General features: G+C 45.6%; 92 protein-coding genes, 5 tRNA genes, 5 pseudogenes and 1 riboswitch (1 of these 103 cut by a window edge). Of the genes and pseudogenes, 42 read left to right on the top strand and 60 right to left on the bottom strand.

Annotated elements, in window-relative coordinates; translation table 11 throughout:
• The 6 genes and pseudogenes from rhuM to B5F25_RS01800 form a co-directional block, all read left to right on the top strand.
• On the top strand, positions 1-632 hold a 632-nt coding region (gene rhuM / locus B5F25_RS01825; RefSeq protein WP_241148335.1), incomplete at its 5' end, for a RhuM family protein.
• Positions 616-1,011, top strand: coding sequence for a type I restriction enzyme endonuclease domain-containing protein (locus tag B5F25_RS01820; protein WP_239465522.1), 396 nt, complete (start codon positions 616-618; stop codon positions 1,009-1,011). The genes rhuM and B5F25_RS01820, both read left to right, overlap by 17 nt.
• A gap of 89 nt (positions 1,012-1,100) precedes the next feature.
• A riboswitch (cobalamin riboswitch) is annotated at positions 1,101-1,312 on the top strand.
• 49 nt (positions 1,313-1,361) lie between these two features.
• Positions 1,362-3,374: a TonB-dependent receptor gene (locus B5F25_RS01815; RefSeq protein ID WP_087247223.1), complete on the top strand. Its 2,013-nt coding sequence runs from the start codon at positions 1,362-1,364 to the stop codon at positions 3,372-3,374.
• 12 nt (positions 3,375-3,386) lie between these two features.
• Positions 3,387-4,520: pseudogene (locus B5F25_RS22695) on the top strand (YncE family protein); the annotation flags it as partial.
• Positions 4,521-5,934: 1,414 nt separating this feature from the next.
• On the top strand, positions 5,935-7,374 hold the full coding sequence (locus tag B5F25_RS01805; protein ID WP_087247221.1) for a DUF5074 domain-containing protein: 1,440 nt from the start codon (positions 5,935-5,937) through the stop codon (positions 7,372-7,374).
• A gap of 155 nt (positions 7,375-7,529) precedes the next feature.
• Positions 7,530-8,777 carry a DUF5074 domain-containing protein gene (locus tag B5F25_RS01800; protein ID WP_140406840.1) on the top strand — a complete coding sequence of 416 codons (1,248 nt, stop codon included), beginning with the start codon at positions 7,530-7,532 and terminating at the stop codon, positions 8,775-8,777.
• A 71-nt stretch (positions 8,778-8,848) separates the two neighbouring features.
• Here B5F25_RS01800 and B5F25_RS01795 read toward each other — a convergent pair whose 3' ends face one another.
• From B5F25_RS01795 to B5F25_RS01775, 5 genes are all read right to left on the bottom strand, one after another.
• Complete coding sequence (locus B5F25_RS01795) at positions 8,849-9,724, bottom strand: mechanosensitive ion channel domain-containing protein (protein WP_241148333.1); 876 nt, start codon at positions 9,722-9,724, stop codon at positions 8,849-8,851.
• Between the two features lie 96 nt (positions 9,725-9,820).
• The gene (locus B5F25_RS01790; RefSeq protein WP_022039732.1) at positions 9,821-10,432 is read right to left on the bottom strand and encodes an L-threonylcarbamoyladenylate synthase; all 612 of its coding nucleotides are present in this window, start codon (positions 10,430-10,432) and stop codon (positions 9,821-9,823) included.
• 80 nt (positions 10,433-10,512) lie between these two features.
• The gene (locus B5F25_RS01785; RefSeq protein ID WP_022039731.1) at positions 10,513-11,703 is read right to left on the bottom strand and encodes an FprA family A-type flavoprotein; all 1,191 of its coding nucleotides are present in this window, start codon (positions 11,701-11,703) and stop codon (positions 10,513-10,515) included.
• 49 nt (positions 11,704-11,752) lie between these two features.
• Positions 11,753-12,679 (bottom strand): TIGR01212 family radical SAM protein, encoded by a 927-nt coding sequence (locus B5F25_RS01780; RefSeq protein WP_087247216.1) that lies wholly within the window; start codon positions 12,677-12,679, stop codon positions 11,753-11,755.
• Between the two features lie 54 nt (positions 12,680-12,733).
• Positions 12,734-14,275, bottom strand: a complete 1,542-nt coding sequence (locus B5F25_RS01775) for a glycoside hydrolase family 28 protein (protein ID WP_087247214.1) — start codon at positions 14,273-14,275, stop codon at positions 12,734-12,736.
• 607 nt (positions 14,276-14,882) lie between these two features.
• On the opposite strand from B5F25_RS01775, the gene B5F25_RS01770 reads away from it, so the two are divergent.
• Positions 14,883-15,242, top strand: a complete 360-nt coding sequence (locus B5F25_RS01770; protein ID WP_087247212.1) for a BlaI/MecI/CopY family transcriptional regulator — start codon at positions 14,883-14,885, stop codon at positions 15,240-15,242.
• A gap of 291 nt (positions 15,243-15,533) precedes the next feature.
• Entirely contained in the window at positions 15,534-17,096 is a 1,563-nt protein-coding gene (locus B5F25_RS01765) for a M56 family metallopeptidase (protein ID WP_087247210.1), read from the top strand.
• 89 nt (positions 17,097-17,185) lie between these two features.
• Here the strand turns inward: B5F25_RS01765 and B5F25_RS01760 are convergent, their stop codons facing one another.
• The 5 genes from B5F25_RS01760 to B5F25_RS01740 all read right to left on the bottom strand — a co-directional run bounded on the left by B5F25_RS01760 (position 17,186) and on the right by B5F25_RS01740 (position 22,509).
• Positions 17,186-18,124 carry an exopolyphosphatase gene (locus B5F25_RS01760; RefSeq protein WP_013619185.1) on the bottom strand — a complete coding sequence of 313 codons (939 nt, stop codon included), beginning with the start codon at positions 18,122-18,124 and terminating at the stop codon, positions 17,186-17,188.
• A complete protein-coding gene (locus B5F25_RS01755) occupies positions 18,121-20,187 on the bottom strand; it encodes an RNA degradosome polyphosphate kinase (protein ID WP_087247208.1) in 2,067 nt (688 codons plus the stop codon). Before B5F25_RS01755 ends, B5F25_RS01760 begins: the two co-directional genes overlap by 4 nt.
• 120 nt (positions 20,188-20,307) lie before the next feature.
• Positions 20,308-21,426, bottom strand: coding sequence for a glycosyltransferase family protein (locus B5F25_RS01750; protein WP_087211478.1), 1,119 nt, complete (start codon positions 21,424-21,426; stop codon positions 20,308-20,310).
• Entirely contained in the window at positions 21,423-22,232 is an 810-nt protein-coding gene (locus tag B5F25_RS01745) for a UDP-2,3-diacylglucosamine diphosphatase (protein WP_087211515.1), read from the bottom strand. The genes B5F25_RS01750 and B5F25_RS01745 overlap by 4 nt, the downstream gene beginning before the upstream one ends.
• Positions 22,233-22,308: 76 nt before the next feature.
• A complete protein-coding gene (locus B5F25_RS01740) occupies positions 22,309-22,509 on the bottom strand; it encodes a type II toxin-antitoxin system HicB family antitoxin (protein ID WP_022039723.1) in 201 nt (66 codons plus the stop codon).
• Between the two features lie 153 nt (positions 22,510-22,662).
• Between B5F25_RS01740 and B5F25_RS01735 the strand changes: the two genes are divergently transcribed.
• Positions 22,663-23,316, top strand: coding sequence for an HAD family hydrolase (locus B5F25_RS01735; RefSeq protein WP_022039722.1), 654 nt, complete (start codon positions 22,663-22,665; stop codon positions 23,314-23,316).
• A gap of 76 nt (positions 23,317-23,392) precedes the next feature.
• On the opposite strand, the gene pfkA is transcribed toward B5F25_RS01735, so the two are convergent.
• A complete protein-coding gene (gene pfkA / locus B5F25_RS01730) occupies positions 23,393-24,373 on the bottom strand; it encodes a 6-phosphofructokinase (RefSeq protein WP_013619179.1) in 981 nt (326 codons plus the stop codon).
• 240 nt (positions 24,374-24,613) lie between these two features.
• Between pfkA and B5F25_RS01725 the strand changes: the two genes are divergently transcribed.
• From B5F25_RS01725 to B5F25_RS01710, 4 genes are all read left to right on the top strand, one after another.
• The gene (locus B5F25_RS01725; protein ID WP_022039721.1) at positions 24,614-24,925 is read left to right on the top strand and encodes a nitrous oxide-stimulated promoter family protein; all 312 of its coding nucleotides are present in this window, start codon (positions 24,614-24,616) and stop codon (positions 24,923-24,925) included.
• 238 nt (positions 24,926-25,163) lie between these two features.
• Positions 25,164-25,859: a NigD-like protein gene (locus tag B5F25_RS01720; protein WP_087247237.1), complete on the top strand. Its 696-nt coding sequence runs from the start codon at positions 25,164-25,166 to the stop codon at positions 25,857-25,859.
• Positions 25,860-26,297: 438 nt separating this feature from the next.
• On the top strand, positions 26,298-26,846 hold the full coding sequence (locus tag B5F25_RS01715) for a hypothetical protein (RefSeq protein WP_087247206.1): 549 nt from the start codon (positions 26,298-26,300) through the stop codon (positions 26,844-26,846).
• Positions 26,847-26,985: 139 nt separating this feature from the next.
• Entirely contained in the window at positions 26,986-28,071 is a 1,086-nt protein-coding gene (locus B5F25_RS01710) for a type I restriction enzyme HsdR N-terminal domain-containing protein (RefSeq protein ID WP_140406839.1), read from the top strand.
• A gap of 62 nt (positions 28,072-28,133) precedes the next feature.
• On the opposite strand, the gene mobV is transcribed toward B5F25_RS01710, so the two are convergent.
• The 3 genes from mobV to B5F25_RS01695 all read right to left on the bottom strand — a co-directional run bounded on the left by mobV (position 28,134) and on the right by B5F25_RS01695 (position 31,295).
• Entirely contained in the window at positions 28,134-29,504 is a 1,371-nt protein-coding gene (gene mobV / locus B5F25_RS01705; RefSeq protein WP_087247235.1) for a MobV family relaxase, read from the bottom strand.
• 168 nt (positions 29,505-29,672) lie between these two features.
• A complete protein-coding gene (locus B5F25_RS21020; RefSeq protein ID WP_241148332.1) occupies positions 29,673-30,017 on the bottom strand; it encodes a hypothetical protein in 345 nt (114 codons plus the stop codon).
• Between the two features lie 90 nt (positions 30,018-30,107).
• On the bottom strand, positions 30,108-31,295 hold the full coding sequence (locus tag B5F25_RS01695; protein WP_087247202.1) for a primase-helicase family protein: 1,188 nt from the start codon (positions 31,293-31,295) through the stop codon (positions 30,108-30,110).
• Positions 31,296-31,384: 89 nt separating this feature from the next.
• On the opposite strand from B5F25_RS01695, the gene B5F25_RS01690 reads away from it, so the two are divergent.
• Positions 31,385-31,615, top strand: coding sequence for a hypothetical protein (locus B5F25_RS01690; RefSeq protein ID WP_140406838.1), 231 nt, complete (start codon positions 31,385-31,387; stop codon positions 31,613-31,615).
• 20 nt (positions 31,616-31,635) lie between these two features.
• On the opposite strand, the gene B5F25_RS01685 is transcribed toward B5F25_RS01690, so the two are convergent.
• Both B5F25_RS01685 and B5F25_RS01680 read right to left on the bottom strand, forming a co-directional pair.
• The gene (locus B5F25_RS01685; RefSeq protein ID WP_087247198.1) at positions 31,636-32,007 is read right to left on the bottom strand and encodes a hypothetical protein; all 372 of its coding nucleotides are present in this window, start codon (positions 32,005-32,007) and stop codon (positions 31,636-31,638) included.
• On the bottom strand, positions 32,004-33,233 hold the full coding sequence (locus B5F25_RS01680) for a site-specific integrase (protein ID WP_087247196.1): 1,230 nt from the start codon (positions 33,231-33,233) through the stop codon (positions 32,004-32,006). The genes B5F25_RS01685 and B5F25_RS01680 overlap by 4 nt, the downstream gene beginning before the upstream one ends.
• 300 nt (positions 33,234-33,533) lie before the next feature.
• Between B5F25_RS01680 and radA the strand changes: the two genes are divergently transcribed.
• From radA to B5F25_RS01660, 4 genes are all read left to right on the top strand, one after another.
• A complete protein-coding gene (gene radA / locus B5F25_RS01675; protein ID WP_013617289.1) occupies positions 33,534-34,907 on the top strand; it encodes a DNA repair protein RadA in 1,374 nt (457 codons plus the stop codon).
• Positions 34,908-34,982: 75 nt separating this feature from the next.
• Positions 34,983-35,369 carry a GxxExxY protein gene (locus B5F25_RS01670; protein WP_013617290.1) on the top strand — a complete coding sequence of 129 codons (387 nt, stop codon included), beginning with the start codon at positions 34,983-34,985 and terminating at the stop codon, positions 35,367-35,369.
• Between the two features lie 70 nt (positions 35,370-35,439).
• Positions 35,440-37,089 (top strand): FAD-dependent protein, encoded by a 1,650-nt coding sequence (locus B5F25_RS01665; RefSeq protein WP_087247194.1) that lies wholly within the window; start codon positions 35,440-35,442, stop codon positions 37,087-37,089.
• A gap of 144 nt (positions 37,090-37,233) precedes the next feature.
• Positions 37,234-37,806 (top strand): LuxR C-terminal-related transcriptional regulator, encoded by a 573-nt coding sequence (locus B5F25_RS01660; protein ID WP_013617292.1) that lies wholly within the window; start codon positions 37,234-37,236, stop codon positions 37,804-37,806.
• Positions 37,807-37,967: 161 nt separating this feature from the next.
• On the opposite strand, the gene B5F25_RS01655 is transcribed toward B5F25_RS01660, so the two are convergent.
• Entirely contained in the window at positions 37,968-39,173 is a 1,206-nt protein-coding gene (locus B5F25_RS01655) for an esterase (protein ID WP_087247192.1), read from the bottom strand.
• A gap of 429 nt (positions 39,174-39,602) precedes the next feature.
• Here B5F25_RS01655 and B5F25_RS01650 point away from each other — a divergent pair.
• Positions 39,603-40,795: pseudogene (locus tag B5F25_RS01650) on the top strand (acyltransferase).
• Positions 40,796-41,068: 273 nt separating this feature from the next.
• Here the strand turns inward: B5F25_RS01650 and B5F25_RS01645 are convergent.
• Positions 41,069-43,414, bottom strand: coding sequence for a sugar-binding domain-containing protein (locus B5F25_RS01645; protein WP_239414058.1), 2,346 nt, complete (start codon positions 43,412-43,414; stop codon positions 41,069-41,071).
• Positions 43,415-43,540: 126 nt separating this feature from the next.
• Between B5F25_RS01645 and B5F25_RS01640 the strand changes: the two genes are divergently transcribed.
• Positions 43,541-43,933 (top strand): hypothetical protein, encoded by a 393-nt coding sequence (locus B5F25_RS01640; RefSeq protein ID WP_013616231.1) that lies wholly within the window; start codon positions 43,541-43,543, stop codon positions 43,931-43,933.
• Positions 43,934-44,010: 77 nt separating this feature from the next.
• On the opposite strand, the gene B5F25_RS01635 is transcribed toward B5F25_RS01640, so the two are convergent.
• On the bottom strand, positions 44,011-45,267 hold the full coding sequence (locus B5F25_RS01635; protein ID WP_087247188.1) for a DUF4595 domain-containing protein: 1,257 nt from the start codon (positions 45,265-45,267) through the stop codon (positions 44,011-44,013).
• Between the two features lie 20 nt (positions 45,268-45,287).
• Positions 45,288-46,481 (bottom strand): OmpA family protein, encoded by a 1,194-nt coding sequence (locus B5F25_RS01630; RefSeq protein ID WP_087207382.1) that lies wholly within the window; start codon positions 46,479-46,481, stop codon positions 45,288-45,290.
• A gap of 299 nt (positions 46,482-46,780) precedes the next feature.
• On the opposite strand from B5F25_RS01630, the gene yfcE reads away from it, so the two are divergent.
• On the top strand, positions 46,781-47,320 hold the full coding sequence (gene yfcE / locus B5F25_RS01625) for a phosphodiesterase (protein ID WP_087247186.1): 540 nt from the start codon (positions 46,781-46,783) through the stop codon (positions 47,318-47,320).
• 214 nt (positions 47,321-47,534) lie between these two features.
• Here the strand turns inward: yfcE and B5F25_RS01620 are convergent, their stop codons facing one another.
• The 3 genes from B5F25_RS01620 to B5F25_RS01610 all read right to left on the bottom strand — a co-directional run bounded on the left by B5F25_RS01620 (position 47,535) and on the right by B5F25_RS01610 (position 51,823).
• On the bottom strand, positions 47,535-48,839 hold the full coding sequence (locus B5F25_RS01620) for a DUF5723 family protein (RefSeq protein ID WP_262483265.1): 1,305 nt from the start codon (positions 48,837-48,839) through the stop codon (positions 47,535-47,537).
• A 196-nt stretch (positions 48,840-49,035) separates the two neighbouring features.
• Positions 49,036-49,785 (bottom strand): LytTR family DNA-binding domain-containing protein, encoded by a 750-nt coding sequence (locus B5F25_RS01615; RefSeq protein WP_087207385.1) that lies wholly within the window; start codon positions 49,783-49,785, stop codon positions 49,036-49,038.
• Positions 49,769-51,823, bottom strand: coding sequence for a tetratricopeptide repeat protein (locus B5F25_RS01610; protein WP_087247182.1), 2,055 nt, complete (start codon positions 51,821-51,823; stop codon positions 49,769-49,771). The genes B5F25_RS01615 and B5F25_RS01610 overlap by 17 nt, the downstream gene beginning before the upstream one ends.
• Before the next feature lie 137 nt (positions 51,824-51,960).
• Between B5F25_RS01610 and B5F25_RS01605 the strand changes: the two genes are divergently transcribed.
• Both B5F25_RS01605 and B5F25_RS01600 read left to right on the top strand, forming a co-directional pair.
• Entirely contained in the window at positions 51,961-52,845 is an 885-nt protein-coding gene (locus B5F25_RS01605; RefSeq protein ID WP_087247181.1) for an aldose 1-epimerase family protein, read from the top strand.
• 21 nt (positions 52,846-52,866) lie between these two features.
• Positions 52,867-53,634 carry a TIGR03915 family putative DNA repair protein gene (locus B5F25_RS01600; RefSeq protein WP_087247179.1) on the top strand — a complete coding sequence of 256 codons (768 nt, stop codon included), beginning with the start codon at positions 52,867-52,869 and terminating at the stop codon, positions 53,632-53,634.
• Between the two features lie 24 nt (positions 53,635-53,658).
• On the opposite strand, the gene B5F25_RS01595 is transcribed toward B5F25_RS01600, so the two are convergent.
• Both B5F25_RS01595 and B5F25_RS01590 read right to left on the bottom strand, forming a co-directional pair.
• Positions 53,659-55,518 carry an SLC13 family permease gene (locus B5F25_RS01595; RefSeq protein WP_022040044.1) on the bottom strand — a complete coding sequence of 620 codons (1,860 nt, stop codon included), beginning with the start codon at positions 55,516-55,518 and terminating at the stop codon, positions 53,659-53,661.
• 47 nt (positions 55,519-55,565) lie between these two features.
• Positions 55,566-56,165: a MarC family protein gene (locus B5F25_RS01590; protein WP_087207392.1), complete on the bottom strand. Its 600-nt coding sequence runs from the start codon at positions 56,163-56,165 to the stop codon at positions 55,566-55,568.
• 349 nt (positions 56,166-56,514) lie between these two features.
• On the opposite strand from B5F25_RS01590, the gene B5F25_RS01585 reads away from it, so the two are divergent.
• Genes B5F25_RS01585 through B5F25_RS01560 form a run of 6 tightly spaced genes read left to right on the top strand, consistent with a single transcriptional unit; the run spans position 56,515 to position 62,417 of the window.
• The gene (locus B5F25_RS01585; RefSeq protein WP_087247177.1) at positions 56,515-57,213 is read left to right on the top strand and encodes a Crp/Fnr family transcriptional regulator; all 699 of its coding nucleotides are present in this window, start codon (positions 56,515-56,517) and stop codon (positions 57,211-57,213) included.
• On the top strand, positions 57,210-59,258 hold the full coding sequence (locus B5F25_RS01580; RefSeq protein WP_087247175.1) for a M3 family metallopeptidase: 2,049 nt from the start codon (positions 57,210-57,212) through the stop codon (positions 59,256-59,258). The genes B5F25_RS01585 and B5F25_RS01580 overlap by 4 nt, the downstream gene beginning before the upstream one ends.
• Before the next feature lie 7 nt (positions 59,259-59,265).
• The gene (locus tag B5F25_RS01575) at positions 59,266-59,739 is read left to right on the top strand and encodes a DUF4847 family protein (RefSeq protein ID WP_022040049.1); all 474 of its coding nucleotides are present in this window, start codon (positions 59,266-59,268) and stop codon (positions 59,737-59,739) included.
• A 20-nt stretch (positions 59,740-59,759) separates the two neighbouring features.
• Positions 59,760-60,203 carry a dCMP deaminase family protein gene (locus tag B5F25_RS01570; protein WP_022040050.1) on the top strand — a complete coding sequence of 148 codons (444 nt, stop codon included), beginning with the start codon at positions 59,760-59,762 and terminating at the stop codon, positions 60,201-60,203.
• A complete protein-coding gene (locus B5F25_RS01565; RefSeq protein ID WP_087247173.1) occupies positions 60,193-61,833 on the top strand; it encodes a S41 family peptidase in 1,641 nt (546 codons plus the stop codon). The genes B5F25_RS01570 and B5F25_RS01565 overlap by 11 nt, the downstream gene beginning before the upstream one ends.
• A 17-nt stretch (positions 61,834-61,850) precedes the next feature.
• Positions 61,851-62,417: a 5-formyltetrahydrofolate cyclo-ligase gene (locus B5F25_RS01560; RefSeq protein WP_087207449.1), complete on the top strand. Its 567-nt coding sequence runs from the start codon at positions 61,851-61,853 to the stop codon at positions 62,415-62,417.
• On the opposite strand, the gene B5F25_RS01555 is transcribed toward B5F25_RS01560, so the two are convergent.
• Positions 62,398-62,688 (bottom strand): DUF721 domain-containing protein, encoded by a 291-nt coding sequence (locus B5F25_RS01555; protein ID WP_022040052.1) that lies wholly within the window; start codon positions 62,686-62,688, stop codon positions 62,398-62,400. The genes B5F25_RS01560 and B5F25_RS01555 overlap by 20 nt on opposite strands.
• Positions 62,685-63,803, bottom strand: coding sequence for a DNA replication and repair protein RecF (recF, locus tag B5F25_RS01550; protein WP_022040053.1), 1,119 nt, complete (start codon positions 63,801-63,803; stop codon positions 62,685-62,687). Before recF ends, B5F25_RS01555 begins: the two co-directional genes overlap by 4 nt.
• Before the next feature lie 148 nt (positions 63,804-63,951).
• Here recF and B5F25_RS01545 point away from each other — a divergent pair, with 148 nt between their 5' ends.
• The 7 genes from B5F25_RS01545 (at position 63,952) to glf (ending at position 66,983) form a co-directional block, all read left to right on the top strand.
• Positions 63,952-64,629 (top strand): tetratricopeptide repeat protein, encoded by a 678-nt coding sequence (locus tag B5F25_RS01545; RefSeq protein ID WP_022040054.1) that lies wholly within the window; start codon positions 63,952-63,954, stop codon positions 64,627-64,629.
• 148 nt (positions 64,630-64,777) lie between these two features.
• Positions 64,778-65,272 carry a 6,7-dimethyl-8-ribityllumazine synthase gene (ribH, locus tag B5F25_RS01540; RefSeq protein ID WP_022040055.1) on the top strand — a complete coding sequence of 165 codons (495 nt, stop codon included), beginning with the start codon at positions 64,778-64,780 and terminating at the stop codon, positions 65,270-65,272.
• A 62-nt stretch (positions 65,273-65,334) separates the two neighbouring features.
• A tRNA-Tyr gene (locus tag B5F25_RS01535) sits at positions 65,335-65,417 on the top strand.
• A gap of 7 nt (positions 65,418-65,424) precedes the next feature.
• Positions 65,425-65,497: transfer RNA gene (locus B5F25_RS01530), tRNA-Gly, on the top strand.
• Positions 65,498-65,522: 25 nt separating this feature from the next.
• Positions 65,523-65,605: transfer RNA gene (locus B5F25_RS01525), tRNA-Tyr, on the top strand.
• Between the two features lie 7 nt (positions 65,606-65,612).
• Positions 65,613-65,685 (top strand) — tRNA-Gly (locus tag B5F25_RS01520).
• Positions 65,686-65,861: 176 nt separating this feature from the next.
• Positions 65,862-66,983, top strand: coding sequence for a UDP-galactopyranose mutase (gene glf / locus B5F25_RS01515; protein ID WP_087247171.1), 1,122 nt, complete (start codon positions 65,862-65,864; stop codon positions 66,981-66,983).
• 40 nt (positions 66,984-67,023) lie between these two features.
• On the opposite strand, the gene B5F25_RS01510 is transcribed toward glf, so the two are convergent.
• The 10 genes from B5F25_RS01510 to B5F25_RS01465 all read right to left on the bottom strand — a co-directional run bounded on the left by B5F25_RS01510 (position 67,024) and on the right by B5F25_RS01465 (position 81,135).
• Complete coding sequence (locus B5F25_RS01510) at positions 67,024-68,040, bottom strand: porin (protein ID WP_087247169.1); 1,017 nt, start codon at positions 68,038-68,040, stop codon at positions 67,024-67,026.
• Positions 68,041-68,195: 155 nt separating this feature from the next.
• Complete coding sequence (locus B5F25_RS01505; protein WP_087247233.1) at positions 68,196-69,548, bottom strand: MFS transporter; 1,353 nt, start codon at positions 69,546-69,548, stop codon at positions 68,196-68,198.
• Positions 69,548-70,180 (bottom strand): HAD family phosphatase, encoded by a 633-nt coding sequence (locus B5F25_RS01500; RefSeq protein ID WP_087247167.1) that lies wholly within the window; start codon positions 70,178-70,180, stop codon positions 69,548-69,550. The genes B5F25_RS01505 and B5F25_RS01500 overlap by 1 nt, the downstream gene beginning before the upstream one ends.
• 107 nt (positions 70,181-70,287) lie before the next feature.
• On the bottom strand, positions 70,288-71,220 hold the full coding sequence (locus tag B5F25_RS01495) for a glycerophosphodiester phosphodiesterase family protein (RefSeq protein ID WP_022041049.1): 933 nt from the start codon (positions 71,218-71,220) through the stop codon (positions 70,288-70,290).
• Positions 71,221-71,233: 13 nt separating this feature from the next.
• Positions 71,234-72,688 (bottom strand): PQQ-binding-like beta-propeller repeat protein, encoded by a 1,455-nt coding sequence (locus B5F25_RS01490; protein WP_087247165.1) that lies wholly within the window; start codon positions 72,686-72,688, stop codon positions 71,234-71,236.
• A 6-nt stretch (positions 72,689-72,694) separates the two neighbouring features.
• Positions 72,695-73,819 carry a glycerophosphodiester phosphodiesterase family protein gene (locus B5F25_RS01485; protein WP_087247163.1) on the bottom strand — a complete coding sequence of 375 codons (1,125 nt, stop codon included), beginning with the start codon at positions 73,817-73,819 and terminating at the stop codon, positions 72,695-72,697.
• Between the two features lie 12 nt (positions 73,820-73,831).
• On the bottom strand, positions 73,832-75,601 hold the full coding sequence (locus B5F25_RS01480) for a RagB/SusD family nutrient uptake outer membrane protein (protein WP_022041046.1): 1,770 nt from the start codon (positions 75,599-75,601) through the stop codon (positions 73,832-73,834).
• A gap of 12 nt (positions 75,602-75,613) precedes the next feature.
• Positions 75,614-79,123 (bottom strand): TonB-dependent receptor, encoded by a 3,510-nt coding sequence (locus tag B5F25_RS01475; protein ID WP_087247161.1) that lies wholly within the window; start codon positions 79,121-79,123, stop codon positions 75,614-75,616.
• A gap of 11 nt (positions 79,124-79,134) precedes the next feature.
• Entirely contained in the window at positions 79,135-80,133 is a 999-nt protein-coding gene (locus tag B5F25_RS01470; protein ID WP_087247159.1) for a FecR family protein, read from the bottom strand.
• 387 nt (positions 80,134-80,520) lie between these two features.
• A complete protein-coding gene (locus tag B5F25_RS01465) occupies positions 80,521-81,135 on the bottom strand; it encodes an RNA polymerase sigma-70 factor (RefSeq protein WP_087207452.1) in 615 nt (204 codons plus the stop codon).
• A 362-nt stretch (positions 81,136-81,497) separates the two neighbouring features.
• Here B5F25_RS01465 and B5F25_RS01460 point away from each other — a divergent pair, with 362 nt between their 5' ends.
• From B5F25_RS01460 to B5F25_RS01450, 3 genes and pseudogenes are all read left to right on the top strand, one after another.
• Entirely contained in the window at positions 81,498-82,844 is a 1,347-nt protein-coding gene (locus tag B5F25_RS01460) for a sigma-54 dependent transcriptional regulator (protein ID WP_087247157.1), read from the top strand.
• Between the two features lie 371 nt (positions 82,845-83,215).
• Positions 83,216-83,371: pseudogene (locus B5F25_RS22320) on the top strand (PD-(D/E)XK nuclease domain-containing protein); the annotation flags it as partial.
• 85 nt (positions 83,372-83,456) lie between these two features.
• The gene (locus B5F25_RS01450; protein WP_087247155.1) at positions 83,457-84,347 is read left to right on the top strand and encodes an Rpn family recombination-promoting nuclease/putative transposase; all 891 of its coding nucleotides are present in this window, start codon (positions 83,457-83,459) and stop codon (positions 84,345-84,347) included.
• A gap of 192 nt (positions 84,348-84,539) precedes the next feature.
• Here the strand turns inward: B5F25_RS01450 and B5F25_RS01445 are convergent, their stop codons facing one another.
• From B5F25_RS01445 to B5F25_RS01435, 3 genes are all read right to left on the bottom strand, one after another.
• Positions 84,540-85,211: an RNA pseudouridine synthase gene (locus B5F25_RS01445; RefSeq protein ID WP_022041037.1), complete on the bottom strand. Its 672-nt coding sequence runs from the start codon at positions 85,209-85,211 to the stop codon at positions 84,540-84,542.
• A gap of 19 nt (positions 85,212-85,230) precedes the next feature.
• Positions 85,231-85,977, bottom strand: a complete 747-nt coding sequence (fabG, locus tag B5F25_RS01440) for a 3-oxoacyl-[acyl-carrier-protein] reductase (protein WP_087207423.1) — start codon at positions 85,975-85,977, stop codon at positions 85,231-85,233.
• Between the two features lie 144 nt (positions 85,978-86,121).
• Positions 86,122-86,709, bottom strand: coding sequence for a TetR/AcrR family transcriptional regulator (locus B5F25_RS01435; RefSeq protein WP_022041035.1), 588 nt, complete (start codon positions 86,707-86,709; stop codon positions 86,122-86,124).
• A gap of 521 nt (positions 86,710-87,230) precedes the next feature.
• Here B5F25_RS01435 and B5F25_RS01425 point away from each other — a divergent pair.
• Both B5F25_RS01425 and cysK read left to right on the top strand, forming a co-directional pair.
• Positions 87,231-87,306: transfer RNA gene (locus B5F25_RS01425), tRNA-Met, on the top strand.
• A gap of 125 nt (positions 87,307-87,431) precedes the next feature.
• Complete coding sequence (cysK, locus tag B5F25_RS01420) at positions 87,432-88,352, top strand: cysteine synthase A (RefSeq protein WP_087247153.1); 921 nt, start codon at positions 87,432-87,434, stop codon at positions 88,350-88,352.
• An 86-nt stretch (positions 88,353-88,438) separates the two neighbouring features.
• Here cysK and mutL read toward each other — a convergent pair whose 3' ends face one another.
• From mutL to B5F25_RS01325, 20 genes and pseudogenes are all read right to left on the bottom strand, one after another.
• Entirely contained in the window at positions 88,439-90,331 is a 1,893-nt protein-coding gene (gene mutL, locus B5F25_RS01415; protein ID WP_087207429.1) for a DNA mismatch repair endonuclease MutL, read from the bottom strand.
• 157 nt (positions 90,332-90,488) lie between these two features.
• Positions 90,489-92,207 (bottom strand): annotated as a pseudogene (locus B5F25_RS01410) (OstA-like protein); the annotation flags it as partial.
• Between the two features lie 12 nt (positions 92,208-92,219).
• Positions 92,220-93,593, bottom strand: coding sequence for a peptidylprolyl isomerase (locus B5F25_RS01405; RefSeq protein WP_087207431.1), 1,374 nt, complete (start codon positions 93,591-93,593; stop codon positions 92,220-92,222).
• Entirely contained in the window at positions 93,586-94,446 is an 861-nt protein-coding gene (locus B5F25_RS01400) for a peptidylprolyl isomerase (protein ID WP_022041030.1), read from the bottom strand. The genes B5F25_RS01405 and B5F25_RS01400 overlap by 8 nt, the downstream gene beginning before the upstream one ends.
• 430 nt (positions 94,447-94,876) lie before the next feature.
• Entirely contained in the window at positions 94,877-96,067 is a 1,191-nt protein-coding gene (locus tag B5F25_RS01395) for a peptidylprolyl isomerase (RefSeq protein ID WP_087247151.1), read from the bottom strand.
• 141 nt (positions 96,068-96,208) lie between these two features.
• On the bottom strand, positions 96,209-97,684 hold the full coding sequence (guaB, locus tag B5F25_RS01390; RefSeq protein ID WP_022041027.1) for an IMP dehydrogenase: 1,476 nt from the start codon (positions 97,682-97,684) through the stop codon (positions 96,209-96,211).
• Between the two features lie 168 nt (positions 97,685-97,852).
• Entirely contained in the window at positions 97,853-98,857 is a 1,005-nt protein-coding gene (locus tag B5F25_RS01385; RefSeq protein ID WP_087247231.1) for an ABC transporter ATP-binding protein, read from the bottom strand.
• 96 nt (positions 98,858-98,953) lie between these two features.
• Entirely contained in the window at positions 98,954-99,964 is a 1,011-nt protein-coding gene (gene gap, locus B5F25_RS01380; RefSeq protein WP_013617444.1) for a type I glyceraldehyde-3-phosphate dehydrogenase, read from the bottom strand.
• A gap of 253 nt (positions 99,965-100,217) precedes the next feature.
• Positions 100,218-102,773: a DUF5686 and carboxypeptidase-like regulatory domain-containing protein gene (locus B5F25_RS01375; RefSeq protein ID WP_087247149.1), complete on the bottom strand. Its 2,556-nt coding sequence runs from the start codon at positions 102,771-102,773 to the stop codon at positions 100,218-100,220.
• Positions 102,774-102,783: 10 nt separating this feature from the next.
• Positions 102,784-103,203 (bottom strand): acyl-CoA thioesterase, encoded by a 420-nt coding sequence (locus B5F25_RS01370; RefSeq protein WP_022041023.1) that lies wholly within the window; start codon positions 103,201-103,203, stop codon positions 102,784-102,786.
• Between the two features lie 3 nt (positions 103,204-103,206).
• Positions 103,207-103,839 (bottom strand): outer membrane lipoprotein carrier protein LolA, encoded by a 633-nt coding sequence (locus B5F25_RS01365; protein WP_087207437.1) that lies wholly within the window; start codon positions 103,837-103,839, stop codon positions 103,207-103,209.
• 8 nt (positions 103,840-103,847) lie between these two features.
• Positions 103,848-103,940: pseudogene (locus B5F25_RS01360) on the bottom strand (SDR family oxidoreductase); the annotation flags it as partial.
• 65 nt (positions 103,941-104,005) lie between these two features.
• Positions 104,006-105,481: an NAD(P)/FAD-dependent oxidoreductase gene (locus B5F25_RS01355; RefSeq protein ID WP_087247147.1), complete on the bottom strand. Its 1,476-nt coding sequence runs from the start codon at positions 105,479-105,481 to the stop codon at positions 104,006-104,008.
• Positions 105,478-106,113: an MMPL family transporter gene (locus B5F25_RS22315; protein ID WP_241148330.1), complete on the bottom strand. Its 636-nt coding sequence runs from the start codon at positions 106,111-106,113 to the stop codon at positions 105,478-105,480. Before B5F25_RS22315 ends, B5F25_RS01355 begins: the two co-directional genes overlap by 4 nt.
• Entirely contained in the window at positions 106,113-107,963 is a 1,851-nt protein-coding gene (locus B5F25_RS01350) for a hypothetical protein (RefSeq protein ID WP_241148329.1), read from the bottom strand. Before B5F25_RS01350 ends, B5F25_RS22315 begins: the two co-directional genes overlap by 1 nt.
• Positions 107,960-108,328, bottom strand: coding sequence for a hypothetical protein (locus B5F25_RS01345; protein ID WP_022041018.1), 369 nt, complete (start codon positions 108,326-108,328; stop codon positions 107,960-107,962). The genes B5F25_RS01350 and B5F25_RS01345 overlap by 4 nt, the downstream gene beginning before the upstream one ends.
• Before the next feature lie 12 nt (positions 108,329-108,340).
• Positions 108,341-108,754: a beta-hydroxyacyl-ACP dehydratase gene (locus B5F25_RS01340; RefSeq protein WP_022041017.1), complete on the bottom strand. Its 414-nt coding sequence runs from the start codon at positions 108,752-108,754 to the stop codon at positions 108,341-108,343.
• Positions 108,751-108,999: an acyl carrier protein gene (locus B5F25_RS01335; protein ID WP_022041016.1), complete on the bottom strand. Its 249-nt coding sequence runs from the start codon at positions 108,997-108,999 to the stop codon at positions 108,751-108,753. The genes B5F25_RS01340 and B5F25_RS01335 overlap by 4 nt, the downstream gene beginning before the upstream one ends.
• 64 nt (positions 109,000-109,063) lie before the next feature.
• A complete protein-coding gene (locus tag B5F25_RS01330) occupies positions 109,064-110,284 on the bottom strand; it encodes a beta-ketoacyl-[acyl-carrier-protein] synthase family protein (protein WP_022041015.1) in 1,221 nt (406 codons plus the stop codon).
• Between the two features lie 19 nt (positions 110,285-110,303).
• Entirely contained in the window at positions 110,304-111,443 is a 1,140-nt protein-coding gene (locus B5F25_RS01325) for an N-acetyltransferase (protein ID WP_087247145.1), read from the bottom strand.
• A 393-nt stretch (positions 111,444-111,836) separates the two neighbouring features.
• Here B5F25_RS01325 and guaA point away from each other — a divergent pair, with 393 nt between their 5' ends.
• A protein-coding gene (guaA, locus tag B5F25_RS01320) for a glutamine-hydrolyzing GMP synthase (protein ID WP_022041013.1) crosses the window boundary here: on the top strand, positions 111,837-113,154 show its 5' portion. The gene runs 236 nt beyond the window's last position; only the first 1,318 of its 1,554 coding nucleotides appear in the window; the start codon lies at positions 111,837-111,839; its stop codon lies beyond the right edge, outside the window.

Raw genomic sequence — 113,154 nt, 5'->3', positions numbered from 1 at the left:
ATAGCGGGCTATCTGACGAAGAACAGGAGCGAAAAGGACCAAAAAATCGCCCAAAGCACACACGAAAAAGGATACATCAAGCCAAGAAAAACTTTTTGGAGAAATTCAAAACAGCTTCTAAAACTGGAGAATTGGAGGAAAATCCAACTTGTGCATTTTTTGCACAAGTTCGCACAGAAGGCAAAAGAACTGTTACTCGACAAATACCTTATTATAACTTAGACATGATTATTTCGGTCGGTTATCGAGTAAACTCTTTACGCGGTACGCAATTCCGCATTTGGGCAAATAAAGTATTAAAAGAATATCTGGTGAAAGGTTATGCCGTCAATAAAGCTTTGACGGAACAACGCTACACGGAATTGAAACAGCTGGTCGCCGTCTTGGGCAGGACGGTCAAGGCACAAGAAGCATTGACTTCCGATGATGCCCTCAATCTGGTAGAAGTGGTTTCCGATTATGCTTATGCCCTCGATACGCTGGACAAGTACGATTATCAGCAGTTGGCGGTAGAGCAGACTACGAACGAAGCAAAGTTCCGTGCAACGTATGAAGGTGCCATGCAAGCTATCGAAGAACTGAAGGCAAAGTTCGGCGGAAGCCAATGGTTCGCCCATGAGAAAGATGTATGATATTCTGAAATCCATAGCCAAACAGTTTAGTTTTGAATATCCCGAAAATAAGTTACTTAAACTCGCTGCTGAAATCAAGAAAATTGTAGCAGATAAATCCAAGTACACCGACTGGTCCACTCGTGATGACATAAAGGCAGAACTGAAAATGGATTTGATTTTGGTCTTAACCGAATATGGCTACCCTCCAGTAACAAATGACGAGGTGTTTAAAACAATTTTGGAACAAGCGGAGAACTTCAAGAAATACAATAGATATAGTCAATCAGAAATAAAATGCGAAAAATCATTTGTCATGCTGCATAGTGAAGCATCTCGGATGCACCCACTTATCCACACAGGTGTTTTTAGAGCGTATGCGATACGCCCCTACAAGTAATTTATAAAATGTGCACACCGCATAGTGGCTTTAAATCGTGGGCACGATGGCTTTATTGCAGACCTATTGCACATTTAAAATAAAAACCTTACTTTTGCATCGTAATTGGTTCTGCCTGTCTGTTCAGACAAGCGGATTAAAAGGGAATCGGGTGAAAATCCCGGACAGTCCCGCTGCTGTGAAGCTTCAATAATCTTCCGGTAAAAGCTATTACCACTGATGCGTTGTATCTGAAAAACGTATTGGGAAGGTTCCGGAAGAGAAGTCAGTCAGAAGACCTGCCAAGAGTTTATGTTATCTGTGTGCGAGGACAACACGGTTAATTGGTTTATTGAATACACTTTTTATTTATGGTTAAACAAAAAAGCCGGCTTGTCTGGCTGTTATCGTTTTGGACTGTATGGAACCATGCCTGCATTTTGTATGCCCAGAACTCGACCGACAGCCTGCAACACTTGAATGAAGTGCTGGTCACCGCACGTGCCTTGCAGAAAGACATCATTCCCGTACAGAGCTTGTCGGGAGAACAACTCCAAAGGCTAGGTTCGCACAACGTTGCTGACGCGTTACGCTATTTCTCTGGTGTACAACTGAAAGATTATGGAGGCATCGGAGGATTGAAAACGGTCAATATCCGAAGTATGGGTACCAACCACGTAGGGGTATTCTACGATGGCATCGAACTGGGAAATGCACAAAACGGAACTGTAGACCTGGGGCGTTTCTCGCTCGACAATATGGAAAGCGTCACACTCTACAACGGACAGAAAAGTGCCATTTTCCAGTCGGCTAAGGACTTTGGTTCGGCAGGTACCATCTATCTCCAGACGCGTATTCCCAAGTTTGAAGACAACAAGAAATATAATGTCAAGGCTACATTCAAGACTGGTTCGTTCGGAGTAGTAAACCCTGCCATCCTTTGGGAACAGCAAATCAACGAAAAGTTAAGCAGTTCCTTCAGTGCCGAGTATTTGTACACCACAGGTAAATATAAATTCCGCTATGCCACTGAAGGAGGCTATGACACCACTGCTGTGCGCCAGAATGGTGACGTAAACGCCCTGCGCATCGAGCATGGGTTATACGGTAACATCAAAAACGGCTACTGGCGTACCAAACTGTATGCTTACTTTTCCGACAGAGGTTATCCAGGAGCCATTGTGCGTAACAAGTTTACACACGAAGACCGCCAGAACGATGCCAATTTCTTTGCCCAAGCACTGTTCCGGAAAGATTTCTCGGAACGTTATCATTTTCTTGCCAGTGCTAAGTATGCCTACGATTACCTGCATTACCTTGCCGACCCGAACAAAGATGAATCGTTGATGTACATCAACAACCGTTACCGGCAGCAGGAACTTTATGTTTCGACTGCCAATTGCTTTGACCTGACACCGTACTGGAGCCTGAACCTGTCGGCAGACTGGCAATTCAACCTGCTGAATGCAAACTTAAAAGACTTTGTCTATCCACGGCGGAACACAGGACTTTTTGCTGCAGCCACAGCCTTTCATTTCGACTGCATACAATTGCAGGCAAGTGTACTGGGCACGTTTGTATCCGACCGTCTGAAAGAAAACGGACAACCGGCATCCGACAAGCTGGAATGGACACCATCGGTTATACTGAGCTACCGACCGTTTAAAAAGATAGACCTGAATTTCCGTGCCTTCTACAAACAGATATTTCGCATGCCTACCCTGAATGACCTGTACTACACATTCGTAGGCAATGCTTACCTTGACCCTGAATATACTCACCAATATAATATAGGTGTAACTTACAGAAAAGACTTCAAAAACCTGTGGATGAAACACATCGAGCTACAAGCCGATGTATATTACAACGAAGTAAAGAACAAGATAGTAGCAACCCCTACTTCCAACTTCTTCCGCTGGACCATGGTCAATCTGGGTGAAGTGGAAATCCGGGGCATAGATGTAGCTGTACAAACCGACTGGCAAGTGGGTAAAGAAGCCTTGCTAAGCGGACGCTTGAATTACACTTATCAGAAAGCACAAGACTTTACCGATCCCGATAATGAATTTTATGGCGGACAAATACCCTACATACCCTGGCACAGCGGATCGGCAGCGGTTAACTTCAATTGGCGTTCGTGGGAAGCCAGTTACAGTTTTATCTATACCGGCGAACGGTATTCTTCACAAGCCAACCTGCCCGTCAACTATCAACCGTCGTGGTACACCAGCGACTGTTCTCTTTCGAAACGGCAACGCATCCGTTCGCAAGAATTGAAACTGACTTTGGAAGTGAACAATCTGCTGAACCAACAATACGAAGTAGTATCGTGCTACCCGATGCCCGGCATCAATTTCAAATTCATCGTGCAATATATGTTTTAAAATATACCTCTTATGAAAATCAGAAGATATCCGCTTGTCCTGCTCCTGCTGGCATTGCTGTCGGGATGCAGGGAAGAACTGCCTGTGCTCGACTCGGAGCAGGAAATCATTACCTACCCTACCGACCCTAAGGACATTGAAGGCTTTTTTCTTCTCAACGAAGGAAACATGGGAAGCAACAAATGTACAATTGACTTTTTCAATGCACGGGGAGGATATTACCTTCGCAACATTTATCCGGAAAGCAACCCCGACATCGTAAAAGAACTGGGAGATGTAGGCAACGACATTCAGATACACGACGGAAAACTATATGTAGTGGTCAACTGTTCACACTTTGTAGAAGTGATGGACGCATGCACAGCCAAACATCTGGGAAGCGTCAACATTACTAATTGCCGCTACATAACCTTCGAAGATGACAAAGCCTATGTCAGTTCGTATGCCGGACCGGTTCAGATAGATCCAGAAGCACGCCCCGGCAAAGTGGTAGAATTTGATACGAATACTTTCCAGATAACCCGCGAAGTGGTAGTAGGTTATCAGCCTGAAGATATGGCTATCGTTAACGGAAGGCTGTATGTAGCCAACTCGGGCGGTTACCGTTACCCGAATTATGACCGTACCATTTCGGTCATCGACTTAGAGAGTTTTCAAGTGGTCAACACCATTGATGTAGCCATCAACCTGCACCAGATGGAAAAAGACTCGAAAGGAAACCTGTATGTTATTTCACGGGGAGACTATTATGGAGAAGGCTCGGATATCTACGTCATAGACCCTACTACCGAAACCGTAACCGGAAACCTGGGAATCTCTGCCAACCAAATGTGGATGGATGACGACCTGCTTTACATCATCTCTTCCGAATGGAGCTACACAGCCGGAAACAACGAAGTAGGTTACCGCATCTACGATACGGCACAAGGCAAAATGATTTCCGACAAATTCATTACCGATGGCACAGAAGCCGATATCCGACTTCCATACGGCATTGCAGTCAACCCTGAAACCAAGGAAATCTATGTAAGCGATGCTACCGACTACGTAACACCGGGGTATCTTTACTGCTTCACCTCCGAAGGCAAAAAACAATGGAGCGTACGTACAGGCGATATTCCGGCACATTTCGCCTTTGCCACAGAACCTTTCTATTACAACGATGCTCCGGAAGAAACAACCAGTTCGGCATACATCACCCAAGTAATCGAATACATGCCAGCTCCAGGCCAGTTTGTCAATGCTATGCCTGAATACGAAGAAGGCGACACACAGGAAGACATGAACCGGAAAGCCTTGGAAGCTATCGGGAATAACAATCGTGGCATGATTTCGCTAGGAGGATATGGAGGTTATGTCATCGTAGGCTTCGACCATCGGATTGAAAACAAAGCAGGACTACGGGATTTCCGTATTCTGGGCAATGCTTTTCAAGGAGCTTCTACTGCTGCAAGCGGAGGCAGTTACGAACCGGGTATCATCCAAGTTGCATTAGACGAAAATCAAGACGGACAGCCAGACGATGGACAATGGTATGAAATAGCCGGAAGTGCCCATCACGACCCTCAACAGGAAACATGGTATGAAACAGCTCTGAGTGCCGGTTGTGACATGGCTTTTTACAACGATTACGAAATTGTTTACCAAGCTCCCGAAGGAGAACCGGCCACCGAAGAAGAACAACAAACGTACATCTGCTGGACAGACAACAAAGGACAAACAGGATACATCCGGAAAAACGTCCATAATACCCAGTCTTATTATCCACAATGGATTAGCGACAAGGAGTTACGCTTCGAAGGTTCACGACTTCCGCAAAATGGAATAGACCAGAGTGGAAACGGTACCTACTTTGTCCTTTATCCGTTTACATACGGATATGCCGACAATGCCATGAATACCAACGATGAATCTGCTATTGACATTGACTGGGCAACCGACAGCGACGGTAATAAAGTCGATTTACCTGGTGTGGACCTCATTAAGATATATACCGGAATCAATCAGGAAAACGGATGGATAGGCGAATGCTCTACAGAAGTGAGTGGCGTGGAAGACCTGCACATGCTGGGTGAGGAAATTCCTACACGCTAACTTAGAAGCTGTTTTGAATTTCTCCAAAAAGTTTTTCTTGGCTTGATGTATCTGTTTTCGTGTGTGCTTTGGGCGATAAATTCAAAACAGCTTCTTAAGAACTGCCTGATAATGCTAATCAGAAGTTATACCATCGCGGTATGCAATTGTGCATTTTTGTTGATGCTATATAGAACACAGACTACATAAGAATACACAGAAGAATAGGTCAATAAACAATATGCTAATGTGAAAATATAGGTCATTCGCTGTAAGATTATTAATCTTACACCAGACGAAGCTATCCTTTTTAACTAATCTGGGTATGATGAAGTACAGTAATGCGAAGCGGACAGAACGTAGACAGCATGCCGGAACTGTGGCATTAACAAAATACACAAATCCATACCGCGCATAGTATAATAGTATAACTCCCCTGATCCGCATAAATAACAAATTGATATACAAAACAAAAAACCAAAAGGAAATGAAGAACTTATGCAATTGGCTGCTGATACTGATTTTAATCGGTACCACAGCATGTAAAGACGACAACACTCCAGTAGAACTCCAAGCGCCGGTATTCGAATTGACCGACAGCATAGGGCAAGACCAACCTGTCATCGTGGTTCCGGGAGAGACCTGCCAGATAAAATACCTAGCCGAACATATAAACAGCATTACAGCCGACAACGTACCCGAGGGATGGCAAGTCAATATAAACGAAGAAACGACCTGCATTGGTATCACTGCCCCATCGGCTTCGGAAAATGTTTCCAAGACCTTCAGCTTGCAATTGACTGCACAAGGTGAAAACAGACAAACCGTTACACTCAGCATAAACTTCTATCTTGTCACATTCGATGACCCGAAAGGAACATTTGTTCTGAACGAAGGAAATATGACCTCCGAAAACGGCTCACTTCTTTACATTACCGCCGAAGGATACATCGTAGACAATGTATACAAACGAGTAAATGGTACAGAACTGGGCAATGTACCCCAAGACATGTGTCAATACAACGGAAAAACCTACATCATTTCCCAAAACGGGAACGGCAATGCGATGGGAGCAGAATCGGATAATGACGGCATGTTGGTCATAACCGACACACGTACACTAAAGAAACTGAAAAGTTATCCGAAAGAGACGCTCAGCCCGCTAGACTGGCCTACACACATTGCCGTTATCGATGAAGAACACATTTATATCCGTGACAATGCCGGTATATGGCGAATGAACGAAAACGATGCATCGCTGACCTTTATCAAAGGTTCGGAAGAAGCCCCCAAAGCACCGTTTGCCATTGTCAATGGAAAGGTGTACACCTATTACAACCAAAACTTCATGACAGGACTTTACGAAATCACTCCAGGTAATGACCAAATTACAAACATTTCAGTACCGTTCTATTCGTTATATGGTATTACAGGCATAGCTTCAGCTCCCGACAACTGCCTGTGGATAATGAGTACTAAATTTGGAGGTGAAATCTCCATGAACCGGTACAACCCTGCGACTCAAGAAGACCTGGAGCGAAATTACATCAGCGAAGTCCCGTCAGTCGGGTCATCAGGATGTGCCTTTGCCACACATGGCAACACAATTTATTATGCCAGTGGAACAACTATTTATCGCCTTGACTTCCGTCCAGACATAGACCAAGGCAACAAAACACCACAAGATGAAATATTGACAGACTTGTCTTTGCTGGATGAAAAAGCCCAAATAATGTACAATGGCCTAGGGGTAAATCCCACCACAGGATATGTATATGCCAATACCCTGAAAGGAGTGGGACCGTTCTATACCACCAATCAACTTTGGGTATTCGACTTTGCAGGAAGCACCGGTACTCCTCTGTTCAAGTTTGAAAACTATACCCGCTTCCCGGCAGGTTTCTTCTTTATACCATGCGCAGTATAGATTTGTGCATTCTGTGTTCTATGATAGCATTCACAAAGAGACAAAAAGGTATTGGCATCTAACTTCCAGTCCGCCTGGCGGACGATAACTTCTTCCAACTCCTTCTTAACTCCTGATTGACATTACTAACTGAAATAAAAAAGAAATTACATTTTATGAGAAAAACAACGTTCTTCCTATTGGCAGGCTACTTATGCTTTACAGCCTGCAGCTCGGACAACATCAAAACTCTCCATCCTGAATCTGAGCCTACCGACAGCATATCCCAACCTACCCTTGAAGGATATGCTTCACCAAACGGCATATTAATACTGAACGGAGGGGCACGCATGCTAGAGAACGGCTCTTTATCCTACATTGCTCCTGATGGTACTGTAGAAACAAATGTATACAAAAAAGTAAATGGAACCGAACTGGGCAACCAGGCAGATGCCCTCTACCGTCATGGTAACAAACTTTATATTTTGTGTGACGACTATCTGGACCTTGACGAAGTCCCACAAGGAGACGGACTCCTGATTATCGCCGATGCAGAAACCATGAGAAAAGAAAAAGCCTATCCCCGTGAAATGATGACATTTGCCAGACCGGAGGGTTGCTTGCAAGAAAACGAACGCCTTGAAGTGGAAGCCAATTTATCGAACATCATCGTATTGGACGAACACAATGTATTTATCACAGACGCACAAGCTGCATATCGTTTCGACAGTACAACCGATGAACTGCATTTGATAGAAGGAAGCTATGCCTTAGGCAATCAAGGTGTTACCATCGAATCCATTATCTCTCCCAACGGTATGATGGCTATTGACGGCCATATCTATGCAGGAGCCGGCGGATTTTGGTCGGAGACAAAACTGGTAGAATTCAGCAAAGACAGCAACCAGATTAACCGCACGTTGGCTTTGGGAAAGGGGAATCTCATCTGTGGACTATGCCTGTTAGACGACGGTACGTTGGTAGCAGCCACATACACACGTGGAAACAACGTAACCTACCTTTATTATATCGACCTCGAATCATGGGACATCGCAAAAGAAACAGAAATCAGGACAACCATCTCACCAGATTATTTCAACACCGCCTCGTCAAGTATTTTTTCGTATAAAAACAATATCTACTTCCCGGAAAGTGAAACTCGTATTTCACGCCTGTCAGCCGATAACGGAAAAATAGAACCGTACATCGACATCCGGAAAGATGCCCCGAATGCCAATGGTTTCGACTGTATGACCATTGATGCACAAAACGGCAAACTCTACATCTCCACACATTCAGAATGCTTTGAAAATGTCATTCCGCAGTCTAATGTCCTGATATACGACCTGAACTCAGACCGTACGCAGGCTACGCGCTGCATTTCCGATATCACACATTACGCCACAGGAATTTATCCCATGTAAAAAACAAGGCGAGGCTGTGATAAGATTATAAAAACAGCCTCGCCCCTTGGCTTATCATCGTTTCGCCTCTATCAGTCTTTCGCCTGATGTACGGTCAATTGTGGGAATGGGAAACCGATACCTTCCTTATTAAAGGTTTCATATACCGTCTTGTTCATATCGAAATAAACATCCCAATAGTCTGCCGTTTTTGCCCATGCACGTACCTTAATGTCCACACTACTTGCAGACAAAGCCCCTAAAGCAATCATCGGTGCCGGAGTCTTTAAGATACGCGGATCATTATCAATAATGCGTTGAAGCACTTCTTTTACCCGCTCAAAATCTTCACCATATTCTACACCGAAAACCCATTCGGCACGACGTGTCTCCTGCTTACTGTAATTGGTGATGGCATTACTGCTCAATAATCCATTCGGTACATAAATAATCCGATTATCCACAGTGGTCAACACTGTATGGAATATCTGAATTTCTTTCACGGTGCCGCTTTCATCGTCAGGGCCATCAATATAGTCTCCCACCTTAAAAGGCTTGAACACCAGAATTATCAGACCACCGGCAAAATTAGACAGATTACCTGATAATGCCATACCAATAGCCACACCTGCCGAAGCCAGCAAAGCAGCCAGACTGGTAGTTTCCACTCCTAACTTGCTGATAACAGCAAAAGCAAGTACAATATTTAGCAACAAACTGACCAGACTTTCCAAAAAAGTCCGTACGCTCACTTCCAACTTCCTCCGTTCCAGTATTTTCCGGAACAGACGATTAATCTGCTTGATGACAAAACGCCCTATAATGAAGATTATCAAGGCAGCCAAAATACTTTTTCCTGCATCAATACTCCAATTCAACAGTTTGTCAAGCAAATCTTCTACATTAACCAATGTCGTTCCCGATTCTGCAGCCAGCAAAACCACATTCAATAAAGTTGATAATACCATAATTACTTCGTTTATTTGCACATTTCTTTTAATGAATGTCCGCATTTCACCTAATTGCCCCTACATAGGATGTTTTGCGGAATTCAATTTTCTTTCTTATACCTCCAGTTCACCTTTTCCCTGGCGGACAATTTCGGGTATATCTTCACAACAATTAATGACGGTAGAAGGTTCGATGCCTCCTATACCTCCGTCAATAATCAAATCGACTTCTTCGCCGAATTTTTCATCAATCAACTCAGGATCGGTTATATATTCTATATCCTCACCTTCCCGCAAAGGCAAGGTAGTGGTCAGAATCGGAGCTTCAAGCAAACGGCAAATTTCACGGATGATAGTATTATCGGGCACACGGATACCCACTTCTTTTCGGTTGCGAAATATCTTGGGCAGACGGCTGTCAGCTTTTAAGATAAAGGTAAAGGGACCGGGAAGATTACGTTTCATCAGCTTAAAAGTGGCATTCCCTACTTGCGCATATTCGCTGATATTGCTTAAATCGTAGCAAATGATAGAAAGGTTGTTCTTCTTCGGATTCAGGTTCTTCAGTCGGCAAATCTTTTCGATAGGACGTTCTTTCAAAGCGTGGCATCCCATCGCATACATCGTGTCGGTAGGATAAATGATAATTCCTCCGTCATTCAAGATATCCACGATATGCTGCAACACATCGGGATCATTGTGCTTGTCGTACAGTTTCTGTATCATAGGCTTCTTAAAAATTCACCACAGATTACACAGATTATTTTATTTATTTTTAATCTGTGTAATCTGTGGTGAAAAAAACATCACTTGCGGTCAGCTTTCAGCCGTTCTGCCATCGCCTTCGCCAGTTCTTTCGCCTGACGGGCGGTGTCCTGCCCCATGCTCTGCTTCATCTCAACCGGATTGCCTACAATTTCGAACTTCAACTTTTCGGCATATTCGGCAAGTTTCTTTACAGCTGCACTTGCCCAGGTATACGAACCGAAATAGCCCATCACACGGTTCTTCATCTCGCGGGCAGCTACCTTACTGAGCAAAGCTTCCATTTCGGGATAAAGATGCATATTATAGGTAGTACATCCCACTATCAGACCTTTGTAGCGGAAAATATCTGCCAAAATATACGAATGCGGTGTCTTCGATACGTTGTGCATCACGATGTTCTTGATACCCTGTGCGCTCAGTTCCTCGGCAATGGTTTCCGCCAGTTCTTCGGTATTGCCATACATCGTTCCGTATGCAATGACCACACCTTCCTCTCCTTCGTACCGGCTCAGGCGGTCATACAAGTCAACTACTTGCGGAATCTTCTCCGTCCATACCGGTCCGTGGGTAGAACAAATCATCTGAATATCAAGTCCCTTGCATTTCTGCAAAGCCTTCTGTACCGGATTGCCGAATTTACCGACAATGTTCGAGTAATACCGACGCATCTCACCTTCGTAGATTTCGGTATTGATATCCTTATCGATACAGCCACCGTTCAATGCACCAAAGCAACCAAACGCATCTCCCGAAAACAAGATACCTTCGGTTTCATCGAACGTAACCATCGTCTCGGGCCAATGTACCATTGGTATCAAGTAGAAACGCAAATTGTGATGTCCCAGTTTCAGGAAATCACCTTCACCCACTACATAACGGTCGCCTCCAATACCATAGAAACCTTCCACCATATCGAATGTTTTCTTGTTGCCCACCAATACGATATCGGGATAATATTGCTTGATCAAGGCGATAGAACCAGAATGGTCAGGCTCCATATGGTTAATAATCAAGTAATTGATTTTACGGTCACCTATTACCGACTTGATTTTCTTCAGATATACTTCGAAGAAAGCCACATCAACCGTATCTACCAATGCCACCATCTCGTCATCGGCTATCAAATAAGAGTTATAAGACACTCCGTATGGTAATGGCCATAAATTTTCGAACAACGCTTTCGAGCGGTCGTTCACACCTACATAATGTACATTCCCTTTCAGTTTCATGATTGTTTCAAATTAGTGACTTTTTAAACTTTAACCTTTTTACCTATTATTATATGTAATATTTTCCTTGCCAGGCATCACGCTCGCACATACGTTTCTGCAAGCGGGCGGTAAACTCGTGATTTTTCAATCCCCAGTCGGGAGCAAGCAACAGCTCTTTGGGAGATTGGGAAATGAAACGCTCCAACACCAGGTCTGGACGCAGATGTTCCACATAATCTATCACCACATCGATGTATTCATCGACCGAATACAAATGAAAATCGCTGGGATTTCTTTCATACTCGTATGCCATCCGTGTTCCTTTTATCAACTGCAACTGGTGCAGTTTCAAGGTAGTCAGCGGCAACAACGACAAAGCCTTGGTCTGCTCCAGCAGTGCTTGTTTTCCATCTTCTCCCGGAAGACCTACTATGACATGACCTCCTGTCCGTATCCCCCTTTCCGCTGTACGCCGTACAGTTTCTTGGGTACAAGCAAAGGTATGTCCACGATTGATACGCTGCAAAATTACATCGTTTGTACTTTCTATCCCATACTCAACCAACAAAAATGTCCGTTCATTCAATTCAGACAGATAGTCCAACAATTCCTCCGGCATACAATCCGGACGCGTCCCGATTACCAATCCCACCACATCCGGCACAGCCAAAGCTTCCTCGTACATCTGCACCAGCTGCTCCAATCCGGCATAAGTGTTGGTATATGCCTGAAAATAAGCCAAATATTTCATCTGTGGATATTTACGGGAAAAGAACTGTTTCCCTTCTTCCAACTGCACTGCTATTGGTTTTTCCGTCCGGCAATATTCGGGATTGAATGTCTGGTTATTGCAGTACGTACAACCACCGTATCCCTTCGTGCCATCACGATTAGGACACGTAAATCCTGCATTTACCGACAACTTCTGCACTTTGAACGGAAAATGTGCTGCCAGAAAAGCCGAAAAGTCTTTGTAACGTGATTGCCTGTCCATAATGAACTGATTTTTCGGGCGCAAAGATAATAAAGTTTTTCCAATTATCAATTGTTAATTGTCAATTGAAAAAATCCATCTTTCGGGCACTCTCGCTTTCCGTTGCAAGCCGGTCTGCCTCAGCACCACCTGCCCCGCCTGCTTGCCTTCGGGCAAAACGATATCCGAAAGGCTCAACCTGCTTACGCGGTCGAACACAAATGCCGGACGGTAATCGTCCTCGCGCAAACGCAACGTAATGTCTTTCATGGTCAAACCGGACACGTGACGCACATAAAATCCCCACGCCGGCAATTCCTCGAACATGCTGAACTCGGGATAGCCGTCTACGTTTTCGGGCACATCCGCCAGCCGGCTCAACGAGATATACGCCATGCCTTTCGACGCGCGTCCCGGATAAACGATTTCGATATTCTCCAACGTCACATTCTCAACGTCATGTCCCGGTATGCCCGAAATGGAAGCAGGAAAAGGATTGTGGAAGAAAGGCAAGGCAGGACCGCGCAGGTCGTAATCGATATCCGGACGCCCGAAAGGAATCTCGGCATACAGGTTGCGGATGCTTACATTCCGCACATAGCCCGGCGCCTCGCCAGACCGGTGCCCCAAGCGAATGAAAATGGCATTGCCCGTATTGACAGCATGTATGTTGCTCACCCGGATATTCTCTATCGCCGCTCCGTCTACAGATTCAATGGCGATAGCCGAACGGTAGGTGTCCTTGACACGGATATCGTCTATCGTCACATTCTTGAAGCCTCCACCCGACTCAGTCCCGAACTTAATGGCGCTGGCACTGCTGATAATCCGGCAATGGGCAATAGACACACGGTCGTTGCACGCATCCCGGTTGTGCGACTTCAGGCAAATGCCGTCGTCCGCCGAATTTACATCACAATTGGCGATGCGCACGTCCTTGCAATCGCTGATGTCTATGCCGTCGTTGTTCCAATACGCCCGGTTTTCGATGTGCAGGCTATCCAGCGTCACATCGGTACACAACGAGAACGAAAGCCCCCATGCCGCACTGCTCCTGAAGCTGGCACGATGTATGCGCACATTCCGGCATCCCCTGACGAACAACAGCTTGGGACGTGTATTGGGACGCTTGCGATACGTATTGTAATGCGGGTCGACCAGCTCCCCCGTATGGTGCAGGCTATCAATGGTCAGAGCCAGTTCCCTGCCCTGCCCGTCTACGCATCCGCCTCCTGTAATGCCGATATTTTCAGCCCCGTCGGCATAAATCAGCGCCTGATCGAAATGGTCATTGTTCACCTTCAGTTCTTTTTCCGTACTGAACTTCGGATAATCGTAAGGCGAAGTGCTCCCCAGCAGCACAGCCCCCTCTTCCAGATACAGCGTCACGCCCGACTTCAGCCGCAAGCTTCCCGTCAGATAACGCCCTGCGGGGAAACGCAAAACCCCTCCTCCACGGGCATGAAGTCCGTCAATGGCACCTTGCAGGCTACCGGTGTTCAATGTCTTCCCGTCGCCTACGGCTCCATGACGGGTCACGTCAAGCTCCATAACGCCTGCCATGCCCGATAAAGCATACAAGAAACAAGCCGCAAAAAAGATGAGTTTATATTTCATAGCCAGTCTATTAAGTTCGTTTTGCAAAGATAAAAATAAAACATCATTCCAAGCCTACCCAATAAATAAAAAATAAATTGAATTCCGCAAACATCCCATGTAGGGGCGTATCGCATACGCCCGAATGCGTCCACTTATCCATACGGATGTTTTCCGGGCGTATACGTCTACCTATCCACGCGAATGTCTTTAGGGCGTATGCGATACGCCCCTACAGCAATTGGGCAAAATGCGGAATTCATTAAAAATAAACGAAACGGTAACTTATCAAACAGACAAGCCTGTATTTGCTTTTAAGCACTACTTCTTTTATGCAGTCAAATAAATAGATTTTATGGTTTCCATATCAAAACCGTATGGTTTCCATATCGAGAACGTACGGTTTCCATATCGAGAACGTACGGTTTTGAATTGGAAACCATAAAACTTACTGATATAAATTGCTATATTACCGCAAAAGCATTGGCATTACAACATACGCTTTCCGCAAATATGCTTTTTTCTATTTCCTCCACAGACTTTCGCCACTGTTCACTATTATTAACTATAAAGATTAGTTGAATAACTAAAACTTTTAGTTACTTTGCGGAAAACAAACGGAAATAGCATGAAAAGACTGACCGCAAAAGAAGAAGAAGTAATGGGATTTTTCTGGGAGAAAGGTCCTTTGTTCGTCAAGCAGCTGCTGGAGTTCTATTCCGAGCCGCGTCCGCACTTCAATACGCTTTCCACCATTGTGCGCGGACTGGAAGAGAAAGGCTATCTGGCGCATACGGCATTCGGCAATACGTACCAATACCGTGCCGCCGTGTCGAAAGACGAGTTCAAGCGCGGGACGCTGAAAAGCGTCATCAGCAAGTATTTCAACAATTCCTACTTAGGGGTGGTCTCTTCGCTGGTAAAGGAAGAGGAGATTTCGATAGAGGAGCTGAAAGAGCTTATCAAGCAAGTGGAGGAAGGGAAATAAGGTTGTGTTAGTTTTTGAGTTTTTTAGTTTTTGAGTTTTTTAGTTTGTCAGTTTGGAGTTATTGAATTACTAAAAGATAAACTCAAGAACTTAAAAACCAACAAACTTAAAAACTCAATATGAATGTCCTCATTTTGCCAAATTGCCTGTAGGGGCGTATCGCATACGCCCGAATGCATCAACTAATCCACGTGGATGTTTTTCAGGGCGTATGCGATACGCCCCTACATTGGCTATCTGCGGACATACTTAAAAACTTAAGAACTCAAAAACTTAAAAACTCAAAAAGATATGGGACTATTTTTTATCTATATACTGAAAGCATCGGTCTGCCTGGCTTTGTTCTACCTTTTTTATAAGGTATTGCTGAGCAAGGAAACGTTTCATCGGTTCAACCGGCTGGCATTGCTGGGCATATTGGTCTTGTCGTGCCTCCTGCCTGCGGTGAAGATTGCCATCAGCGAACCTACGGCATTGAACCAGACCGTATCGGACTTGGAAAGCCTGCTGATGCTGGCTGAACTTCGTGCAGGAACAGAAGCCGCGGAAACGGTTTCCCGGTTCGGATGGCAAGAAACAATGGTAAGCATTTACCTGATAGGAGCTTTCTGCTGCTGCATCAAGAGCCTTATCGGAATCGGGCGGATATGTACCGTCATCCGCAGGAACCGGAAAGAAAAGCTGGCAGACGGGAGCATCCTGGTACGTTATCCGGGGAAAATCGCCCCGTTCAGCTGGATGCATTACATCGTGATGCCGGACACAGACCTGCAAGAAGACAACAGGGCGATAGTGGCACACGAGCAAGCCCACATCCGCCTCCGGCACTCGTGGGACCTGCTGCTTGCCCAAGCGTGCATCGTTGTGCAATGGTTCAATCCGGCGGCATGGCTGGTGAAGCAAGAATTGCAGAACATCCACGAATACGAAGCCGACGAAGCCGTACTGGCATCCGGTGTCAACGCCAAGGAATATCAATTGTTATTAATAAAGAAAGCCGTTGGCTCAAGGCTCTACTCTCTCGCCAACAGCTTAAATCACAGTTCACTTAAAAAACGTATCACTATGATGATGAGAAAAAAATCGAACCCGTGGGCACGCGCCAAGTACCTCTACGTACTTCCGCTGGCTGCAGTAGCTGTAGCCGCTTTTGCCCGTCCCGAAATCTCGAAACCGCTGAATGAGATTTCACGTGTCAAAGTTACGGAATTTCCGGCAATATCCGATGCCGTAACAAGTGAAAGTATCGAAAAAGCCGATACACTTAAAGGAAAGCCCCAAACGATAGTCATCGTGGGGGACAAAAACAATCCGGACAATGAGGAAGAACCTTATACGGCGGTAGAACAGATGCCCCAATTCCCGGGCGGCATGAAAGCATTGATGGAGTATATCAGCACAAACCTGCGCTATCCTGAAGACGCCAAGCAGCAGAAGACGGAAGGAAGGGTCATCGCCCGTTTTACGGTAAAAAAAGACGGAAGCATCGGAGACGTGAATATCGTACGTGGCGTAAGCCCCAGCCTCGATGCCGAAGCCGTGCGGGTGCTTTCGGATATGCCCAAATGGGAACCGGGCATGCAGAACGGGAAAGCCGTAGCGACCCTCTATACGGTTCCGGTAATGTTCAAGCTGGATAAGGAAGGTGCAGCAAGCGATAGCACGATAATTTCTTTTGAACCGCAAGGTGTATTGATTCTCGTTGATGGGAAAGAATTCCCTACAAAAGACTTGTTCACGATTGACCCGAATACAGTTGAAAAAGTAGAAATCATAAAAGACCCTGAAAAGATTGCTCCCTACGGGGAAAAAGGTAAGAACGGCGTAATGCTGATTACGATTAAAAAGCATTAAATGAAGAATGAAGAATTAAGAATGAAGAACTCATCACGCTGGATGAAAATTCTTCATTCTTAATTCTTCATTCTTCATTAAAAAAAGCCTCATTTTTCCGCATCGAGCGACTTCAATGATTTCCCGTGTTCGCGCTCTTCCTTGCTTCCGGCATAAAGTCCATCGATGATACCGTCGGCAAGACCAATGGTTGGCACATAGATATATGAGGAGCCTAAGATATCGGCTATGGTCAGGAAGATGTTGCCTGCAGGCACGATAACATCTGCACGGTCGGGCTTCAGGCTAAACTTATCCATACGCTCTTCCACCGACAAGACACTCAATTCGTCGTACAAGCCACGCAGGGTTTCTACCGTCATCCGCTGGGCTTTCTTGTCTTTCTTCTCCGCCAGCCGGTAAAGCTTGTTGATGTTTCCTCCCGAACCGATGATGTTGGTATCGGGATATTGGCGGGCAAGTTCCGCCATATCCTCTTTCAGGCGCGTCCACTCGCTTTCCTTTACCGCCTTGTTCAGCAAACGCACGGTACCGATGTTGTACGAACGGCTGCACTGCAATTCTCCTTGCGAAAGCAGGTTGATTTCGGTCGAACCTCCCCCTACATCCACATACAGGTAATTGCCCGTGCGGTCTTTCATATATTCAATGTGGTTGTTATAGACGATTTGCGCCTCTTCCTGTCCGCCGATAATCTCAATGTGAATACCGGTTTTCTTCTCGATTTCCTTGATGATGTCCATACCGTTCTTGGCATCGCGCATTGCCGAAGTGGCACACGCGCGGTACTTCTGTACATCGTAAATCTTCATCAGATAGGCATACGATTTCATCAGGCGCATCATGTTCTTTTCACGCTTTTCCGAAATCTTTCCCTTGCCGAACACATCAAAACCCAGGCGGAGAGGCACACGCAGCAGCAATTCCTTCGTGAACTTCGCCTGTCCTTCATTTTCTTCAATCCGTTTCACCAGCAAACGGGCGGCATTCGAACCGATGTCGATTGCCGCATAATTCATCTCTGTCATTCTTCTTTCTCGTTTTTAGCTACATAGTAATTATACAATGCTTCTTGCGAACGGAAAGGTTGTTCGTCGACAATGGCGTGAAACTCATTATCGCCCGTACCATCGACAATACGTCCCTGAAGCGTATCCTTCAGTCCATACTCCACGATACGTTTCATTTCCTCTTTGATATCGGGGTCGTAAACAGGTGTCACCACTTCTACCCGATTATCCAGGTTACGGGGCATCCAGTCGGCCGAGCCGATGAACACTTTCTCCGTACCGCCCGCAGCGAATACAAAGATACGAGAATGTTCCAAATAACGGTCAATAATTGCGTTAATTCGTATATGATCACTCACTCCGGGCACATCGGTGACCAGCGAGCAATTGCCCCGCACCACCAAATCGATATCTACACCGGTTTGAGAAGCTTCATACAGTTTGTCCACCATCATAGGGTCGGTAATGTGATTGACCTTGATTTTGATATAAGCCGGCTTTCCCGCTTTCTTGTTCTTGATTTCATCACGAATCAAAGCGATGAACTTGTTTTTCATCTCATTGGGCGAAACCAGCAATTCCTTGAACTTAATTGGAACATACGGACGCTCGATAAAGTCGAATACGGCATTCACGTCCTTCACCAGCCTGGGCGAAGCCGTCATCAACATACAATCGGTGTACATACGGGCGTTACCCTCGTGGAAGTTTCCGGTGCTGATGCAAGCGATGTCCGGACCGGTCTTCATCCCGATGTGGGTAATCTTGGAATGCACTTTCAAGCCCTCCACACCAAAAATAACGCGGATACCCGCATCCTGCATCTTCTTCGACCAGTTGACATTGGAAGCCTCGTCAAAGCGTGCCAGCAACTCGATGACTACGGTCACCTTCTTTCCGTTGCGTGCGGCAGCTATCAACGCCTTTACCACTTTCGACTCTTTTGCCAGACGGTAAAGGGTAATCTTTACACTGGTCACCTGCTTGCTTACGGCAGCTTCCTGCAACACACGGATAAACGAATCAAAGCTATGATAAGGCACATGGATAAAACGGTCTTTCTTCTGTATTTTCTGAAGCAGGCTATCCGGACCGTCCAGGCTCTTACGCAAGATACAAGGCCATGCGGGATATTTCAGGTCGGCACGGTCGCAATCGGGAAAACGCATAAAATCCTTATGGTTCTGATAACGTCCGCTTGCCATCACCGTATCGTTCTTGTCCACATCCAGTTTTTTCAGCACGCGTTTCAGCAGGTCCTTCGGCATACTGCTATCGTAAAGCACACGCAAAGGCTCGCCGTGCTTACGGCTCTTCACCCCTTTCAATATCTTCTGCAAGGTACCGCTATTGGCATCGTTGTCGATTTCCATTTCCGCATCACGGGTAAACTTGTAAGTATAAGCCTCGAAATGAGTATATCCCAATCCCTCGAACACCAGAGGGAGGCAGCACCGGATCACATCGTCCAAATACATCAGATATCGCTTCTCGCCTTCGTTAGGAAGACGGACAAACCGCCCGCATACGCTTACCGGCAGTTCCAGGAATGCATAATCTGCCACTCGTGTGCTTTCCTCTTTGCTCACCTTTACGGCGAGGTAAATGTTTTCATCGTTTCCGAAATCGAGTGAACGCACCTCCGAAAACCAAATCGGAATAACCTGGCCGCTCAACTTCGACTTATAAAAAGAATATATGAATGCCTTCTGTTCGGGAGATATTTCGGTATCGGAAAGCAGGAAGATATTTTCTTTGCGCAACTCTTCGGTAATGCCTACCACAGCTTCGCCATACTCCTTCACATAACGCGAATTGAGGCGGGATATCTGCTTGATAAGTTTCTTAGCATGTTCGCTTTCCGAAGCCGCCGACTTATCCGCACATTCGGCTATCCGGCTCTGCGAAGCCATGCGCACACGGAAAAACTCATCCAGATTATTCGAATAAATGCCTAAGAAAGACATACGCTCCAACAAAGGCACATGCGGACGGCATGCTTCCTGCAGAATACGCCGATTAAAGAACATCCAACTAATATCCCGATCCAAATAGGGGAACTTCTTTTTCTTCTGTAACATAACTAAACATTTTTCTGCAAAGAAAGACAATTCTTGTTACATTACGATTGCAAAACCAAAAAGAATCCCTAAATAATTCTAATCAGCTCAAAAAAAAGGCGACAAGTCCTCACAAAGTCCTCACACATACTCCTCCACCATATACATTCCTTGCATGTAATCGTGCGAGATATGTTTTTCCAATTCGTTCAGGATGATGTAACGCGAAGAGCGCACCCATGTCCCGAACGTCGGGTCAGGCTGGTAAGTCCCAGCAAATGCCAACAGTTTGTCCAGGTTGAATCCTTCGTCTACAATCCCACTTCCGTCCAAAGTGGCATCGTACGCATTACACTCCTGCTCGATATGTGCCGGTACCATCAGGATAGGCTTACCCAGATACATCGCCTCGCATATCGACTCGAAACCTGCCGTACTGGCGTATGCCTTGCAACCTGCCATCTGGCGCAGGAACTCCCGGTCGTCCAACTGATAAAACGACAAGGTTTCGTCTATCTTTTTCACCGGTTCTTCTTCCCAATGGTCCCAAAAGAAGCGCAAAGGTACCTGAGGATGTTCTTCGTGCCAGCGGCGCACATAATCAGAAAATCCAGAATTGACCATATACCCGTGAATATAATCGCCTTTCACCGGCTCCTGCTCGAACACTTCCTGACGCAACAGGGGAGGAATGATGCTGATACGATGCTTCTCATCGTCTTTCATCGCACGAAACGAAAGTGCCAGCCTGCGCGATGCACCTAACGAAGTGAGACGGGTGAAGAGGTTCATCAGAAACGAACTGCACCGGTTCTTTCTAGGCATCCGGAAATCCTTATGCAGGAACAGATACTGATGTCCGATACATACCATCGGAACAGACGGGCGGAAGAAGAAATAAGTAAGCCCCGTCATCAGTTCGTAAAAATTGATGACCAGGTCGGCTCCCGTTTCACGGATACGCCGGTTGACGTAGCACATACTTTCATAGTATTCGGGCAATTTCAGCAAGCTGTACATAAAACTCCGGCTCAGATTGGCACGCCTGTTGGCGCGCGTAGGCAGAAAATTGGGGCTGATAATATGTTTGATAGGTGCCTGAATGTTCCGAATGAAAAACCCCGGCAAACGGCGTGACTCACTCTTGCCTACCAGCACTTCCACCACATCGTGGCCGTTCTCACGTAACAGTTTTTCCAGCGAAATCGCTTGGGTCAAGTGTCCCCTTCCCTCTCCTTGGACTACGAATAATACTCTCATGATGCTACAGGTATAATTGATAATACGGACTTTTTTTCTTCCATTTCCTTCTGTTTAACCATCTCCGTGTAATAAACCACATTCCAATTGCCTTCCTTGTCTTCGGTCAAGGCAGACATCGTCTCTACCCAGTCGCCCGAATTCAGGTAATGGATGCCATCTATCATCCGGTTCTCCGGATGGTGAATATGCCCGCAAATCACCCCATCGCATTTCCGGTTGCGTGCAAAATCCACCAGCACCGTTTCGAAATCGGATATATAATTCACGGCCTGCTTGACTTTTTGCTTGATAGCCTGCGACAACGAGTAATAAGGCTTACCCCGCCTGATGCGGTACTTATTGTAAAGACTGTTCATCTCCAGCAACAAGGTATAGCCGATGTCACCCAGCTTCGCCAGCCATTTCATCCCCGATGTCACTTTGTCGAACACATCCCCATGGGTTACGAAATAATGCTTGCCGTTGCTTTCCAGCACATAGTCTTTCACAAGGGTCAGGTTGGCAAACTGCAAGGGGATAAGACTCTCCAGAAAATCATCGTGATTGCCCCTCACATATACAATCTCCGTCCCCCAATTCTCCATCATCTTCATCAGAATCTTGAAAAAACGCGTATGTTCGGCTTTCCATTTCCGCACACCCGACTTCTGCAGACTCCAGCCATCGATAATATCGCCGTTCAGGATAAGACGGTCGCAATCTACCGCACTCAAAAAATCACTCACCTGATTCACTTTCGAATGAGAAGTACCCAAATGGATATCCGAAAGCACTACCGTACGGTAATGAGGTCTTATGTTCATCATATAGTCCGATTTAAATCAATACAAAGAAAGTACTTTTTTATTACAATCCAAAAGATAAAACTAAAATAATTTATCAACTTACATCTTCCAGCGTGTATATCAAGGATATTTCCCGGAAATATTCTTCGGCCACTTCCATCAGATTTTCAAGCGCGTCATCTTCTGTCTCGCCGTAAGCACAGCATTGGTCATAGTCTGACAGATAAGCATAATAACCGCCATCGGCTGTGCATTCCAACACATAATTTTCAGAAAAAGGAGTACCTATATTCATAATCGTCATTTTTTTAAACTTCCCAAAAGTCTCCTTTTCATATTACAATATGATGTATATGATGTTACTTTTCTGTTTATCCGATGAAGACATGCCATTTTTTCTGCCAATTATCGTATCTTTGCCTGCAGAAACACAAAAAATGACATGGAAATGAAAAAACTGATTATATTCGACCTTGACGGCACTTTACTCGACACCATAGCCGACCTGGCTGGAGCCACTAACCATGCACTTGCCACTTATGGTTATCCCATTCACGAGACAGACGCTTACCGGTTCTTCGTAGGCAACGGCATCAACAAACTTTTCGAACGGGCTTTACCCGAAACAGAACGAAACGAAACGAATATCATGAAAATCCGTTCCGTTTTTATACCTTATTATAATAAGCACAATGCCGACCTGAGCCTGCCATACGCAGGAATCACACACGTATTGGAAACTCTCCAGGCTAAAGGATGCCAGCTTGCCGTAGCATCGAACAAATACCAGGAAGCCACCACCAAGCTTATCACCCAATACTTCCCTACCCTCTCTTTTGTCCGTATTTTCGGACAACGGGAAGGCGTGCCGGCCAAACCCGACCCTGCCGTAGTATTCGAAATCATGCAGGCTGCAGGAGTATCTCCTCAAGACACAGCTTACATCGGAGATTCAGGCGTAGACATGCAGACGGGCATCAATGCCGGAACAGAAACCATTGGTGTAAGTTGGGGGTTCCGTCCGCGCACCGAACTGGAAGCCTACCATCCGGCATTCATCGCCGATACACCCGAAGAATTGCTGTCTTTTTTAGGTAACTAGGAACCAGTTGGCTAGGGACTAGGTTCTGAATACCTTAGTAAAACTATTTAAAACCTAGTACCTAGTCCCTAAAAGCTTAAATAGACAACTCGTCAAGCACCTGGATAAGCGACTTGTCGAGCGGCTTGTCTTTCTTGATGGCTTCCGAGAAAGGCACATACACCACCTTATCATTGCGGATACCTATCATCACGTTCCGCTGGTCTTCTTTCAGCGCCTCGATAGCACCTACCCCCAGGCGGCTTGCCAAAATACGGTCATACGCGCTCGGAGAACCTCCCCGCTGCAAGTGCCCCAAAATGGTGACACGCACGTCGTATTGCGGATATTCTTTCTTCACACGCTCGGCATAGTGCATGGCTCCTCCGTCCTTAGGCGATTCGGACACAATCACGATACTGCTGTTCTTCGACTTGCGGAAGCCGCGCCCGATAAACTGCTCCAGCTGGTCTACGTCGGTCTGGTCTTCCGGGATAATGGCAGCTTCGGCTCCCGAAGCTATCGCACTGTTCTGGGCAAGGAATCCGGCGTCACGCCCCATTACTTCCACAAAGAAGATGCGGTCGTGCGAAGTCGCGGTGTCACGTATCTTGTCCACACATTCCACGATGGTATTCAGTGCCGTGTCATAACCGATGGTCGAGTCGGTTCCGTACAAGTCATTGTCAATCGTTCCGGGCAAACCGATACACGGCACATTAAACTCTTGCGCAAAAGTCAGCGCACCCGTCAACGAACCGTTCCCGCCGATGACAATCAACGCATCGATGCCTGCCGCCACCATGTTATCATACGCCACCTTACGACCTTCCGGAGTCATGAAGTCCTTCGAACGTGCCGTTTTCAATATCGTACCTCCACGCTGGATAATGCTGCTCACATCCTGCGTGGTAAACTCCTTGATTTCATTCCGAATCAAACCTTCATAACCTCGGTAAATGCCTTTCACCGTATACCCGTTGAAAATAGCGCTGCGTGTCACCGCACGGATAGCCGCATTCATGCCCGAAGCATCACCTCCCGAAGTCAAGATTCCAATACATTTAATTTGTTTCATACCGTCTTATCTGTTAGTTAGTTAGTTAGTTAAATCTGATGCCTTCCCTTACGGAAATGCACCTCAAATGTAAGACATTCATAACGAAACGCGCAATCTGTAAGTATAAAATATTTAAAATGCCGTAAAATCACATCTCTTTCCCAAAAGCATTTTGAGCTTTCCGGGCTTTTCGTTATCTTCGCTTTTCAAAATTCACACTTTTCCGGATACCAAATCAAAGAAATCATCATCAAAACCATGAGCCGCACCCCCTCACACATCGAACGAGAGAAGCGCGTAGTAACGCAAATGATCAGGCTCTATTGCCGCCATAAAGAAGGAAACGCCACGCTCTGCCCCGCCTGCCAGGCACTTTTGGAATATGCCCATGCCCGCCTCTCGCATTGCCGCTACGGCGAACAGAAACCCACCTGCAAGCAATGCCCCATCCATTGTTACAGTCCCCGGATGCGCGGACAGATGCGAACCGTCATGCGCTACGCCGGACCAAGGATGTTACTTTATCACCCTGTTTCCGCACTTGTGCATTTATGGAAAGAACTTTTCTGAATAAGCAACTGTTTTGAATTTGTCGTACGATGATTTAGGATAAGTTTTTATGAATCCTACAAACATCCCATGTACTATGTAGGGACGGAGTCAGCCCTTACATGGCTATTGGGAAAAATGAGAATATTCATTAAATAAGTGCCCATTATTTGTTTCAATATTTTTAACATCTAAAGATGCATGATTTATGCTTACCTTGCATTTCATAGACAAAAGTAACACATTAGAACCTACGAATATGAATGCAATGAACAAATGGACCAAGACGTTACTGCTAGCCACAGCAATGGGCGGCACACTCGCTTTTTCATCGTGCCTGGACGATGATGACAATTACTACACAGCCTACAACGGTGCAATCGTTACTGCCAAAACAGATACCGACGGCACATTCTACCTGCAATTGGACGACAGCACAACCGTACTTCCGGTCAACATCGCTACATCTCCATTCGGCGACAAGGAAGTAAGAGCACTGATGAACTTTGATTTTTCGGAAGAATCTGCCGGCAAATACGACCAAGCCGTCACAGTCTATTGGATGGACAGTGTCTTGACCAAACCAATGGCAACCGATCTGGGAGAAAAAAATGACTCGGTGTACGGCACCGACCCTATCGAAATCGTACGCGATTGGGTGAACATAGCCGAAGACGGATACCTCACACTACATTTCAGGACGGTATTCGGCAACGTTGGAACCAAACACATGGTCAGCCTCCTGCCAACAAATAATCCAGAAAACCCGTATGAAGTGGAACTACGCCACAATGCATATGGGGACACTTACGGAGAACAAGGAGACGGAATGGTGGCATTCAAACTCGATGCACTGCCCGACACCCAAGGCAATACCGTCAAACTGAAACTGATCTGGCAATCATATAGCGGCGAGAAGTCGACTGAATTCGATTATCGCTCACGGGAAGAATAAAGACAAAGAGGGTAAGGAAGTCCCCCATTCCTTACCCGACATATTTTTTCACCTCTTCAACACATGAATTTCGCAGATTTTTGCCTAAATCTGTATAAGGAATATACCTCCTTGAAATCAAGAGAGTTAGAAGAATTAACTCGTTTTTGGGTAATAAGTTGGCAACCGTCCTGATTGCCGTGGTCTGCATCGCTTTGCTTGTTTAGGTAACTCTTACTGATGCAAAGTTATTATAATTTCGACATAAAAAATTTTTTAGGTGTAAATTATGAATTATGATATAGCCCTAATCACATTGTTTACACTTATAATAGTTGTAGGTTTAAATAATTTCTGTTACCTTTGTATTTATGGAATCTTTGTAAACTTCAAATGCTGATGTAAAAGCTAAAAGAGGTTTCAAAATAGCGATGAATGTATCACGAAAAATTAAACAATATGCAGTATAGAAAGTATTCATTATTATTTTTCTTTATGTATATTCCTCTTTGTCTATATGCTCAAGGACATTTTAAGGATTGCATTGGAAAGAATTATATATCAAAAAAAAGAAGCCTAATCTTTTCGGGAAAGACTGGAATAAACATAAAAAATTTAGAGGGAAATATTGATTTTGTTTGCATTGGAGAAAGTGAAGATATATATGGCAATAAATGTGGAGTTTTTCAAGCTGTTAGTGATTCTACATTGATTTTTCGTTCACCTGGGCATTTTAATAATTTCGATTATTTTATTTCAAAGGCAGAATATGATGATTTATGCAAAGAATATGGATTAAAATCCATGTCTCGTGCGTTAAATGGAGAAACTTTTAAAGGAATGCCTATTGCGCTTTTTATCATAGCTCGTGGAAATCCATCCTCAACGAGGAGAATTGAAACAAAATACGGCAATACAGAAATACTAGTCTATGAAATGACAGATGGATATACTTCGTACATATTTAAGAATGGCAAGTTGAGTGCTACTGACGAAAATTATTATTAATGCCAATCAAGGTTCCGTTGTCATATTTCATAAAGTTATAATATCGTTTAGAAACTTAATTTAATAGTTTCATCATTTTATGAAAGCAGTAAAAATATTGTTCTCTGAACGCTGATGTATATTGATTGGAAATATAGGTATGAATGAAATTTGGAATGAAATATGTTTTGAGTTGAGAACCTGCATTCAAAATAATGTCTTGGAAAAAGAATACGAGAATGCAGTTTGTAATTGTATGGTGCTTCTCGGTTGGAAAAAATATCGAGGAGAAATTATAACGCAATACCCTGTACAAGCTGGGCATGAGAACAAATATGCAGATATTGTGATTCTGCAAGACAATATTGAACAGTTCGTAATAGAAATCAAACGTCCTAATCACATATTACAAGAAGAAGATGAAAGGCAGTTGTTTTCTTACATGCGCCTATTAAAGCACCAAGTAATTTTCGGACTTTATATAGGCGATAAAATTTGTTTGTATTATGATGATATTGCTTCCCAGCAACTTCCAGAACAAGTTTTTTCTATTGACATAGAAGAAAACAATTCTGATGGTCTTAAGTTCGTGGAACTTTTTTCTAAGAATTCATTCAATGTGCAGACTGTGACAGATTTCTGCAAAGAGCAAAAAATGATATTTCAAAAACAAATACAAATACAGAATGAAGTTGCTCATATATTATCTGATACAAGCGGCCAGATTTTTAAGGAAGCGTTAAAGGGGAAATACCTAAGTGAAGGGCATTCTGAAGAGTGGATTGAGTCTGTACTCAACCAAATTGCATTGACTGTTTCATCATCGGTTAAAGAAAGACAAAGAACAGAGGTATTATTACCTATATCGACTGAAAAGCAAAGTCATTCTGAAACTAAAAATGATAGGGATTATACTAAATATAGCATTTCTGGTGGTGAACCATTAGCCAAGAATAGATTCGTATTGGCTGTTGTTCGAAAGTTTGTAAACGAACATCCTAACACTTATAGTGAATATGCAAAAATATTTAATGCGCTAAAGCCTGATGCGCAAGGTGTAATAAAAGAATTTGATTCTTTGCTTAGAAATCAAATTCGCAATTATTTTACAGGTGAAAACGAGTGTCTAATAAGTCAAGATGGAATAAAGTTTGTAGTTTGCAACCAATGGAAAATTCAAACCATACAACCAATTATTCGGTTCGCTAATTTACAAGGATATAACGTCATCGAATACAAATCTTAGGTGATGACAGCACGTTTTGGTCTGCCCAAAACACAAACTTGCTACCCTCCCGTTGGCATTGCTTACAATCCCAATCCTTTGTCTGTTCTGTGCGGTGCAACCGTCCTCCTAATGGACGAAAACAGTTTGTCGAATTGCTCCTTGAACCACTCGCCAATCAGTTGCCCATTGATGGCAAGCGCAAGTTTGGACCTGTCTTTCGGGTCTTTCACCACTTGGAATCCCGCCCTTTCGGTCTTGAACTTCCGCTTGTGTTCCTCCGAATAGAGTTCGCCCTCGTAGAACAGCGGCTTGCCGCTGATGAGCGTGGCGGTCTGCCGCTCATTGAAACCGATTTTAAGGCAGAAGCTCTCCATGTACACCAACTCTTGGAACAGCGGAAACCATTTCTTTGCTTTTTTGATAATGGATTTCAGGAATGACACTCCCTTTTGGTGTTCCGCTTCCTTGTCCGACATCTCCCTGCGGTGCTTGGCTTGCAGTTCCATCAGTTGCCGTTGGTGTTCCTCTTGCTGCCGCTGCATTTGCCGTTGCAACAGTTCGATGCTTTCGTCACGGGCTGCGACCTCATTTTGCAGGGTGCGGTTGTCGGCTTCAAGCTCTTTCAACTTGCCGCTGCCCAAAAGAGAACCGACCTTTGCCACGAGTGCCGCTTTCGCCTCGGTCTTGGCGGCTTCCAGCTTCTCCGACTTGATTTCTTTCCGCACTTCGTCAAGTTGTTGTTCAGCCTGCCGCTGTTCGGTTTGTAGTTGTTGCACATTGGCTTCAAGCTCTCCAGTCTGCCGTTTCAGGTCACGGTAGTATTGGGCGGTGGTGGTGTGCCGTGCCTCCGAACCCCGTATGCCACGCTTCAAGCCGTACTTCGCCATTGCTGCGGCGTAGCTGTCGTGGTAGGCGACAAGCCTTTCACGGGTCAAGAGGTCGTCGGCGCACAAGCGAACGGCGTTGGCTTTCTTGCGGTAGGTGCGTCTGCCGTCCGCTTGCTTCTTCTTGGCTTTCCTGCGCTCGCCCGTCACTATCGGCACGACCGTGGCATGGATGTGCGGCGTGTGTTCGTCCATGTGCAGCACTGCCGAAACGGTATTCTCCTTTCCGAACGTGCGGTGCAGCCATTGTAGGTTGTCATCACACCATTCGTCCAGTCTGCCCTCGTCCTGCACCCTCACCATGTCCTCATGCGTGCCCGAAAGCACAATGCGGATTGCCCGTACTTGGTCGGGCGTTATCTTCCGCTTGATGCCAGCCGTGCGGATGCGGTGGCTTATCGCTCCGGTGCGGTCTGCCACGCCGTCGGGGAATCGCACCAGCTCACGGTTGAGGTGGGTGCGTGTGGGGTCTGCGTTCTTGGGCGTTGTCTTGCGTTCGATGTGGTCGGATGCGCCCGTGTCAGCCGACCCTTTCGCCTTGTTGATTTGGATGCTGATATATCCCATGTTCGTTTCTTGTTTTTGAGGTTTTACAAACTTGTTTGTCGGTTCCGTCTGCCTGCGGTCATAACCGCACAGGGCAAACGGGGTGTCCAGCGGGGTGCAATCCTGCTGGCTCATTGGGGCATTTTTAGCATTAGCGTCAGCGGTGCGTGAAGAAAACGCCCTAATGAGCTATGGCTTTTTGCTTCCCAAAAGCCTGCGGCGGTGTCGGCGATGTTGCTCGTGGGTATCTTTCGCCTTTTTCTTTTTGCCAGCAGTATCGGCTTTCCCTTGTCGGTCGGCAGGACGGAAGTCCGTCCGACCAGCCTGCTGATGGCGGCGTTCACCCCCTGTCGCTTCCCCGGCGGACTTGTTGAGGGGTGAAAAAGCGTTGAATTGTTGATGTTTATAGATAATATATTGATATGCAACAAGATAAGTTCTAAACAATCTCTCAACAAAAGTGTATCGCCCAACAAACGGATGTGAAAAGAAAAAGCAAATCCGAAACGGTGTGCCGATGCTTCTTCTTTTCATCAGCCGTTGTGTGTTGTTGGCGGTTTGTTGAGGTTGTATGTTATTATATACCAATACTTTTCTATCCTTATTCAACAATTCAACAGAATATCAAAGCCTTTCCAGCAGTTCTTTCGTGACGGTATAGTACCTGCCCACGCATCTTCGGGTTTGGTAACGGTCTGTGCCGCCGTATTGGTAGGCGGTATAGGTAAGACCGTTGGGCGCAGGTGTCAGCTTCCAGCACTCCTGCACCACTTTCCGAACCTGCGACTTCTCCACCTTGACTTGCGAGCAGACGAGCAACGGGATGATGTCGTTAAGGCAGAAAGACACCGTTTCCACTTCCATCTTCGCCATGATGTCGAGCAGCAGTTCCGCCATCTCTATCTCCAATCGGTTGCGGTTGCTTCGGATAATCTTCCGCAGGGCATCCGTTTCCAGCAGCTTCGGGTTGAACCACATGCGGCTTTCCTTTTCGGTGGATAGCTGTCTGTGTTGCAGGAAATGCAGGAAAGCAGGTATCTCCGCTTTCAGCTTTTGCAGGAAGTCGGTATCATCATTCCGTAGCGGCACAATCTTCCGTACCCAATAGCGTGTTTCCCCGGCGTCAATGATGACGGGCAGGTGTTCGTTGTTGGAGCAGAGCACGAACTTGGCGAAGAAGCCTATCTCGTCACGGTCTTTGCCTTTCGCCTCCACCTTGTAGGAAAGCGTAGTGCTGAGGTTCTTCAACCTTTCGCTGTCCTCACGGCGGTTGAGCAGCACCTCGTCCACCATGATGAGCAGCTTGCCCGCCCAGTCGGAATTGAACTGGCTGCGGAAGTCCTCGTTGGTGTTGAATGTCACGTTGTTTTGGAAAACGGCTTTCAGGAAGTTCAAGAACGTGCTTTTGCCCGTGTTCCTCTCTTCGGACACGAGCAACAGGATGGGCTGCTTCTGAACGGGGTACAGATACAGCAGTTGCAGGTAGTCCATGCCCAACTCGTACTGTTCTCCGAAGATGTGTTCCACCAACGAGCAGATGCAGGGGAAGTCACCCTCCTGCGGCTGGTGGCTTATCGGTTCGTAGAGGTTGAGGAATTTGCCGACTACGGGGCGGTAGCCCACATGGTCGGGTACGGTGCAGAAGCCGTCATACTTGGGGATGCCAGCCATGTAATCCTTGCCGTAGTCCTGCCGCAGGGTCTCTGAATTCCATGCGATGCGTTTCCTCACATAGCCGCCGTCAATACGGGGCTGGTTCACAATCTTGTAGAGCGTTGTGCCTACACGGATGAATTCTTCTTTTTTCTCCATATTTCAAATACAGGTTTTAGTGCCGCCGACACCTTGTCGGCAGGCGGGGTTGAACATGGGTGCAAAGCTACGGCAGGACGGCTAAAACCTTGATACGTAAAACGATGCAGAACGGCGCAAAAGAACCCGACGGACAAGAAAATGCAGCGAAACGGGTAATTCCAGCCATCAAAAGACGAAAAGAAAAGCCCAAAGAAGCGGAATGTCGCACTTCTTCGGGCAAATGGAAGCCACAGATATTCGTAGGTAAATGGATATGCTGGTTTATAGGTTTATTGATGCCATCATATCAGGTTAAACCGCTCATAAACAGGCTGTAAAAGTTGCCAACGGGTAAAATTTAACATCTGCATAAGGGATTACCGCCCATAGAAACCAACAAAACTTGCCTTTCTTTTTGCAAGCAAAGCCTTTCCAGCAGAGCATTGCGCACCCTTGCGGCATTGGGTGTGTTGATACGGAAAGCGAGTGCCACGACCATCGGCAGGGCATACACATCCGAATAATAACCGTTGGGCAATCTGATGCGCCTTTCCACCTCGCAAGACTGCAACACTCCGCTTTTGTACACGGCTCGGATGGCGGCACGGAGTGTCGGAGCGATAACATCAAACAGCGTTACCAACTCCATTTCGCTCATCCACACGCTGGCGGTATCGGACGGTACGGCAACCCTGCCGCACCCGTCCATCGTGATTATCGACCGTTTCATATCCCTGCCACTTTGATATTGCCGAATGATTTGCTCAGCTTGTCGCCCAGCATCGTAAGGTCGTTGTCCAGCTTCTCCACGGTTATCTTCGCATAGATTTGGGTCGTTTCGATGTTCGTATGTCCCAAAATGCGGCTTACACTCTCAATCGGCATACCCTTGCAGAGGGCCAGGGTAGCGAATCCATGACGTGAGCAATGGAAGCTGATGTCCTTATTCACACCGCATTCCCGTATCATTTTCTTCAACGGCTTGCAGATAGACCAATAGTTCAAATTGGGGAAAACGAAGTTGTTTTCTTGGAACGGCCGGTAACGCTCTATTATCTGCAAGGGGATGTCCAGCAGCTTCACTTGGAACGGTACTCCCGTCTTGTGCCGCTTGGAGATAATCCACTTCTCGCCGTTCACTTCCACGATGCGGTCGTTGGTCAGTTCCTTGATGTCCACGAAAGAGAGGGCGGTGAAGCTCGCAAATACGAACAGGTCACGGATGTACGCCAGTTTCGGGTCTGCGAACTCATGCGTCATCACCGCTTTCAACTCGTCTTCCGTCAGGAACTCTCGCTCCTTGACATTCGGACTGATGTGGAACTGCGCAAACGGGTTTCTCGGTATCATCCCGTTGAAATGCGCCCTCATCACCACGCCTTTCAGCCACATGCACTTCTCCCATATCGTGCCGTTGCGCAATCCCGCCTCCGTGGAAAGATAGACCGCAAACTCCTTGATGAAGTCGGGCGTAAGTTCCAGCATAGACATGTCGTTGCGCTTGTAGAACGACTTGATGAATACCGCTACGTAGTTTCTCGCCACAACTCGTGAGCGGTAGGTTGCCAGTTTCCTGTCCTTGCCGACACGCTTCTTGAACACCTCGTTTTCACGGTCGAAGGCTTTGAGCAGCGTCTCATACTCGCCGCCGATGCCCTGATAGGCATTGCGTACCATCTCTGCCGTGACAAACGCCTCACGGTCGGATATGCGCTGGTAGTGCTTGATGATTTGCGCCTTGATGTTGTCAAGCGCAAGGTTGGTTTCCCTCGCTTCCACGCTCTTGCCTTTGGCACGGTTGCCCTTTGCGTCCCAAAGCTCCTTTGCGATGCTCCGCTTGCAACTGAACTGCGCCACCGTTCCGTTGATTGTAACCCGTCCCATGATGGGGACAATTCCGTTCTTTTCCTTGCTGCCATTCGCATAGAACAGCACGCGAAATGTGCTCCTTGTCATACTCGTTCTTTTTTGGTTGCAAAACTATAAATCAACGAGTTAAACCTTGACAAGCAAACCTACGCAGAACAGCGCAAACGAAGCGGCGACTGTTAAATCTGCACTTCTGACGGGTAACGATTAGGAAACCGTTCTCTTTCTCCAATCCGCTTTGAAACGCTATTCAGCCCTCTGCCCAACTTCCGCGATTTTCTCCTAACCACCTAATTTACAGATTACATTGCGTTAATCTGCCGAAATTCGGAGGTTTTTCCATAGATTTTGCCTAAGTTTGCCGAAAGAAACTGAAAAGGGAAAGATATGGCTAAAGAAAAAACGGTGTATGTATGCACCCATTGCGGATACGAATCGCCCAAATGGGCAGGCAAATGCCCTTCGTGCGGACAATGGAACACATTTACGGAAGAGGTGGTACGCAAGGAAACACCGGTGGCAAAACACGCGGCGCACGGCATCGAAAGCGTACGCTCGAAACCACAACAACTGCACGAAATCACTTCGAGCGAAGAGTTGCGCATCGACATGGGAGATGACGAGCTGAACCGGGTACTGGGAGGCGGGCTGGTAGAAGGCTCGCTCACCCTGATAGGAGGCGAGCCGGGCATCGGCAAGTCAACGCTTATCCTTCAGACGGTATTGCGCCTGCCCGGCCTGAAAGTGCTTTACATCTCGGGCGAAGAGAGTGCCCGCCAACTGAAACTGCGTGCCGACCGCATCCCGCATCCCGAAACGACGCAGCTGCTGATAGCCTGCGAAACGTCATTGGAACAAATCTTCACCCACATCAAGAACACAGCTCCCGCCCTGGTCATCATCGACTCCATACAGACCATTTCGACCGAAACCATCGATTCTTCGCCGGGGAGCATCGTGCAAGTGCGCGAATGTTCGGCAGCCATCCTCAAGTTCGCCAAAGAGACAGGAACGCCCGTCATCCTCATCGGGCATATCAACAAGGAAGGAAGCATCGCCGGACCGAAGGTGCTGGAACACATCGTAGACACGGTACTGCAGTTCGAGGGCGACCAGCACTACATGTACCGCATCCTGCGGAGCATCAAGAACCGCTTCGGGAGCACGGCGGAGCTGGGCATCTACGAGATGAGGCAGGACGGGCTGAGGCAAGTGAGCAACCCGTCGGAACTGTTGCTCACGCAAGACCACGAGGGAATGAGCGGAGTGGCTATCGCCTGCGCCGTAGAAGGCATACGCCCGTTCCTCATCGAAGTGCAGGCACTGGTGAGCACGGCAGCCTATGGCATGCCCCAGCGTTCCGCCACGGGATTCGACCTGCGGCGGATGAACATGCTGCTCGCCGTGCTGGAGAAACGGGTAGGCTTCAAGCTGGCGCAGAAGGACGTGTTCCTCAACATAGCCGGAGGACTGAAAGTGAACGACCCTGCCATCGACCTGGCGGTCATCAGCGCCATCCTTTCGAGCAATATGGACACGGAAATAGAAACCGGCGTGTGCATGGCGGGCGAAGTGGGCCTGAGCGGTGAAATCCGTCCGGTGAACCGCATCGAGCAGCGCATCGGCGAAGCGGAAAAACTGGGCTTCAAGCGCATGCTCATCCCCAAACATAATCTGCAAGGTCTGGACCGGAAGAAAATCAAAATCGAACTGGTACCGGTGAGGAAGGTAGAAGAAGCCTTCCGGGAACTCTTCGGATGATGTGTTTCTCTTCACCACAAAAAGATGCTTTAAAACGCAGATTTTCGCAGATTAACGCAAATTATATTTTTAGCTATGGTATATATTGACAAAGAAACAAACGAATTGGCATATCAAATTATCGGATGCGCCTATAAAGTCCACAAAGAATTAGGTCCTGGATTATTAGAAAGCACATACGAAGCTTGCTTATGTTATGAACTGGGCAAACTCGGCATCAAATATGAAAACCAAAAAGAACTTCCGGTCATTTACGATAATACACATATCGATTGCGGATACAGGATAGACATTATGGTAGAAAGGAAAATCATTGTTGAACTAAAAACAGTAGAAAAACTTTTACCTATTCATACCGCCCAGATTTTGACTTACCTAAGACTAAGCGGAATACACTTAGGTCTACTGATAAATTTCTTCAATACTAACTTGCAAAACGGAATAAGAAGATATGTACAATAAAATCATAATCTGCGTCAATCTGTGAAAATCTGCGTTTCAAAAAACTTACAAGCGAAAAAACAACAAACCTATGATACAAGAACTTCAATTACGAGTACTGCCCGAACAGGCAGCAAGCGATGACAACATCAAGCAATACATCAGCCGGGAGAAGGGGCTGGACGCACGGACCATCAAGGCGATACGCATACTGAAACGAAGCATCGACGCACGCCAACGAACCATCTTCGTCAACCTGAAAGTACGGGTGTTCATCAACGAAATGCCCGAAGAAGAAGCTTTTACACATACCGAATACCGCAACGTGGACGGGAAACCTGCCGTCATCGTCGTGGGAGCCGGACCGGGAGGACTGTTCGCGGCACTGAAACTGATAGAACTGGGACTGCGTCCCATCGTGGTAGAACGAGGGAAAAACGTACGAGAACGCAAGGAAGACCTGGCACGCATCAGCCGTGAGCACAAAGTGGACGCCGAATCGAACTACAGCTTCGGCGAAGGCGGAGCAGGTGCCTACTCGGACGGAAAGCTCTATACCCGGAGCAAGAAGCGGGGAAACGTGGAAAAGATACTGAACGTGTTCTGCCAGCACGGAGCGGACACCTCCATCCTCATTGACGCACACCCGCACATCGGGACGGACAAACTGCCGCGCGTCATCGAGAACATGCGCAACACCATCCTTGCCTGCGGAGGGGAGGTGCACTTCCAGACACGCATGGACGCGCTCATCATCGAACACAATGAAGTGGCGGGCATCGAAACGAATACAGGCAAGACGTTCCGCGGTCCCGTCATCCTTGCCACAGGACATTCGGCACGCGACGTGTACCGCTGGCTTTATACCCACGACGTACACATCGAGCCGAAAGGCATCGCTGTAGGAGTAAGGTTGGAACACCCGTCGATGCTCATCGACCAAATCCAATACCACAACAAGGCGGGACGGGGAAAATACCTGCCCGCGGCGGAATACAGCTTCGTGCAACAGGTAGACGGACGGGGCGTATACAGCTTCTGCATGTGCCCCGGAGGATTCGTGGTGCCGGCGGCAAGCGGTCCGCACCAGATAGTGGTGAACGGAATGAGCCCCAGCAACCGGGGTACGAAATGGAGCAACTCGGGGATGGTGGTGGAACTCCGCACGGAAGACCTCGCCCATCCCGACCTGCAACTGCAGGCATGCGAAGCTTTCCCCAACTCGGCGGAAGCACAGACCGAAACCCTGATAGCACAGGCAAAGACGGAAGAAGGAACAGTACACCCGCTGGCGATGATGCGTTTCCAGGAAAAGCTGGAACAAATCTGCTGGCAACAGGGAAACATGCGGCAGACGGCTCCCGCACAACGGATGGCAGACTTTACCCGCAAGAAACTGAGCTTCGACCTGCCCCCCACGTCGTACAGCCCCGGACTGATTTCGTCGCCCCTGCACTTCTGGCTCCCGAGGTTTATCGGAGACCGCCTGAGCAAAGGTTTCCAGCTTTTCGGGAAAAGTTCGCGCGGCTTCCTTACCAACGATGCCGTGATGATAGCCGTAGAGACCCGCACTTCCGCCCCCGTACGCATCGTGCGTGATGCCGAAACGCTCCAGCACGTAACCGTAAAGGGCCTTTTCCCCTGCGGAGAAGGGGCAGGCTATGCAGGCGGCATCGTCTCGGCAGGCATCGACGGAGAGCGGTGTGCCGAAGCTGCTGCTGAATATGTATTATCAATTTAAACGCAGATTAACGCAGATTTTCGCAGATTGTTTTTATTCGCAATTTTTCGATTGACAATAACGGTTTGGTATGAAATCGTAAATCATCTAATAAAATAATCTGCGAAAATCTGCGTTAATCTGCGTTTCAAAAATCAATCAACCATGCCACATACACCTGAAATTGCCATCCTCGAACAAAACACGCTGGCTGCACTCGGATTGCGGACCATCCTCGAAGAGCTGATACCCAATGCCGTAATCCGTATGTTCTCGTCTTTCGGACAACTGATAGACGACACGCCCGACATGTATGCCCACTACTTCGTGTCGGCACAAATCTACTTCATGCATACCGCATTCTTCCTTGAACGGCAACCGAAAACCATCGTGCTTTCGAACGGGGAACATCCGCAGCTGAACGGCGTACCCACGCTGAACTGCACCCTTGCACAAGACGAACTGCTGAAAGCCATCGTGCGCCTGCGCCAGTACGGGCATCACTCCTTACCTCCCCTGCACGCCACCGCGCACGACCTTTCGCCCCGCGAAATCGAAGTGCTGGTGCTCCTTACCAAAGGCTGCATCAACAAGGAAATAGCCGAACGGCTCAACATCAGCCTCACCACGGTCATCTCACACCGCAAGAACATTACCGAAAAGCTGGGCATCAAGTCGGTGTCCGCCCTCGCCATCTACGCCGTGATGCACGGATACGTGGAAGCCGACCGCGTGTAGGTTGTCTTTCACCACAGATTACACAGATTAAAATAATTTTATATGAATGCCCGCATCTTGCCAATCAACCTGTAGGGGCGTATGCGATACGCCCCTACATTGGCTGTTTGCGGATATTCAAATAATTTTAATTGAAAATCTGTGTAATCTGTGGTGAAAAACTACCGGAACAGCTCCGGCAAGAAATGATTCAGGTACTTGCGCCAGTTGCTCCAGATATGCCCGCCATCCGTTTCCATGTACTCATAACGGTAGCCCTGGGCATCGAACCGTTTGCGGAGCCCCACATTGTCCTGATACAGGAAATCGGCAGTTCCGATGGCGATGAAATACAGTTTCGGAGCCTCGGCAAACTGGCGGGCAAGCTTCGTGTCAAGGTCGGCATAGACAAAAGCATTGTCTCCCTTTGCCTCACGGTTGACGGCTGCCGAAAACAAACCTACATAATCGAACAGGTCGGGATAGTTGGCAGAGATGTAAAGCGAATGGAATCCGCCCATCGACAGGCCCGCAATGGCACGGTGCGCCTTGTCGTCCACCGTGCGGTAATGCGACTCCACATACGACACGATATCGGGGAATGCCACCTCGAACGAACCTTCCATCGTCTTCGGATTCATAAACGAAGGCTTGTACATGCTGTTCGGGTACTCGCCCGGAGCAGCTTCCTGCCCGCCGTTCCCGTTCGGCATCACCACAATCATCGGTTTCGCCTTGCCTTGCGCTATCAGGTTGTCGAGTATCTGCACGGCACGCCCCAGTTCGCTCCACGCATTCTCGTCGCCCCCGGCACCGTGAAGCAGGTAGAGCACAGGGTAACGCTCCGTACCGTCCTCGTAACCTGCCGGAGTATAAACCGTCATGCGGCGGCGCTCCATCCCCAGCTTCGGACTGGGATACCACACCTTCGACACCGTGCCGTGAGGCACTTCGCGCACAAAATAGTTGGCAGACAGCTCACCGTCGACCAGAAAATAATTGGTATACGTGGCTATGTCGCGGAGCATATATACGTTGCTGGGATCCACCATCCGCAACCCGTCTACGTAGAAACAATACGTGTGCAATTCGGGCGCAGGCATCGGAGTCTCCAGCGTCCACACGCCTGCTGTGTCGCGCGTCATCGCCTGACGGAGAGGCATCTCTACCGCCCCCAGCGGAGTTTGTTTCTGCACCTTGCCGAAATAGTCGGCTTCTACCGTCACTTCTTTTGCCGCCGGTGCCAACAGGCGGAATGTGACTGTCTGCGCCGCCGTATCCACTTCCGGCGAAACGATGTTCCCTGTGTTTACCGCAACGGTCTCTTGCGATTGGGCAGCGAGTGCGAACAGGCATCCCGCCGCCAGCATCCATAATCTTTGTTTCATACTTATCGTTTTATTAATACGTTGACAAAATTAGCACAATTCCCGCAAAGGCATTCCGCTTTCCTCACAGATTATATCAAAAAATAAAATATTTTTTTAGGAACTGTTTTGAATTTATCGTATGCTGATTTAGGATGAGTTTTGAAGACCCCAAAAACTGCCAAAGCACACACGAAAACGAACACATCAAGACGAGAAAAAACTTTTTGTAGAAATTCAAAACAGTTTTTTAATGAAGACTTTACTTTTATAGCGGAATATCGAAAACAAGCATTATCCATTATCTTTGCATATACTACAAGAAGGTAGAGAAAGTAAAGAATGAAGAATAAAGGGCAATGGCACTGCTTATGCTATCAGCCTAAAAGGTGTTGGCTTCTACTTGACTTCTTACCTCCTGTAAGTTTCACAAATTAAAATATTTTACGCATGAAAAGCAATGTATATCTTGCCTCTAAGCCACGCTACGAAATACTGGACGGACTACGCGGTGTAGCCGCTGTGCTTGTCGTAGCCTACCATTTGTTTGAAACCTATTACCACGGCGGTACCAGCCAGCCCATCAATCACGGCTATCTTGCTGTAGACTTCTTTTTTGTCTTGTCGGGATTTGTCATAGGGTATGCTTACGATGACCGATGGGACCGTATGTCGACATGGGGATTTGTCAAACGGCGGCTTATCCGCCTGCATCCGATGGTGATATTCGGTTCATTGTTTGGAGCCGCCCTGTTCTATTTCGGTGATTGCTCCAGCTTTCCGCTTATCGGAGACAAGCCTTGGTATAAAACAGCCCTGATTATGCTATGGGCATTTACCATGATTCCCATACCCACATCGATGGACATCCGTGGATGGGGAGAAACCAATCCCCTGAACGGTCCGGCATGGTCATTGCAATGGGAATATCTTGCCAATTTCTTATATGCCGTCCTTTTCAGGCACTTTTCACGAAAAGCATTGGGTGCTGTGTGGTACTCTTCGGTATCATGACCCTCGTGCTTTGCCTGAACATTGACATTTTCGGTTTCCTGGCTGCACGCTCTTCGGCTTCCTATACGGTAATAGGAGGCTGGTGTCTTTCTCCCGACCAATTACAGATAGGATTGACACGCCTGCTCTATCCTTTCTTCTGTGGACTGCTGTTGTCGCGCACCGGAAAACTTATCAAGGTAAAAGGAGGATTCTGGTGGTGCTCGGCAATGATTGTCGTATTACTGTGCATGCCCTGGATGGGATTAGGTCCGGAAGGAAACGCACGCTGGACAAACGGGCTTTACGAAGCTACCTGTATCCTGGTTTTCTTTCCGCTTATCGTATCCATAGGCGCCGGAAGCAGCGTAAAGGGAAGCACCTCGGGAAGCATCAATAAGTTCCTCGGCGACATATCTTTTCCACTATACATCACCCATTACCCGCTTATTTATATGCAAATGGCATGGGCAAACAGCCACAAAGATGCCCCCACAGGCACACACATATTCGTTGCAGTCAGCACTTTCCTGCTTGCTATTCTGATAGCATACGGAGCTTACCGCCTCTACGACCTGCCAGTACGTGAATGGCTGAAAAAGCAATTGTTCAAACCTGCCACCCCTTCTGATGCAAATAAGACAAAATGAATGTCCGCCCACAGCCAATATATAGTCCTGAAAAATGAATATATACTGCATACGCGGTTGAATATATACTGCATACGCATTTGAATATATACTGCATACGTCTATGAATATATACTGCATACGCATTTGAATATATACTGCATACGTCTATGAATATATACTGCGTTTTCAACTCTGCCGGATTGGCTAACCGTGGACATTCATAATAAACAATACCAACCGGCAGCACACGGATGATGCCAGTCTCTGTGTGCTGCCCCCAATGCTTCAACGTCACCTGAACGAAAGAGAAAGACGCTGCTTCATATCCTTTCCGCCGATATCCCCGACAGATACCTGTATGCTTGCTTTACCGCTCTTCTTATTGGAACGCACCACCAGCAATGCACGTCCTTTCCATAAGCGATGCGTAGAATCGAAATACGGGTCTTCGTCTTTGATGTCGGCATTGCCTAAAGCAAGCAACGTAGCCGCCCCCTCGACAGATACCGATAACCGGTTATCAGCCACCGGTACGGTCTGCCCTTCCGCATCGATTGCCTCTATTACTATAAACGAAAGGTCCTGCCCGTCGGCATTGAGCTTACTTCGGTCCGCTGTAAGGCGCAGAGCAACAGGTTTTCCTGCTGTTCGCAAGGTCTGTGTTTCGATAGTTTCTCCATTGCGGATGCCTTCAGCTTTCAGCACACCCGGTGTATATGCCAAGGAAAATACAGCTTTCATTTCCGCTACCGGCTTTTCCTCTATCAGTTGGTCATTCAAGTAGAGCCGTACCATAGGATAATGTGAATATACTTCCACTTCTATCGGTTTACCTTCATGCCCTTCCCAATTCCATGAAGCAAAAGTAGGCCACGTCCCCCACTGCGTAGTCTGTATTTTTCCTTTGTAGCCATCAGGCTCTTTTACGGCGATGTACAAATGCTCGTCTCCCGCATCATTCCACAACATAGAGCGGTTATGGCTGATAGGTTTGCGCAGTCCCGTCAGGTCGATATCGCCACAATAAGCAGCATGCCACGGATAAAGCGGACGGTGGTAATGCTCACCCGGCACATCGCCTTCGTAATACCAGCGTCCAATGCCCGACTCACCGATATAGTCTACCGCCGTCCATACAAAATCACCGATAATGTATGCATGGTCTTTTACTTTACGAAAATTCTTCCAAGCGTCGTTGGGATACGATTCGGTCTGCATCATGATACGGGATGGAACACGCCGGTGATCACTTTCTGATTTATGAATCATATAATTATATCCTACAATATCGTGTGCTTCAGCCAACGGGTCGTATATCTCCCAGTCTTTGTCCCATGCGGCAAGCGCCGATGTCACCGGACGTGTCGGATCCAGTTTGCGGCAAAGGCCTGCCAGTTTGCGTGCCGTAGTCACGACCTCTATCTTCTTCCGCTCAATGACCTCATTACCGATGCTCCAGCAGAAGATGCTGGGATGATTGCGGTCGCGGAGCACCATCGCTTCAATATCACGTTTCCACCATTCGTCAAACAACGTATGATAATCATACGTATTTTTGGCATCACGCCAACCGTCGAAAGCTTCATCGATAACCAACAGCCCCAACTCGTCGCAAGCATGAAGAAAAATTTCCGAAGGAATGTTGTGTGAAGTACGTACGGCATTGAAACCAGCCTGTTTCATCAGCTCTGCTTTCCTCCATTCGGCACGGTCGTAGGCAGCCGCCCCCAAAATGCCGTTGTCGTGATGCAGGCATCCGCCATTCAATAAGACAGCCTTTCCATTCAACAGAAAACCTTTTTCGGCTGAATAGGCCAAAGTACGGAAACCGAAGCGTTCTTCTTTACAATCTACCGTTTCCCCTTCTTCGGTCACGGTGATGCGGGCGGTATACAAGTTCGGGGTATCGGGCGACCAAGGCTTTGCATCGGATAATGCCAAGGTATGCGTTACACCAATCCGCTCACCCGGCTCCAGCACGATTGTTTCAGTCTGATGCTGTCCGGATACTTCTGTTTTTACTTCAACTGTCCTCTTTTCATCCGTTTCGTTCTCTATGTCAGTCTTAATGACTGCTGTATGCAAATCGGGAGTTGTTACCTGGATACCCCAATTTGCGATGTGCACCAGTTCACTTTCAACCAGCCACACATTACGGTAAATTCCCGAACCTGTATACCAACGGCAATTCTTCTGCTGCGAATTATCAACTCTGACCGCCACCGTATTCTTTCCCGTTTTCACATACGATGTAATATCTACAAAAAACGAAGAATAGCCATACGGATGCCCACCTGCACGCTGCCCGTTGACATAGACCTCCGAGTTCATATAGATTCCTTCGAAATAAAGTTGGTATTTCCTGCCCTCAATAGCCTTGGGTAGTTCAAACGTCTTGCGGTACCATCCGATGCCGGCAGGTAAATAGCCTCCATCATTACCGGCTGGTGCATCCTTGTCAAAACGTCCTTCGATGCTCCAGTCGTGCGGAAGCGTCAGTTCCCTCCACACTCCGTCATCAAATACTTCGTTTTTTGCTTCTGCGATATCACCTAAACGGAAACGCCAGCCATTATTGAACAATTGTTTTCCGGAAGATGCCGACACCGAAAGGCACAGCACCAGCAATGCATACATAAGAATCTGTTTTTTCATGGGTATCAATTTTGGTTTCTGAATCTGTTGCAAAAATAAAGAAAATATCCGCCAGATTTCAAGAATTTGTTTACCTTTGTATTTACTCACATCAAAAAACTTCTATTTATGAAAAAACTATCTCACCTTGCCCTTGCCATCGGCTTTGCCGGTATATGCCTCACCGCATGCACCAGCTACAGTGCCCAAGATTACGTGAACGACATGAAAAACCTGACCGAAGAAACTCTCAAAAATGCATCTACCTATACGGAAGAAGACTGGAAACGGGTAGGCGAAGAATACCGCAGCATCAATGAAAAAGGCAAAAAAGTACTGGAAAACATGACCGAAGACCAACGGAAAGAACTGGAAAAATTCTCAGAAGAGATGTCGGACAAAGCTGCCGAGTTCAATCATGAGGAACTGAAAAAGCAGTTCGATGATATTATGGAACAGGCAAATGATTTTGTAGATGATATAAAACAGCAGCTGCAAGATCTGAAAGAGGAGAATGAATAAGAAAGCTAAAGCGAGGCTGCTTATCAAACAACCTCGCTTCCCTTGGATTAACTACAATCTATGTATGAAAGAGAGAACTAATTCGCATAAATAATTTTATACGTATAAATATAATTTCCTCGATAACGAGTTATTTGGTCTATACGACCATTTGCCATCTCATAGTTAAATTCAGATACATCCCCCATTCCTGAAGCAGTTCCATACGTGTTTTCTGTTGCAACTAAACATGGAGCACGATGTCCCAAGAAATCAAATTGTGCAAAAAAACCATTGAAATCGGTTTGTGTTGCATCCAATTGGAAGCCGGAAGAACATACGACCTTATTCAAATCCACACTATACGAATTTATATCATCACGCGTATAGGTATACTGCCAAATCATTCCATTAGGATAATGAATAGAAAGAGGATTCCAATTATTATCATATTCCACATCTATATAATCATCCATCGTTTTACCACCTATAAGATAACCCTCATCGTTATAATCATACCACACGAAATCTTCATCATCCAACACATTACGTGTCCGTGTAATATAACCATCTTCATTGAAATAACCTTCAAAACACCAATCCGAAGCATCATTAAGAGCTACAGAAACTTTCTCCGCATCATATTGATAATTCCAAGTCCAATATAATTCATTTTCATTCACTCCATAAGAAAAAGAAGATATGCGTCCCAAATCATCATATTCATAAAGATAAACATTTTCAAATCGATACCCTGCGACATTACCTGTTTCTTCTATCCGTACGATACGTTGATTGTCAGAGAACTGCGGCTGATATGGACAATCGTTTCCCGGTTCCGGTGTCGGTTCAGGTTCCGGCTCATTATAATCACCTACACGATAATAATAATAAATGATAATATAATCGCCATAAAATCGGTAAATGATCAAGATACGCTCGGTAAGCTGGAAGATATACCAACGTTCGCCTCCCAAAGTAACAGAAGGACCTTCACCGTCATAACCGCTTCCACCGCCGATAATGGGTCCACTCCCCTCATCTGCATTCCAATCGAAGCTTTCTCCGGCACTTCCACCGGTTCCGCTTCCTCCATTACCCCATGAACCTATTCCGTTTTCTCCAAAATCCAGCCATGGAACATCACTTATATTTATATCTTCTGTCACTTCCCCCGTACTGGGATTTGCCATTTCACCTCCTGTGGGATTCCAACGACCAATCAGCATTTGTGCCACGCTCGGCTGTCCGTCTTCTATCACAATGGTTTCAATGCCGTCTTTATTACACGCAGACATCAATACAGCCAGCAATAAAAACGCAAAGCTATTTATTATTGCATTTTTCTTTTTCATAATCTTTCCTCCTTAACTTATTATTCGGTAATTTCAAATTCTACACGACGGTTCATCAAACGACCTTCCGGAGTATCATTGGTCGAAATAGGACGCGTCATTCCGTAATATTCATACGACAAATGACTGGGTTCTACACCCGCTTTCAACAAATAATTGTAAACGGCCTCCGCACGTTTTTTCGAAAGTTCCATATTGTAATCGGCATCACCAACATTGTCCGTATGCCCTCTTACAACCACATGAATCGGCGTATTCTTCATCAAGCGCACAATTTTGTCAAGATACGGATACGACTCTTTCTTGATGGTACTCTTATCAAATTCAAAATTAATGATGTCTATCGCACAAATGGTCTTACCTGTAATAGACTCGCCCTTACCCAGCAATTCCATAATTTCCTCCAATGTATAGCAAGGCTTTTCTTCCACCACCGGTTTTTCTTCCACTACTACCGGTTCGGGTACATATACAGGTTCTACGACTTTCTTTTTAGGTGTCCGTTTAAAGATACTCAACGGCACAGAAAGCGAAGCGGTTATCTCAAGTCCCTGCAATTTCCGGTTACCACGGATGTCATACCAGAAACGATTAACAGCAATAGCCTCTCCACTCTTTTCCATATCACTGTAGGTATCGGTAAACCCATACTGATAATTGGCTTCCAAAGCAAACTGCAAACGTTTGCCTCCGTTCAAATGAATGGGTATTTTCACTCCGGCTCCTACTGCACCGGCAAAATAAGTGTTTGCCATATTGGCTTCAGAAACATCCACTTTATAATCCATACCATGTTCGGTGAGCGATATATCACCGCCACGCACAAAGCCGACAACCGGAGCCACATACACATACGGACGTACGCTTTGATAATCACCAAAATTAAAAATCAAAGGCAGACGCACGTCTACATATTTCGCCTTCAATTTATAATCCAAATCACTGTCGCTGATTTTAGTCCCTCGCGAAAGCCAGTCCACTTCTGGACGGATAGAAAACAAACGGTTCTCACCGAACTCAAATTCAGCAAAAACCCCTCCTACACCACCAAATAGCATTTTCGGGTCACGATTTTTCAACTCGGAATACTTAGCCCACGAAAGCCCCATTCCTCCTTTTACACCGAAATAAATCCGATCGGCCGACATTTGAGAAAACGCCGATAAGCCTAGGATAGAAAACACTGCCAAAAACAAAAATTTTCTGCTCATCATATCTTTCTCTTTTTATAATTTTTATAAATATAGAGAGATTCAAGATATTATACAAACCTTCATTTCCAGCTTTTATCACTATATACACAAAAAAGAAGTCCAAACGGACGAAAAGCAGACTTATGCTGTAAAAAAAAAGTAACAACAGTCTACCAATAAAACACCAGGAGCGTATGTTGACGGACAGAGAGACAGATTGATTTTTTTTGAATCGAATGAAGGATTCACCAGAGAATGAGAAATATTCTCCAATTCTTTCTATTTTTGCAGGCGAATAACAAACTATTAACACCAACTTTATGAAATATGTAATCGTATCCGACATCCACGGCTCTTTGCCCTGCCTGCAACAAGTAATGAAATTCTATGACGCAAACCAATGCGACGTACTTTGCATCTTAGGTGACATACTGAACTATGGTCCACGCAACAGGATTCCCGAAGGGCTGGACCCTAAAGGCATTGCTGAATGCCTCAATCATTTTTCGGGGTCAATCATTGCCGTCCGAGGCAATTGTGATTCGGAAGTAGACCAAATGCTACTTGATTTTCCGATACTTTCCGACTATGCCTTAGTAGCAGACAACGGAAAATTCCTGCTTCTGACACACGGACATCTATACAATGAAAACCGTTTGCCTAAAGGGAAATATGATGCTTTGTTCTACGGGCACACCCATCTGTGGCGACTGGAAAAACAAAATGGCATAACAATATGCAATACTGGTTCTATAACCTTCCCCAAAGGAGGGAATCAACCCACATTCGCCACTTATGAAAATGGAGTCATCACTCTCTATCATCTTGACGGTACAAAACTAAAATCACTGGAAATCTGAAAAAGACAAGAAAGACATCTCTTACCGAGCAGCATTGAAAATAAAGACAGACAAGACAAAATATGCTGCTTCTCTGTAAGAGAGTCTTTCTTTAATATATTTTATAACGCTTATATATCTGTAGTTGTCAACGCATATATATTACAACAGCAAAGCAAGTATATTCATTTCACCCTACACACATTACGAACAAACATTCTTACGTAAGAATCTTCTAGTCTCTGCTCTTTCCCAATGGAATAGACAACCCGATGAAGGCATTTACCGCTTTCGAGCTATTCCCAAAATACATATAGTCAGTACCTAAGAACAATGCTCCCAATTTCAAGGCAAGACCAAAAGACTTTCCTCCCGCCTGAATCGGAGAATAACTGGTAGCAATATTAAACCAGTTTTTCGGCCGGTAGGTGGCCGAGAATGTCAGTTCATTCAAGGTCTTAGGTTCAGCAAAGCGTGCGGTATATATAGCACCAACACTCAACTTATTATCCAGCAAACCATACTCACCTGCCAACAGGATAGTAGACGCCAACGTAGTCTTGGTATCTTCTGCAGCCTCTTTGTCTTGCACAAAATTGAAACGATCCATACTCAAGAAGTCTCCATCCAGAAAATCCTGATAATTGCTGCCTGTCACTTCAAAAGAGCCGTTAGCAGGTGCAGCTACTGTAGTTTCGCCTTCTTTCCATTTAATGAATCCTAAATCAAGTACAGCCGCTGATACGGTCAAGTTATCCCATACCTTGTAACTGGCTCCCAGGTCAATACCGAATCCTGCACCCGCTATGCCAAAATTGCTTCCGTCTATATCGAACCCATCAATCTGCCCCGTAGTTTCATCAAAACTCAAGCCTCCACCTTTCATTGTCGTGGAGACACGTGCATTAACCGTGGCACTACCATACGTCTGATAAGGATTCAGTTCCGTATAATCACCGTTTGTCAGTGCGTCATCCACATAAATATCGAAATTGTCAACAGCCATTTCGGCACGTGCTATCCCCAACAGCACTTTCACACGTCCACCCACAGAAAGTTTCTCGGTTATCTGACGGGAATATCCCAAGCCGATTTCGGCATAAGCATTCAAATTGAAGTTCATATTCGAGAAGCTACCATTGATATCTTCTGTATTATTTACCCTACGCAAGTATTCAAACATAGACTGGGGAATAGATGCTCCTACATCAGCACGTAAACCGACATTTACATTCCAGAAGCCCTTCCCCGCATACCAACCAAAAGAAAGGACATCGGTTTTGAGGTTTACATTCAGACGGTTGTCTGATTTCAACCGGCTGTACAAGTCATCATTTAGAAATATATCTTCTCCCGAATCAAGTACATCGATAATATCGTTGATGCCCAACACATTGGAAGACGTACCGACATTGAATGACCCTAAAACCGGTATATTAAAATATCCTCTCATTGGTTGTAATCCTGGATTCAATTCCAACCTTGAGCTAGTACCTTCCATAAAATAGGATGTCCGCAAATACTGGGCATGCACCGTCATACCCAATAAAAGACCACCTGCCACCAACCAAACTCTTCTGTTTAAAAATCCCTTCATAAATATGCTCTATCGTTAAATGTTTCTACAAAAATAAAAAAATAGCCATTACCAACAATTTCACAAAAACGGGATTTTACAACTATCCTATCTGTTTCGTGAGCTAAATGCACAAAATTAGCCACTATATGGTCAAAACTTATAGCTGATAAAATCGTTCGATCATTATTTTCTTATATTTTCGGGATATTAATAACTCCTCGGCAGCATTAAAAGGCGGATACATGATACAACGGTTATCCTGCACCATAATCAGGTAATGCATATTGATGATATACGATTGATGAATCTGTATGAAAACCGAATCGTAAGCACATAACTGTTCTGCCGTCGTACTCCGACGCAACGCCAGGAATGTACCATCGGTCAAGGCTGCTTCCCATATCTTACGGTTCGATAAATAACGGAAATACCCGATTTCGGATGCACGCAAAAAACGCAAGTCCCCAGTAGGAGTCATTACCATAAACGGCCTGTCTTTTAATAAAGCGGCAACATTGCCTACATCACTTTTCACATTTTGCTCATATAATCGTGACATAACCATCTGCAATTCACTCGAATCAACCGGTTTTTGCAGAAAATCAAAAGCAGCACTACGCAATGCGTCAATCACATATTTATTATATGCCGTATAAAATACGACACGCATATTCCATGTAATCCGGTCACGCAAGCGGGCAAGTACATCCATCCCGGTCATATCTGGCAATTCCACATCCAGGAACAACAAATCGGGTTTTGTCTTTTCTATTACTTTCAATCCGAGACTTCCCGTTCGTGCAGTCCCTTCTACCGACACGTAAGAATAACGCTGCAATTCGAACGACAAATTATCAATGGCACTTTCCTCATCGTCTACAATGACTGTTCTAAATATCTGTTCCATAAAAGGGTTTCTTTTGTTTCTTCAATTCAAATGAATAATCTACTGGCAACCGAAAATAAACTTCACATCCGGTTTCATGCGATGCCATCTCTACATTATTTATATGCATCACAATCGGACGACGATTGTAAGCGTTCAACAATTGGAGTGTCCTGGTAATAACTTTCATACCGGTCCCTGTTCCAGAGGCACCACTTCCGATACGATACCCTCCTCCATTGTCACGGATAAATATTTCTATTTCATCGGTGTGTTGACAAATATGTATGCTTAACCGCTTTGGCCCCACCTTTGTACGCAAGCCATGTTTGATGGCATTTTCTATTGGAATCTGCAGCAGCATAGCAGGTATCTTCACATTGGTCTGATTGATTTGGGGATCCACTTCGACGGTATAGACAAAATCGGGCTGCAAAGTCTTGCTTTCCAACTCCACATAAGTCTGCACAAAATCCAACTCGTCACGTAATGTAACAGAAAGGCTATCTGCCAATTCCAAATTACGACGTATCAGTTTAATCAACCCGTTCAGGTTAGTATCCGACTCCGCAACCCGATTCGCCTTCACTTCCCGATTCAACACGTTGAAAATAAAATGTGGAGAAATACGGTTGCGAATATTCGCCAAACGCAACGAAGTGATGGCCGTACGCAAGTTGCTTTCTACTTTGGCACGTTTCTTTTTACGATGCAAGAAAATAAAAAAGCCGCACATACCTGCTAGCAGCACCACCAGCGAACCACCATAAAGCCATTGGTTCAGGCGCAACACTTCATTTTCTTTTTGTTGAATAAACATTTCTTTCTTCATCAGTGTACTATCGCGCTGATAACGCAATGCTATAGATGCAACCCTCATCCGGATGCGTTCATTACGGGTAGAATCGTCTATTCGGTTATTTTCCTTCAAATAATAATATGCTTGCCTGAAATTACCGCTTTCCTCAAAATAATGCTGCAAGTAACGGTTCCGTATATGCAACATATTAGGGTCGATAACATCAGGTTTTACAGCTTCTTGCAAACGTTTCCTTGCCAAAGGCAAATCTCCTCTTTTCAAAGCCAGTTCAATCAGCTGGGTATCTATATAATAAAGAGCGGAAGTGTTTTCCATCTCCTTGAAATAAGCATAGCACTGATTCAGGTAATAAGTTGCCGAATCCGTCTGATTCATCAGCAAAAAAACCTCTCCTAAATTCACCATTGTCATATTCCGTTCAAATTTCATATCCGGATACTGGTTGACAAACACCAACAACCGGCGGAAATAATCCAATGCTTTCGGATAGTCCTGCCGATAATAATAAGAATTTCCCCGGTTATTCAAATAAATATGCTTCTCATAAGGTTTCATTTGAGCGAAATATTTTCCTGCCAAATCGAAATAATAGTCGCAACGGTCGAAATCCCGCAAATTCATATTGACTTGAGCAAGCCCATAATAAATCGGGAAACGTTCCTCATCGGGCATGCGCAACGAATCAGCCAATGCCAAAGCCCTTCTGTACCAATACGAACTCCAGTCATATCTGCCTTCGCCACTATATGCATCTGCCAAATTCAACGCAACATTCAGCAGTTTATAAGGCTCATCCACACGCTCGCAAAAATCATACGCTCTCCGAAACGCCATTCGTGCTGAGTCAAAAACAGTCGTACGTGCATACAAGTTGCCCTTCATATTTGCGACTTCTGCCGATAAAATCCAATGCCGCTTACTGGACACATTCGTTTTTTTGCAGAAATCCGTAGCTAAACGCAACAGGCATTCTACCGAATCTGTTTCCGATATAAACATCTTTGCCTTTGCCTTAAGGGTAAGCATTTGATAATACGTAATGCTGTCCTTCAGCAAAGGCAAGATACTATCGACTTTTTCACATACAAAAACAGGATTATCACTTAACGTATCTTCCCATTGCGCAAACAAAGGCGCATAGCAATCTACATTTTCCACCTTTTTCTTCCTGACACAACTTCCTGCCAATCCTCCCCAAAGGCAACTTATTATCAAAACTATCACTATTTCACGATTCATATCTTTTCTTGTCTTGCCAAGACAAATGTATGTAAAAAAAGTATACATAGCAAAAATAAGTTGCATAAATTACACGAGCAAACAAGGAATTTCGTATTTTTGGAATAAAAATCCAAACATCATAAATAACGGGAAATATGAAAACACTATCTAACGACAAAATCAGTATCCAAGTAGCCGATCATGGGGCCGAACTGGTAAGCATCGTTGCTAATGAAACAGAATATTTGTGGCAGGCAGATCCTCGGTTCTGGGGACGTCATTCGCCTATATTATTCCCTATTGTAGGACGGGTATGGAACAATTCTTACCGCCACAAGGGAAAATCATACGAATTAGGGCAGCATGGATTTGCACGGGACATGGATTTCCAGCTGACATACGAAGAAGAGAACGCCCTCATTTACAGTCTGGAAAGCAATGAAGAAACACTGAAGAAATACCCCTTCACATTTGTACTGGAAATTGGCTACCGGCTAAAAGGGAATCGCATCGAAGTAATGTGGAGTGTTCAAAATACAGGAAACGAAAACATGTATTTCCAAATAGGCGCACACCCTGCTTTTTATTACCGTGACTTCGACACAGTTACCAAAGAAAAAGGGTTTCTCGACTTCGGTAAAGACAAAAAAATATTAGAATATATCTCGCCAACAGAAAAAGGCTGTACATCAAACGAACGACAAAGCCTGACACTAAACAATGGAATGCTGGAACTAACTCCTGCCACTTTCCAATGTGATACCTACATGTTTGATAATAGCCAACTGAAAAAAATCACACTGACAGACAAATCCAAGACTCCTTACCTTAGCGTAGAATTCGACAGCCCACTGGTAGCCATCTGGTCGCCTTCTGTATCCCATCCCGATGTTCCTTTTGTCTGCATTGAGCCATGGTACGGACGTTGTGATTCTGTCGGATACAAAGGAGAGTTTAAAGACCGTGAATGGATGCAGACCCTGGAACCTGACAAGAGTTTCGATGCCAGCTATTCCATCGTACTGGAAGATATAAAGTAATCAAAATTTTTCTTTATTATAATGATTATCTTCGTTTACGACCATACATTCGAAGGCTTGCTTACGGCTTTGTTTGATGCATACGTGCGCCGGACATTTCCCGACAAACTTTTGCATGAAACAGAGCCTCTTCCTTTATTTTATAATGAACTTTACCGCGTCACCACCTGTACTGAAAAAGCGGAACGGGTATGGAAAGCCTTGTGTAGAAAACTATCGAAACAAGCTACAGCACTCATCACCTACTGTTGGTTGTCTGAATCCTCCGAGGCTCCTATGCTCTTGATGAAATATATGAAACAAATATTCGATTCAAAACACTCCATTACTACCGATTTCACCAACCCTGTAACATTAGCTGTTACACAACTTGGAAGAAAAGTAAGCGGTGAACGTCACCGCATCCTACAATTCATACGCTTTCAAAAACTTGCCGATGGCACATATTTCGGCATAATAGAACCTCTGTATAATGTGCTATCATTAACCATCAGGCATTTTCAAGACCGTTTTGCCGACCAACACTGGATTATCTATGACGCACGCCGGCATTTCGGTTACTATTACGATGGCATACAAGTGAACGAAATCGCTTTTACAAATGTCCATCAGCCTGCTTTAGTGACCGGAAAAGTTGATGAAAATCTACTTGACAGGGAAGAAAGACTATACCAGACACTTTGGAAAAACTACTTTCACTCCATCTGTATCCGCGAACGCCTTAACCCTGTCAAACATAAAAAAGACATGCCTGTCCGCTATTGGAAATTCTTGACTGAAAAGAATTAACCATACCCACAAAAAACTGCAGGACTAAAACGGGAACAATAGCGGCAATACAACTATCATCACTACCCCCATAAGTATCTGCAATGGCAAACCTACCTTGACATAATCCATAAACGTATACTGTCCGGCAGGCATTACCAAGGCATTAGGAGGAGTAGAGAAAGGTGAAGCAAAACACATACTTGCAGCTACTGTTACGGCAAAGAGAAAAGGCACCGGGCTTACCCCAATCTGCATAGCACTCTGCAAGGCTATAGGAGCCATCAACACAGCCGTCACCGTATTGCTGATAAACATGGTCATCAAAGAAGTGGTAAAATAAATGCCTGCCATCAAAACCAATGGTCCGTATGCCCCCAACCCGTTCACCAAAGAACCGGATATATAATCGGACGCTCCTGTCTTCTCCAATGCCAACGACATAGGCAGCATACCTGCAAACAATACGATAGTTTCCCAATTAATGGTCTTATAGGCAGCCTCTACATTACGGAAGCATCCCGTAAGCACCATCAGCATAGCGGCAATCATCACCGCCGTAACCGGAGCCACCGGAATAAAGTCGAAAACCATCATCGCCACCATCAATAGCATAATAACAGCAGCCACCGGCGCCTTGTAGTCGAGCGTCACCTTGGCGGCCTCAGCTAAAGGTTGTCCCAATACCACCCAGTCGGTATCTTCTTTAGTCAACCGGGCTATATCATGCCATTGGCCCTGCACAAGCAACACATCACCATTGTGCATCCGTTCATTGCCAAGGTCTTGCAATATATACTCTTTTTTCCGGCGTATCCCCAGCACATTCACATTGAACTTATCACGGAAACCTGCTTCTTTTACCCGCTGATTGAGGATGTTGGAAGTGGGCATCAACACTATTTCTGCAATGCCGATATCATAAAATCCCAACGAACGTTCGCCATTGACGGCTTCTTCGGTAATGTGCCCGTCCATCATCTCCAACCTACATTCCCCGACAAAACGGTTTACGGATGAAATATCCCCATTTACATACAAGACATCATTTGCCTGGATAACCGTATCTGCCGATGCCAACTTTTGCGTAACTGTCTTCAGGAAACGATGCTGTGAAGCTTCTCCCCGACGTACTTCCAGAATATTCAGTCCGTAGCGCCGTCTCACATCCAATGTCTGTACCGTTTGACCGACAATACCCGAAGCTGCATCCACCCGTAAACGAAACAGGTTATGTGCCAAACCATATTCTCTGACCAGTTCATTCAAAGACTTTCCGGAAGATTCACCATTGTTTTTTTCACGTTTCTTCGATAGAAACCATTTCGTAAGAGGCAACAACACCACGATGCCTGTTGCCACACAAACCAACCCTACCGGGAGGAACGAAAAGAACGACAAGGATTCAAATCCCGCATGTACCAGTGTGTCTTGTATCACCAGATTAGGCGGGGTACCAATCAGCGTCATCATACCTCCCATACTGCTGGCAAAGGCCAACGGCATCAACAAACGTGCCGGATTCATACCAGCGTTGTTGGCAAGACTTACCACAATAGGCAGCATCAAAGCTACAGTACCTGTATTGCTTACAAAAGCCCCGATGGCAGAAGTCACCAGCATGACCAGCAAAAACAAACGCAACTCGCTTTTACCTGCCAACTTCAAAATACGTGAACTGATCATCTTGGCCAATCCGGTCTGGAAGATAGCCCCTCCTACGACAAACAGTCCTACCATCATAATCACTACAGAATTAGAAAAACCCGACAAAGCCTCTTCTGGAGTCAAGACGTGAAAAACCAGCAAGCCTATCAGCGCACACAACGCTACTATATCCGACCGCACCCTTCCCGAAACAAAGAAAACGGCAGACAGGACCAAAATAACAAGTGTTACAAGCATCTTTTAAATGAAGAATTAAAAATTTAAGAATGAAAAATTACCCTGTATCAGCCACCGTGCTGGAACTGTTCTATCAGCAATGTAAGGTTTGCCGTAAACAACCGGGCAGAAATGGCAAGCAAAATAATGCCGAAAAACTTACGGATAATATAAATTCCCCCTTTCCCCAGCATGCGTTCGATACGGTCGGTCATCTTTAAAACAATAAACACCCATACCATGTTCAGCAACAAAGCCAATAAAATGTTAACCGTTGCATATTCCGCCCGCAAAGACAACAAAGTAGTAAACGACCCAGCCCCGGCAAGCAACGGGAAAACCAACGGCACCAACGTAGCCTCCTTGATAGGACCGATATTCTTGAATATCTCGATGTCCAGTATCATTTCGAGCGACATCAAAAAAATGACAAACGCACCCGCCACCGCGAACGAAGCGATATCCACCTGAAAAAGCTTCAGAATCATGTCACCGGCAAAAAAGAAAGCCAGCAACAGTCCAGCCGATATCAAAGTAGCCTCTATCGCATTGACAGAACGTCCCTTTTGCTTCAAATCCAGAATAATGGGAACAGCACCAATGATATCAATTACCGCAAACAGTACAATAAACGCACTTACCAATTCTTGCAAACTAAATACTCCCATAGCCTCATAAGTTTAATTTTTGTTCACAAATATAACATAAAAAAACGAAATGAAGATACATACCAAGCAATATCCCTCCAAATTTCACAAAAAAAAGACAGAACCACCCAGCCGGAAAACATATTTCCATCGCTCTCCGAATATATCTTCAAAGACAAAAGGATATACCTGCACAAGCCAAACTAGTTATATGACCAACCGGTATCATCTATGTTGACCGAAACCGTCCTCTGCCCCAGCAAGCATTACCAGACGGTAAGAAACAATAAAAAAGGTAAAAGCCATGTTATGTATCAGAATATTGCTTAATTTTGTATGTTAAATTATAACTTAATAAAGTTAAAGACAGATGGAAGAGAATAGTATGTACAATAAGCTTTTGCTACTTCCCTTGTTCCAAGGGCTATGTAAAGAAGACTTTACAGCCATACTGGAAAAAGTAAAACTACATTTTCAAAAGCTTCCCGCAGGTAGTTGCATCGTGCGCCAAAACAATGCTTGCGAGGGCCTGTTTTTTGTCTTGCAAGGCAAAATACAGTCAGAATCAGCAGACCAAACCCATAATTATACACTCTACGAAACATTGGAAGCACCGTATGTAATAGAACCTTATTCATTGTTCGGAATGTATCCGCAATACAATGCGTCATATCACACCCTGACGCCCGCAAACATCATCAGTATCGACAAATCATACATTCTGACAGAACTGAACAAATATGCCATCTTCCAGCTGAATTTCATGAATCTGCTTAGCAACCGGGCACAAACCATTTACCGCCGCCTGTGGAACGCCCACATCGGCGACACACAAAGCAAAATCATCAATTTCCTGTTGCTGCGATGCACCACCACCAACGGCTTCAAAAGGCTGCATATCCGGATGGAGGACCTTGCCGACCTGATAGATGACACACGCATCAACGTCTCGAAAATATTAAATGAACTAAAACAAGAAGGCCTGGTATCACTCAGCCGGAGAGAAATGGAAATCCCCGACATGAATGCACTTATAGCCTACAACCAAACCAATAAACAAACAAAATGACATTTATGGAAAATCCATTTTTCACCCCCTACCATACACCGCACGCTACCGTGCCATTCGACCGAATCACGCTCGCCGACTATGAGCCTGCCATCCGCGAAGGTATGCGCCGTGAAAACGAAGAAATCAAAGCCATTACCGATAATCCACAAGAACCTACCTTCGATAATACGGTAAAAGCATTGGAACAGTCTGGCGAACTGCTTGACCGAGTCACCACGGTGCTATTCAACCTGATGAGTGCCGAAACAAGTGATGACCTGGAAGCCATTGCTGAAAAACTGATGCCCGAATTGTCGGAACACAGCAACGACATCAATCTGAACGCAAGGCTTTTCCAACGTATCAAACATGTGTATGAAAAACGTGACCGGCTCAACCTTACACACGAAGAATACCGGTTACTGGAAAAAACGTATGATGGATTTGTGCGCAACGGTGCCAACCTCTCGGATACGGACAAAGAGACTTTCCGCAAACTCAGTACAGAGCTGAGTACCCTTACTCTTCGTTTTTCACAAAACCACTTGAAAGAAACCAACAATTACGAATTGCAACTGACCCAAGAAGAAGACCTGAAAGGGCTTCCCGAAAGTGCCGTCGAAGCAGCTGCACATACAGCAAAAGAAAGAGGGAAAAACGGATGGATATTTACGCTGCAAGCACCCAGCTATGTGCCGTTTATGAAATATTGCGACAACCGCCAATTACGCCGTCAGCTATATCTTGCCTACAATACCCAATGTACACACGATAATGAGCAAAACAACCTTGATATCGTCAAACGGTTGGTAAACCTGCGCATGCAGATAGCCCAGCTGCTAGGATTCGCCGACTTTGCCGACTATGTACTCAGGAAACGCATGGCAGAAGACAGCCAGCACGTTTATCGCCTGCTCGACCAACTGCTGGAAGCCTATACCCCTACAGCCCATAAAGAAATAGAAGAAGTTACAGCCTTGGCACATGCCCTCGAAGGAAAACACTTCGAACTGATGCCCTGGGATTTCTCGTATTACTCAGAAAAACTGCGCAAGGAAAAATTCGACCTTGACGAAGAAGCCCTCCGGCCTTACTTCGAACTGAGCCAGGTGAAAAGCGGTGTATTCGGATTGGCTACACGCCTGTATGGCATAACTTTTAAAGAAAACAAAGACATCCCCGTATATCATCCGGACGTCAAAGCATACGAAGTATACGATAAAGACGGAAGTTTTCTGGCCGTACTTTACACCGATTTCCATCCACGTGCTGGGAAAAAATCAGGAGCATGGATGACCAGCTACAAGGAACAATGGATAGACGACAATGGTACCAACAGCCGTCCACATGTCTCCGTCACGATGAATTTCACAAAGCCGACCCCCGACAAACCGGCACTGCTGACATTCTCGGAAGTAACCACATTCCTGCATGAATTCGGACACGCATTGCACGGCATATTCGCCAATACACGGTTCAAAAGCATGAGCGGAACAAATGTTTATTGGGATTTTGTAGAACTTCCCTCGCAAATCATGGAAAATTTTGCCATTGAAAAAGAATTTCTTAATACCTTTGCACGTCATTACCAGACTCATGAACCACTGCCCGAAGAACTGGTTAAGCGAATTATAGACGCAGCCAATTTCAACGTTGCCTACGCCTGCCTGCGTCAAGTCAGCTTCGGATTGCTGGATATGGCATGGTATACACGTCATACCGCATTCGACGGAGATGTCCGTGCATACGAAAAAGAAGCGTGGAAACGCGCACAAATCTTGCCGCAAATAGCCGGCACGTGCATGAGCGTACAGTTCGGGCACATTATGTCGGGAGGCTATGCCGCCGGATATTATAGTTATAAATGGGCAGAAGTGCTGGACGCTGATGCTTTTTCTGTATTCAAGGAAAAAGGCATTTTCAATACCGAAGTGGCACAATCGTTCCGCGACAATATCTTGTCGAAAGGAGGAACTGAGCATCCGATGGTACTATACAAGCGCTTCCGAGGGCAAGAGCCTGCCATCGATGCTTTACTGAAACGGAATGGAATCATAAAATGAAAAAACAATGAGAAAATACGGATTATACATCTGGCTGTGCATGGCAACGCTGCTTTGCGGATGCAACCAGGAAGATGATGTGTTTGAAATATTTGCCAGCGGACAGACATGGCATTGGAGCGGTTCGTATGACACGACAAACTGGCAAGATGACAATAACTACACCTTGACAACCTCGAAAGATGACTTGGAGCAAATCAACAAAGACCCGGACAAGTTCATCATCCAATTTGCTGAAGACGGGAGCGTAACAGGACAAGGCGAATCGTTTACGTTTACCGGCACATGGAGTGCAGACGGAAATGACCGGAGTTTTTCGGTGAGGCTGACTCCCAACCATACCCCTAGCGGACGAGACAAAACGTTCTATGATGAAATCAGCAACGCACATTTTTATCGGGGAGATTCACAACTCATTAAACTATTTAATGCAGACAAGAACCACTATATACAATTTTACCCCGTCGGATTCAGAAACTAAAATAACACCTTATTATATATATGGAACCAAGCGACACCAAACAAGAAACATTAGACAGGCGATACATGCGCATGGCTACTATCTGGGCAGAAAACTCTTACTGCAACCGAAGAAAAGTAGGGGCACTGATTGTCAAAAACAAGATGATAATCTCGGATGGCTACAACGGGACACCTGCCGGATTTGAAAACGTATGCGAAGACGAACACGGACTGACCAAACCGTACGTATTGCATGCCGAAGCTAATGCCATCACCAAAATAGCCCGTTCGAACAACAGCAGCGAAGGAGCAACACTTTATGTCACCGCATCCCCTTGCATCGAATGTGCCAAGCTGATTATCCAAGCCGGCATCAAACGGGTAGTGTATGCCGAAAAATACCGGTTGGAAGATGGTATCGAACTCTTGAAACGTGCAAATATAGAAGTGATTTATTTAAACGAAGAAGCGTATGACAAATAACAACAAAAACCGACTGATGCCTTTCCTGCTTGCCTTTTGTGTAGTGATAGGAATCTTAATCGGAACATTTTATGCCAACCATTTTTCAGGCAACAAACTGGGCATCATCAACACTTCATCCAACAAGCTGAACGCTCTGTTGCGTATCATAGATGACCAGTACGTAGACACTGTAAATATGTACGACCTGGTAGAAGAAGCCATGCCTCAAATACTCGGCGAATTGGACCCGCACTCGGCATACATCCCGGCCAAAGATTTAGAAGCTGTCAATTCCGACCTGAAAGGCAGCTTCAGCGGTGTAGGCATACAGTTCACCATCCAAGACGATACCATCCACGTGAACAATGTAATCCCCGGTGGACCTTCGGAAAAAGTAGGTATGCTGGCAGGCGACCGTATCATTGAAGTAGACGACTCGGCTTTCGTGGGTGAAATAGTAACCAATACCGAAGCCATGCGACGCTTGAAAGGCGAAAAAGGAAGCACCGTCAAACTGGGTGTCTACCGCCCTGGTGAAGAAGAAATACTACACTTTACAGTTGTCCGTGGCGACATTCCGGTAAAAAGTATCGATGCCGCCTATATGGTCAATGACCAGTTTGGCTATATCAAAGTAAACAAGTTCGGAGAAACCACTTATCCGGAACTGCTGGTGGCACTTGCCAAACTGAACCGTGCCAACTACAAAGGACTGATTATCGACCTGCGTGGAAACACCGGAGGATATATGGCATCAGCTATCCAAATGATTAATGAGTTCTTGCCTGGAAACAGCCTGATAGTATATACAGAAGGACGTAAATCCCCACGCGAAAACTACACATCCAACGGTACTGGAAGCAGCCAAAGCATTCCGCTTGTCGTGCTGATGGACGAAGGCTCGGCATCGGCAAGCGAAATATTTGCCGGAGCCATTCAAGACAATGACCGGGGTACCATCATCGGACGCCGCTCGTTTGGCAAAGGGCTTGTACAGCAACCTATCGAGTTCAGCGACGGTTCGGCTATCCGCCTGACCATTGCCCGCTATTACACTCCTTCGGGACGCTGTATCCAAAAGCCATACGTAAAAGGAAACGATTCAGAATACGAAATGGACTTGATTACCCGTTACGAACATGGCGAATTTTTCTCGGCAGACAGCATCAAGCAGAATACCCAGGAAATCTATCATACCCGGTTGGGACGGACTGTTTATGGAGGCGGAGGCATTATGCCAGATATCTTCGTTCCGCAAGACACCACAGGCATTACGACTTACTTCCGCATGGCCGCTGCACGGGGACTGATTATCAGATATACACTGGATTATACAGACAAGAACCGAAGCACGCTCCAGAAGTATACGACTCCCGACAGCATGGCCGACTACCTGAAAACCCAGAACCTGCTGGAAAAATTCGCATCGTATGCTGAAAAGAAAGGATTGAAACGCCGGAATATATTGATGTACAAATCCAAAAAACTGTTCGACGAAAACCTGTACGGAAACATCATATACAATGTTCTGGGCATCGAAGCATACATTGAATACAGCAACAAGACCGACAAAACCGTCTTGCAAGCTCTGGAAGTATTGGAAAAAGGAGAATCTTTCCCTAAAGCACCGGAAGAAGCAACCAATTGACCCAACACATCAAGCACATGCAGTCAAAGAAAGATATCAGAACCCGTATAGCACAAGAAAAAAAACAGCATACGACAGAAGAATTACACAATCTTTCTTCCAGGTTGTTTAGCCAGTTGGAAGCACATCCGCGCTTCCAACTGGCTAAAACCGTCTTGCTTTATCACTCTCTTCCCGATGAAGTACAGACACATGCATTCATAGAAAAATGGTATTCCCAAAAGGTAATTGTGCTGCCTGTAGTAAAGGGCAACGAACTTGAATTGCGCACATATAAAGGTGCAGACCAGTTGCAGACAGGTAGCTTCCACATCCAAGAACCCCTCGGAACAGCATTTCCTTCACCTGCCTCCATCGACCTTGCCATCATTCCAGGCGTATCTTTCGACCGGAGAGGCAACCGTTTAGGACGAGGCAAAGGATATTATGACCGTCTGCTCAACAAACTGAATGTATATAAAATAGGTATATGCTTCCAGTTCCAACTGACCGAGCCAGGACTTCCGACAGAAGACTCCGACATACCTATGGACGAAGTATGGACCGAAAACGGGAACGTAGCCTCTACCGGAAGACAATGTTGACTATTACCTGCGAACCGACTTGAGCATTCAAGTTACGTATCAGCAACGTCCGGCTCATTGACAACTCCTGCCGCAAGACCGACGACGACAAATGCACATACAAGACCTGGTTCTTGATATACAGATTCATCGTATAACGCGCAATGACGGGACCCACCACGTCTTTCCATGCCTCTATCAACCGGTATTCATTAAGTGGAGTCTCCAGACCTTCCTGCCTGAGCAAACGCCGGATAACATCCCCTACCTGCTCTGTATTGTTCCGTTTCATACGTCATCTTCTCCTTTCCGTTCCGACACACATCCGTCTACGACCTCAAACAGTTTATAATCCTCTCCCACCTCACGCAGAATCTTATCCAGATGCTCACGATTGGTATCGGTTATAAATATCTGACCGAAATTGTCTCCTGCCACCAGTTTGACAATCTGTTCCACACGCGATGCATCCAATTTATCAAATATATCATCCAACAATACAATGGGAACAGTATGGTTTCCTATCCGTTTCAAGAAATCGAACTGCGCCAGTTTCAATGCGATAAGATAGGTTTTATTCTGCCCTTGCGAACCTTCACGCTTGATGGGGAAATCACCCAGTTTCATAACCAAATCATCCTTATGCATACCTTTGGTAGAATACCCCAAAAGACGGTCGCGCTGCCGGCTCTCTTTCAGCAGCTGCAACAAGTCTCCCTCTCCCGCATGCGATTCATAGGTCAAACTTACCTGTTCCCGTTCCTGCGAAATATAGGCATAATACGACTGGAATACCGGTACAAATTCATCGACAAAGCTTTTCCGCTTCCGGTAAACGATTTCTCCCATCGCAGCCATTCCTTCTTCCCACAAGGTCATCAGTTCATCTTCCGGTTCCATTTCCGATTTCAATAAGGCATTACGCTGCTGCAAAGCCTTGTTATACCTGATCAGGGCATCCAGGTATTCACGGTCGAACTGAGAAATAACCACATCCATAAACCGGCGCCTTTCCTCGCTCCCTCCTGCTATCAACCACGAATCGGCAGGCGACACCATAACCAGAGGAATCAACCCTATATGATCCGACAGGCGGGAATATTCCTTCTTGTTACGCTTAAACTGCTTCTTCTGCCTACGTTTCAACCCACAATACACCTCTTCCGGTTCGCCCAGGCCATTCTCGTAAAATCCTTGTATCACAAAAAAGTCACGGTCATGAAAAATATTCTGCGAATCAATAGGGTTGGTAGCACTTTTGCAGAACGAAAGATAATACACCGCATCCATCAGGTTCGTTTTACCCATGCCATTCTTACCGATTATGCAATTCAACTTTCGGGAAAATCCCAGTTCTACCTGTTCCAGATTCTTGTAATTTAATATAGAAATGCGTTTTAACCACATAATTCATCCACTTTTAAGTCACAAAAATACGAATAAAAGGACGATTGATAAAAAAACATGCCCGCAAATTTCATTTATAACTATAAATAAATTACTTTTGCTGACCGAAATTGCATTGTGAGGAAAATAATAAAAAACAATAAGAAAGATGTCAAAACAAAATCAAACTCATGACCCATTGAATGTGGATGAAGCATTAAGCACTTCCGAAGCATTCCTGTTTAAGTACAAGAACCTGTTGATAGGTATCGTAGTAGCTATCGTAGTAATCGTATGCGGATTTCAGGCTTATACCCACTTTATCGGCGAGCCCAACGAGGTAAAAGCATCCGAAGCACTGTTTAAAGGCGAACAATATTTCGGAAACAACGATTTCGAGTCCGCCTTGAAAGGGGACAGTCTGGGATATGCAGGCTTTCTGAAAATAGCAGACGAGTACAGCGGAACAGATGCAGGAAATCTGGCTAATGTTTATGCCGGACTTTGCTACGCACAATTAGGCAAATACGAAGAAGCCACTACTTATCTCGACAAATTCAGTGCAGACGACTATATGGTAGCCCCGGCAATCATCGGTACTTTGGGTAACTGCTATGCACAGATGGGACAACTGGACAAGGCTGCAGCCACCCTACTGAAAGCTGCCCACAAAGCAAACAGCACAACCTTAAGCCCCATCTATCTGCTACAGGCAGGTCAGATTCTGGAAAAACAAGGCAAAAACGCCGAAGCTGTAGATGCTTACAAGGAAATCAAGACCCAATATGGCAACTCCTACCAAGCCATGAATATCGACAAGTACATCGAACGCGCTTCTATTAAATAAAGGCGGGAAAAGCATTCCATAGCGGAATCTTCCTACCAGCATGAGGCCAACGCAAATTATATAAACTAAATTGAATATCCGCAAACAATCCATGTTTGCGGATATTCATTAAACCAATTCTCACCATCTACCCAAAAACTCAAAAGCCATGTCAACAGCTTACCACAATCTCTCCGATTACGACACCAATGCCGTACCCGATGCTTCAAACATGCGTTTCGGAATCGTTGTATCCGAATGGAACTCTAACATTACCGGTGCCCTGCTGCAAGGAGCCGTAACTACTTTAAAAAAACATGGCGCAAAAGATGAAAACATCCTGACCGCAACCGTACCGGGCAGCTTCGAATTGACATACGGATGCTCCCAGTTCATCAAAAGCGGCAAAGTAGATGCAGTTATCGCCCTAGGATGCGTAGTGCGCGGCGATACGCCTCATTTCGATTATGTATGCATGGGAGCCACCCAAGGTATTACCTGTTTGAATGCAACCCATGACATCCCGGTACTCTTCGGCCTGCTTACAACCGATACCATGCAACAGGCAGAAGACCGCGCAGGTGGAAAATTAGGCAATAAAGGCGATGAATGTGCCATCGATGCAATAAAAATGATTGATTTTGCTTGCAAATTAAAAAAATAGCATTACCTTTGCAACGCATTTGAGAAAACGAGGGAATAAGCCAAATATTCCCTCTCAAAAAAGGGCAAATACCAGAGTGGCCAAATGGGGCAGACTGTAAATCTGCTGGCTTACGCCTTCGGTGGTTCGAATCCATCTTTGCCCACTGATTTGCGGAAGTAGCTCAGTCGATAGAGCATTAGCCTTCCAAGCTGAGGGTCGCGGGTTTGAGTCCCGTCTTCCGCTCTATGAAAAGAGTGCTTTTATAAACGGGCAAGTACCAGAGTGGCCAAATGGGGCAGACTGTAAATCTGCTGGCTTACGCCTTCGGTGGTTCGAATCCATCCTTGCCCACTGATTTGCGGAAGTAGCTCAGTCGATAGAGCATTAGCCTTCCAAGCTGAGGGTCGCGGGTTTGAGTCCCGTCTTCCGCTCTCCAAAGAGACTATCTCGGATTTTCACGAGGTAGTCTCTGATTTTTTTATTGAATATCCGTTCATTTTATCCAATCCCGCATCATCCACATTTTCGTTAATCTGACGAAATCCGGCGGATATTCCACAGATTCTTCGTAAGTTTGCCTGCAAAACCATAAAAGACATTTACATTCATGCAACGTTACGATTACTTGATAGTAGGCGCCGGATTATTCGGCTCCGTATTTGCCTACAAAGCCACACAAGAAGGAAAGAAATGCCTGGTCATCGACCGCCGACCGCATTTGGGAGGAAACTTATATTGTGAAAACGCTGAAGGAATCAATGTACACAAATATGGAGCACATATCTTTCACACCTCGAACAAGCGGGTCTGGGATTTTGTCAACTCCATCGTAGAGTTCAACCGTTATACCAATTCGCCCGTGGCAAACTATAAAGGTAAACTTTATAACCTGCCTTTCAACATGAACACGTTTTACCAGATGTGGGGAGTGACAACACCTGCCGAAGCTCAGGAAAAACTGGAAGAACAACGGGCAGAGGCGGTAGCACGGATGAAAGAACAAGGCATAAGCGAACCGCGCAACCTGGAAGAACAGGCACAACTGCTGATAGGAAAAGACATTTACGAAACACTTATCAAAGGCTATACCGAAAAACAATGGGGACGGAAATGCACCGACCTGCCAGCATTCATCATCAAACGCCTACCGGTGCGCATGGTTTTCGACAACAACTATTTCAACGACAAATACCAAGGCATCCCCATCGGCGGATACAACGTGCTGATAGAACGGCTGCTGAAAGGAACTGACACCCGCCTGGACTGCGATTTCTTCGCCCACAGGCAAGAACTGGAAGCACTGGCAGACAAGATTGTATTTACCGGTGCCATCGATGAGTATTACGGATATAGATTCGGCAAACTGGAATACCGCACGGTGCGGTTTGAGACGGAAACGTTGAACACGCCGAATTACCAGGGCAATGCGGTGGTGAACTACACCGAACGGGAAGTGCCCTACACACGCGTCATCGAGCACAAGCATTTCGAAATGTTCGGTGCGGAAGTGTACCAATGTCCTAAGACCGTCGTGTCACGCGAATACAGTTCGGAATGGACCGAGGGAAGCGAACCTTATTATCCGGTGAATGACGAGAAGAACAATGCACTCTACTTGAAATACAAAGAGCTGGCAGACAAGGAAACCAACGTTATCTTCGGCGGACGGCTGGCAGAATATAAATATTACGACATGCACCACATCGTAGAAAAAGCCCTGCTTTTATAAAGAGCCAGTCGTTTCTATACACGGTACAGAATACCTCGAATCAGAAACGCACCATCATTTCCACCACCAGCTTATCCTGTTCCGACTCCAAGGCAAGCGAACGGCCGGCATAAAAATACTTTTCGTAATTTAAGCGGAGGTCTGCCTGAAACGGTTTCCCGAAACTGAACGTCAGACCTCCGGTGATACGCTTGCGTTCATAATCGGTAACCAGGAACTCGCCTTGCCCGTCTAATGTTCCGTCGCTATTATCGCCCATGTAATCGAAGCGGGCAAGGAGAGAGACCTTTTTGAACAGACTTTTCTTTTTCCGGATAAACCAATCGTAATTTACAAAAGCATCTACCGCCCATACACCCTTAAACGAGGAATTGGCATACTCCTTATACATGGCTTCCACCTCGAAATGCCAGTTATTCCAATTATAATAGGTACCTATGTCATACATATAAATGTTCCGGTCCGTAGGACGGATGCGCTGTGTGCTCAATGTCAGGTTATACCCCTTGAAAGGGGTTAATTCCAATTTCGCCGAATACGAAAGCGCCTTGTGCCAGCCTTTTTGCTCCGTCAGCCCCGAACCGCTGAACAAACCTGCTTCCAGCGAAAAGGGGAACCCTTCTTTACGCACATACTTTAACGTAGCGCCAGCATCACGCAGGCTGCCCATCTGCTTGGCGATGAACGAACGGTTAGCAAAATACTGCAAGTGAGGCGAGCGGTGCGCGTCAATCGTAAACGGCACACGCATCTGCCCGACAGTAACATAAAACCCTTTCAACGGGGCAACCCGTGCGTAAGCATCCAGCATCTTGATTTCTCCTTCATCGCAAAGGTCTATTTCGGCTTTATAGCTCACGATGGGAGTTACATTCCCCGTAACGCTCACCCTTGCGGTACGTACCTGAAAACGCTGTTCTCCGGTAGCGGTCTGGTACTCGTACTTACCTCTCAACGTTCCGTGTACTTCCGGCAAGTAGTCTTTCCAACTCGTCTCTTGCGCTGCAATCCCTATTGCATTAAACGCAACAAGCAATGCAAATATAGCTTTCTTCATAAACCAACTTTATAAAATATATATGAACGTCCTTTAGACCGGATTTGCCTGTAGGGGCGTATCGCATACGCCCTGAAAACGACCGCATGAATCAGTTGACACATTCGGGCATGCGATACCCCCTACAGCCAATTGAGCTAAATGTGGATAGTTAGTCATTTATCCCCTCCAGGCTTTACATTCCAAACCAGCAAAGTACAGAGTGTTGACAACAGTGCCGCACCTATCCAGAACCAGTTGATAGCCGTAAAATCATAGACTTCCACGCCGTCGGCAACCGCCTTGTTGCCCTCTATCAGAATGCCGCTCATCACGTCCTGAATGCCGGCACCCACGTAGCTGGCTATGCCTACCACGCCAAGTGCCGCTCCCGATGCGTTGCGAGGCGCAATGTCGACCGCCATCAGCCCGCCCAGAAAACAAAGCAGCACGCCGATGCTGAGACCGAACAATATCATCGCCGTCACGTCCAGCCAATAATGCACACCGGGAACCAGCAGGAACAGACACAAGGCACAGGTATTCAACAAACCGAATATCAATGCAGGTGCATTACGCTTGCCTTTGAACAAGCGGTCGGACACGAAGCCCGATAAGACCGTGCCCACAATGCCGCACACCGAGCCGATGGAGATAATGAAACTGGCATCCAACGTATCGTATCCTTTCTGCGCCTCCAGATAGAACACGCCCCAACTGTTTACGGCATAACGGCTAATATACATAAAGGCGCTTGCCAATGCCAATATCCAAATGGCAGGCATCAGCAGGACCTGTTTCTGTGCCCTGTTGTAGTCCGCCGCCTCTGCCTCGGTCAGTTCTTTCTTCTCTTTCGGCTGGCTGACGGGAGGCAGTCCCTTGCTTTGTGGCGTGTCATGGAAAAAGTTCCATACAATTAAAGCTCCCAGCAAGCCCACCAGTCCAGCTCCCCAGAATCCGTAACGCCAACCAAACGCACTCACAATGGAAGCCACGATGATAAAGGTCAACGCCTCGCCAATGTTGTGGCTTGCCGACCAGAATCCGTAGAACGAACCACGTTTTTTGTCATCAAACCAACGCGACAAACCCACCACGCACGAAGCAGCTCCCATCGACTGAAACCATCCGCTGATTCCCCAAAGCACAGCAAACAGAATGAACGAATGGATAAAGCCCAAACACAGGTTCACAAGTGCTGTCACCAACAGACCTGTCGACATAAAACGCCTGATATTGCTTCTGTCCGCCAAAAATCCGTTGGTAAACTTCCCTATTGCATAGGTGAAGAACAGCACCGATCCGATGATGCCCAGTTCGGTTTCCGAGAAGATACCTTCTTCCACAATGGGTTTCTTCACCACATTCAGGCTCAGGCGGCAGACGTAATACATGCCGTACCCTAACGTGGCAGAAAGGAAAGTGGACCACTGCAGGTGCTTCAGCCTCCGTTCCGATTCAGGCGTCCATCCGTCTCCGCAAGGTTTCGGCTTGGATACTTTATAAAACTCAATTATTGATTTTAAAATCATATCATTTCTTTTTGTTCTAATTCTTTTAATATACAACTCTCCAAATTATCACCCGGCTTATAATGCAAGACGCTCATCCCTAAAGACCGAGCTGTCATGCAATTGGCAAAAGAGTCATCAATGAATAAGGTCTCCCTCACATCTATTCCGGCATCCTCAACGGCTTTATGGAATATAACCGAATCAGGCTTTGCCGTATGCAACTTATAGGAAAGGTAGATTCCCTTAAAAAAATCATCGGCATTTAATCCTCTATAATCGAAACTTTTCTTGGAAAACGTGTTCCAATGTATAGAATTAGTATTGCTCAAAAGATATAAATTGTATGTATCCTTCAGCATATACAGGAGTTGCAATTTCTCTACAGGAATCCTGCCCAACATTCCATTCCAAACCGAATCGATTTCCTCATCCGAAAGAATCACGGAAGCCCTTGCACGTATTTCGTTTCTAAATTCACAATCAGACAGGTTTCCTTTCTCATATTCCAAGAAAAAACCGGCTTTATGGGCACTGCCGACTTCATCATCAGCGAACTGTATCCCGAACGCTTTGCAGGACTTGGCAAAGCGTTCCACAGATACATCTATCAATACATTACCCCAATCGAATATTAAATTCTTAATCATACCTAACACAATGTTTGGAGACTGAGAAACAGTTTCTGAGAATGGCTTATATTGTCTGCATGGCCTTACGGAACCATGCAGACAATTATAAAAGCTCCATTCAACCTTTATTGATGCAACCCCTTATCCCTCAGATAATCCAAGAGAAGAGCCGGACGGTCTGTCTGAATAAGCTTGGCTCCCTGATTGATAATCCATCCCCAGCTTTCCTCCGGTTCGCCCAATTCCACCGCACGGTCATCATCGTGTCCTCCACAGAGTTCAGGCCACAAAGAATTGATGAATATCTTAGCCCCACTGTCTTTTACCTTCTTGATGAGACGCAATACTTCGGGCGAATCATTATTGAAAACCAACTCAAAAGCTTTGGGTTTCATATGCTCCAGGTAACCATCGATAAGGGCTTCCGCCCCCTCCTTATGCAAGTTTACCACCGGCATAAAGACCATCTTGTCCAAGACTTCCCCATTTTCGGCCTTCACCTTTTCATACGGATGATTCGACTTTATCACACACTGGTCTACCGTAGCTGTTTTTTCCAATACGACGTATGCATCCTTAAAGTAATCGTATCCCTTGTCTACGTTCACCATTATCTTACCTTTACAAAGCATCATCACTTCTTCGAAGGTAGGGATTTTGTGACGGGTCTTCTGACCGTGCCCTCCTTTCAAGAAGAATTCCCTCAACTCTGCAAGCGTATAGTCTTCAGGTTTTCCTTTGCCTGTTGTCGTACGGTCGATGGTCTTGTCGTGCATCAAAACCAAATATCCGTCTTTTGTCTTTTTCAAATCTATTTCCACCATATCCACTCCCATGTCTATGCAATTCTGAATAGCCTGTAACGAGTTCTCAGGAGTGTTGCGCCAATCACCACGATGTGAAACCACTAAGATTCCTTCGGACGCTAAATTTTCAGTAACAGATACACTCTTCTTTTCAATGACTGGTTTCTCAGCAATTGAATTATTCTTCTCTTTCGGTCCGCAAGATGACAATGTCAACAAGCAGACACATACCATATATATAAAATACCTCATATTGAAAACCTTTTTAATTTGAACGACGACCGTTTCTCAAACTGTTACCTCCCCGCATTGACCAGCCTTTCATTGCCCCGGTAGCGGTTGTCCGGAATGCGCACAATCTGCCCGGCTGCTGGTTTGTCTCGACATTCACACAAATATAAACCGTACCGTCACTGCCTATTGCCGGCGATGAATAAATCTCATTGCCCAGCTTGACTTCCTTATATACTTGCTTGCCTTCTTCATTCAAGATGTAGAAATAGCCGGCACCGTCTCCGAAACAGATATTTCCGTTATCGGTTATGGCAGGTGTACAACGAATCCTTCCCTGGCTGCGGAATGTCCAAACCATATCTCCGTTCGATTGGCTGTAGCAAGTCATCACGCCGTCACTATCACCGACATACAGACGCCCGCTCAAGTCAAGCGCAATTCCGCTATTGTCGTATTTCGATACACTTGGCGACTGCCATTTGACAGTTCCGTCGGCAGCATTTACAGCCATGACGATGCCTCCGTCAGACGTGTTGCCGCACATATAAATCGTTCCGTCTTCGCCCAAAGCCGGTGCAGCCGTACAAGACGCTCCATATTCTATTTCCCAAAGTTTAGAACCATCTGCCTTGGCGAAAGCCAGCATCTTGCCACTGTTGTTGCAGACATATACGGCATCGTCACCGATAACCACCGGAGACTGTATGTCACCGCCGCAATCCGCACTCCACAATTCACTCATCGAAACAGCTGAAAGAGCACATAACTTTTGATTGTCACCTCCATAATATACAGTTCCGTCCATATCCACAGCCGGAGAAGTATATTTCACATTGTCATTCGTATCGTATGTACCCAAAATGGTTGAAGACTCCGCTTTGAACGCATACAAATTATCATCATAACTGCCGATGTAGAACGTTCCGTCATCAGCAACAGCCGGCGTACTTCTTACCACATCACCCGCCTTATAAGTCCATTGTTCTTCGCCGTTATTATTCAGCACCGCAATGTTATAATCACCGCGGCTGTTATTGGCATCGCAACCGAAAATGATGTTCCCTTGATTATCGACTGCCAAAGAAGCATCCTGGAATCCCGTAGTGGTAGCATATTCCCATATCAGTTCCGGTTCCTCATCTGATAATGATTTTTCCTTGACAGCAATGGTCTTATCAAAGGAATTTGCATTCTGCTGCCCCTGATTGTCCCATACAGTCAACACCACCTTGTAATCACCTGGCTCACTATAGGAAATGGTAGGATTCTCTTCTTCCGATGTTGTTCCGTTTCCGAAATCCCATTGCCAGCGGCTTATCTGACCGTCTTCGTCAAACGACAGATTGGTAAACGAAATGCTTTGTTTCACTTCCACTGTAGTAGCCGTAGCCTTGAATGCAGCCACCGGCTTAGTATTCACTTTATCATCATCTTGGCAGGCGGTTATCAATACAAACGCCGCTGCCATCCATATTAGTTTTTTCATACGCTGTTAATCTCTTTTTAAGTTGTCAAGAAATTTTTTTAACTCGACAGGAAAATCCGTCTGTGCAACAGTTCCTCCCAAACTGACAAACCTGTTTACTTTCTGATAGTTGTCCGTATATGGAGTATCATCGTCATTGACATAGACATTCATGAATCCGGCTATCCCGTTACTATATGCTTTCTCCAAAATATCGTTTTTCCAAGCCTCCGAATTGAATTGAACGATAGCAAGTTTATCAACTAAAGACATAAAGCCGTCTAAGTCATCCATTGTGTAAACAACCGGAAACACATTCACCGTCTTGTCAATGTTCAACAAATTGGACGCATCCTGCAACTCGTAAACGGTAAACATACATTGAGACAGCATACCGCATTGTTTCACTATATTGTAAACGGAACGGTAATCCGAGATCTTCATATCAATATCCACATATATCTTCCCTCTTGCCGCCATCAGCGCCTCTGCCAATGAAGGCACATGTTCCATTGTCTGTCGACCGTCAAAATACAAATAGTAAGACTTTATCTCTTCGAATGTCAAGTCAGAAACCTTACCTGTTCCATTAGTGGTTTCATCTATCGTGGCGTTGTGCATCAACACAAGCTCATTGTCTTCCGTCATCCGCACATCAATCTCGATGAAATCAATGCCGTTCTGTATAGCCTTCTCGATAGCGGAAACCGAATTTTCCGGAGCTTCCTTCCAATACCCACGGTGTGCACATACCTGATAATGTCTGTCTGTCAAAGATTCAGGAATAGAAAGACGGACTGTCGAATTTATTTCTTCGGCAAAAACCTTTACCAAAGTCTTATATTCTTTCACCTCTCCAGTAGACAAGGTTACTGAAGCCACTACCGTATAATCATCAGGTATACGATAAGCATGTGACGGAGCAAATGCATCAGATGTTTCACCGTCACCGAAATCCCAACAGACAGAAGCTACATCTGATTCCGTCACATTCTGGAGCGTAAATGTCACGCCTTCTCCATAACCGACCTCATTGGCAGAAGCCTCAACCGCTATGGATGCAGATGCCGCACCTCCTTCTATCGAATCGGAGCCACAGGCATAGAAGGACATGACAGATACGAGCATGAAAAACTTAAAAGCCTTTATCATTGCGTTCCTCCTTTATTTGTCCCAATTCGGGTTCTGTTCCAAATTCTCGTTCAACAATAAGTCGCCTGTTGGCAGAGGATACAGATAATCACGCGATTCATCGAATTGTTTTGTATTATCCTTAAAACCGATTAAATTGCCGTGGTCACCTTCCGTAAGCTGAAGCACACCTCCGATTTCCACACTTTGCGCAGCGGTAGTCGAAGGGGCAGTACCCGTGTACAACATCAAATCAGGTGCACCGTCTCCATCCAAGTCAAACTCGCCTAATGACGGGAAATACATACCGATAAAATGAGGTTCCAGCAATTTGCCGGCTTTCCACCTCACGAGGTCATCCCAACGGAAACCTTCCATTACCAACTCAATCCGCCGTTCTCTTCTGATTTCCAATATGATTCCTTGGTTGCTTCCCGATACATTCGGATACAAGGCTGCCAATACCGCATCGGGCGACTGATTAGCGGATGTCATATCTAAATTAGGCATACTGACCCGACTGCGTATCAGCCGGATAGTACGGTCTATATCATCTTGCGTAATAATGCCCAGTTCAGCTTTTGCTTCCGCATAGTTCAACAAGACTTCAGCATAACGGATAAACGCAACATCCTGATACGAAGCTCCGTCACCGTCTTGCGTTTCGTCAGACAAGAACTTACATAGCTGATAACCTGTCATCGTAGCTGCAAAATCAGGAAGCAAGGTCGCTGTTCCGCCTATACGTTGATACCCCAAGGAACGGATTGTCTGCGCCAAACGGCGGTCACGGCTCTGCATTTCATCGTAGAATTCCATTGTGGCATATCCTGTCTTGCTTGTAAAAGGCATTCCGTTCAGTTGGAGGTAGGAGTCTACCAAGTCTTTTGTCAGGCCGATGTCACGTTGGGTACGTGATGTCAAGTAATAGTTCACATTATGCATCTGGTTCAAAGTCAACGAATAACGGCGTCCTAAAATCACTTCATCCTCTTTTAATGTAGAAGCGAACAAATCCCGATAGTCCGTATCCGGATTGCCTGTACTATACAAGGTATAGCCTGATTCGTCCATCACTCTTCCTGCAGCTTCGTAAGCTTTCTGTAGCAATGTATCACTTCCTTGTATACCCAACTCTGTATGATATTTACGGAAAGTACCTTCATACAAACAAACACGGGAGAGAAGGGCCAATGCCGTCCAGCGGGTTACCTGATCAGAAGCACGTTCGTCCCCCAACTTGTCTACGGCTATCTCCAAATCCTGTATAATCTTGCTTACAACAAATTCACGGCTATCACGCGCTTTATACAATAAATCGGTGTCACCGGTCTGAATAACCGTTTCATACCAAGGCACGTCGCCGAAGCGTTTTACTTTGTCGAAATAGAACCACGCACGGAAGAACCGGGCTACTCCTTCATACTTATCACGCCCCGCTTCATCGGTACAGCGCTGGTAATTGTCGAAAAACAAGTTTATTTCACGCAGATCTTCCCAATCCCAGCCTCCGCTTCCTGTTTCGGAAGGAAGAATCCGTTCGTGGCTGCGCTGCTCTTCCGGTATGCTGGAATACAGCACATTATCCGTCTTCAGGTCTGCATCGATAATGTTACGGATAGAAGGAAGCTGTTCATAAAAACCGTTTGTGTACAGTCTCAGGTCATCTGCCGTCTTAAATGAATTTTCCGGCGAGATTTCCGCAATGGGATAACGGTCCAGAAAGGAATCGTTACAGGAAACCGTCAATATGCTTCCCACAAAAAGGGAAACCAATTTGATTGTACTATATTTCTTTTTCATAACTGATATTCTTTAGAATTTAATGTCAAAACCAAAGGCAAATGTCTTGCTGAAAGGATAAGCATTGCCATTACCCAATTGTTCAGGGTCAACAGTACGGTCTGGATTATTCTTGTACAGCGGAGAGAATGTCAGGATATTCTCACCGGACACATACATGCGGATGCTTCTGATAATCTTCAGCTTCTGGCAAATCCGTTCGGGCAAGGTATATCCAAGAGTAATGTTTTTCAAACGCACGTATGCTGCATTCTGAAGATATTTATCCGAAACAACTCTTAATTGTGAGCCTTCGTAATCGCCGCCTTCATTGGCTGCATAAACAGCCAGACGCGGGAAATAAGCATCCGGATTATCCGGCGTCCATGACATGGATTCGATGCTTTTCGGATAGAAGTTCAGGTACTGTCGGGTGAAAGGCCCCCAGAAATAACCGTTGTCATCACCCGGCCACCAGTCTTGTTTTAATACACCCTGGAAGAATGCGGAGAAATCGATGCCCCGATAATTGAACCCTAAGTTGACACCCAAGGAATATCTTGGTGTGGTATTTCCAATCCGACGCAAATCGCCGTGGTCGCTCAATGTCTGTTTTCCCGGAGTGATTGAACCGTCTTCATCAATGTCCTTGAACTTCAAGTCGCCCGCTACAGGATGGTTTACCAGATAATAGTTGCGTATGCGCTGGTTCACCAGCAGCTGGTCGGCATGAGTCAGATATTCGTCATCGGTCTGGAAGAAACCTTCAATCGTATATCCCCATACTTCTCCCAGTTCTTTTCCTACATAGAAATCATCAATGTTCCCGCTCGGATTGTCGAACCGGGTAATAACCGTACGGTTATCTGCAAGGTTTACCCCGATATTATATTCGAAAGGAGCATCCCATAAGGTAAAGCGGTCTCTCCAGTTTACCGACAACTCAAAACCTCTGGTACGCAAGTCGGCAGCATTTTCTTGCGGTTCTTCCGTACCGAACACGGCAGGAAGCTCCTTGCCTTGCGTCAACATATCGCGTGTGTCACGCTGATACCAGTCGAACGAAGCCGAAAGACGGCTGTTGAAGAAGGACAAGTCAATACCGGCATTAATGGTTTGGGATTTTTCCCAAGTAAAATTAGAAGAGATAGCATCGGGAGTACTCAAGTAACTCAAGTTTGCCCCATTTACAATATAATTTCCTTGGCTCACTTTCATTTTAGCGATATAATCGTACTCGCCTACATTCTGGTTGCCCAATGTACCGAATGACAAACGCAGTTTCAGATTGTCCATCCACGAACGCAAAGGTTCGAAGAACTTCTCTTCGCTTACTCTCCAAGCAACTGAACCAGAGGGGAATATACCCAGACGATTATCATGAGGAAACTTGGACGACAAATCAAAACGTCCGTTGAACTCAATCAAATACTTCCCTTTATAATCGTAATTGAACCGATAGAAAGCGGCACGGATGGCCCATTCTGCTTTCGAACCCAGCAGCTCGATATTCTCGCCGGTCGCCAAATTAAATGAACCTAAATCCTCCGAAATGGGTCCGCTGCGCATAGCTACTGTACGTTCCCAGTGTCTCCACTCCTGATTAAACCCGACCATTGCTTTCAGGTTATGCTTATCATTGAAAGTATGGCTATAAGTAGCAAATGCATTGATGGCCTGATATTGCGAATGCCAGTGTCTTTCCTTGTACAATTCTGTATTGGGCTTATAGTCGGTCACTCCCTCTCCACCCGGCTGGTTCGTATGAGGAGTAGATACACGCAACTGGCGTGAGAACGGACTTTCCTTACGGAATGTATAATCAGCGTTCAAGTCCAGTCCCTTAATAGGAGTGTATTGTATACTGAATGTATTCATCAGGTCATATTCCGAATCCGTTCCGTGGCTCTTTCCGTAAGTCAAATCTGCGAAAGTACCGTCGGCAATATCACGCCCCGGTGCATACGGACTGTTTATCATAATGCTTCCGTCAGGATTGTGAGGCAAATACAACGGCGAAGCATGGTAAGTGTATTTCCGCCAGTCTTCATCGTTATTGTTTCCGCTCATATCGCGGGCGTTGGTCACCGGATAATCGTAATCGCTCATATAAATATTGGTAGAGTTGGTAAACTTTAAGTTGTCCAATATCTGAAAATCCACCTTCGAACGCAACGTGTAGCTTTTCATCTTGTCGGGATTGATGCGGTAGATACCGTCGCGCGAATAGAATCGTCCCGACAAATAATAGCGTACGCGGTCGGAGCCTCCGGAGATGTTCAGGTTATGTTCCATCGAAGGCTGGTTGCTGCGGAAAATATAATTCCACCAGTCCGTATTACCGTAATGCACATACCGTTCTACACCATCTATGGTCTTTATCAGCACACTGGAAAGCGACGGGTCTTTCTTACGCGCCTCCATATAAGCATAATCTTCTTCGGTATAGCCTAAATAGGTACTCGTGTTTTCCATCAGGCTCAGCTTATCACTCAACCGTGCCCATTCCAACCCGTCTGTAATGAAATTGTCGGTATTAATGGTCGGATTGCTCCATGCAAAATGATTGGAGTAGTTCACCTGTATCTTCCCTTTCTCGGGATTCTTGGTCGTAACCAATACCACACCAAATGCGGCGCGTGCTCCGTAAATGGCAGCCGAAGAAGCATCCTTCAGAACCGTAACCGAAGCGATGTCCTTCGGGTTGATGTAGTTCATATCCCCTTCTACACCATCAATCAGCACCAGCGGTTCGCCTCCGTTGATAGAACCTTCTCCACGCACATTGAACGAGGCTTTCTTGTTAATCGCACCGTCGCTGAACGACACATTGAAGTTGGGGATAAGCCCTTGCAAGGCAGACCCCGTATTGGCGCTGATGCGGTGCTCTATCTCCTTGGACGAAATCTGCGCTACGGAACCCGACAAGTTCGCCTTCTTCGCCGTACCATATCCTACAACCACCACTTCTTCCAATACTTCGGTATCTTCTTTCAATACAACATTCGCCAACGCTTTGTCTGTAGCCTTGAACGCCAGTGTCTTGTAACCAATGTACGAAATATCTATCATCGCATCTTGAGGCACATCGGCAATAGAGAAATTACCGTCCATATCGGTAATGCTTCCGTTCGAACTTCCCCTCACCAATACACTGGCACCGATAACGGGAATGCCGGTCTCATCGGTCACCACCCCCGATACAGTAAGGCTTTTGTCGCTTTTAGATATTTCCTTAACCTGCTTCTTTGAAATAATAATCATCTTGTCCTGTACAATCCACGTTAATTGCGGTCCCAGGATTTTCGACATTACTTCATCCAAAGAAGAGTTCTGGAATGATGCATTCACTTTCCGGTTCACATCCACTTCGTCTGTCTTGTAAACAACAGACAATCCCGTCTGGCTTTCCACCTCTTTCAATACGGTCTTCAGCGGCGTGTCATTGAAGCTCTTGCTCACGGTCTGAGCATTCAATGCCAAAACACCCCAGCCGAATGAAAGGCACAGGAACAGCCTGAGAAAACATTTTCGGTTGTTCATAGTTTAAAATTTTAATGATTAATTGATGTTATATGATAACTCTGATTTTCTTTCTTTACCGAAAAGGGAATAATCTTTTGAAGAGCATCAAACACTTGCTCCAATGTTTCTTCATTACGTAAGGAAACACTAAACGTCTGATGACTCAAGACCTCATCATCTACATAAATCCGGACATCGAAACGGCGGGAAAGCCGCATCATCAATTCCTGGAAAGTTATGTTATCATCTACCAGCTGATTGTTCGTCCAGGCATTCGACTGAGCGGCATTAACCCGCGAATGTTGCAATTCTCCAGTACTCTTTATCAGCTTCATCTCCTCGCCTGGTTGCATATCGACTGATTCGTCCTTATAATTCACTGTTACTTTTCCTTCTATCAATGTAGTAGAAATAAAAGGGTCCTCCTCGTATGCCGACACATTGAATTTAGTACCTTTCACCACGACGTCATACCCATGTGTATGGACTGTAAACGGAACACCTCCGTTTTGTTTCACTTCGAAATATCCTTCCCCATCCAGCACGACCACACGGTTTTTCGCATTGAAGCCGGTAGAATACTTCAAGGTAGACCCACTGTTCAACCAGACCGAAGAACCGTCTGCCAAAAGAAGCCTTGTCTTATCGCCCAAGGGAGTCTCATTCACAAAATAAGATACTTCCATTCCGGTATGGACATTGCGGTAAAGTATGGCTACTGATAAACAAACCAATACCAATACTACAGCAACAAAAGAAAACATACGCCGGAAAGTGAACCGATGTTTCGGAAACATAGGCATTGCGGCCTCATTGGCAAGCATCCGTGTATGAAGACGCTTCCATTGTCTCTCCACATCGGCATTTGTCTGCCCTGAATTCAACCACTCACGTTCCCATTTCCGAAACAACGTGAAATGACGGGAATTTTCATTGATGAAATCAAACAAAACACTTTCTGCATCCCTCGGAATTTTCCCCTCGAAATACAAAAAAGCCAAGTTACGTATATAAGAAAGTCTATCCATAAAATTCGTTTTCTATAGATAGAACAATCTGAAAGATAATTACCCAACCCCCCAATGCATTTTTCTCAAAAATTTTTTTGAATCAGTACATCAGAAATTGTTTTGAATTTATCGTGTACTTATACTATGAGCGGTATGCATTTGTGCATTTTGTTGATGTCACAATTCCTGTATGCTGTCTCCGTTCCGTTCACCGCGCATTACTAAACTGTACTTTGTCAGACTCAGATGATTTAAAAGGTTGTCGTTATTATCTTCTTCTCCCAACGCAGATAACTTCGTCTGGTATAAGATTAATAATCTTCCGCTTGTAAGATTAATAATCTTGCAGCCTGAAGATTAATAATCTTACAGCGGATGGACTTATTGCTTTCTTAAAAACAGGCTCTACTTGAAAAGCAAAAAAGACATAATAATAAGGTAGTGACTGTAAGACGTGTTGTCCTTCAAATAATCAGAAATAACCTTAAGAGACTTGGAGATATGCTTCTCTACCGCTGTTGTAGATATGCCCAACATTTCAGCTATCTCCCGATTTTTCAACCCTTTAAAACGGCTAAGCAAAAATATTTCCCGAGAACGGGGGGACAATTGTGACAAGGCTTTATCTATCTGAACTTTCAAGTCTTCATATAATATAGGCTCGTCGGCACTCAACATCAGGTCGGCAGAATATAATCTTTCTTCGCCATCCAATATGTTCAGATAGTCAATAGAAACATGATGCACCAACGCTGTATGTTTCAGATAATTCAAACAAGCATTACGAACCATTAGGAAAAGCAGAGAACCTAGAGATACCGCAGACAACATTTGCCTTCTCTCCCAGAAAGTCATAAAACATTCTTGAAGAATATCTTCCGCAGTCTCTTCGTCACGCACAAACCGTATAGCATATCCTAGCAATCTCGGATAAAACCGCTTGAACAGATATTCAAAAGCTGCATGATCACTTTGCTTTAAGTCACTCAGCAAATCTTCTTCTGTAGAAAAACGATAGATATTCGGTTGATTCAGTTGTACTACCATATTATATTTCCTAATTTATACAAATTCGTATATCACAAAGTTAAAGAATTAGTTTCATTCCTTGTCTAAATTTCTACAAATATTTCTCCATAATCCCGCAAAATTGCTATCATCCATCATTTTTGTTAAAATTCTGTTTCACTCAGAAAGTATTTTGAATTTGTCATGTAATGATTGGAAATGAGTTTCCGAGGCATTTTTGCTTTTGCGATATGACAAACCCTATAACCCGGTAACGAAAAAACAAGCAAAAGACTCTCCACTTTCCGAAAAAATAGTATCTTTGTCACAAGATCAAGGTATCTTTATTTTTCACAAAAAGCAAACTATAATCTATGGCATCGTCTATACTGATAGTGGAAGATGATTTGGTTTTTTCAACCATGATGAAAACATGGCTGACGAAAAAGGGATTCGAAGTAGACACGGCAAGTACCAATGCACGGGCACGGAAGCTGCTTGCCGAACACAGGTATGACCTGATTCTGTCCGACCTGAGACTACCCGACCAAGACGGCATCCACCTGCTGGCATGGCTGCGGAACCGGTCTTGCCATACCCCCCTCATCATCATGACCAGCTATGCGGAAATACAAAGTGCCGTAGAGGCCATGAAGCAAGGAGCAAGCGACTACATCGCCAAACCCGTACAACCCGACGAACTGCTGAAGAAAATAAAAGAAGCTGTCGAAAATGCGGAAGCGCCTGCCGCCCCGGGAAGTGAAAAAACGGCTCCACCTGTCACGCAAAACTTCCTGGAAGGGGAAAGCGAAGCGGCACACCAACTGTTCAACTATGTACGCCTGGTAGCTCCCACGCAAATGTCGGTGCTGATAAACGGCGCAAGCGGAACGGGCAAAGAATACGTGGCACACCGCATCCACGAACTGAGCAAACGTAACGGCAAACCGTTTATCGCCATTGATTGCGGCTCAATCCCCAAAGACCTGGCAGCATCAGAGTTTTTCGGACACGTAAAAGGCTCATTTACAGGCGCACTGACCGACAAGGCGGGTGCTTTCGAAGAAGCAAACGGAGGCACACTCTTTCTGGACGAAATAGGAAACCTGAGCTACGAAGTACAAATACAGTTGCTGCGTGCCCTGCAAGAACGGCGCATCCGCCGCATCGGTTCGACCAAAGAAATCGAAGTGGACGTACGCCTTATCTGTGCCACCAACGAAAACCTGAAAGAGGGCATTGCCAAAGGGACTTTCCGCGAAGACCTGTACCACCGCATCAACGAGTTTACCCTACGCATGCCCGACCTGAAAGAACGCCGGGAAGACATCCTGCTCTTTGCCAATTTCTTCCTCGACCAGGCAAACCGCGAACTGGAACGCAACCTGACCGGATTTGACGCGGCGGCAAGCGAAGCACTCCAACGCTATCCGTGGCCAGGCAACCTGCGCCAGCTGAAAAACGTAGTAAAACGTGCCACACTGCTGGCACAAGGCAACTTCATCACTCCACTGGAACTGGGGGAAGACATACTGAATCCGCCGGCAGAAACCAACGACACACCATTCAGCCTGCACAATGGGGAACAGGAAAAACAGCGCATCCTGCACGCCCTGCAACGTACCGGAAACAACAAAAGCAAGGCGGCACAACTGCTGGGCATAGACCGGAAAACGTTATACAACAAAATGAAACTGTATAACATGATGAATAATGAATGAACTTGAAGCCCGCATATGTGTGGAATAATTCCACAATATTGTGACAGATTTCCACACATTCCCCACATCCCTCTTCAAGCCCAATCCGGGCACAAGGCTCATTATCAGCATCCTGGGAAAGTCCAACGGACCTGGCACGGCATTTGCCCTACATTGGGTGTAAGAGAGAATTGAAACAAGAAAAAATTAAAGGAAACTGGACTAAACAAAGGCTAAACTATTACCCAACCCCATAAATAAAACAAGTCAAAAATTAGTATTTCAACATACTATCTTTTGATAAAATGAAGATGCCTATGTGTTAATAAGGAAAGAGGATGCTGTGAAGCATCCTCTTTTTGCTTTCTTGTGTAGCCTGCGTCCGATGATAGCTCCAGACTTTCCTTTCCACCATGCCTTATACCGACAATACCGATTACGAAGGGTATTACCAACAGGTGCTTTACATCATCTTCACCTTGACGGGATATTATGTAGACGTAGAAGCGCACACCTCGAAAGGACGGATAGACGTGGTAATGCGCACCGCACATATAAATTATTCCTGCCCCAAAGGATTGCCATACCGGCAAAGATTTATTAACTTTGCATCAAACCCTATAAACAACACCCATGAGATACTTAGACCCTAAGGCCGACCTGACTTTCAAGAAAGTATTCGGCGAACATCCCGACCTGGTCATCAGCCTGCTCAACGCATTGCTGCCTTTCGATAAGCCTGAAGAAGAAATAAAGGAAATCGAATACCTGACTCCGGAACTGGTGCCGGAGACACCGCTGAAGAAAAACAGCATCGTAGACGTGCGCTGCAAAGACAAAGCGGGCAGGCAATTCTTGGTGGAGATGCAGATGCTTTGGTCGACCGCCTTTATGCAACGCGTGCTCTTCAACGCCTCGAAAGCATACGTGCGCCAGCTGGGAGGAAGGGAAAGCAAATACGAACTGCTACAGCCCGTCTATTCACTCAACCTGGTAAACGATATTTTCCTACCGGATGTACCGGACGCTTACCACGACTATCAAATCGTTCAAGTGGAGCATACAGACAAGATTATCGAAGGACTGAGGTTTATCTTCGTGGAGCTTCCCAAATTCAAGCCACAAAATTTCAAAGGCAAGAAAATGGCGGTGCTCTGGCTGCGCTACCTCACGGAAATAAACGAACAAACCCGCCAAGCCCCCAAAGAACTGCTGGAAAATCCGGAAATCAGCAAAGCCGTAACAGAAATCGAAGAATCCGCCTTCAGCGATGCGCAACTCTGGTGGTACGATGACTTCTGGGATGCTGTACGGGTAGAGAACACCCTGATAAGCGATGCCTTACGCGAAGGTATGGAAAAAGGCATGGAAAAAGGAATGGAGAAAGGCAGACAAGAAGGAATGCAAGAAGGCATAAAACAGAGTAACATCCAAAATGCACGCGGCATGAAAGCAGAAGGCATTCCAACTGAAATCATAGCTAAAATAACAGGTCTCACACCTGATGAAATTGCAAAGCTATAAAAGAAAAGAAGAAGCGAGACTTATCTGGATAATTCACACTGAGACAAGCCTCGCTTCTTTTATCTATACCATACGCACTTGGGACCTTACATCTATTTCATGCGAAGCATTACAACAAAAGAGTTATTTCAATGATTCAAAAGGAGTAATAATATAGAAGCATAGGCTTCTACCCCCTTTAACACCTTATAATTATAATCCCTGAAAGGCTTTCCACAGATTGCCGTCGGGCACGGGAGCCGTAACCACTATCTGCTCTTTCGACACCGGATGAACAAAACATACCTTTCGGGCATGAAGGCAAATACTTCCGTCGGGATTGGAGCGCGGAAAACCATACTTCAAGTCACCCTTTATCGGGCATCCTATTTTTGCCAACTGACACCTTATCTGATGATGACGTCCTGTCTTCAGGTCAACTTCCAGCAGGTAATAATTTTCCGAATGCCCGATAAGGCGGTAATGAAGTACCGCCTTTTTCGAGCCATTCACCTCTTTATCATAAGCATACGACTTGTTCTGTTTTTCGTTGCGCACCAGATAATGCACCAATTCACCTTCTTCGACCTGAGGACATGTCTTGACAACTGCCCAGTAAGTTTTTTTCACCTCACCTTTGCGGAACATCTCATTCAGACGCGCCAATGCCTTACTGGTCTTGGCAAAGACCACCAATCCGCTCACAGGACGATCCAGCCGATGTGTCACTCCCAAGAAAACATTGCCGGGCTTGGCATATTTCTCCTTGAGGTATTGCTTTACCGTCTCCGACAGAGGCACATCCCCCGTTTTGTCGCCCTGCACGATTTCAGAAGCAGTCTTATTGACGATAATGAGATGATTATCTTCGTACACTACGGTCATACACTCGGTCGGGGCAACATTACATGTTCATACCGCCATCTACCTGAATCACCTGACCCGATACGTACGACGACATATCCGATGCCAGGAACAAAGCGATGTTTGCCACATCCTCGGGCGTACCGCCACGGCGCAACGGAATGCGTTTGTTCCATTCTGCCTTTACTTCATCTGACAATTGTGCAGTCATATCGGTGATGATGAAGCCCGGAGCAATGGCATTGGCACGGATGCCACGCGAACCCAATTCCTGAGCAATAGACTTGGCAAGACCAATCAAGCCAGCCTTCGAAGCTGAATAATTACATTGTCCGGCATTGCCATGTACACCTACCACCGAAGCCATATTGATGATATTACCACTACGCTGGCGCATCATAATCGGCGTGCAGGCATGAATGAAATTGAAAGCCGATTTCAAGTTGACGTTAATAACAGCGTCCCATTGCCCTTCGCTCATACGCATCATCAGACCGTCTTTGGTAATACCGGCATTGTTAACCAAAATATCAATAGAACCGAAGTCGGCGTGAATTTGCTCTACCACTTTGGCGGTATCTTCGAAATTGGCAGCATTTGAGGCATAGCCTTTTGCCTTGACTCCCAAAGCGGCGATTTCGGCTTCGGTCTTCTTTCCATTTTCATCAATAACCAAATCTGTAAATGCGATGTTTGCTCCTTCAGAAGCAAATTTCAATGCAATTGCCTTACCGATACCGCGTGCAGCACCGGTAATGATAGCTGTTTTTCCTGTTAATAATCCCATAATCTTTAAGTTATTTAGTTTTTTGGTTTGTAAGTTTGTTAATTTATAAGTTTTTTCAAGTTAAACGTAGTTACTTGAAGGACAATAATCCTGCTGCTGAAACCGATGCTAAAAGTATTGACATCTAACTCCTCATTGGCATTTTTACAATTTTCTTCCCAATGCCCCGTAGACAATCTTTGCTACGTAACGCCAGCCGATTTCATCGTCAAGGTCTTCGCCTATCTGACCGCGTATGTAGGGCACCTCAATCCCTTTTATGCAATAATGCAGAATGTCGGCAGTTATCTCCACATTGTCGATATCAAACAGTCCCTGCTCTTTTCCTTCCTTCAGCACAGTACGGAAAAGCTTCATTTCATTGGCATCAAAATGCTTGCGCATTGCTTCCACACGCCAGATATCGCGAAAGAAATTGGCACGCAGCGTACCGTTGCGATATACCGCCAGCTTGACAATATCCAAATGGGTGGAAATAAGTTGAAGAATCTTTTCATCAGGAGGAATATCTTTCTGGGCAACTTTCTCCATCGTATCGGAAAGCATTTCCAACTCCGACTTGACTACAGCCATATAAATCTGCTCCTTATTTTTAAAATAAGTATACAGCGTACGGCGTCCCTTTTTCGAAGCCACGGCAATATCGTTCATTGTCGTAGCATCCACTCCTTTCTTGGCAAAAAGCTGTCGGGCTACGTCTACTAATTTTGCTCGGGTCTTCAGTACGGTCATCGTTAATCCTTAAAATTGCACAATATCTATATAACGTGAGCAAAAGTACAGTTTTTCTTCCGACTACACAAATTTTTTTTATTGTCTTTTTGGAGTTAAAAGAAGTCAGAAGGAACAGAAGGAACCAGAGGGAAAATAAAAATGCAGACATGCATATTGTCTTTTTATAGTCCTCGAAAACAATTCGCAAAATTAACCTGGGCAAAGAAACTGTTTTGAATTTATCGTGTGCTGGTTTGGAATGAGTTTTTGAGGCATTTCCGTTTGTGTGATGAGAAAGATAGCGGACTATCTGACGAAGGACAGAAGCGGAAAGGACAAAAAAACCGCCCAAAGCACACACGAAAACGAATACATCAAACCAAGAAAAACTTTTTGGAGAAATTCAAAACAGTTAAACAAGCTCCATATAAAATCTGCTGCAAATCCGAAGAACAAGCGAAAAAAATCTGCAAATCATTTGCATATTTAAAAAAAAGTCTCTACCTTTGCACTCGATTTAAGAAAACAATGATTAACATCGCGGAGTGGAGCAGTTGGTAGCTCGTTGGGCTCATAACCCAAAGGTCGTCTGTTCGAGTCAGGCCTCCGCAACCAGAAGCAGGAGAGGAACGGAAGTTTCTCTTTTTTGTTTTATACGGATATAGGAATATGCCTAAAGAAACAAAAACCCCTCTTTCCCTACTGCTTCCCTACCGAAGTCTAATTTTCAACTGAACACTATGGCACGTATCTACAACAAACTGACCGAACTTATCGGCAACACTCCTCTTCTAAAGCTGAACCGATTAGGAAACGCACATCATGTCCAAGCCTCCATTATGGCAAAACTGGAATACTTCAATCCGGGTGGAAGTGTGAAAGACCGCGCCGCGCTTGCCATGATAGAAGATGCCGAACAGAAAGGGCTTATCGCATCTGGAGCCACCCTCATCGAACCGACCAGCGGAAACACTGGTATCGGAATGGCATGGATAGCCAATATCAAAGGGTATAAAACCATCCTCACCATGCCCGAAACTATGAGCGTGGAACGACGGATGCTACTGAAAACAATGGGAGCACAACTGGTACTCACACCGGGAGCAGAGGGTATGAGCGGAGCCATCCGAAAAGCAGAAGAACTGCACCGTGAACTACCTAATTCTATTATCTTAAAGCAATTTGAGAACCCTGCCAACCCACTTGCCCACCTGCATACAACGGCTGAAGAAATATGGCAGGATACCGATGGAAAAGTGGACGTGTTTATAGCCGGGGCAGGAACTGGAGGCACGATAAGCGGAGTAGGAAAAGGACTGAAAACCCATAATCCCCACATCGAAATCATCGCTGTAGAGCCAGACAGTTCGGCTGTATTATCGGGAGAAAAAGCCGGAAGCCACCGCATTCAGGGCATCGGTGCCGGATTTGTCCCGAAAAACTATTATCCGGAAACAGTAGACCGCATTATCCGCATCAAGGATGATGACGCCTTTCGTATCGAAAAAGAACTTGTCATAACCGAAGGTCTGCTGACAGGTATCTCATCTGGAGCCGCCGTATGCGCTGCCCTTCAGCTTGCTGTACAACCGGCTTATACCGGTAAAAACATTGTGGTGCTTCTACCTGACACAGGAGAAAGATATCTTTCCACCTTTTAAGAGCTTGTTAGTTAGAAGGAGTTAAAAGCCTATTGGTTTTCAACACCTTTTAACTCTGTGAAATAACTCCTTCTAACTTCTTAGTCTTAAAAAAGCTTCTCTATATCTTCCTCTTTCAGCACAGCCAGTACGGTCTTGCCATCGGGAGTATAATTAGGGGTAGGAACGGCAAAAAGTTCGTCCACCAGATTATTCATCTCTTCTGCCGTCAAGACTTGTCCCGGCACAATGGCCGAAGCTTTTGCCAGCGATAAGGCCAGCGCCTGCTGTATTTCTTCTTTCACGTCCTTACCTTTCTCCATCGCAGTCTGAACCAAGTCGGTCACCAACCGCTCTGGATTCAGTCCTTCGATGCCTGCGGGTACACCATTGATGGCATACGAGCCTCCACCCAAATTGCTCAAATCGAATCCCAAAGCTTTCAAATCGTCCATAATCGTTTCCAACACCGGTATTTCGGAGACAGAGAAATGTACCATCTCAGGGAATAACATGCGTTGTGATACGTGCCGCTTGTCGGCTATCTGCTTCATATAACGGTCGAACAAGATGCGGATGTGCGCCCGTTGCTGGTCGATAATCATCAGCCCCGATTTTACGGAAGTCAGTATATAACATCCTTTATACTGGTAATGCTGTGTAACGCTCTCTTTCACGGTTGCTTCGGGATGTGCATCGTAGAGTGTAGGAGAAGCCGGCTGTATTTCTTCCGTATGCCAGCTATCCTCAGAAGCGGGTGTTTCCGCTTCAGGCTGCCAGGCATTGCTTTTCCGCTCCAGTCCCTCGAACAAAGGCTCCCATTGCGTATGCTTCTGGCGAGAGGAAGAAGGAGAATACGAAGAGGGAGGAGCCGTTGAAGTCTTTACATCAAACGGATTGTAAGAAGGATCATACGATAGTGACGGCTGCACGACCCCAGCTTGCTGGTCGGGCTCAAATGCCGGAATATCGGGCATCCCTTCGGTATCGAAATCAATGGAAGGAACAGCATTGAAACGTCCCAGTGTCTCTTTCACCGCCGCCGAAAGGATTTGCCAGATAGCCTGTTCGTTTTCAAACTTGATTTCAGTCTTGGTAGGATGGATATTGACGTCAATATTGGCCGGTTCCACCTCAAAATAAATGAAATAAGATACTTGTTCGCCCACGGGTATCAAGTGTTCGTAAGCATCCACCAATGCTTTATGAAAATAAGGGTGGCGCATAAAACGTCCGTTGACAAAGAAGAACTGGCGGGCGCCTTTCTTACGTGCTGTTTCAGGCTTACCGATAAACCCATGTATTTGCACCATACTGGTAGTAACGTCAAGCGAAAGCAATTCCTGATTCAGTTTTTTGCCAAACACGCCCATAATGCGCTGGCGCAAAGGCAAGACAGGGAGATTCAACATTTCCGTGCCGTTATGATGCAAAGTGAACGAAATGTCAGGATTCACCAACACGATGCGTTCGAACTCGGTCAGGATATTACTCAGTTCTGTCTGGTTCGACTTTAAGAATTTGCGCCGTGCCGGCACGTTGTAAAAAAGATTCTTCACACTGAAATTACTTCCGCAAGGACACGCCACTGCTTCCTGCCCTTCTACTTTCGAACCGGAAATAGTCAGCAGTGTTCCCAGCACGTCCCCTTCCTGACATGTACGCAATTCCACCTGTGCCACTGCAGCAATAGACGCCAAGGCTTCTCCTCTGAATCCCATTGTGTGGAGGGCAAACAAGTCGGATGCCTCACGAATCTTCGATGTCGCATGCCGCTCGAATGCCAGCCGCGCATCTGTTTCCGACATTCCTTTCCCGTCATCAATTACCTGTATACACGTTTTTCCAGCATCCGTTATCAGCACATCTATATGATGCGCACCTGCATCCACTGCATTCTCCACCAATTCCTTTACCACGGATGCAGGACGCTGTATCACTTCGCCCGCCGCAATCTGATTAGCTACGGAATCAGGCAACAAACGTATCACATCGCTCATATATTCTATACTCCTAAAGAAATTTCCTCTGTCAACTATCTGGTATGGAAGAATCGGCTTCCTCCACATTCTCCTTTTCCTGGTTTCCAGCCTCTGTTTTTCCGGCATCACTTTCCGACGGAGCCTTTTCTTCCACTTTCTTTTCTGGTTGGGCCAACTTGTCAAACAAGTGCTGGTTCGGAAGTTCTATCGGACCACGTACATTCTTCTTCAACTGATCTTCTGCTTTCTTGGCACGCCAGTTGAAAATATCCTCCTTATTCAACGGACGGATGTAATCGAACCACACAAAGTTCTCCAATTTGTCTTTCCCTTTCGGAATCATCAACATCGGATACAAAGTACCGTTCGACTGGGGGCTCATTACCATCCGTTCCAATTTCTGGTGCTCCAGATAGATTTCCAGCTTACTCGTCTCAGACACATTCATACCAATCAGCGTACTGTCCGAATCCATCGGATAATAGACCAGGCGTACCGAGCCGATAACTTCAGTCTTATGCATTTCCCCATCGCGGAAATAGGCTTTCATCTCCTTTCCCGTCACCTGATTATACATTGTCGAATCCAATTCTTCTACCGACAATGCCTGATTGATGATATGAGCCCAGTCAATGGTGCTGTCATTCATATAAATGCATATCTTCTCTCCTACCAGTTGTTGATTCTTGTTCCACAAAATAGGATCCTGGTACATTGTCAGACAACTGTCTTTGGTAGAGAATACCAGCGAATCTGCGACTCCCTGCACATCCGTACGATAGAAACGCACCTTATGAAAAGCCTGCATCTCCCTGAACATCGTATCCGTATCCAGATGGAAAGTGCGCATCATCAGCGTATCACCGTGAAGAAACAAACTGTCCCCCTGCGAATAATCAATCCCCACCGCCTTATCGGTAGCAAAGGCAAACTTGGTCTTCTCATTATAAAAGCCATATTCGCCGGTCATCATATTCTTGTTGATGGTATCGGTCATCACCATGTTGCGGAATGCTTCGCCCGTTCCTGCATCACGGTCATAATACAAGGTATCACCAGTCAGCTGTTTCCCGTCATTGGTCAGAATCGAGCGGTTGTACAAATAAGCTTTTCCGGTCATCGTATTATATGTACCCAGCTCGGAATAAATATGGTTATTGTCACTGTCTATATCCGACGGCCCCACGATGTTGGCTATCTTCGTCAGCGTATTATATTCCAGCGTATCCGAAGTCAGCGTAAACTGCGGGTTAACCAGCTGTACGTTATAATTGAACACCGATTGCTTCGTACTGGGATTGTATTCACCCCATTCAGAAGTCAAGACGTTCTGCTCGTCCATCAGTGTTCCTCCGTCAAAAAAATAGCCGAGATTGTACACACGGTCATAGTTCAGACTATCAGTCAGCAACGTAGTATTCTTATTCTCCATCCGTACGTTCATACGTACTTCAGCAATCTGCGTATTCCCGTCATAAAACAATCTGTCTCCATACAGAAAAAGCGTATCTCCCTGATTCATCTTGACATTGCTGAAGGCTTCAAACGAACTTATCTTGTCATAATAATAAGCACTGTCGCAATACATATACACACTATCGTGCCGGAAAACGACATTGCCCACCACGACCTGTGCATCAGGATGACGAGAATCTTTCCGCAACAAGTCCGAATGTATCAGATAAACCTTGCTCTTGGGTTGCTGTTTCTTGGGAGTTGTCTGTTTCTGAGGCATTTGCCGCTTTTGCGCCACCGAATCCTCCTGCGTCCCGGCTATCTGCGAACGAAGCGGTTTCTGCGCCAAAAGACAAAAGCCGAAAAGGCATAGGACACTCACCAAAAGCGCCCTATGCCCGTTTATCCTATATTTCCTGTTCTTTTCTTTTTGCATCATAACTTTTTCAGTTCATCGCTTAATCCATCCCGGATATTTGAATTCGCAATTGCGCCATTTCGGACTGATACGCACATAAGTGTTCTTCTGCTTGTCAACAATCCATTTCTGAAGCTTCTCTTCGCTCCTCTTTGAAGTTACCATCGCCTTCAGACGCTGATAGTCTTCCGTAATGGTAGCCTTATGTCCGTCAATGCGGTTCTTCAGTTTCACAATGGCACACACCTGCTTGCCGCTTGAGTTAATCATCGTAAAAGGTTTTGAGATTTCCCCGATCTGCATGCCTTCCACAACTTTCGCTACATCTTGCGAAACCAGTCCGGCAAGTTCCTGCATCTCGAAACGGGAAGTATTCGATTGCGGATTGGCAAGCAAACCATGATTGTTTCGGGTATCCTTATCCATCGATATCCACGTGGCGGCATCATCAAACGAGAATTTTTCTTTCCGGATGTCATCGGCAATGGAATCCAGACGCGCCAAAGCAGCATCAATGTCTTTTTGGTCTACTTTGGGACGCAACAGAATATGACGGTAGTTCACACGGTCGCCTCGTTTTTCTATTAACTGTGCAATGTGAAAACCAAATTCCGTTTCGAACACCTTCGACACCTTTTTGGTATCTGTAAGGTTAAACACCACATTGGCAAATTCGGGAACCAATGCACCACGGCCCGTAAATCCACCTTCACCACCACGGCGTGCCGTACCAGGGTCTTCCGAATAGAAACGTGCCAAGGTAGAAAAAGAAGTCTCGCCTTTATTTACCCGGTCGGCATATTCACGCAACTGCGCTTTCACCCGTTCTATCTCTTGCTCCGAAATTTTGGGCTCCTGCGTAATAATCTGCACCTCTACCTGTGTAGGTACGAACGGAATGCTGTCTTGAGGCAGTTTGTTGAAATAGTTACGCACCTCGGCAGGGGTGAGCTTGATGTCGCCCACGATTTTCATCTGCATTTCTTGCACTGTCTTGCCGTCGCGGACATTCTCACGAAGCATTTCACGGATCTGCGTGTAAGTCTTATTATAATATTCTTCCATTTTCTCCCGCGAGCCGATTTGTTCAGTCAGCCACGAAATGCGTCGTTCCACCTCTTGAATCACATCCTGGTCGGACACCACGACACTGTCCAGTTCTGCCTGATGCAAGAAAAGCTTCTGCACCGCCAGTTCTTCTGGAATCACACAATAAGGATCACCGTCGAAATGCCTGTTTTCGTATTGTGCGTTCAAACGTTCGTTTTCTACATCTGATTTCAAGATAGCCTCGTCACCCACTACCCAGACGACCTCATCTATTACATTGTCTTGGGCATAAGCAGAAATCCCTGCCAGCAACAACAGCATGCATACACACCATCTGATTACTCTAAACTTATTCATTGTCAGGTTTATAATAAATTATGTCATTAGCCTCCGAAGCCTCTTTATATAAATCATGCTTCATCTGATTTATAAATTCCACACGCTTCAGATTAATTATCATTTCTTTTATCTCATTCTTGGCATATTCCAGCGGCAGGCGGTCACCCTTCGGAAGAAACTTTTCCACATGCAGGAAATAACAGAAAGCCGTATCACGTACCTCCACATTCTTGTTCCGGTTCAAATAATCGGGATCTGTATCCAACGCATCAAGGGGAAGTTTCAATGAAAATTCCGACACCGGACGCCAACGGTCGTAAAAATAATCATAACTCACTGCATGGGCAATGCTGAACTTTTCCAACCTGTCCACAGCCTCCTGCGTATGTTGCTTGTACCATTTCCGCACCAGATTCAAGTTTTGCGTATGCAAAGGAACTTTGACAAACACACCTTGTATGTAAGGTTGCTCTGCTTGAAATTGTCCGGCATGCCGCTCATAATACGCACTGATTTCTTCCTCACTCACCTCGTTGCCCAACTTCTGTCTTACCAGTTCTTCCTGATAAGCATGCATAATCAGTGCCCGCCGGTAAGCCTCCACCTGCTGGTCTATCTTTACATTGTCGGGAATATTCCCCTCTGCCTTACGGTAAAGCAAGTTATCTTCCACCCAATTACGGATATACGCCTCGGCAAATTCTACGCTGTCTTTCCCTTTCACACCTATCGGCATCGCCGCATCCACGTCTTCTTTGTACAGAAACGCATCCCCCACCTCCACCAACGGGGTTTTCCCCTGATGGTTGAGCGTCTTGGTGCAAGCAGTCAAGACCAGCAATCCTATGGTCAAGAAACATCCTTTATTCATCTGTGACGTTTTTCGTCTGAAAGACCGAACGAAGATACAGTTTTAATCGATTACTTCCGCTACAATTAACGGTTTTTATATATCAAAGTACGCAATTTTTCGTCATTTTACGATTAGAAAAAAACATAGAAGAAACTTACACATTTATGAACCGCATAGCTGCCTTGCTTGTAAGATTATTAATCTTCACGCCGAAAGATTATTAATCTTCACGCTGTAAGATTAATAATCTTACAAACGATGCAGCTATATGGCGAAGAGAACAAAGCTTGCTTGTCATGCCGGATATGTGAGCCGGCGTAACGGAAGAAGCGGATTGGCTATCCAGCATGACACTGGAAAACAGGAATAACACCGGCTGTGTGTATTCCATAACAACTCCCCTTTAACTTCCTGGTGACTAAATGCCGACATTCAGCTGATATTTTCTTCATTTTCCAACACGCGTCCTTAATTCTTCCAATTGTCTCATTTTCAAAGTTCTGGCAAAATCCGTTTTCACTTGTCCATACACATCTGTATAATTTTCCGGTCCCTTCTTCAACCGTTTACCTACCACAATAGCATACGGATAACGTGGGTCATGCGGCATCTCTCCACACTTGAAAGCCAACTTATCGATATACGGATTCTTTCCTATCTGAAACAATCCTACCTGTATCACAGCATCCACCTCGGGATGTTCTGCCTGCCACATCCGAAACACCTCTTCCATCTGCTCCATCGGAACTTTTTTCAAACATTTGCGAATGCGTGAAGCGCTTTTTTTATCTTTGCAAAGCACTACAGCCCCTTTATAATGTGGAAATTCCCATGCATAAGCCTTCTTGTTAGCTTCGAAAAAATGCTTCAATTCATTTTCATCGCTAACATCAGGCAAAGGATGACGAACATCCCACCATGCCGCCAGCATACAGTTCTTTACCTCCGTCAGACAACGTTCCACTGCAACATCTTTTCTTTCACCGTGTTGCCATTGCATATAACGCGACCGGTTAAGTGCCGGATTTTTCTCCCCCAACCGGTCCAGATAAATCTCCAGAAAAGGACTTGCTTCCTCATAACTGATAGCCGGCTTCCGGTCGACTAATTTGATAATATGCACGCCCAACGGCGACAAAAACGGTTTCGTATAGGTTCCCTTCCGCATTGTATCCAAACGACAAGAGAACTCCCTCAGCAAAGCCACCGACGGACACCATTGTGCTTCGCATCCTTGTTCCAGATATATCTCGAAAGGCATTCCGCCCTGCAACGAAACATACACCGAATCCATTTGCCGGCAAACCTGCCCTACTTCGTTCCGAGTAGCACGTTGCGGAAGCAACCGGACAATTTCTTCCAGTTTCACCCAGCCTTTCGCCGAATAACGTTCCACACTTTCACGGTAAAGCGCATGCAGTATAGAATCCTGGCGACCTGCATCAAGCAACACCGCCCGCAATGCCTTTCCTTGTTCCACCTTACAACGGTGACGGAAAGCAGGCACGGTATCCCAGCCACAACGTTTGGCATCTGCCACCTTCAGAAGAAACAATTCATCATCCAATTTATCGGCATAAAGAAAAGAAGCAGCCTTCAAAAAACAAATGAAAAGAATCAAGATTCTGGACAATTTCATACGATATGCTTATAAAAACGAAAGACACAAAGACACAAGATATTTACAATTCTATCTACGAAGTACAACCGCTGTAAATCGTAAACAAGCAGTAAATAAAAACTTGGTGTCTCTGTGCCTTTGTGTAACAATATCTTATCCTTATTGCGGACGACTGTAGTTAGGAGCCTCGCTGGTAATCGTCACATCGTGAGGATGACTTTCCAATACACCTGCATTGGTAATACGCGTGAATTTCGCATTGTGCAATTCCATAATGTTATGCGCACCACAATACCCCATTCCTGAACGCAAACCGCCTACTAACTGATAAATCACCTCATACAATGTACCTTTGTAAGGAACACGTGCCGAAATGCCTTCCGGAACCAGTTTCTTTACATCGGTGGTCGAACTCTGGAAATAACGGTCTTTCGAACCATTTTCCATAGCTTCCAAAGAACCCATGCCGCGATAAGACTTAAATTTACGTCCGTTGAAAATAATGGTATCGCCCGGTGACTCTTCGGTACCAGCCACCAATGAGCCAATCATTACGCAATAACCACCTGCAGCCAATGCTTTGACTACATCACCCGAATAGCGCAAGCCACCGTCAGCAATCAAAGGAACACCTGTACCTTCCAATGCTTTTGCCACATCATAAACAGCAGACAACTGAGGTACACCTACACCAGCAACCACACGTGTAGTACAGATAGAACCCGGACCAATACCTACCTTCACAGCATCAGCACCAGCCTCCACCAGCATCTTTGCCGCATCACCCGTAGCCACGTTTCCTACCACGATATCAATATCAGGGAAAGCCTTCTTGGCTTCTTTCAACTTTTCGATAACATACTTCGAGTGTCCGTGAGCCGTATCAATCACAATAGCATCGGCACCAGCCTTTACCAACGCTTCCATACGTTGCAACGTATCATTGGTTACACCTACACCCGCAGCCACACGCAAGCGACCTTTAGCATCCTTGCAAGCCATCGGTTTATCTTTTGCTTTGGTAATGTCTTTATACGTAATCAGACCTATCAGTTTACCATTCTCGTCTACTACCGGTAATTTCTCGATTTTATTCTTCTGAAGGATATCCGATGCCGTTTCCATATCCGTACCCGGAGCTGTAGTCACAATGTTCTCCTTGGTCATCACCTCGTCGATACGCTTATTCATGTCACGCTCAAAACGAAGGTCACGGTTGGTCACGATACCTACCAGATAGTTTTCGTCATCCACTACCGGAATGCCGCCAATCTTATATTCTGCCATGATATCCAGCGCATTCTTTACCGTGGAACCACGTTTAATGGTCACCGGATCGTAAATCATACCATTCTCGGCACGCTTTACGATAGCCACCTGACGTGCCTGCTCTTCAATAGGCATATTTTTGTGAATAACACCAATACCTCCTTCGCGGGCAATAGCAATTGCCATCTGCGCTTCGGTAACGGTATCCATGGCTGCCGTCACAAACGGAATCTTCAATTCAATGTTGCGTGAAAACTTAGTCGTGAGATCGACTGTTTTTGGTAAAACTTCTGAATAGGCAGGAATCAACAATACATCATCGTAAGTCAATCCGTCCATCACTACTTTATCTGCAATAAATGACATAGGGTTTATGTTTAGATTTTATTGCGTGCAAATGTACGAATTTTATTTGAATCTAAAAAATAGCAAGACATTTTTTCACTTATTTCTCCTGTTTTTTTAGGTTTCAGGCTCTTCCAAAGCAGCAATTTGCTTTTCATGATACTGCCACCCTATGCCGTTCTTACCTCACTACTTTTCTTTTATAAATGCTATCAACGTTTCGATATTTCCACAAGCCACAGGCTCTCTACCTGCGGGATGCCATACAAATAAATCTGCTTCTCCAGAACCGGCATCAATATATGCTTCCGATTCCACTTCACGGTCGGCACAAATGGCATAACGGCGTAAAGCTTTCTGCACCATGTCATATCGATACCCCTCTCCTGTCAGCCTGATGCTTCTTACATATTCGGGCGCAATACGGAACAATCCGCTCCGGCGATCGAATGCAATACCCTCGCGGGTAAAGAAAGTCTCCAATGTACCGTCCAACGAAAGATCTTCGGGAGTCCCGACAACTACCCCCTGCCGGTCCATCAACCAAAGCTTATCAGCTATCTGAAGTGCCAGCTCAAGGTCGTGCGTAGAAAGAAATACGGTCTTATCCAAACCATGTGCCAGCGTGCGCAGCAAACGCATCATTTCTACCTTGCTGGGAAAATCAAGAAAGGCGGTCGGCTCATCCAACAAGATGACCGGAGTCTGTTGTGCCAAAACCTTAGCTATCATCACCTTTTGACGTTCTCCATCGCTCAAAGTATGTATCATACGGTCAGATAATCCGGCAATACCTACCTGTTGTATCGCCTCTGATACGATACGCTTATCTTCTTTGCCCAGTGTTCCCCAAAAACCTGTATACGGACTTCTTCCCAAACCTACCAGTTCTTCCACACTCAGATTGGTCACTTCGCACCGTTCTGTCAATACAATGCCTATCAGTCTGGCAAGCTCCTTATCTGCATAATCCGACAAACGTTTGCCTGCTATCCATACTTCCCCAGCCAAAGGAGGTTGGGAAGCCGACAAAGTACGCAATAAAGTAGACTTTCCAGCCCCGTTCGCCCCCAGCAAACAAGTCAGTTCACCATTATAGACAGATGCATTAATATCCGATGCCACACGTATCACACTGTGTTTTCCAGTATAACCGGTAGAAAGGTGCCGAAGCTGAATTACAGGTTTTTCCATCATACATGCCAAACATAAAAAAGAGAAGCCACCCTTACAAGGTGACTTCTCCCATTGTTATCATTTATTAATCAAAACACGTCTTATGACCGATGATTAATCGTTTACTGATGCCATGTGAGCAATCAGATCCAATACTTTGTTAGAGTAACCGATTTCGTTGTCATACCAAGAAACAACTTTAACGAAAGTATCAGTCAAGTAAACACCTGCGTTTGCATCGAAGATAGAAGTCAACGTGCAGCCCAGGAAGTCAGAAGATACAACTGCATCTTCAGTGTAACCCAGAACACCTTTCAATTCGCCTTCAGAAGCTTCCTTCATAGCAGCGCAGATAGCTTCTTTAGTAGCCGGTTTAGCCAAGTTTACAGTCAAGTCAACAACTGAAACATCCAAAGTCGGCACACGCATAGAGATACCAGTCAGTTTGCCGTTCAGTTCAGGAATAACTTTACCTACAGCCTTAGCAGCACCTGTAGAAGACGGGATGATGTTGCCAGAAGCAGCACGGCCACCGCGCCAGTCTTTCATAGAAGGACCGTCAACAGTCTTCTGAGTAGCAGTAGTAGAGTGAACTGTAGTCATCAAACCGTTTACAATACCGAACTTGTCGTTCAATACCTTAGCAATCGGAGCCAAGCAGTTAGTAGTACAAGAAGCGTTAGAAACGAACTGAGTACCCTTAACGTAAGTCTTTTCGTTTACACCGCAAACGAACATCGGAGTAGCATCCTTAGAAGGAGCAGACATAACTACGTATTTAGCACCAGCCTGAATGTGAGCCTGAGCTTTTTCCTGAGTCAGGAACAAACCAGTTGATTCAACAACGTATTCAGCTTCTACTTCATTCCATTTCAAGTCAGCCGGATTCTTTTCTGCAGTTACGCGGATTTCCTTACCGTTAACAATCAATTTGCTATTTTCAACGTCAGCTTCGATAGTACCGTCGAACTGACCGTGCATAGTATCATACTTCAACATGTAAGCCAAGTAATCTACCGGGCACAAGTCGTTAATACCTACGATTTGGATATCGTTTCTTTTTTGAGCTGCACGGAATACGAAACGGCCGATACGACCGAAACCGTTAATACCTACTTTAATCATTTTGCTTAATTTTTAAAGGTTTTATAATAATGTTATAAACACTCTCTGTTTTCGGTTGCCCCAGCAAGAAGTCTGTTCTTTCTTTCTGACTGCGTTGCAAAAATAAGCAATTCTTTCATAAGTTGAGCACGAAAAGTATTAAAATTAAGAAAAAAACAAGTTACATTTTACCACTTCTTCCTTAAAAGCTCTGCTTTCCACCTCCGAATATATCATTTTGCAATCCCTACTTTACATGGCAGGATTTTTCCCATCAGAATGACAATCGCATTGTACAACGCACACCATGCGTCTGTATATCGGGATTATCGCGATAATTCAGACGCCATACATAATCCAGACGGAGAAACTTGAAGATATTCTCTATACCTACACTGGCTTCCATATAAGGAGCACGCCCCAGCTGTGAAGTCTCTTCCGGAAAACGGAACAGACCTTCACCATTTTTTACAGGATTGTTCTTATCTGTCAAGTGTCCCCATAATCCACGAAAGCAAAACACCTCACGCCACTTCAATTTCTTAATCAGCGGAATGCGGTTGAACAAATTTCCATTCATATAATAAGTAATGTCCCACGAAGCATACTCATCATTTATAAACTCCATAGCATTCATGTTCGTATAAGTTTCGGGTTGGATGGTATAAGTAAGGTTGGCATTAGGCAATATCAGAAGCGGATAAGGCACCTTGTTCCATACCTTGCCTGCTTTAAGAATGACATCCAGATAGCCGAACGCCGAAAACCAGAAACGTTTCTGCATGCCGACATCCGTACGCTGATAAGTGTACGACGACCCCAGTACCCCTTTCTTTGCCATCACGTGACTCAAATTGAATATCAAGGCATCAAACGTAATCGGAATGCGCTGCGTACGGGTCTGGTAATATTTCTCGTCCTTACCATAACGCAATTTGATTTCCAGTTCCGTCATGTCATAATGATTACGTGGCGTTACGCTTCCGTCTGTCCCGATGCAATCGAAAGGAGCATATGGCGTGGCATATTCACGCCGGTTACGGAGAATCACGTTATACGAAAACCCGTTGTAATGTTCGCGTGTATAAGTCAGTTCGGCATTCCGCAAGTATGTGGCACGCGTGTCTTTCTTCCGGCGGATAGCAAGCATCACATTGTCTTTGCTGGTATACATGTAATTCTGCCCCAGCTTGTTGATATCATACATATACTCCAAGCGAAGGGAATGCATGGGATATTCCATGCGGTACGTCTGGCGAGGATTGAACGAATATTCCACCATGGCATCGTATTTTATCTTCTTGTCGCGCGTGCCATACGCAGCATAGCCTTCAAAGAACCAATGCTTGTCGAAAACAGGAGTCGTACCTCCACCTACACGAAAACGTGCACCTTCGATGGCATTGCCGTTAATGGTACTGTTCATCGGTCCTAAATCGAACCGGTTCTTCCGGGAATCTTTATTAGTAGGAATATAACCTGAAACCAAAGTTGTCACCACCTTTTCGGTCACATAAAAAACAGGAATCGACCGAAGCCTCTTCATCAACTGTTCTACTGAATTGGGATTTTTCTTGCGCGCAACTTGCGGGCGATGTTCTTCCCAATAATCCTCCGAACGGCTATAAGCCTCTTTTTGCGTAATAACCGGTGCACTTTGAGCAAAAATCTGCCTTTGTCTGTCATCGGGAGGAAGAAATGAATGATGATCGTATATTATCAGCCGCTGGGCATACATGCCTTTCGATTTCTCACTCAGTTTAAAGTTTACCCGGATATCATCTTTCTTTAAAATACGGATATTGGCAGAATCCCGTTCGAACACCTGCTCAATAATCATACCTGATACAAAATTCAGGTTGATGTCTTTCGGAACATTAAGTATCACTTTCTTGACAAAATAGGTAGAATCAAGCGTAACGAACAAATGCCCCGTAAAACCGAACGACTCGGAATTGAAGGGCACAAATCCCAAATCTACACATTTACGACCTTCCACCTGAAGCGTATCGAGCAAATAATACTTATAAAATCCCGGTCCGAAAGTAGATAGTGGACTGACAAAACGCTGAAGAAACAATGAAACATTATTCTGGAAAATATCCACTTCCTGAAAAGCTTCGCTCAGGAACTGCTGTACCCCGTCACGCGAAAACACTTCATCTACTCCCGATGACTTACTTCCCATCAGCAAACGTTTCTCCGACTTGGGGGACTTCCGGTAATATACCTTCTCCAAGCGTTCTTTTTCTGACAAAGGAAGTACCGTAGTCCCTACTTCAAGTGTATCAATAAACTCGGCAAGAAAATCAAATTTTCCTATTTTCCCACTCTTTTTGGGCTTTGGCTTATAATCATTCATAGCAAAGACCATTTTCTCATATTGGTCATAACTGAAATAATCTTGATTACGCGGGTCATTGCTCTCGCGCCGGTCAATCACTTGTCTGGCAAACCGCACTGCAGGATTATCCTTTCTCCTGTATCGTTCACGTTTCGGCTTCACCACGATATCGCTCAATGTGACACCACTCGGTATCAAGGCTATGTCAATCCGGTTGATTTTCCCCAGCTGAACCGTAATATTACGGGTATCGTATCCCAAATAAGAAACCTGCAGGCGGTTGACCGATACAGATGTAGCCAAGCGGAAACGCCCGTCATCTCCGGTACGTGTACCAGCAGAAGTACCTTCGAGCATCAGCGAAGCGTATGGCAATACTTCTCCGGTCACCGAATCACGCACGGTTCCTTCGATAACGGTCTGTTGCCCGTAGGAAACTACCGGGAAACACAACATCATTACAAGCCAGACAATTTTCTCCTTCATATTCTCCTTATTATAAATACTTCACCTGCCAGGCTTCGAAATAAGCAGGCTTTTCCACCATCAGTTCCCCCTGTGCATCGATAAACAACTGCACCGTGGTGCCCTCGGCACAAAGCGTATGGTCGCTTGCACGAAAGACCTGATACATATAATCCAATCTTGCACCGGGCTTGTACACATAGCGGGTATGTATTTCGACACCATCGTTCAGCAAAAGCGGAGCATAATAGCGGACACGTAAATCATATACAGGCGCATAAATGCCTTCCCGCTGCATATCGGCATATCCGATGCCCGGATAATGCCTGCCGAAAGACTCTCGTCCGTCTTCGAAATATGTCACATAAGAACCATGCCATACCCGGCGCATCGAATCGATTTCGCTAAACTTCACTTGCACCTGGCAAATGTCCAACAACTCTTTCTTCATATCTTATGGAAGTTGAAATGCTGTATCCGGCACATGGGCATCCAACATAAAACCGGAAAAGTCATAACGGGTATAGTTCTGCCCCCGTTCATTCATCTGTAAGCTCTTACACTCTCCTTTCTGCAAGTCGACGGTCAGTACAAAAGAAGAAAACAACAATCTGCGGCGCACCTTGTTTCCTCCATCTACCCGAGGTGTTACTGTCAAGGTACAAAGACCATCTTTCTCTTCCATTTTCACCTCTGCCAGTTCTTCGGGACTAACCGAAATATCCATGCCCAGCACCATTTGCTTGAACACCTCTACCAGCGATTCGAATTGAGCTTGTGTCTGCCCTTTTGCCACGCTTTTACGTCCCGATTCTACCATCGTAAATTCATTGCCTTCCATCAGCAACATATCCTTATCTCCTTCGAAACGCATGCACATCCGTCCGGGAGCCTTGAAATAAAGTTTCCCATCCAATCTGGCATCTTCTGCAAAAGCTACATTGTGCTTGATACGCACCACAGAAGCCGTAAGCGTATGCACACTTCTATACTTCTTCATGACTTGTGTCATGCCGGCACCTTGTGCCCACATAAATGTAGTACATGCCAGCAAAAATACCGATAAACATACCAGCCATCTTTTCATCGTTGTTCTCATGTATAAAGTCCTCCATCAATTGATATTACCTCTCCCGTAATGTATCCGGCTTCGGGCGAAATCAAAAAGCCGACCAATGCCGCCACTTCCCGGGTCAAGGCATATACATCCGTCTGTAGTTCCATATATGTTCTGTCTTTAAATTAACTATATTCTATTTCTGTATCACTTGCTTCCATATCCAATCCCGTCCTATAATTTCCGCACACGTGAAAAGCGCGGTCATAGTTACACCTTGCACACCATGCACCATCAGGCTTTGTCCTGTGAGGAACAGGTCGGGAATGGGCGTACGCACCGGAAGCATCCCTCCAAACGGACTGTTGAAATCTTTCCGCATGCCGTAAGCCGACCCGTCGGGAGTATGCACATAGTCACGGTATGTAAGCGGAGTACTGGTATAACATTGCACGACCGCTCTCCGCAAACCAGGTATACACGATTCGGCCAATGTCATACAGGCATCTGCCATACGGAGTTTCATTGCCTCATACTCCGGCCCTCTCTTACCTACTTGGGTAAATATCCATGGACGGCACAGACTCCAGTCCATCGGAGCCAATAAATCGATTTGCCGCACATACTCTCCTCCATCGTCCGGAACATGACTGGCTACCAATACTCGGTCAATTTCTCCATCTGACGGATATGTCCAAATATCAGGATGCCGATATACATAGTAATTCCAGTTCGCATAAGGCAATGCATGAGGTTTCAGGCACAACGATACCGTAAACATCCCATTGGTGTTTTCCTGCCGGCATATCCGGTGACGATACACATTCTTCAGCAATCCCCCTTGCTTCAACATCCGGCACATCTCTGCCGGATGGGTGGCACAAATGAATTGTATCCCTTCGTAAATTCTTCCGTCCTTACACCGGACTCCCGTCAGTTGACCTTCCTTTTCCAGTAATTCATCTACTTCCGCATTACATATCACCTCGCCTCCCTGCGAACGGATTTGTTCTGCCAACGCCTCTGCTATCAGCGAACCACTGCCTGCAATCCGCCAACTACTGCCCACATAACCACAATAGCCATGAGCAAATGTAAACAACGGCAATGTGTCTTTTCTCAGTTCCATCTTCAGTGAAGCACCACTCAGCACGTCGACCAGCAAAGAATCGTCAAACTTCTCCTGCAGATACCGGTACGCATTGGTCTCCAACATCCAAGTATGGAAATCCATATCCGATGAATGAGGGTTCAAGGCATTCAGCTGCATTTCTTCCGTCCGCTTCAACAAATCAGCATATTGGTATAAGGCATCTCTTTTCGCCGGAAACTCATCGGCAAGCATTTGGGCAAACCGGTCATAACCTTGTGCCAGTGCAAAGGTACGCTTTCCTATCATCACACGGTCGACCACCTCATCCATGCGCTTCCACGGAAGTTTCATCAATTCCAAATAGTCGAATACCCGACGCAAGAGTTGTCCTTCCTCCAGTCCTCCCACATAATGGAACCCTGTATCAAACTCCATTCCTCCCCGGCGATAACTCTGGATACATCCACCTGTATGCTTTCCTTTCTCCAGCACGAGCAGGCGTTTTCCCGCCCGTGAAAGGATACAGCCACACACCAGTCCCCCCAGTCCGCCTCCTATTATTATAATGTCGTATTTCATTTCTTCTTCTGAATCATTCTGAACACAGCGGGCTGTAGCACATAAGAGATAATAACAGCCGCCAGCAATCCGACCAAGGTAGAGAAGCCCACCGAACGGATTGCCGGATGTACCGCAAACAACATCGAGCCTACAGTTACCACTAATATAACCGCACTGAAGAAAATAGCGGTTTTATGGTATCCCAGCAATCGCGTGTCGCGTTCTTCTCCTATCAGTCCACTCATAACAAAGATGCTATAATCCACTCCGATACCAAAAATAAAAGTAGAGATAATGATGTTGATAAGATTAAAACTCATATCGAACAACACCATCATTCCCAATACAATAAGCCAACTGAATACAATCGGCATAAATCCCAGTAACGTATACCGGATATTCCCCCTGAAGCTGAAAAACAAGACCAGCAAGACAAAAAGCATAGAAACCCATTGCAATACACTGAAGTCATCGTTCAATTGCATCAAAGTATCCGTAGTATAATAATAGGTATCCAACACCAACATGTGAGGCTGTGTTGCAATAGCATCGCAAATACGATGATAATCGCTCGTCTTGCTACGCACCGTATCATTGGCGCATCTCACCGACGTAAAACACAGGTATTCGCCATTATACGATTGCTCCATTAATGTAGACTGATATCCTGCAGGGATGATACCCGCCTCATACAAGGCATCGGATGATAATCGGCAGTAGCATATTCGAAAAACAAGTCAAAAGCTTCGGGACGCAAGCCAACCTGAGGTGCCGTACGGGTAATCAACTCGTGCACCCGTTTCAGACGGTCTTCGTTCCAATATGCTTTCCAGGCATCTATACGTTCTTGTTGCACACGTAAAGGAACGAATATCCGGTCGGTACGTGTATAACCTTTCACTAGTCCTGCCTGCTGAAGCGAATCCAGTTTCCGGGCCATTCCGGCAAAACGCTCCACCGCCTCTTCCATCGTAGCTCCAGAAGTGGCGAAATATTTCTCTTTATCGCCCGTATACGTCTTGCTTCGCAACAATTCTTCCGAATAGGTGGTAATATCTGCCTTATATCCCAGGTTATGCATATCAGCATCAAAACGTGTGCCTCCGGCCAGGTAAAGTCCGATACAAGCCACAGTTACCACCAGAATAACAATCAATAAAGGTTTGCTTCTGTCGAACGGCACCGCATTGATACGGTCAATTAAGGCAAAGGCACGCCGGTTCAACTTATTTCGCTTCGGACTTAAGAACTGCGGCAAATAGATCAAGCTGAATGCCGTAGTGCCCAGAATGGCGAAAGTGGCAAAAAGTCCGAAGTCCTGCAACAACTCGGTACGAATAAATACTACTCCCATAAACGAGCCAATGGTTGTAAGACAACCCAGACACACCGGCTTGACTTCGTCACGCAAGACCTGTTCGGGATTACCAACATACTTATAATGGGTGATGATGTGTAACACATAACTGAATGCCACACCCAAAATAACCGCTCCGATACCCAATGCCAACAATGAAAATTGTCCCTTGATGAAATACATCAAAGCAAGTCCGAATAACGTTCCGAACAGGACGGGCAAAACCAACAAAGGAAGTGTATCCCAATTGCGATAGCAAACAAAAATAAAAGCCAATACGAAAAGCAACGAACCGGAAAGGGTGCCAGCCAAGTCCGACTTGATTTGTTTCGAATTATAAAAGCCACTGGCAGGCGTACCGTGATAAGCTATCTTGATGTCAGGAGCCGTCTGGGCAAATTGAGCTATCTGTTCATTCAACATCGTAAACAAAGCAGAACCTTGACCTGTATTAGTTGCCGAATAGCGGGGCGTAATAAATGCCACACACACCGTAGAGTCACTTACGAAAATATGCCCGTCAAGGATTTTATAACCTCCTTTTTTCTCTCCAGCTGATGCCGGCAAGAATTGCTCCTTCAGAAGCATACGCATACCTAGCGGATCCATCTGGATAAGTTCGGGATATAACGTGCCTATCGGGCTGAGCAAATCCTTCCGGTTCATCTCCATCTGCCGGCGAAAATGCTTTTCGGTCAGCATCGTGTCGATGCAGGCATAAAAGCTTGTATCGATATAAGCAGGGAAATGTCCACTCAGGTAATCAATGGCATCCGGCAAGAGTTCTTCAGGCAAACGGTAAAACACCTCCTCTATCACCCGGTGTAATGAATCGGACAAGGCATCCTTAGCCTGCAACGAATCAATAAAGGCATCACACACCTCTGCCATACGTTCGGTAGAAACACCCTCTTTGCCTTCGAATACCAAAAATGTCTTGTCCTTAATACGCAAGTTGGCAAAAGCCAGCTTGGTCGTACCATCTTCGTTTTTCGAAGAAGGCATCAGTTTATTGATGTCCTCCTCCAGATGAATGCATGAAGCACAATACCCAAAGAAAGCAAACAACACAACCAGAGATATCCAACACACCATACGATGACGCCGGAAAAAACGATAAATTCTGATGCAAAGTTCTGTCATTTCTCTATCTCTCCTTTAAATTCCATATACGTAATACCTGCATCGGATAGAGTAGCGGTCAACAGGAACCTTCCTTCCCCCAATACCTGAAAATGCAGACGGAGATCCAATTCGGGACACACATCGGGAGATGCCAGCGAAGTAAACCGGCATTGTTTAATGAAAACAATAGATACACATTTGCCTACCGCTTCTTCCACACATTCTTTCATCATCTCGATATTACATGCCCCCGGACATACAGGCCTGCCGGGGAAATGCCCCCGATATACATCGCATCCGGGCAACAAAGCAACATGAAAAAGAGCGTCTTCGGCTCCATAATGTGCACTATATACCTTATAATAATTGTTTCTGAGTAACATGTCTCAACTCTCTTAAATGGATATTTTCATCTGAGTATCTGCTACCGGAGTACCGTTGCCGGAAGTCTCTCCTCTTACCAGAGTGATGCCTTCCGCTTCGGCTTCTATTGTAATCCGGGTATGCAGGATTTCTCCCGTTTGCGGACAACGGTAGCAATGGAATTTCTTCACTTCACCAATATATCCTACCGGAGGTTCGGAAGCTCCGGCCTGCAAAGCCCAATAACCGGCAAATGCCAAAGCCGACTGAGCAATATGCTCAATGATTCCCGCCTCTTCCAATCGTCCGTCCGGAGCAACAAAAAAATTGTCCGGACGGATTTCCAACGAAGTTTCCGCATACGCATGCTCCACCTTATCCAGCCTGTCGACCATGATTATCGGCTCACGTTGTGGAATCAACGCCTGTATATCCACTTTCATCATGCCGCAGGCAAATGTGATTCGATATAATCATACAAATCGGTAAACGTCTGTATCTGACGCAAATCCGAAACAGGAATCTTCACCTGATAAGTCTGCTGGATAAGTGCCACCAGGTCTACCAGACTCAGACTGTCCAGCGAAAGGGTTTCCTTAACATTTGCATCGGGAGTCAATGTAGATGCTTCTACTTCAAATTCTTCTGCCAACAACGTGTTGACTTTTTCAATGATTTCTTCGCGTGTCATAACTTAGTTTTTATTTATTTACTTAATTTATAAATCATCATACAAAACAGCTCCATCGTATCCGTCATCCCTCATTCCGGACAATCAACGTCGAATTTGTACCTCCAAAGCCGAACGAGTTCGACAAAAACATATCGAAATGTATGGGACGCGTCTCCGGAAGCACATGAATACGGGCTGTATCTTCATCGGGATGCTCGAAATTGATGTTTCCGGCTATGAAATCATTCTTCATCATCAGAATGGAATAAATCAGTTCACTGGCACCAGCCATCCACATCTCGTGCCCTGTCTGGCTCTTGGTGGAAGTGACCGGTACCGGAAGCTCACCAAACACCTGTGCTATCGCCAGTGCCTCCCGGCTATCACCGATACGTGTGGAAGTGGCATGAGCATTGATGTAACCTATCTCATCGGGAGACACGTTCCCATTCTTCAGACACAGTTCCAGCGAGCGTGCCGGACCTTCTACATTGGGAGTAGATATATGCGCACCGTTGCCCGAGAATCCCCAGCTTACGACTTCGGCAAGGATAGGAGCACCTCGCTTTACAGCATGTTCGTAACTCTCTACAATCAACGTAGCTGCCCCTCCTCCAGGCACCAGACCATCCCGGTCCTTATCGAACGGACGACTCGCCTTGGCAGGTTCGTCCTCACGTATAGAGAACGACTGGATGCCATCGAAAGCCGCCACGCCATACATATTGGCTTCTTGCGCTCCACCGCACACGATACAATCCTGCAAGCCATTTCGAATAAGCAAATACGCAAGTCCTACCGACTGGGAGCCTGAGGCACAAGCGGCGGATGCTGTCAGATTGATACCTTTCAATTTAAACAGACAAGCAAGGTTCATAGTCACGGTAGAGTTCATCGACTGGAAAATGGTACCGCTTCCACATGCCGCCGTATCGTGAAACTCACGAAACTTGTCAAGCCCGGTCATAGTAGCTTCAGACACCGAATCATTTCCATAAATGATGCCTATTTCATGCTGCTCGATATAGTCAGGCTCCAGTCTGGCCTGCTCCAGTGCCGCACGTGTAGCCATATAGGCATATTGCGCCTCTTCGGGCATAAACTGACGCAGATTGCGCGACACAAAAGGTTTCAAGTCGGGCTTGGCTATCTGTGCACATAAAGCCGAACGGAATCCTGCATCCTTACGTTCAGGGCTGAATACGATTCCACTTTTTCCTGTATACAAAGACCGGCACACTTCATCCAGTGTCGTACCCAGACACGACCAGATACCCATACCGGTTATTACTACTCTTCTCATATTCTATCAGTTTATTATTTTATTCCAACACTTTCCGATAACACCGCCTCCTTTTCACGATTTCCGGATGTAGAGGTTTCCATTGTGAAAGTTCCTTTACATTTGTTTCCAATTGCGGTCCTGTTTCTGCCCAGGTGAAACCATACTTGTTATAGACCGGTATCAGATCAGCAAAAAACAAGGCATTCACACCCAATCCCTGGTAATCAGGGCGGACAGCTATCAGAAAAAGTTCTGCCTTCTCTTCCCGTTTCCATTTCAATGCACGCAGCAACGGATACCATCCCCACGGGAAAAGTCTTCCACCTCCCTTCCGTAACGCATTCGAAAGACTGGGCATCGTTATCGCTACGCCTACCAGCTCACCTTTCTCATTCTCTATCACAGGAAGCAACTGCAAGTCAAGCAAAGGCAAATAACGTTTCAGATAGCCATCTATCTGCCTGTCCGACAATTCGGTATATCCGAATAAAGGAGAATAGGAAACATTCAATAAATCGAATACTTTCTTACCATAATTACGTTCTGAAATGTCGGCCGAAGTCAGCTTCCTTACCTGCAAACCAAACATTTCTTTCGACAATTCCGCCACACGGGCATATTTAGGTGGAATCTCCTCGGGAACCTGTACACGAATCTGAACCCAATCGACTTCTTTCTCATAACCCAATGCTTCCAAATGACGGGGATAATACGGATAATTATAGATGGTAATCATAGAACTGACCTGCTCGAAATCATCCACCAGCATACCTTCCTTGTCAAAGTCGAAAATTCCCATCGGTCCCTGTATCGCATTCATTCCCCGTGTCCGCCCCCATTGTTCTACAGCACGAAGCAAAGCTCCCGCCACCTCAATATCATCGACAAATTCAATAAAGCCGAAACGAACGTTACGCGTATGCCACTTTTCGTTGGCACGATGATTAATGATGCCGGCAATCCTCCCTACCGTATCTCCATGACTATCATAAGCGATGAATGGCTGAATATCCGAGAAATCAAGCCCCGGATTTTTCCGTTTGTCGAACGTCTCACGTATATCCATATCCAAATCAGGCACATAATAAGGACAATCCGCATACAACCGATGGGGAAACCGTACGAAATCGTCCATTTCACGCCCGGTCTGAACCTCTTTTACTATCAATTTTTCCATAACGATGACGAAATTATAAAAGGTGAACCTAACCGCCAAAACCAAGTGTGATATTGACGAACTTTAGTGAAAAAAAGAACAAAATTCATCCGGAAAGCCTCCTTATTCCGATAGTTGCAAAGAGGATAGGCTTACATTTTTCCATTTCAGAATAACGATTCAAAACAAATTAATATGAATACGGACACTTAATACTATATGTGGTGAGAAAAGGCACAATTTCATACCACGCATGGTATAAAAAAAAACATACGTGCCGGAAACGATGTCCTGCAAAAATAAACCTCCGCAAAAATTAAACACGTTTGCGTTGGAATTTTCAACACCCTGTTTTCAATTCTCAATTTAAATGAGTACCTTTGCCCAATCTTTCAATTTTATACAGAACTGAATATGCAGGAAAAGATTATTATTCTCGATTTCGGCTCGCAAACCACGCAGCTCATCGGACGCCGCGTGCGCGAACTGAACATGTATTGCGAGATTGTTCCCTACAACAAGTTCCCTTTCGGCGACCCTTCCGTCATTGGTGTGATTCTGTCGGGAAGCCCTTTCTCGGTTTACGATGAAAAGGCTTTCAAAATCGATTTGAGCAATATCCGTGGCAAATATCCGGTTTTAGGCATCTGCTACGGTGCACAATTTATGGCATACACCAACGGAGGCAAGGTAGAACCTGCCAATACCCGTGAATACGGACGGGCACATCTGGCTAAGTTCGACCACGATAATCCGTTGCTGAAAGATGTCCGTGAAAACTCGCAAGTATGGATGAGCCATGGAGACACCATTACGTCTCTACCCGAAAATTTCAAGATTATCGCCTCTACCGACAAAGTAGCAGTTGCCGCTTATCAGGCAGAAGGAGAAAAGCTATGGGGGGTACAGTTCCATCCTGAAGTGTATCACACTGAAGACGGCACACAAATCCTGAAAAACTTCGTAGTAGACATCTGCGGAGGCAAACAAGACTGGAGCGCGGCGTCATTCATTGAAACTACAGTTGCGCAACTGAAAGAACAATTAGGTGATGACAAAGTAGTACTCGGGCTGAGCGGAGGTGTTGACTCATCAGTAGCAGCCGTGTTGCTCAACAAAGCCATCGGCAAAAACCTGACTTGCATCTTTGTCGACCACGGTATGTTACGCAAGAATGAATTCCGCAATGTACTTCATGACTATGAATGCCTTGGCCTGAATGTCATCGGTGTTGATGCCAGCGAAAAATTCTTTACCGAACTGGCAGGCGTGACCGAACCCGAACGCAAACGCAAAATCATCGGCAAAGGATTCATTGACGTATTTGATGAAGAAGCGCACAAAATACATGATGTGAAATGGCTGGCGCAAGGAACCATCTACCCCGACTGCATCGAATCCCTGTCTATCACAGGTACGGTGATTAAAAGCCACCACAACGTAGGCGGATTACCAGAAAAGATGAATCTGAAACTTTGCGAACCGCTCCGTCTCTTATTCAAGGACGAAGTACGCCGCGTAGGCCGTGAACTGGGTATGCCCGAACACCTCATCACTCGTCATCCTTTCCCTGGACCGGGACTTGCCGTACGTATCCTGGGCGACATTACCCGCGAGAAAGTACGCATCCTTCAAGATGCCGATGATATTTTCATCCAAGGTCTACGCGATTGGAAAACAAAAAATACTGAAGGCAAAGAAACTGCGCTCTACGACCAAGTATGGCAAGCAG

The organism is Bacteroides sp. An19 (assembly GCF_002160215.1).
Taxonomy (GTDB): domain Bacteria; phylum Bacteroidota; class Bacteroidia; order Bacteroidales; family Bacteroidaceae; genus Phocaeicola; species Phocaeicola intestinalis.
The sequence above is the reverse complement of the archived record's forward strand: the minus strand, read 5'-3'. Positions and strand labels throughout refer to the sequence as shown.

Excerpts from the sequence above, each read along its gene's own strand:
- B5F25_RS01820 (WP_239465522.1), top strand. The coding sequence starts at position 616 with ATGAGAAAGATGTATGATATTCTGAAATCCATAGCCAAACAGTTTAGT.
- B5F25_RS01815 (WP_087247223.1), top strand. The coding sequence starts at position 1,362 with ATGGTTAAACAAAAAAGCCGGCTTGTCTGGCTGTTATCGTTTTGGACT.
- B5F25_RS01805 (WP_087247221.1), top strand. The coding sequence starts at position 5,935 with ATGAAGAACTTATGCAATTGGCTGCTGATACTGATTTTAATCGGTACC.
- B5F25_RS01800 (WP_140406840.1), top strand. The coding sequence starts at position 7,530 with ATGAGAAAAACAACGTTCTTCCTATTGGCAGGCTACTTATGCTTTACA.
- B5F25_RS01795 (WP_241148333.1), bottom strand. The coding sequence starts at position 9,724 with ATGGTATTATCAACTTTATTGAATGTGGTTTTGCTGGCTGCAGAATCG.
- B5F25_RS01790 (WP_022039732.1), bottom strand. The coding sequence starts at position 10,432 with ATGATACAGAAACTGTACGACAAGCACAATGATCCCGATGTGTTGCAG.
- B5F25_RS01785 (WP_022039731.1), bottom strand. The coding sequence starts at position 11,703 with ATGAAACTGAAAGGGAATGTACATTATGTAGGTGTGAACGACCGCTCG.
- B5F25_RS01780 (WP_087247216.1), bottom strand. The coding sequence starts at position 12,679 with ATGGACAGGCAATCACGTTACAAAGACTTTTCGGCTTTTCTGGCAGCA.
- B5F25_RS01775 (WP_087247214.1), bottom strand. The coding sequence starts at position 14,275 with ATGAAATATAAACTCATCTTTTTTGCGGCTTGTTTCTTGTATGCTTTA.
- B5F25_RS01770 (WP_087247212.1), top strand. The coding sequence starts at position 14,883 with ATGAAAAGACTGACCGCAAAAGAAGAAGAAGTAATGGGATTTTTCTGG.
- B5F25_RS01765 (WP_087247210.1), top strand. The coding sequence starts at position 15,534 with ATGGGACTATTTTTTATCTATATACTGAAAGCATCGGTCTGCCTGGCT.
- B5F25_RS01760 (WP_013619185.1), bottom strand. The coding sequence starts at position 18,124 with ATGACAGAGATGAATTATGCGGCAATCGACATCGGTTCGAATGCCGCC.
- B5F25_RS01755 (WP_087247208.1), bottom strand. The coding sequence starts at position 20,187 with ATGTTACAGAAGAAAAAGAAGTTCCCCTATTTGGATCGGGATATTAGT.
- B5F25_RS01750 (WP_087211478.1), bottom strand. The coding sequence starts at position 21,426 with ATGAGAGTATTATTCGTAGTCCAAGGAGAGGGAAGGGGACACTTGACC.
- B5F25_RS01745 (WP_087211515.1), bottom strand. The coding sequence starts at position 22,232 with ATGAACATAAGACCTCATTACCGTACGGTAGTGCTTTCGGATATCCAT.
- B5F25_RS01740 (WP_022039723.1), bottom strand. The coding sequence starts at position 22,509 with ATGAATATAGGTACTCCTTTTTCTGAAAATTATGTGTTGGAATGCACA.
- B5F25_RS01735 (WP_022039722.1), top strand. The coding sequence starts at position 22,663 with ATGAAAAAACTGATTATATTCGACCTTGACGGCACTTTACTCGACACC.
- pfkA (WP_013619179.1), bottom strand. The coding sequence starts at position 24,373 with ATGAAACAAATTAAATGTATTGGAATCTTGACTTCGGGAGGTGATGCT.
- B5F25_RS01725 (WP_022039721.1), top strand. The coding sequence starts at position 24,614 with ATGAGCCGCACCCCCTCACACATCGAACGAGAGAAGCGCGTAGTAACG.
- B5F25_RS01720 (WP_087247237.1), top strand. The coding sequence starts at position 25,164 with ATGAATGCAATGAACAAATGGACCAAGACGTTACTGCTAGCCACAGCA.
- B5F25_RS01715 (WP_087247206.1), top strand. The coding sequence starts at position 26,298 with ATGCAGTATAGAAAGTATTCATTATTATTTTTCTTTATGTATATTCCT.
- B5F25_RS01710 (WP_140406839.1), top strand. The coding sequence starts at position 26,986 with ATGAATGAAATTTGGAATGAAATATGTTTTGAGTTGAGAACCTGCATT.
- mobV (WP_087247235.1), bottom strand. The coding sequence starts at position 29,504 with ATGGGATATATCAGCATCCAAATCAACAAGGCGAAAGGGTCGGCTGAC.
- B5F25_RS21020 (WP_241148332.1), bottom strand. The coding sequence starts at position 30,017 with ATGAAAAGAAGAAGCATCGGCACACCGTTTCGGATTTGCTTTTTCTTT.
- B5F25_RS01695 (WP_087247202.1), bottom strand. The coding sequence starts at position 31,295 with ATGGAGAAAAAAGAAGAATTCATCCGTGTAGGCACAACGCTCTACAAG.
- B5F25_RS01685 (WP_087247198.1), bottom strand. The coding sequence starts at position 32,007 with ATGAAACGGTCGATAATCACGATGGACGGGTGCGGCAGGGTTGCCGTA.
- B5F25_RS01680 (WP_087247196.1), bottom strand. The coding sequence starts at position 33,233 with ATGACAAGGAGCACATTTCGCGTGCTGTTCTATGCGAATGGCAGCAAG.
- radA (WP_013617289.1), top strand. The coding sequence starts at position 33,534 with ATGGCTAAAGAAAAAACGGTGTATGTATGCACCCATTGCGGATACGAA.
- B5F25_RS01670 (WP_013617290.1), top strand. The coding sequence starts at position 34,983 with ATGGTATATATTGACAAAGAAACAAACGAATTGGCATATCAAATTATC.
- B5F25_RS01665 (WP_087247194.1), top strand. The coding sequence starts at position 35,440 with ATGATACAAGAACTTCAATTACGAGTACTGCCCGAACAGGCAGCAAGC.
- B5F25_RS01660 (WP_013617292.1), top strand. The coding sequence starts at position 37,234 with ATGCCACATACACCTGAAATTGCCATCCTCGAACAAAACACGCTGGCT.
- B5F25_RS01655 (WP_087247192.1), bottom strand. The coding sequence starts at position 39,173 with ATGAAACAAAGATTATGGATGCTGGCGGCGGGATGCCTGTTCGCACTC.
- B5F25_RS01645 (WP_239414058.1), bottom strand. The coding sequence starts at position 43,414 with ATGTATGCATTGCTGGTGCTGTGCCTTTCGGTGTCGGCATCTTCCGGA.
- B5F25_RS01640 (WP_013616231.1), top strand. The coding sequence starts at position 43,541 with ATGAAAAAACTATCTCACCTTGCCCTTGCCATCGGCTTTGCCGGTATA.
- B5F25_RS01635 (WP_087247188.1), bottom strand. The coding sequence starts at position 45,267 with ATGAAAAAGAAAAATGCAATAATAAATAGCTTTGCGTTTTTATTGCTG.
- B5F25_RS01630 (WP_087207382.1), bottom strand. The coding sequence starts at position 46,481 with ATGATGAGCAGAAAATTTTTGTTTTTGGCAGTGTTTTCTATCCTAGGC.
- yfcE (WP_087247186.1), top strand. The coding sequence starts at position 46,781 with ATGAAATATGTAATCGTATCCGACATCCACGGCTCTTTGCCCTGCCTG.
- B5F25_RS01620 (WP_262483265.1), bottom strand. The coding sequence starts at position 48,839 with ATGACGGTGCATGCCCAGTATTTGCGGACATCCTATTTTATGGAAGGT.
- B5F25_RS01615 (WP_087207385.1), bottom strand. The coding sequence starts at position 49,785 with ATGGAACAGATATTTAGAACAGTCATTGTAGACGATGAGGAAAGTGCC.
- B5F25_RS01610 (WP_087247182.1), bottom strand. The coding sequence starts at position 51,823 with ATGAATCGTGAAATAGTGATAGTTTTGATAATAAGTTGCCTTTGGGGA.
- B5F25_RS01605 (WP_087247181.1), top strand. The coding sequence starts at position 51,961 with ATGAAAACACTATCTAACGACAAAATCAGTATCCAAGTAGCCGATCAT.
- B5F25_RS01600 (WP_087247179.1), top strand. The coding sequence starts at position 52,867 with ATGATTATCTTCGTTTACGACCATACATTCGAAGGCTTGCTTACGGCT.
- B5F25_RS01595 (WP_022040044.1), bottom strand. The coding sequence starts at position 55,518 with ATGCTTGTAACACTTGTTATTTTGGTCCTGTCTGCCGTTTTCTTTGTT.
- B5F25_RS01590 (WP_087207392.1), bottom strand. The coding sequence starts at position 56,165 with ATGGGAGTATTTAGTTTGCAAGAATTGGTAAGTGCGTTTATTGTACTG.
- B5F25_RS01585 (WP_087247177.1), top strand. The coding sequence starts at position 56,515 with ATGGAAGAGAATAGTATGTACAATAAGCTTTTGCTACTTCCCTTGTTC.
- B5F25_RS01580 (WP_087247175.1), top strand. The coding sequence starts at position 57,210 with ATGACATTTATGGAAAATCCATTTTTCACCCCCTACCATACACCGCAC.
- B5F25_RS01575 (WP_022040049.1), top strand. The coding sequence starts at position 59,266 with ATGAGAAAATACGGATTATACATCTGGCTGTGCATGGCAACGCTGCTT.
- B5F25_RS01570 (WP_022040050.1), top strand. The coding sequence starts at position 59,760 with ATGGAACCAAGCGACACCAAACAAGAAACATTAGACAGGCGATACATG.
- B5F25_RS01565 (WP_087247173.1), top strand. The coding sequence starts at position 60,193 with ATGACAAATAACAACAAAAACCGACTGATGCCTTTCCTGCTTGCCTTT.
- B5F25_RS01560 (WP_087207449.1), top strand. The coding sequence starts at position 61,851 with ATGCAGTCAAAGAAAGATATCAGAACCCGTATAGCACAAGAAAAAAAA.
- B5F25_RS01555 (WP_022040052.1), bottom strand. The coding sequence starts at position 62,688 with ATGAAACGGAACAATACAGAGCAGGTAGGGGATGTTATCCGGCGTTTG.
- recF (WP_022040053.1), bottom strand. The coding sequence starts at position 63,803 with ATGTGGTTAAAACGCATTTCTATATTAAATTACAAGAATCTGGAACAG.
- B5F25_RS01545 (WP_022040054.1), top strand. The coding sequence starts at position 63,952 with ATGTCAAAACAAAATCAAACTCATGACCCATTGAATGTGGATGAAGCA.
- ribH (WP_022040055.1), top strand. The coding sequence starts at position 64,778 with ATGTCAACAGCTTACCACAATCTCTCCGATTACGACACCAATGCCGTA.
- glf (WP_087247171.1), top strand. The coding sequence starts at position 65,862 with ATGCAACGTTACGATTACTTGATAGTAGGCGCCGGATTATTCGGCTCC.
- B5F25_RS01510 (WP_087247169.1), bottom strand. The coding sequence starts at position 68,040 with ATGAAGAAAGCTATATTTGCATTGCTTGTTGCGTTTAATGCAATAGGG.
- B5F25_RS01500 (WP_087247167.1), bottom strand. The coding sequence starts at position 70,180 with ATGATTAAGAATTTAATATTCGATTGGGGTAATGTATTGATAGATGTA.
- B5F25_RS01495 (WP_022041049.1), bottom strand. The coding sequence starts at position 71,220 with ATGAGGTATTTTATATATATGGTATGTGTCTGCTTGTTGACATTGTCA.
- B5F25_RS01490 (WP_087247165.1), bottom strand. The coding sequence starts at position 72,688 with ATGAAAAAACTAATATGGATGGCAGCGGCGTTTGTATTGATAACCGCC.
- B5F25_RS01485 (WP_087247163.1), bottom strand. The coding sequence starts at position 73,819 with ATGATAAAGGCTTTTAAGTTTTTCATGCTCGTATCTGTCATGTCCTTC.
- B5F25_RS01480 (WP_022041046.1), bottom strand. The coding sequence starts at position 75,601 with ATGAAAAAGAAATATAGTACAATCAAATTGGTTTCCCTTTTTGTGGGA.
- B5F25_RS01475 (WP_087247161.1), bottom strand. The coding sequence starts at position 79,123 with ATGAACAACCGAAAATGTTTTCTCAGGCTGTTCCTGTGCCTTTCATTC.
- B5F25_RS01470 (WP_087247159.1), bottom strand. The coding sequence starts at position 80,133 with ATGGATAGACTTTCTTATATACGTAACTTGGCTTTTTTGTATTTCGAG.
- B5F25_RS01460 (WP_087247157.1), top strand. The coding sequence starts at position 81,498 with ATGGCATCGTCTATACTGATAGTGGAAGATGATTTGGTTTTTTCAACC.
- B5F25_RS01450 (WP_087247155.1), top strand. The coding sequence starts at position 83,457 with ATGAGATACTTAGACCCTAAGGCCGACCTGACTTTCAAGAAAGTATTC.
- B5F25_RS01445 (WP_022041037.1), bottom strand. The coding sequence starts at position 85,211 with ATGACCGTAGTGTACGAAGATAATCATCTCATTATCGTCAATAAGACT.
- fabG (WP_087207423.1), bottom strand. The coding sequence starts at position 85,977 with ATGGGATTATTAACAGGAAAAACAGCTATCATTACCGGTGCTGCACGC.
- B5F25_RS01435 (WP_022041035.1), bottom strand. The coding sequence starts at position 86,709 with ATGACCGTACTGAAGACCCGAGCAAAATTAGTAGACGTAGCCCGACAG.
- cysK (WP_087247153.1), top strand. The coding sequence starts at position 87,432 with ATGGCACGTATCTACAACAAACTGACCGAACTTATCGGCAACACTCCT.
- mutL (WP_087207429.1), bottom strand. The coding sequence starts at position 90,331 with ATGAGCGATGTGATACGTTTGTTGCCTGATTCCGTAGCTAATCAGATT.
- B5F25_RS01405 (WP_087207431.1), bottom strand. The coding sequence starts at position 93,593 with ATGAATAAGTTTAGAGTAATCAGATGGTGTGTATGCATGCTGTTGTTG.
- B5F25_RS01400 (WP_022041030.1), bottom strand. The coding sequence starts at position 94,446 with ATGAATAAAGGATGTTTCTTGACCATAGGATTGCTGGTCTTGACTGCT.
- B5F25_RS01395 (WP_087247151.1), bottom strand. The coding sequence starts at position 96,067 with ATGAAATTGTCCAGAATCTTGATTCTTTTCATTTGTTTTTTGAAGGCT.
- guaB (WP_022041027.1), bottom strand. The coding sequence starts at position 97,684 with ATGTCATTTATTGCAGATAAAGTAGTGATGGACGGATTGACTTACGAT.
- B5F25_RS01385 (WP_087247231.1), bottom strand. The coding sequence starts at position 98,857 with ATGGAAAAACCTGTAATTCAGCTTCGGCACCTTTCTACCGGTTATACT.
- gap (WP_013617444.1), bottom strand. The coding sequence starts at position 99,964 with ATGATTAAAGTAGGTATTAACGGTTTCGGTCGTATCGGCCGTTTCGTA.
- B5F25_RS01375 (WP_087247149.1), bottom strand. The coding sequence starts at position 102,773 with ATGAAGGAGAAAATTGTCTGGCTTGTAATGATGTTGTGTTTCCCGGTA.
- B5F25_RS01370 (WP_022041023.1), bottom strand. The coding sequence starts at position 103,203 with ATGAAGAAAGAGTTGTTGGACATTTGCCAGGTGCAAGTGAAGTTTAGC.
- B5F25_RS01365 (WP_087207437.1), bottom strand. The coding sequence starts at position 103,839 with ATGAAAAGATGGCTGGTATGTTTATCGGTATTTTTGCTGGCATGTACT.
- B5F25_RS01355 (WP_087247147.1), bottom strand. The coding sequence starts at position 105,481 with ATGAAATACGACATTATAATAATAGGAGGCGGACTGGGGGGACTGGTG.
- B5F25_RS22315 (WP_241148330.1), bottom strand. The coding sequence starts at position 106,113 with ATGGAGCAATCGTATAATGGCGAATACCTGTGTTTTACGTCGGTGAGA.
- B5F25_RS01350 (WP_241148329.1), bottom strand. The coding sequence starts at position 107,963 with ATGACAGAACTTTGCATCAGAATTTATCGTTTTTTCCGGCGTCATCGT.
- B5F25_RS01345 (WP_022041018.1), bottom strand. The coding sequence starts at position 108,328 with ATGTTACTCAGAAACAATTATTATAAGGTATATAGTGCACATTATGGA.
- B5F25_RS01340 (WP_022041017.1), bottom strand. The coding sequence starts at position 108,754 with ATGATGAAAGTGGATATACAGGCGTTGATTCCACAACGTGAGCCGATA.
- B5F25_RS01335 (WP_022041016.1), bottom strand. The coding sequence starts at position 108,999 with ATGACACGCGAAGAAATCATTGAAAAAGTCAACACGTTGTTGGCAGAA.
- B5F25_RS01330 (WP_022041015.1), bottom strand. The coding sequence starts at position 110,284 with ATGAGAAGAGTAGTAATAACCGGTATGGGTATCTGGTCGTGTCTGGGT.
- B5F25_RS01325 (WP_087247145.1), bottom strand. The coding sequence starts at position 111,443 with ATGGAAAAATTGATAGTAAAAGAGGTTCAGACCGGGCGTGAAATGGAC.